At 69.5% G+C, this 109870-nt stretch carries 109 protein-coding genes and 2 pseudogenes (1 of these 111 only partly in view); 29 read left to right on the top strand and 82 right to left on the bottom strand.

What is annotated here, in order from left to right:
- Positions 1-366 precede the first annotated feature (366 nt).
- Complete coding sequence (locus ABZX02_RS05270; RefSeq protein ID WP_355294986.1) at positions 367-1740, top strand: mycothione reductase; 1374 nt, start codon at positions 367-369, stop codon at positions 1738-1740.
- A 64-nt stretch (positions 1741-1804) separates the two neighbouring features.
- Positions 1805-2218, top strand: coding sequence for a hypothetical protein (locus tag ABZX02_RS05265; RefSeq protein WP_355294985.1), 414 nt, complete (start codon positions 1805-1807; stop codon positions 2216-2218).
- Here the strand turns inward: ABZX02_RS05265 and ABZX02_RS05260 are convergent.
- Together ABZX02_RS05260 and ABZX02_RS05255 are read right to left on the bottom strand one after the other, a co-directional pair.
- Complete coding sequence (locus ABZX02_RS05260) at positions 2215-2619, bottom strand: VOC family protein (RefSeq protein WP_355294983.1); 405 nt, start codon at positions 2617-2619, stop codon at positions 2215-2217. The genes ABZX02_RS05265 and ABZX02_RS05260 overlap by 4 nt on opposite strands.
- A 61-nt stretch (positions 2620-2680) precedes the next feature.
- Positions 2681-3868 carry an MFS transporter gene (locus ABZX02_RS05255; RefSeq protein WP_355294981.1) on the bottom strand — a complete coding sequence of 396 codons (1188 nt, stop codon included), beginning with the start codon at positions 3866-3868 and terminating at the stop codon, positions 2681-2683.
- A gap of 105 nt (positions 3869-3973) precedes the next feature.
- Between ABZX02_RS05255 and ABZX02_RS05250 the strand changes: the two genes are divergently transcribed.
- The 3 genes from ABZX02_RS05250 to ABZX02_RS05240 are packed head-to-tail and all read left to right on the top strand — an operon-like array spanning position 3974 to position 6881.
- Positions 3974-4645: a FadR/GntR family transcriptional regulator gene (locus tag ABZX02_RS05250; protein WP_355294979.1), complete on the top strand. Its 672-nt coding sequence runs from the start codon at positions 3974-3976 to the stop codon at positions 4643-4645.
- A gap of 44 nt (positions 4646-4689) precedes the next feature.
- The gene (locus tag ABZX02_RS05245) at positions 4690-5793 is read left to right on the top strand and encodes an epoxide hydrolase family protein (protein ID WP_355294978.1); all 1104 of its coding nucleotides are present in this window, start codon (positions 4690-4692) and stop codon (positions 5791-5793) included.
- A complete protein-coding gene (locus ABZX02_RS05240; protein WP_355294977.1) occupies positions 5790-6881 on the top strand; it encodes a winged helix DNA-binding domain-containing protein in 1092 nt (363 codons plus the stop codon). Before ABZX02_RS05245 ends, ABZX02_RS05240 begins: the two co-directional genes overlap by 4 nt.
- On the opposite strand, the gene ABZX02_RS05235 is transcribed toward ABZX02_RS05240, so the two are convergent.
- Complete coding sequence (locus tag ABZX02_RS05235; RefSeq protein ID WP_355294975.1) at positions 6878-7768, bottom strand: LysR family transcriptional regulator; 891 nt, start codon at positions 7766-7768, stop codon at positions 6878-6880. The genes ABZX02_RS05240 and ABZX02_RS05235 overlap by 4 nt on opposite strands.
- 74 nt (positions 7769-7842) lie before the next feature.
- On the opposite strand from ABZX02_RS05235, the gene ABZX02_RS05230 reads away from it, so the two are divergent.
- On the top strand, positions 7843-8736 hold the full coding sequence (locus ABZX02_RS05230; protein WP_355294973.1) for an EamA family transporter: 894 nt from the start codon (positions 7843-7845) through the stop codon (positions 8734-8736).
- On the opposite strand, the gene ABZX02_RS05225 is transcribed toward ABZX02_RS05230, so the two are convergent.
- Positions 8660-10159 (bottom strand): cobyric acid synthase, encoded by a 1500-nt coding sequence (locus ABZX02_RS05225; protein WP_355295023.1) that lies wholly within the window; start codon positions 10157-10159, stop codon positions 8660-8662. The two genes, ABZX02_RS05230 and ABZX02_RS05225, sit on opposite strands and share 77 nt — an antisense overlap.
- Before the next feature lie 28 nt (positions 10160-10187).
- Here ABZX02_RS05225 and ABZX02_RS05220 point away from each other — a divergent pair, with 28 nt between their 5' ends.
- Positions 10188-10868 carry a hypothetical protein gene (locus ABZX02_RS05220; protein ID WP_355294971.1) on the top strand — a complete coding sequence of 227 codons (681 nt, stop codon included), beginning with the start codon at positions 10188-10190 and terminating at the stop codon, positions 10866-10868.
- 481 nt (positions 10869-11349) lie between these two features.
- On the opposite strand, the gene map is transcribed toward ABZX02_RS05220, so the two are convergent.
- The 6 genes from map to dxr form a co-directional block, all read right to left on the bottom strand.
- Positions 11350-12207: a type I methionyl aminopeptidase gene (gene map, locus ABZX02_RS05215; RefSeq protein ID WP_355294969.1), complete on the bottom strand. Its 858-nt coding sequence runs from the start codon at positions 12205-12207 to the stop codon at positions 11350-11352.
- A 138-nt stretch (positions 12208-12345) separates the two neighbouring features.
- On the bottom strand, positions 12346-14136 hold the full coding sequence (locus ABZX02_RS05210; protein WP_355294968.1) for a penicillin-binding transpeptidase domain-containing protein: 1791 nt from the start codon (positions 14134-14136) through the stop codon (positions 12346-12348).
- Between the two features lie 18 nt (positions 14137-14154).
- Complete coding sequence (locus ABZX02_RS05205) at positions 14155-15006, bottom strand: GNAT family N-acetyltransferase (RefSeq protein ID WP_355294966.1); 852 nt, start codon at positions 15004-15006, stop codon at positions 14155-14157.
- A gap of 117 nt (positions 15007-15123) precedes the next feature.
- Complete coding sequence (ispG, locus tag ABZX02_RS05200; RefSeq protein WP_355295022.1) at positions 15124-16254, bottom strand: flavodoxin-dependent (E)-4-hydroxy-3-methylbut-2-enyl-diphosphate synthase; 1131 nt, start codon at positions 16252-16254, stop codon at positions 15124-15126.
- A 49-nt stretch (positions 16255-16303) separates the two neighbouring features.
- A complete protein-coding gene (locus ABZX02_RS05195; protein WP_355294965.1) occupies positions 16304-17515 on the bottom strand; it encodes a site-2 protease family protein in 1212 nt (403 codons plus the stop codon).
- A gap of 7 nt (positions 17516-17522) precedes the next feature.
- Positions 17523-18653, bottom strand: coding sequence for a 1-deoxy-D-xylulose-5-phosphate reductoisomerase (gene dxr, locus ABZX02_RS05190; RefSeq protein ID WP_355294963.1), 1131 nt, complete (start codon positions 18651-18653; stop codon positions 17523-17525).
- 136 nt (positions 18654-18789) lie between these two features.
- Between dxr and ABZX02_RS05185 the strand changes: the two genes are divergently transcribed.
- Positions 18790-19056 carry a GlsB/YeaQ/YmgE family stress response membrane protein gene (locus ABZX02_RS05185; protein WP_355294961.1) on the top strand — a complete coding sequence of 89 codons (267 nt, stop codon included), beginning with the start codon at positions 18790-18792 and terminating at the stop codon, positions 19054-19056.
- 55 nt (positions 19057-19111) lie between these two features.
- Here ABZX02_RS05185 and ABZX02_RS05180 read toward each other — a convergent pair whose 3' ends face one another.
- The 4 genes from ABZX02_RS05180 to ABZX02_RS05165 all read right to left on the bottom strand — a co-directional run bounded on the left by ABZX02_RS05180 (position 19112) and on the right by ABZX02_RS05165 (position 23078).
- A complete protein-coding gene (locus ABZX02_RS05180) occupies positions 19112-19762 on the bottom strand; it encodes a response regulator transcription factor (RefSeq protein WP_355294959.1) in 651 nt (216 codons plus the stop codon).
- On the bottom strand, positions 19759-21360 hold the full coding sequence (locus ABZX02_RS05175) for a histidine kinase (RefSeq protein ID WP_355294958.1): 1602 nt from the start codon (positions 21358-21360) through the stop codon (positions 19759-19761). The genes ABZX02_RS05180 and ABZX02_RS05175 overlap by 4 nt, the downstream gene beginning before the upstream one ends.
- A gap of 72 nt (positions 21361-21432) precedes the next feature.
- A complete protein-coding gene (locus ABZX02_RS05170) occupies positions 21433-22242 on the bottom strand; it encodes an ABC transporter permease (protein WP_355294956.1) in 810 nt (269 codons plus the stop codon).
- Positions 22239-23078: an ABC transporter permease gene (locus ABZX02_RS05165; protein WP_355294954.1), complete on the bottom strand. Its 840-nt coding sequence runs from the start codon at positions 23076-23078 to the stop codon at positions 22239-22241. The genes ABZX02_RS05170 and ABZX02_RS05165 overlap by 4 nt, the downstream gene beginning before the upstream one ends.
- Before the next feature lie 44 nt (positions 23079-23122).
- Between ABZX02_RS05165 and ABZX02_RS05160 the strand changes: the two genes are divergently transcribed.
- Together ABZX02_RS05160 and ABZX02_RS05155 are read left to right on the top strand one after the other, a co-directional pair.
- A complete protein-coding gene (locus ABZX02_RS05160; protein WP_355294952.1) occupies positions 23123-23662 on the top strand; it encodes a TetR/AcrR family transcriptional regulator in 540 nt (179 codons plus the stop codon).
- Positions 23637-24749: a cytochrome P450 gene (locus ABZX02_RS05155; RefSeq protein ID WP_355294950.1), complete on the top strand. Its 1113-nt coding sequence runs from the start codon at positions 23637-23639 to the stop codon at positions 24747-24749. The genes ABZX02_RS05160 and ABZX02_RS05155 overlap by 26 nt, the downstream gene beginning before the upstream one ends.
- Here ABZX02_RS05155 and ABZX02_RS05150 read toward each other — a convergent pair.
- The gene (locus tag ABZX02_RS05150) at positions 24736-25869 is read right to left on the bottom strand and encodes a spermidine/putrescine ABC transporter substrate-binding protein (RefSeq protein ID WP_355294948.1); all 1134 of its coding nucleotides are present in this window, start codon (positions 25867-25869) and stop codon (positions 24736-24738) included. The two genes, ABZX02_RS05155 and ABZX02_RS05150, sit on opposite strands and share 14 nt — an antisense overlap.
- On the bottom strand, positions 25862-27001 hold the full coding sequence (locus tag ABZX02_RS05145; protein WP_355294946.1) for an ABC transporter ATP-binding protein: 1140 nt from the start codon (positions 26999-27001) through the stop codon (positions 25862-25864). Before ABZX02_RS05145 ends, ABZX02_RS05150 begins: the two co-directional genes overlap by 8 nt.
- Before the next feature lie 156 nt (positions 27002-27157).
- Here ABZX02_RS05145 and ABZX02_RS05140 point away from each other — a divergent pair, with 156 nt between their 5' ends.
- Complete coding sequence (locus ABZX02_RS05140; protein ID WP_355294944.1) at positions 27158-27415, top strand: DUF2631 domain-containing protein; 258 nt, start codon at positions 27158-27160, stop codon at positions 27413-27415.
- On the opposite strand, the gene ABZX02_RS05135 is transcribed toward ABZX02_RS05140, so the two are convergent.
- Entirely contained in the window at positions 27412-28311 is a 900-nt protein-coding gene (locus ABZX02_RS05135) for an NADP-dependent oxidoreductase (protein ID WP_355294942.1), read from the bottom strand. The two genes, ABZX02_RS05140 and ABZX02_RS05135, sit on opposite strands and share 4 nt — an antisense overlap.
- Before the next feature lie 104 nt (positions 28312-28415).
- On the opposite strand from ABZX02_RS05135, the gene ABZX02_RS05130 reads away from it, so the two are divergent.
- The gene (locus ABZX02_RS05130) at positions 28416-28778 is read left to right on the top strand and encodes a helix-turn-helix domain-containing protein (RefSeq protein ID WP_355295020.1); all 363 of its coding nucleotides are present in this window, start codon (positions 28416-28418) and stop codon (positions 28776-28778) included.
- Here the strand turns inward: ABZX02_RS05130 and ABZX02_RS05125 are convergent.
- A complete protein-coding gene (locus ABZX02_RS05125; RefSeq protein WP_355295018.1) occupies positions 28768-30288 on the bottom strand; it encodes a serine/threonine-protein kinase in 1521 nt (506 codons plus the stop codon). The genes ABZX02_RS05130 and ABZX02_RS05125 overlap by 11 nt on opposite strands.
- A gap of 204 nt (positions 30289-30492) precedes the next feature.
- Here ABZX02_RS05125 and ABZX02_RS05120 point away from each other — a divergent pair, with 204 nt between their 5' ends.
- Both ABZX02_RS05120 and ABZX02_RS05115 read left to right on the top strand, forming a co-directional pair.
- Complete coding sequence (locus tag ABZX02_RS05120; RefSeq protein ID WP_355294940.1) at positions 30493-31659, top strand: ricin-type beta-trefoil lectin domain protein; 1167 nt, start codon at positions 30493-30495, stop codon at positions 31657-31659.
- Between the two features lie 118 nt (positions 31660-31777).
- Positions 31778-32269 carry a carbonic anhydrase gene (locus tag ABZX02_RS05115; protein ID WP_355294939.1) on the top strand — a complete coding sequence of 164 codons (492 nt, stop codon included), beginning with the start codon at positions 31778-31780 and terminating at the stop codon, positions 32267-32269.
- Between the two features lie 372 nt (positions 32270-32641).
- Here ABZX02_RS05115 and ABZX02_RS05110 read toward each other — a convergent pair whose 3' ends face one another.
- Genes ABZX02_RS05110 through rlmN form a run of 3 tightly spaced genes read right to left on the bottom strand, consistent with a single transcriptional unit; the run spans position 32642 to position 35087 of the window.
- Positions 32642-33277 (bottom strand): hypothetical protein, encoded by a 636-nt coding sequence (locus ABZX02_RS05110; protein WP_355294937.1) that lies wholly within the window; start codon positions 33275-33277, stop codon positions 32642-32644.
- Complete coding sequence (locus ABZX02_RS05105) at positions 33274-33936, bottom strand: hypothetical protein (protein ID WP_355294935.1); 663 nt, start codon at positions 33934-33936, stop codon at positions 33274-33276. Before ABZX02_RS05105 ends, ABZX02_RS05110 begins: the two co-directional genes overlap by 4 nt.
- A gap of 44 nt (positions 33937-33980) precedes the next feature.
- A complete protein-coding gene (gene rlmN, locus ABZX02_RS05100; protein ID WP_355294933.1) occupies positions 33981-35087 on the bottom strand; it encodes a 23S rRNA (adenine(2503)-C(2))-methyltransferase RlmN in 1107 nt (368 codons plus the stop codon).
- A 194-nt stretch (positions 35088-35281) separates the two neighbouring features.
- On the opposite strand from rlmN, the gene ABZX02_RS05095 reads away from it, so the two are divergent.
- Entirely contained in the window at positions 35282-35668 is a 387-nt protein-coding gene (locus tag ABZX02_RS05095; RefSeq protein WP_355294931.1) for a PadR family transcriptional regulator, read from the top strand.
- A gap of 1 nt (position 35669) precedes the next feature.
- Here ABZX02_RS05095 and ABZX02_RS05090 read toward each other — a convergent pair whose 3' ends face one another.
- Positions 35670-36647, bottom strand: coding sequence for an aldo/keto reductase (locus tag ABZX02_RS05090; RefSeq protein WP_355294929.1), 978 nt, complete (start codon positions 36645-36647; stop codon positions 35670-35672).
- A gap of 23 nt (positions 36648-36670) precedes the next feature.
- Positions 36671-37411 (bottom strand): annotated as a pseudogene (locus ABZX02_RS05085) (class I SAM-dependent methyltransferase); the annotation flags it as partial.
- A gap of 95 nt (positions 37412-37506) precedes the next feature.
- Between ABZX02_RS05085 and ABZX02_RS05080 the strand changes: the two are divergent.
- Positions 37507-38325 carry a VOC family protein gene (locus tag ABZX02_RS05080; RefSeq protein ID WP_355294927.1) on the top strand — a complete coding sequence of 273 codons (819 nt, stop codon included), beginning with the start codon at positions 37507-37509 and terminating at the stop codon, positions 38323-38325.
- 14 nt (positions 38326-38339) lie between these two features.
- Here ABZX02_RS05080 and ABZX02_RS05075 read toward each other — a convergent pair whose 3' ends face one another.
- The 7 genes from ABZX02_RS05075 to rpsB form a co-directional block, all read right to left on the bottom strand.
- Entirely contained in the window at positions 38340-38864 is a 525-nt protein-coding gene (locus ABZX02_RS05075) for a hypothetical protein (RefSeq protein ID WP_355294925.1), read from the bottom strand.
- The gene (locus tag ABZX02_RS05070) at positions 38861-39388 is read right to left on the bottom strand and encodes an RNA polymerase sigma factor (protein WP_355294924.1); all 528 of its coding nucleotides are present in this window, start codon (positions 39386-39388) and stop codon (positions 38861-38863) included. The genes ABZX02_RS05075 and ABZX02_RS05070 overlap by 4 nt, the downstream gene beginning before the upstream one ends.
- A 42-nt stretch (positions 39389-39430) precedes the next feature.
- Positions 39431-40285, bottom strand: coding sequence for a phosphatidate cytidylyltransferase (locus ABZX02_RS05065; RefSeq protein WP_355294922.1), 855 nt, complete (start codon positions 40283-40285; stop codon positions 39431-39433).
- A gap of 66 nt (positions 40286-40351) precedes the next feature.
- Entirely contained in the window at positions 40352-40909 is a 558-nt protein-coding gene (frr, locus tag ABZX02_RS05060) for a ribosome recycling factor (RefSeq protein ID WP_355294920.1), read from the bottom strand.
- Positions 40910-40970: 61 nt separating this feature from the next.
- Complete coding sequence (gene pyrH / locus ABZX02_RS05055; RefSeq protein ID WP_355294918.1) at positions 40971-41717, bottom strand: UMP kinase; 747 nt, start codon at positions 41715-41717, stop codon at positions 40971-40973.
- Between the two features lie 85 nt (positions 41718-41802).
- The gene (gene tsf / locus ABZX02_RS05050; RefSeq protein ID WP_355294916.1) at positions 41803-42618 is read right to left on the bottom strand and encodes a translation elongation factor Ts; all 816 of its coding nucleotides are present in this window, start codon (positions 42616-42618) and stop codon (positions 41803-41805) included.
- A 72-nt stretch (positions 42619-42690) separates the two neighbouring features.
- Complete coding sequence (gene rpsB, locus ABZX02_RS05045) at positions 42691-43512, bottom strand: 30S ribosomal protein S2 (RefSeq protein WP_355294914.1); 822 nt, start codon at positions 43510-43512, stop codon at positions 42691-42693.
- A 370-nt stretch (positions 43513-43882) separates the two neighbouring features.
- On the opposite strand from rpsB, the gene ABZX02_RS05040 reads away from it, so the two are divergent.
- On the top strand, positions 43883-44347 hold the full coding sequence (locus ABZX02_RS05040; protein ID WP_355294913.1) for a M23 family metallopeptidase: 465 nt from the start codon (positions 43883-43885) through the stop codon (positions 44345-44347).
- Between the two features lie 846 nt (positions 44348-45193).
- Here ABZX02_RS05040 and ABZX02_RS05035 read toward each other — a convergent pair.
- The 14 genes and pseudogenes from ABZX02_RS05035 to rpsP form a co-directional block, all read right to left on the bottom strand.
- A complete protein-coding gene (locus ABZX02_RS05035; RefSeq protein ID WP_355294911.1) occupies positions 45194-46189 on the bottom strand; it encodes a FliA/WhiG family RNA polymerase sigma factor in 996 nt (331 codons plus the stop codon).
- A complete protein-coding gene (locus ABZX02_RS05030; RefSeq protein WP_355294909.1) occupies positions 46164-47141 on the bottom strand; it encodes a tyrosine recombinase XerC in 978 nt (325 codons plus the stop codon). The genes ABZX02_RS05035 and ABZX02_RS05030 overlap by 26 nt, the downstream gene beginning before the upstream one ends.
- Before the next feature lie 305 nt (positions 47142-47446).
- Positions 47447-48598, bottom strand: a complete 1152-nt coding sequence (dprA, locus tag ABZX02_RS05025; RefSeq protein ID WP_355294907.1) for a DNA-processing protein DprA — start codon at positions 48596-48598, stop codon at positions 47447-47449.
- Between the two features lie 715 nt (positions 48599-49313).
- Positions 49314-50834 carry a YifB family Mg chelatase-like AAA ATPase gene (locus tag ABZX02_RS05020; RefSeq protein ID WP_355294905.1) on the bottom strand — a complete coding sequence of 507 codons (1521 nt, stop codon included), beginning with the start codon at positions 50832-50834 and terminating at the stop codon, positions 49314-49316.
- 1 nt (position 50835) lies between these two features.
- Positions 50836-51207 (bottom strand): YraN family protein, encoded by a 372-nt coding sequence (locus ABZX02_RS05015; RefSeq protein ID WP_355294903.1) that lies wholly within the window; start codon positions 51205-51207, stop codon positions 50836-50838.
- A gap of 162 nt (positions 51208-51369) precedes the next feature.
- Positions 51370-51693, bottom strand: a complete 324-nt coding sequence (locus tag ABZX02_RS05010; protein ID WP_030479657.1) for a DUF2469 domain-containing protein — start codon at positions 51691-51693, stop codon at positions 51370-51372.
- On the bottom strand, positions 51693-52484 hold the full coding sequence (locus ABZX02_RS05005) for a ribonuclease HII (protein WP_355294901.1): 792 nt from the start codon (positions 52482-52484) through the stop codon (positions 51693-51695). The genes ABZX02_RS05010 and ABZX02_RS05005 overlap by 1 nt, the downstream gene beginning before the upstream one ends.
- On the bottom strand, positions 52481-53350 hold the full coding sequence (gene lepB / locus ABZX02_RS05000) for a signal peptidase I (protein ID WP_355294899.1): 870 nt from the start codon (positions 53348-53350) through the stop codon (positions 52481-52483). The genes ABZX02_RS05005 and lepB (ABZX02_RS05000) overlap by 4 nt, the downstream gene beginning before the upstream one ends.
- 16 nt (positions 53351-53366) lie before the next feature.
- A pseudogene (gene lepB / locus ABZX02_RS04995) lies at positions 53367-54095 on the bottom strand (signal peptidase I); the annotation flags it as partial.
- A gap of 3 nt (positions 54096-54098) precedes the next feature.
- Entirely contained in the window at positions 54099-54458 is a 360-nt protein-coding gene (rplS, locus tag ABZX02_RS04990) for a 50S ribosomal protein L19 (protein ID WP_355294898.1), read from the bottom strand.
- Between the two features lie 151 nt (positions 54459-54609).
- On the bottom strand, positions 54610-55356 hold the full coding sequence (gene trmD, locus ABZX02_RS04985; RefSeq protein ID WP_355294896.1) for a tRNA (guanosine(37)-N1)-methyltransferase TrmD: 747 nt from the start codon (positions 55354-55356) through the stop codon (positions 54610-54612).
- Positions 55346-55861 carry a ribosome maturation factor RimM gene (gene rimM / locus ABZX02_RS04980; RefSeq protein WP_355294894.1) on the bottom strand — a complete coding sequence of 172 codons (516 nt, stop codon included), beginning with the start codon at positions 55859-55861 and terminating at the stop codon, positions 55346-55348. Before rimM ends, trmD begins: the two co-directional genes overlap by 11 nt.
- A 19-nt stretch (positions 55862-55880) precedes the next feature.
- A complete protein-coding gene (locus ABZX02_RS04975) occupies positions 55881-56120 on the bottom strand; it encodes an RNA-binding protein (protein WP_030468017.1) in 240 nt (79 codons plus the stop codon).
- Positions 56117-56560: a 30S ribosomal protein S16 gene (gene rpsP, locus ABZX02_RS04970; protein ID WP_355294893.1), complete on the bottom strand. Its 444-nt coding sequence runs from the start codon at positions 56558-56560 to the stop codon at positions 56117-56119. The genes ABZX02_RS04975 and rpsP overlap by 4 nt, the downstream gene beginning before the upstream one ends.
- A gap of 269 nt (positions 56561-56829) precedes the next feature.
- Here rpsP and ABZX02_RS04965 point away from each other — a divergent pair, with 269 nt between their 5' ends.
- Positions 56830-56964 (top strand): hypothetical protein, encoded by a 135-nt coding sequence (locus tag ABZX02_RS04965; protein ID WP_355294891.1) that lies wholly within the window; start codon positions 56830-56832, stop codon positions 56962-56964.
- Here ABZX02_RS04965 and ABZX02_RS04960 read toward each other — a convergent pair.
- The 3 genes from ABZX02_RS04960 to ABZX02_RS04950 form a co-directional block, all read right to left on the bottom strand.
- Positions 56961-57692 carry a 5-oxoprolinase subunit PxpA gene (locus tag ABZX02_RS04960; protein WP_355294889.1) on the bottom strand — a complete coding sequence of 244 codons (732 nt, stop codon included), beginning with the start codon at positions 57690-57692 and terminating at the stop codon, positions 56961-56963. The genes ABZX02_RS04965 and ABZX02_RS04960 overlap by 4 nt on opposite strands.
- Positions 57692-58468: a type II CAAX endopeptidase family protein gene (locus tag ABZX02_RS04955; protein WP_355294887.1), complete on the bottom strand. Its 777-nt coding sequence runs from the start codon at positions 58466-58468 to the stop codon at positions 57692-57694. The genes ABZX02_RS04960 and ABZX02_RS04955 overlap by 1 nt, the downstream gene beginning before the upstream one ends.
- 336 nt (positions 58469-58804) lie before the next feature.
- Positions 58805-59680 carry an RNA polymerase sigma-70 factor gene (locus ABZX02_RS04950; RefSeq protein ID WP_355294885.1) on the bottom strand — a complete coding sequence of 292 codons (876 nt, stop codon included), beginning with the start codon at positions 59678-59680 and terminating at the stop codon, positions 58805-58807.
- Positions 59681-59795: 115 nt separating this feature from the next.
- On the opposite strand from ABZX02_RS04950, the gene ABZX02_RS04945 reads away from it, so the two are divergent.
- Positions 59796-60272: a carboxymuconolactone decarboxylase family protein gene (locus ABZX02_RS04945; RefSeq protein ID WP_253323283.1), complete on the top strand. Its 477-nt coding sequence runs from the start codon at positions 59796-59798 to the stop codon at positions 60270-60272.
- Here ABZX02_RS04945 and ABZX02_RS04940 read toward each other — a convergent pair.
- From ABZX02_RS04940 to ABZX02_RS04905, 8 genes are all read right to left on the bottom strand, one after another.
- Positions 60269-61324 carry an amidohydrolase family protein gene (locus ABZX02_RS04940; protein ID WP_355295016.1) on the bottom strand — a complete coding sequence of 352 codons (1056 nt, stop codon included), beginning with the start codon at positions 61322-61324 and terminating at the stop codon, positions 60269-60271. The genes ABZX02_RS04945 and ABZX02_RS04940 overlap by 4 nt on opposite strands.
- A 2-nt stretch (positions 61325-61326) precedes the next feature.
- Complete coding sequence (gene ffh / locus ABZX02_RS04935; RefSeq protein WP_355294883.1) at positions 61327-62877, bottom strand: signal recognition particle protein; 1551 nt, start codon at positions 62875-62877, stop codon at positions 61327-61329.
- Between the two features lie 26 nt (positions 62878-62903).
- Positions 62904-63518 carry an HAD-IA family hydrolase gene (locus tag ABZX02_RS04930; RefSeq protein WP_355294881.1) on the bottom strand — a complete coding sequence of 205 codons (615 nt, stop codon included), beginning with the start codon at positions 63516-63518 and terminating at the stop codon, positions 62904-62906.
- On the bottom strand, positions 63515-64075 hold the full coding sequence (locus ABZX02_RS04925) for an AAA family ATPase (protein WP_355294880.1): 561 nt from the start codon (positions 64073-64075) through the stop codon (positions 63515-63517). Before ABZX02_RS04925 ends, ABZX02_RS04930 begins: the two co-directional genes overlap by 4 nt.
- A 67-nt stretch (positions 64076-64142) precedes the next feature.
- The gene (locus tag ABZX02_RS04920; RefSeq protein WP_355294878.1) at positions 64143-65150 is read right to left on the bottom strand and encodes a hypothetical protein; all 1008 of its coding nucleotides are present in this window, start codon (positions 65148-65150) and stop codon (positions 64143-64145) included.
- A gap of 276 nt (positions 65151-65426) precedes the next feature.
- Entirely contained in the window at positions 65427-67751 is a 2325-nt protein-coding gene (locus ABZX02_RS04915) for a [protein-PII] uridylyltransferase (protein WP_355294876.1), read from the bottom strand.
- A gap of 18 nt (positions 67752-67769) precedes the next feature.
- Positions 67770-68108 carry a P-II family nitrogen regulator gene (locus ABZX02_RS04910; protein WP_253323279.1) on the bottom strand — a complete coding sequence of 113 codons (339 nt, stop codon included), beginning with the start codon at positions 68106-68108 and terminating at the stop codon, positions 67770-67772.
- The gene (locus ABZX02_RS04905; RefSeq protein ID WP_355294873.1) at positions 68105-69448 is read right to left on the bottom strand and encodes an ammonium transporter; all 1344 of its coding nucleotides are present in this window, start codon (positions 69446-69448) and stop codon (positions 68105-68107) included. Before ABZX02_RS04905 ends, ABZX02_RS04910 begins: the two co-directional genes overlap by 4 nt.
- 175 nt (positions 69449-69623) lie before the next feature.
- Between ABZX02_RS04905 and ABZX02_RS04900 the strand changes: the two genes are divergently transcribed.
- Positions 69624-70331: a hypothetical protein gene (locus ABZX02_RS04900; protein WP_355294871.1), complete on the top strand. Its 708-nt coding sequence runs from the start codon at positions 69624-69626 to the stop codon at positions 70329-70331.
- Between the two features lie 129 nt (positions 70332-70460).
- On the opposite strand, the gene ABZX02_RS04895 is transcribed toward ABZX02_RS04900, so the two are convergent.
- The 8 genes from ABZX02_RS04895 to ABZX02_RS04860 all read right to left on the bottom strand — a co-directional run bounded on the left by ABZX02_RS04895 (position 70461) and on the right by ABZX02_RS04860 (position 80222).
- Entirely contained in the window at positions 70461-71996 is a 1536-nt protein-coding gene (locus ABZX02_RS04895) for an alpha/beta hydrolase (protein ID WP_355294869.1), read from the bottom strand.
- Positions 71997-72067: 71 nt separating this feature from the next.
- Positions 72068-73564: an alpha/beta hydrolase gene (locus ABZX02_RS04890; RefSeq protein WP_355294867.1), complete on the bottom strand. Its 1497-nt coding sequence runs from the start codon at positions 73562-73564 to the stop codon at positions 72068-72070.
- A 46-nt stretch (positions 73565-73610) separates the two neighbouring features.
- A complete protein-coding gene (gene alc, locus ABZX02_RS04885; protein WP_355294865.1) occupies positions 73611-74603 on the bottom strand; it encodes an allantoicase in 993 nt (330 codons plus the stop codon).
- Positions 74600-75889, bottom strand: coding sequence for an allantoinase AllB (allB, locus tag ABZX02_RS04880; protein ID WP_355294863.1), 1290 nt, complete (start codon positions 75887-75889; stop codon positions 74600-74602). The genes alc and allB overlap by 4 nt, the downstream gene beginning before the upstream one ends.
- A gap of 5 nt (positions 75890-75894) precedes the next feature.
- Complete coding sequence (locus ABZX02_RS04875; protein ID WP_355294861.1) at positions 75895-76899, bottom strand: glycerate kinase; 1005 nt, start codon at positions 76897-76899, stop codon at positions 75895-75897.
- Complete coding sequence (gcl, locus tag ABZX02_RS04870) at positions 76896-78596, bottom strand: glyoxylate carboligase (protein WP_355294859.1); 1701 nt, start codon at positions 78594-78596, stop codon at positions 76896-76898. The genes ABZX02_RS04875 and gcl overlap by 4 nt, the downstream gene beginning before the upstream one ends.
- Before the next feature lie 4 nt (positions 78597-78600).
- Positions 78601-79458, bottom strand: coding sequence for an NAD(P)-binding domain-containing protein (locus ABZX02_RS04865; RefSeq protein ID WP_355294857.1), 858 nt, complete (start codon positions 79456-79458; stop codon positions 78601-78603).
- Positions 79455-80222, bottom strand: a complete 768-nt coding sequence (locus ABZX02_RS04860; RefSeq protein WP_355294855.1) for a TIM barrel protein — start codon at positions 80220-80222, stop codon at positions 79455-79457. Before ABZX02_RS04860 ends, ABZX02_RS04865 begins: the two co-directional genes overlap by 4 nt.
- Before the next feature lie 101 nt (positions 80223-80323).
- On the opposite strand from ABZX02_RS04860, the gene uraD reads away from it, so the two are divergent.
- Entirely contained in the window at positions 80324-80806 is a 483-nt protein-coding gene (uraD, locus tag ABZX02_RS04855; RefSeq protein ID WP_355294853.1) for a 2-oxo-4-hydroxy-4-carboxy-5-ureidoimidazoline decarboxylase, read from the top strand.
- A 4-nt stretch (positions 80807-80810) separates the two neighbouring features.
- Entirely contained in the window at positions 80811-81689 is an 879-nt protein-coding gene (gene pucL / locus ABZX02_RS04850; RefSeq protein ID WP_355294851.1) for a factor-independent urate hydroxylase, read from the top strand.
- On the opposite strand, the gene ABZX02_RS04845 is transcribed toward pucL, so the two are convergent.
- The 4 genes from ABZX02_RS04845 to aceB form a co-directional block, all read right to left on the bottom strand.
- Entirely contained in the window at positions 81616-82896 is a 1281-nt protein-coding gene (locus ABZX02_RS04845; protein WP_355294849.1) for a hypothetical protein, read from the bottom strand. The genes pucL and ABZX02_RS04845 overlap by 74 nt on opposite strands.
- A 30-nt stretch (positions 82897-82926) precedes the next feature.
- Positions 82927-83394 carry an Imm1 family immunity protein gene (locus tag ABZX02_RS04840; protein WP_355294848.1) on the bottom strand — a complete coding sequence of 156 codons (468 nt, stop codon included), beginning with the start codon at positions 83392-83394 and terminating at the stop codon, positions 82927-82929.
- A gap of 75 nt (positions 83395-83469) precedes the next feature.
- On the bottom strand, positions 83470-84639 hold the full coding sequence (locus ABZX02_RS04835) for an aldolase (protein ID WP_355294846.1): 1170 nt from the start codon (positions 84637-84639) through the stop codon (positions 83470-83472).
- Positions 84639-86123 (bottom strand): malate synthase A, encoded by a 1485-nt coding sequence (gene aceB / locus ABZX02_RS04830; RefSeq protein WP_355294844.1) that lies wholly within the window; start codon positions 86121-86123, stop codon positions 84639-84641. The genes ABZX02_RS04835 and aceB overlap by 1 nt, the downstream gene beginning before the upstream one ends.
- A gap of 76 nt (positions 86124-86199) precedes the next feature.
- Between aceB and ABZX02_RS04825 the strand changes: the two genes are divergently transcribed.
- A complete protein-coding gene (locus ABZX02_RS04825) occupies positions 86200-86946 on the top strand; it encodes an IclR family transcriptional regulator (RefSeq protein ID WP_355294842.1) in 747 nt (248 codons plus the stop codon).
- 419 nt (positions 86947-87365) lie between these two features.
- Here the strand turns inward: ABZX02_RS04825 and ABZX02_RS04820 are convergent, their stop codons facing one another.
- Both ABZX02_RS04820 and ABZX02_RS04815 read right to left on the bottom strand, forming a co-directional pair.
- Positions 87366-88439, bottom strand: a complete 1074-nt coding sequence (locus tag ABZX02_RS04820) for an MBL fold metallo-hydrolase (RefSeq protein WP_355294840.1) — start codon at positions 88437-88439, stop codon at positions 87366-87368.
- 129 nt (positions 88440-88568) lie between these two features.
- Positions 88569-91946, bottom strand: a complete 3378-nt coding sequence (locus tag ABZX02_RS04815; RefSeq protein ID WP_355294838.1) for a pyruvate carboxylase — start codon at positions 91944-91946, stop codon at positions 88569-88571.
- 319 nt (positions 91947-92265) lie between these two features.
- On the opposite strand from ABZX02_RS04815, the gene ABZX02_RS04810 reads away from it, so the two are divergent.
- A complete protein-coding gene (locus ABZX02_RS04810; protein ID WP_355294836.1) occupies positions 92266-93546 on the top strand; it encodes a hypothetical protein in 1281 nt (426 codons plus the stop codon).
- Positions 93547-93552: 6 nt separating this feature from the next.
- Here the strand turns inward: ABZX02_RS04810 and ABZX02_RS04805 are convergent, their stop codons facing one another.
- The 3 genes from ABZX02_RS04805 to ABZX02_RS04795 form a co-directional block, all read right to left on the bottom strand.
- Positions 93553-94677, bottom strand: coding sequence for a sialidase family protein (locus ABZX02_RS04805; protein WP_355294834.1), 1125 nt, complete (start codon positions 94675-94677; stop codon positions 93553-93555).
- Between the two features lie 417 nt (positions 94678-95094).
- On the bottom strand, positions 95095-97254 hold the full coding sequence (gene recG, locus ABZX02_RS04800; RefSeq protein WP_355294832.1) for an ATP-dependent DNA helicase RecG: 2160 nt from the start codon (positions 97252-97254) through the stop codon (positions 95095-95097).
- 14 nt (positions 97255-97268) lie between these two features.
- Positions 97269-98879 (bottom strand): DAK2 domain-containing protein, encoded by a 1611-nt coding sequence (locus ABZX02_RS04795; RefSeq protein ID WP_355294830.1) that lies wholly within the window; start codon positions 98877-98879, stop codon positions 97269-97271.
- A gap of 148 nt (positions 98880-99027) precedes the next feature.
- Here ABZX02_RS04795 and rpmB point away from each other — a divergent pair, with 148 nt between their 5' ends.
- Entirely contained in the window at positions 99028-99219 is a 192-nt protein-coding gene (gene rpmB / locus ABZX02_RS04790; protein WP_030467945.1) for a 50S ribosomal protein L28, read from the top strand.
- Between the two features lie 19 nt (positions 99220-99238).
- Here the strand turns inward: rpmB and ABZX02_RS04785 are convergent, their stop codons facing one another.
- The 5 genes from ABZX02_RS04785 to ABZX02_RS04765 are packed head-to-tail and all read right to left on the bottom strand — an operon-like array spanning position 99239 to position 103100.
- Positions 99239-100411 (bottom strand): MFS transporter, encoded by a 1173-nt coding sequence (locus tag ABZX02_RS04785; protein ID WP_355295015.1) that lies wholly within the window; start codon positions 100409-100411, stop codon positions 99239-99241.
- 26 nt (positions 100412-100437) lie between these two features.
- Positions 100438-101112 carry a uracil-DNA glycosylase gene (locus ABZX02_RS04780; RefSeq protein WP_355294828.1) on the bottom strand — a complete coding sequence of 225 codons (675 nt, stop codon included), beginning with the start codon at positions 101110-101112 and terminating at the stop codon, positions 100438-100440.
- A 20-nt stretch (positions 101113-101132) separates the two neighbouring features.
- Positions 101133-101654, bottom strand: coding sequence for a gamma carbonic anhydrase family protein (locus ABZX02_RS04775; RefSeq protein WP_355294827.1), 522 nt, complete (start codon positions 101652-101654; stop codon positions 101133-101135).
- A 10-nt stretch (positions 101655-101664) separates the two neighbouring features.
- Positions 101665-102075: a GNAT family N-acetyltransferase gene (locus ABZX02_RS04770; RefSeq protein WP_355294825.1), complete on the bottom strand. Its 411-nt coding sequence runs from the start codon at positions 102073-102075 to the stop codon at positions 101665-101667.
- 56 nt (positions 102076-102131) lie between these two features.
- Complete coding sequence (locus tag ABZX02_RS04765; protein ID WP_355294823.1) at positions 102132-103100, bottom strand: thiamine-phosphate kinase; 969 nt, start codon at positions 103098-103100, stop codon at positions 102132-102134.
- A 97-nt stretch (positions 103101-103197) separates the two neighbouring features.
- Between ABZX02_RS04765 and ABZX02_RS04760 the strand changes: the two genes are divergently transcribed.
- Complete coding sequence (locus ABZX02_RS04760; RefSeq protein WP_030467939.1) at positions 103198-103431, top strand: Lrp/AsnC ligand binding domain-containing protein; 234 nt, start codon at positions 103198-103200, stop codon at positions 103429-103431.
- A 23-nt stretch (positions 103432-103454) separates the two neighbouring features.
- On the top strand, positions 103455-104018 hold the full coding sequence (locus ABZX02_RS04755; RefSeq protein ID WP_355294821.1) for a DUF3515 domain-containing protein: 564 nt from the start codon (positions 103455-103457) through the stop codon (positions 104016-104018).
- On the opposite strand, the gene ABZX02_RS04750 is transcribed toward ABZX02_RS04755, so the two are convergent.
- Positions 104015-105064, bottom strand: coding sequence for a D-alanine--D-alanine ligase family protein (locus tag ABZX02_RS04750; RefSeq protein ID WP_355294820.1), 1050 nt, complete (start codon positions 105062-105064; stop codon positions 104015-104017). The two genes, ABZX02_RS04755 and ABZX02_RS04750, sit on opposite strands and share 4 nt — an antisense overlap.
- Positions 105065-105120: 56 nt before the next feature.
- On the opposite strand from ABZX02_RS04750, the gene ABZX02_RS04745 reads away from it, so the two are divergent.
- Positions 105121-106068 carry a GNAT family N-acetyltransferase gene (locus ABZX02_RS04745; protein ID WP_355294818.1) on the top strand — a complete coding sequence of 316 codons (948 nt, stop codon included), beginning with the start codon at positions 105121-105123 and terminating at the stop codon, positions 106066-106068.
- Here the strand turns inward: ABZX02_RS04745 and ABZX02_RS04740 are convergent.
- Positions 106052-107422 carry a PLP-dependent aminotransferase family protein gene (locus ABZX02_RS04740; RefSeq protein WP_355294816.1) on the bottom strand — a complete coding sequence of 457 codons (1371 nt, stop codon included), beginning with the start codon at positions 107420-107422 and terminating at the stop codon, positions 106052-106054. The genes ABZX02_RS04745 and ABZX02_RS04740 overlap by 17 nt on opposite strands.
- 67 nt (positions 107423-107489) lie before the next feature.
- Here ABZX02_RS04740 and ABZX02_RS04735 point away from each other — a divergent pair, with 67 nt between their 5' ends.
- Positions 107490-108134, top strand: a complete 645-nt coding sequence (locus tag ABZX02_RS04735; protein ID WP_355294814.1) for a pyridoxamine 5'-phosphate oxidase family protein — start codon at positions 107490-107492, stop codon at positions 108132-108134.
- Here the strand turns inward: ABZX02_RS04735 and ABZX02_RS04730 are convergent.
- The 3 genes from ABZX02_RS04730 to ABZX02_RS04720 all read right to left on the bottom strand — a co-directional run.
- Complete coding sequence (locus ABZX02_RS04730) at positions 108115-108573, bottom strand: cysteine dioxygenase family protein (RefSeq protein ID WP_355294813.1); 459 nt, start codon at positions 108571-108573, stop codon at positions 108115-108117. The genes ABZX02_RS04735 and ABZX02_RS04730 overlap by 20 nt on opposite strands.
- Positions 108574-108689: 116 nt before the next feature.
- Positions 108690-109757: a cystathionine gamma-lyase gene (locus ABZX02_RS04725; protein ID WP_355294811.1), complete on the bottom strand. Its 1068-nt coding sequence runs from the start codon at positions 109755-109757 to the stop codon at positions 108690-108692.
- Positions 109754-109870, bottom strand: partial view of an NAD(P)H-dependent glycerol-3-phosphate dehydrogenase gene (locus tag ABZX02_RS04720; RefSeq protein ID WP_355294809.1) — the 3' end only. The gene runs 894 nt beyond the window's last position; the window shows 117 of its 1011 coding nt (coding positions 895-1011); its start codon lies off the right edge, out of view — the gene reads right to left on this strand; its stop codon occupies positions 109754-109756. Before ABZX02_RS04720 ends, ABZX02_RS04725 begins: the two co-directional genes overlap by 4 nt.

Genomic DNA, 109870 nt, shown 5'->3' with positions numbered 1-109870 from the left:
TGTGGCCCGCTCTTGGCTCGGCTCGTGATGGGACCCCACCGCCAACGCAACCTTCTAAGCAACGGGCAGCCGCTCTACGCAACAGGCGTGCCATCAGCCCGCCCACAGCGCGGACCCCCTGATCAGATTGCCGGGGTCTGGGGCAGAGCCCCAGGGGAAGCACGCAACAGGCGCCCGCCAACGCAAAGGTCGACAAGACGGAACCGGCGCGTCACGAACGCTCACGCAGGCGTCCCCTCGCAAGAAGACCCCCTCGCAACACAACCTACTCAGCCACCCCGACAAGATCGGCGAGGCGACGCCCGTAACCCCCACGTAAGAAGAGACCAGGGAACACCACCCCACGAGAAATGGTTGGATCCACACGTGAGGCACTTCGACCTGGTCATCATCGGCACCGGCTCCGGCAACAGCATCCCGACGGAAGCCATGGCAGGCTGGCAGATCGCCATCCTGGAAAAGGGCACCTTCGGCGGCACCTGCCTGAACGTGGGCTGCATCCCCACCAAGATGTTCGTCCACACCGCGGACCAGGCCGCAGCCCCGGCCAACGCCAAAAAACTCGGCGTGGACGCCCACACGGACGCAGTCCACTGGCCAGAAATCCGCGACCGCATCTTCAACCGCATCGACCCGATCGCCGAGGGCGGCCGCAACTGGCGCGCCAACGAGAACGCGAACGTCACGGTCTACGAGGGCACGGCCCACTTCATCGACGCGCACACGATCGACACCGGCACCGGCGAGCAGATCACCGCCGACCGCATCGTGATCGCAGCCGGCAGCCGTCCGACCGTCCCCGACATCGCGGACCTGGACACTACGGGCTACCACACCAGCGACACGATCATGCGGCTCGACGAGCTGCCCGAGAGCCTGATCATCGTCGGCAGCGGCTTCATCGCCTCCGAGTTCGCGCACGTCTTCAGCAGCTTCGGTGTCAAGGTCACCGTGATCGCTCGCTCGAACCTCCTGCTGCGCCACGAGGACCTGGAGATCGCCGAGCGCTTCACCGAGGTCGCGAAGACCAAGTGGGACGTCCGCCTCAACAGCAAGACGACGCGCGCCGAGAAGACCGACACGGGCGTGCGACTGCACCTCGAGGGTCCGAACGGCGAGGAAACCGTTGAGGCGCAACAGCTCCTCGTCGCGGTCGGCCGCCGGCCCAACACCGACCTCCTCCAGGTCGGCAACGCCGGTGTCGAGACGCACGCCGACGGCCGGGTCAAGGTCGACGAGTACCAGCGCACGAGCCAGCCGCACATCCTCGCGCTGGGCGACATCAGCTCCGACTACCAGCTCAAGCACGTCGCGAACCACGAGTCGAAGGTCGTGCAGCACAACCTGCTGAACCCCGACGACCAGATCAAGTCCGACCACCGGTTCGTGCCGGCCGCCGTGTTCTCCAGCCCGCAGATCGCGAGCGTCGGCCTGACCGAGGAACAGGCCAAGGAGAAGGGAATCCGGTACGTCACCGCGAGCCAGGCCTACGCGTCCATCGCGTACGGCTGGGCGATGGAGGACACGACCGGCTTCGCGAAGCTGATCGCGGACCCGGCCACCGGGCAGCTGCTCGGCGCGCACATCATCGGCCCGCAGGCGTCGACGGTGATCCAGCCGCTGATCCAGGCGATGAGCTTCGGCCTGGACGCGAAGTCCATGGCACGTGGGCAGTACTGGATCCACCCGGCCATGCCCGAACTGCTGGAAAACGCGCTTCTGAACCTTCCGCTGGACTGAAGCCCCCGAACGACAGGGTCTTCCGCCGCTGCCAGAATCCGGCGGCGGCGACCACGATGCAGCGATGACTGACAGAGTCCTCGTCGCGTACACGTCGAAAATCGCCGCCACGGATGAGATCGCCGAGATCATCGGCACCGAGCTCGCCGGCTGCGGACTGAGAGTCTCCGTGCTCCCGGTCGCCGCGGCCGAGTCGCTGCACGGGTTCGGTGCCGTGATCATGGGGGACGCGGCGGCCCGTGACGCGCACCGGTTCGTGAAGCGGCACAGGCTTTCCCTGAAACACACACCGATGTGGCTGTTCCACCGCGGCACACCACCCGTGCCGAACGACGTCACGCGCATGGTCCGCCGGCTCGGTGCCATCGGGCCGGTCAGCTTCGGCGGCGCGGCACCGGACTGGGACCGCGCCAAGGCCTGGGCCCGCTACCTCGCCGACCAGCTCACGGTGCTGCACCGCGGTTTCGCGTCGAACTAGGCCTGCTGGATCCGCACGGTGTTGCCCGCCGGGTCGCGGAACACGCAGTCCCGCGCGCCCCACGGCTGGTCGGTCGGCTCCTGCACGACGTCCGCTCCACCCGCCTGCAGCTTGTCGAACGCGCCGTCGAGATCGGGCGTGGCGAGGTTGATGAACGCGTACGACCCGTTCTCGATCATCTCGGTGATGGCGGTGCGCTGCGACTCGCTCAGCCCCTCGGCCATGGCCGGCGGCTCCAGCACCACGGACGACGCCGCACCGGCGGGCGCGACGGTGATCCAGCGCATCGAGCCTTGGCCGACGTCGGCGCGGACCTCCCAGCCGAGCAGGTCGCGGTAGAACGCGAGCGAGGCGTCGGGGTCGGTGTGCGGCAGGAACGTGGCGTGAATGGTGATGTCCATGCCGGCAACGCTAGGACCGGCGCGAACGCGTCGCTTCTCGATTCCTGACCGACTGCCGGGACTACACGTAGCGGGGACGCCCGGCGATCATGCCGAGCGCGGTCAGCGCGGCCAGCAGCACGAGCTGCAGCGTGAGCGACACGGTCCAGGTGCCGGTGGCCTCGCGCAGCACGCCGAACGCGAACGGCCCGGACGCGGCGATCAGGTAGCCGAGGCTCTGCGCCATCGCCGAGAGCCGGGCGGTGTCCGAAGTGGACTTGGTGCGCAGCGACATCACCAGCAGCGCCAGCGGGAACATGCCCATGCCGAACCCGATCAGCACCACCCACAGCCCCGGCGCCGCGGCGGGCGCCACCAGCATCCCGAGCATGCCCGCGAACGACAGCACGCCCAGCGCCAGCACCATCGGCGCCTGGCTCGAGAACCGGGCCGCGATCGGCGGCACGAAGAGGCTGACCGGCACGCTCAGCAGCATCGAGACCGCGAGCAGCATGCCGGCGGTGTTCCGGTCGACGCCCGAGTCGACGAGCATCGCGGGCAGCCAGCCCATGACGGTGTAGGCGAACAGCGACTGGAGCCCGAAGAACACCGTGATCACCCACGCCAGCGGGCTGCGCAGCAGCGAGCGCTTCTCGGCGGGAGCGGCCGAGCGCACCACGGAGGCGGCCTCACCGTGCCGCGCCCCGGCGAACCACACGACGAGGGCACCCAGCGACAGCAACGCCCACGCGCCGACAGCGAGGCGCCACGACCCGAGCCAGTCCTCCAGCCGGGGCGTCAGCGCGGCGGCCAGGGCCGCGCCCGCGGCCAGAGCGCCCGTGTACACACCGGTGATCAGGCCGACCTTCGTCGGGAAGGAAGCTTTCACCACCACCGGGATCAGCACGTTGGACACCGCGATGCCCGCGCACGCGATGAAGGTGCCGCCCAGCACGACCCACGGACCGTCGATCACGCGCAGCACGAGGCCGAGCGTGAGCACCCCCAGTGACAATCCGATCGCGCGAGCCATGCCGAGGCGGCGACCCAGCCAGGGGGCCGCGAACGCCGCGAAGCCGAAACAAAGAGCCGGAACGGCCGTCAGCGCGCTGGTCCAAGCGGCCGAAACCCCCAGGGCGGCGCGGACATCCCCGAGCACCGAGGCCAGACTGGTCACCGCCGGACGGAGATTCGCGGCAGCGAGGGCGACCCCGATCGCGAGCACCGTGGACCCGACCAGCGGAACGTGACGATTGATGACGACCGTCACCCTGCGACCTGGATCGGTGGCAGTCTGTGCGGCAAGAGTCGTCTGCTTCATCGTCACGCGCACCACTATCGCAGACGTAGGATGTTCGGATGAAAGGATGACGCTGTGCCGTTGGCCACTACCCGGCGGGCGGGTCTCGTCGACCAGGTGATCGAGCAGATGCGCGGCGCGATCACGACTGGTGAATGGCCCGTCGGGCAGCGCATCCCGCCCGAGCCCGAGCTCGTCACCGCGCTCGGGGTGGGGCGGAACACGGTCCGCGAGGCCGTGCGCGCGCTCTCCCACGCCGGTTTGCTGGAGGTGCGGCAGGGCGACGGCACGTTCGTCCGCGCGACCAGCGAGATCTCCGGCGCGGTCCGCCGCATGTGCGGGACCGAGCTGAAGGAGGTGCTCCAGGTCCGCCGCACCCTCGAGATGGAGGGCGCGCGCCTGGCCGCGAAGCACCGCACGGACGCCGAACTGGCTCGCCTCACCGAGTTGCTGAGCAAGCGCGACGCGGCGATGGAGGCCGAGCAGTGGGCCGAGGTGATCGAGCACGACACCGCGTTCCACGTGCTGCTCGTCCAGTGCTCCCACAACACGCTTCTAGCCGAGCTCTACCAGGGCTTGACCGAGGCGGTCAAAGCTTCGGTGGCGGCTTCTGTCGACACCAGCCAGCCTGGTCGGGACCAGGTGTCGCACACCGGGCTGCTGCACGCGGTCCGCGACGGTGACCAGGAAAAGGCGGCGATCGAGGCAGGCGGGTTCTTCGAGGAGCTGATCGAGAAGTTCTGCTGAAACGCGGACAAAGGCTGTCCGCACGAGCTCATAGCGTGGGGGCCATGGAGATCACGCCGTTCCGCATCGAGATCCCTCAGGCCGAGGTCGACGACCTCCGGGCACGGCTCGCGAACACCCGCTGGCCGGAGGAGGACCTCCCAGGCGTCGGCTGGTCGTACGGCATCCCGCTGAGCTACCTCCGCCCGCTCGCCGAGTACTGGCGCGACGGGTTCGACTGGCGCGCGCAGGAAGAACGGCTGAACTCCTACCCGCAGTTCACGACGGAGGTCAGCGGGCAGCGCATCCACTTCCTGCACGTCCGCTCGGCCAACCCGGACGCCACCCCGCTGCTGCTGATCCACGGCTGGCCCGGCTCGGTCGTCGAGTTCCTCGACGTCATCGAGCCGCTCTCGCAGGACTTCCACCTCGTCATCCCGTCGATCCCCGGGTTCGGCTTCTCCGGCACGGTGAAGAAGCCGGGCTGGAACGTCCTGCGCGTCTCGTGGGCGTTCGCGAAGCTGATGGAGGGGCTCGGCTACGACCGCTACGGCACGCAGGGCGGCGACTGGGGTTCCGGCATCGCGCAGGAGATCGGCCGCGTGTTCCCCGAGCAGGTCATCGGCGTGCACGTGAACATGCTGCAGACCTTCCGGCCGCAGGGCGTCAACGACCTGAGCGCCGAGGAACTGCGCGCGCTGGAGTCCCTCGACCACTACCAGAAGGAGCTCTCCGGCTACATGCACCTGCAGCGCAGCCGGCCGCGCACGCTGTCGTACGCGCTGACGGACTCCCCGGTCGGGCAGCTCGCGTGGATCGCGGAGAAGTTCCACGACTGGACCGACAACGAGGGCGCGCCCGAGGACGCGGTGGACCGCGACCAGATGCTGACCAACGTGTCGATCTACTGGTTCACCGGCACGGCGGGCTCGTCGGCGGCGCTGTACAAGGAGCAGTCGGCGTCCTGGGGCAACCAGCAGCCGTCGACCGTGCCGACCGGGGTCGCGGTCTTCCCGCACGACCTCAGCCTGCCGGTGCGCTCGCTCGCGGAGAAGACGATCCCGTCGATCGTGCACTGGACGGAGTTCGACCGCGGCGGCCACTTCGCCGCGATGGAGGAGCCGGACCTGTTGGTCCAAGACATCAGGAAGTTCTTCGGATCGCTGTGAGCACAACACTTTCGAACCGCACCCTCAACCGCACGCTGCTCGCGCGGCAGCTGTTGCTGGAGCGCACGTCCATGCCGATCGTGGACGCCGTCGAGCACCTCGGCGGCCTCCAGGCCCAGGCCCCGATCCCGCCCTACCTCGCACTGTGGGCCCGCCTCAAGCCGTACAAGGTCGACGCGCTGAGCAAGCTCATCATCGACCGCTCGTTGGTCCGGATGACGTTGTGGCGCGGCACCTTGCACCTGATCAGCGCGAACGACGTCTACCTGATGCGCACGGCGTTGCAGCCCGAGCTGAACAAGTGGGCGAAGATCGTGATGCCGCCCGCCACCCGCGTCGAGATCGACCTGGAGAAGCTCGCGCGGATCACCCGCGAGTACATCGACGCCGAACCGCGCACGGTCGCGGAGATCGGCGCGCACCTCGAGGAGCACTTCCCCGAGGCCAAGGCGCGCGAGATGTCCACGCAGGCGCAGATGCTGGTGCCGATGATCCAGGTGCCGCCGCGCGGGATCTGGGGCGTGGGCGGCATCCCGCAGAACGTCGCGATGGCGTCGTGGCTCGGCCGGGAGCTTCCGGAGAAGGCGGCCGTGCCGGAGCTGATCCAGCGGTACCTGCGCGCGTTCGGGCCGGCGACGCTCGCGGACATGCAGGCCTGGTCCCGGCTGATCGGGCTGAAGGCGCACGCGGCCGACCTGGACCTGGTCGAGTACAAGAACGAGGCCGGGAAGGTGCTGCTGGACGTGCCGGACGGCGTGATCGTGCCCGAGGACGTCCCGGCACCCGCGCGGCTGCTGCCCGCGTTCGACAACGTGCTGCTCGGGCACGCCGACCGGCAGCGGATCATGAGCGAGGACGCGCGGTCGCGGTGGGGGGCGGTGCGCAACGGCGTGTTCCCGCCGACGTTCCTCGTGGACGGGTTCCTGCGCGGCACCTGGAACGTCGTGGAGACCAAGGACACCGCGACGCTCACGATCGAGCCGTACTCCAAGACGTTCAAGAAGGACCTGGCCGGGGTGATCCGCGAGGCCAAGGCGGTGCTCAAGGTGATGGCGCCCAAGAAGGTCCACGTGGTCGCCGCGCCCTAGGCGATCTCCCTGATCACGTCGAGCGTCGCGGTGATGGCGGGCCTGCGCGAGGCCTGGGTCCGCCACACCGCGTACAGCCGGCGCGTGGGCGTGGGGCGCAGCGGCACGATCTTGACGTTGTCCGGCACTTCTCCCCTGCCGAGCCGCGGGATGAGCGCGACGCCGATCCCCTTGGCCAGCAACGCCATCTGCGTGTGGTACTCGCTGATCCGGTACGCCACCACCGGTTCGATGCCCGCGCCGTGGAACGTCCGCTCCAGCCAGTCGAAGCAGATCGACCCCTCGACCTGGCAGATCCACCGCTCACCCGCGAGGTCGACCGGTTCGAGGAACTCCTTGCGCGACAACGGGTTCGAGTCCGGCACCAGCACCTCGGCGACGTCCTCGCCGATGAACTCGCGGGACAGCGACTCCGGCACGGGCAACGGCGTGTTGGCCCAGTCGTGCACGATCGCGAGGTCGAGTTCGCCGCGGGCGACGGCCTCGGTGGCGTAGGGCGGGTCGATCTCGGTGAGCCGCACGTCGAGCCCCGGGTGCTGGTCGGCGAGGCGCACCAGGACGTCCGGCAGCAGGCCGCGGGAGGCCGTGGCGAACGCGCCGATGCACAACCGGCCGATCGCGGCGCCGCGTTGCTCCTCCAGCGCCACCTCGGCTTCCTCGACGAGCTTCAGCACCTGGCCGGCGGTCTCGGCGAGCAGGCGGGCGGCGTCGGTCAGGCGGACGCCCCGGCCGGCGCGTTCCAGCAGCGTGGTGCGGGTCTCGCGTTCGAGCTTGGCGATCTGCTGCGACACCGCGGACGGTGTGTAGCCGAGCACGTCCGCGGCGGCGCCGACCGTGCCGTGGGTCGCGATGGCGTGCAGGGCCTTCAGCCTGCCGAGATCAAGCATGTAGCGATGCTAAACCCATCAGGTTAGAAAGCGGAACTGGTGCTAAATAGTTCGCACGGCGCAAGCTTGGTCGCATGAGTCCCCGTCACGTCCTGCTCGCCGTCCTGGTCGCCGCCATCTGGGGCTTCAACTTCGTGGTGCTCAAGGTCGGCCTGGACGAGTTCCCGCCGATCCTGTTCTCCGCGCTGCGGTTCCTCGCGGCGGCCGTGCCCGCGATCTTCTTCGTCGGACGGCCGTCGGTCGCCTGGCGCTGGATCATCGCGGTCGGGCTGGTGCTCGGCGTCGCGAAGTTCAGCTTCCTGTTCGTCGGTCTCAAGGTGGGCATGCCCGCCGGGCTGGGCTCGCTGGTGCTGCAGAGCCAGGTGATCTTCACGACCGCGTTCGCGGCCGTCGTGCTGCACGAGCGCCCCAGGCCCGTGCAGGTCACCGGCATCGCGCTGGCGATCGGCGGGATCGGGCTGATCGCGTGGGACTACGGGATCTCGTCGCCGTTGCTCGGATTCGCGCTGGTGGTCATCGCGGCGGCGTGCTGGGGCGTGTCGAACGTGCTCATGCGCTACGCGCGGCCGACCGACACGCTGCGGTTCATGGTCTGGGTGAGCGCGGTCGCCGTGCTGCCGCTGTTCGGGCTGTCGGCGCTGACCGAGGACATGAGCGCGCTCGGCCGCCTCGACTGGTCCGGTGCCGCCTCGGTCGGGTACGTCGCGTGGATCTCGACCCTGCTCGGCTTCGGCATCTGGGGGTTCCTGCTGCGCCAGTACGAGTCGTCGGTCGTGGCGCCGTACTCGTTGCTGGTGCCGGTGTTCGGGATCTTCTCGGCCTGGGCGTTCCTCGGTGAGGACCTCTCCGCGGTGCAGCTCGCGGCCGGCGGCCTGGTGCTGGCGGGCCTCGCTATCCCGCAGTTGCTGGGGCGCCGGGCGGCACGAACGGAAGTCCTGCCGGAGCCCCTCGTTCCAGCAGGTCGATGACGGCCTTGGTGTCGAGGTGATCGGCGACCAGGTCGCCCAGCAGGTCCAGCTGGGCCTCGCGGGCGGCCTGGAAGCTCACCTCACCCGGCTCGAAGTCGCGGCCCGCGCGATCGGCGGCCCAGAGCAGGAACTTCCGCCGGAACGCGTCGTTCTCCAGCAGACCGTGCCAGTGCGTGCCGAGCACGCGATCGGTCTGTGCGCCCTCGTCGCCGACGAGCGGCCGTTCAGCGTTGCGCACAACCTGGCCGTGATGGATCTCGTAGCCGGTGACGGGCTCGTCCCACGCGACGTCCGACGGGGTGGCGAGGGTTTTCTTTGGTTGGAAGCGGATGTCGACGTTGAGGAGGCCGAGGCCGTCGACCGTGCCGCTGCCCGATTCCACGTCGTCCTCGATGCGGCGCGACAGCATCTGGAAGCCGCCGCAGATGCCGAGCACCGGCCCGTCGAAGCGCTGGATCGCCTGCGCCAGACCGGTTTCCCGCAGCCAGGCGAGGTCGGACACGGTGGCCTTGGAGCCGGGCAGCACGACCAGGTCCGCGTCCTCCAGCCGGGACGGCTCGGTCACGAACCGCACGGACACACCGGGTTCGCACGCCAGCGCCTCGACGTCCGTGGCGTTCGAGATGCGCGGCAACCGGATCACGGCGACCCGCAGCCAGTCGCGTTGCGGAGGCTGCGGGCGGCCGATCACGCCGTCGGCGTTGTAGGACAACGAGTCCTCGGCGTCGAGCCACAGTTCCTCGCGCCACGGCAGCACGCCGAGCACCGGCCGTCCGGTCAACGCCCTGAGCTGGTTCAGCCCCGGTTCGAGGAGTCGTTCGTCACCGCGGAACTTGTTCACGACGAAGCCCGCGATCAACGCCTGGTCCGCCGCGTCCAGCACCGCGACCGTGCCGAAGAGGTGCGCGAACACCCCACCGCGGTCGATGTCGCCGACCACGAGCACCGGCAGGTTCGCCTTCGTCGCGAGCCCCATGTTCGCGATGTCGTTCGCCCGCAGGTTGATCTCGGCCGGCGAGCCCGCACCCTCGCAGATCACGACCTCGTGGTCGCGCCGCAGTTCCTCCAAAGTGGACAGCACGGTGCCGAGCAGCTGCTGCTTGCGCTCGCGGTAGCTCAGCGCGGACACCTCACCGACCGCCTGCCCGAGCACGACGACCTGGGAGGTGCGATCACTGCCGGGCTTGAGCAGCACGGGGTTGAACCGGACGCTGGGCTCCTGGAACGCCGCCCGCGCCTGCAGCGCCTGCGCCCGCCCGATCTCGCCGCCGTCGAGCGTGACGAACGAGTTGTTCGACATGTTCTGGGCCTTGAACGGCACGACGTCGACCCCCTGGCGTGCCAGAAAGCGGCACAGCCCGGCTACCAGGACGCTCTTGCCCGCGTCGGAGGTCGTCCCACAGATCAACATCGCGCCCCGCATGGACGCCAATGCTGCCATCATCACCCCCATGGTCTCCGTCGTGCTCATGCACAGCCCGTTCCTCGGCCCGTCGAGCATGCGCCCGCTCGCCGACGAACTGGCCTCGGACGGGGTGGCCGTCCTGCTCGTCGACCTGCAGATGACGGTCAACGAGGCCCCGGTGCACCAGCGGCTGATCGGCGCGTTCGCCGACGCCCTGGAGGACTCCGGTGTCGCCGGCCCGCTGGTGCTCGTGGGGCACAGCGGGGCGGGGCCGTTGCTCCCTGCGTTCGCCGACGCGTTGGAGCTCGAGGTCGCCGGGCTCGTGTTCCTCGACTCGGATCTGCCCACGCCGGGGAAGGCGTGGCGCGACACCGTCGATCCGGCGTTGGTGCGGTCGGTGAAGGCGTCGGTGCGGGATGGGCGGTTGCCTCGGTGGGATCGGTGGTTTGAGTCGGATCCGTTGCGGCTTGTGCCAGCTGGGTTGCGGGAGGAGATGCGGGATGAGGCGCCTGAGGTGCCTTGGGAGTTCATGAAGGAGCAGCGGCCCAGTGTGGAGTGGGCTGGGGCTTGTGGGTATGTGCTGTTGTCGCCTGTTTATGAGGAGGCGGCGGTGGCGGCGGAGGGGTTGGGGTGGCCGGTTGAGCGGGTGGAGTCGCATCATCTGGCGGCCGCTACTTCGCCTTCGGCGGTGGCGGGGGCGCTTCGGTCGGTGATCGGGCGGTTGTGACGGCGTGCGGGTGCGGTTGCGTGCGTCCCGTTGCGTTCCAGCGGGGTGGGTTGCGTTGGGTTGGTTCCCGTCACCTTGCGAGGGTGGTCACGCGGGTCGGGACGATGTAGTGGGTTGCGATCGGGGCTTGACTTCGGGGCCCTTGCGAGGCGCTGGTCGGCCTTTTAAAGCCGGGCTGAAAAGCGCCCGGCCGATCCGCGAGGGATAGCACCTCGCACCCAAAGTCAAGCCCCGATCGCCAGCGAGTGGGCTTATCGCCTCGCAGCGCGTCGAGGTTCAGACGGCTCGCTTCGCATCGCCACACCGGGCTGCGTGCGTAGTTGGCCTTCGTCGTCGGCTGTCCGGCTGGCACCGCGCGCCGGGCTTGCGTCGTGGTTGGCGTGCGTGGGCGAGTGCGGTTGGCACCGCGCGCCGGGCTTGCGTCGTGGTTGCCGCGCGAGGGCGGGTGCGGTTGGCACCGCGCGCCGGGCCTGCATCGTGGTCAGCAGACCGTGAGGATCTCCGAGCCCGTGTCCGTCACTACGATCGTGTGCTCGAACTGAGCGGTCCAGCTCTTGTCCTTCGTGGTGACGGTCCAGCCGTCGTCCCACATCTCGCCCTCGAAGTTTCCGAGCGTGATCATCGGCTCGATCGTGAACGTCATGCCCGGTTCGAGGACGGTCTTCACCGACGGCTCGTCGTAGTGCAGGACGACCAGTCCGCTGTGGAACGTGCGGCCGATGCCGTGGCCCGTGAAGTCGCGCACCACGCCGTAGTTGAACCTGTTCGCGTACGCCTCGATGACTCGGCCTACCACGTTGAGTTCGCGGCCTGGCTTCACGGCCTTGATGGCGCGCATCGTGGCCTCGTGGGTGCGCTCTACGAGGAGCTTGGCCTCCTCGGAGACGTTGCCCGCGAGGAAGGTCGCGTTGGTGTCGCCGTGCACGCCGCCGATGAACGCCGTCACGTCGATGTTCACGATGTCGCCGTCCTCGACGACCGTGCTGTCCGGGATGCCGTGGCAGATGACCTCGTTCAGCGAGGTGCAGCACGACTTCGGGAAGCCTCGGTAGCCGAGCGTCGACGGGTATGCGCCGTTGTCGCACAGGAACTCGTGCGCCACCGCGTCGATCTCGTCCGTCGTCACGCCGGGCACGACGACCTTGCCCGCCTCCTGCAGAGCTTGGGCAGCCAGGCGGCCCGCGATCCGCATGGCCTCGATGATCTCCGGCGTCTGCACCCACGGGTCGGTGCCGCGCTGCGGCGCGGGCTTGTCGACGTACTCGGGGCGCACGATGCGCGAGGGCACCTGACGCCGCGGAGATTGCACACCGGGTTGCAGCGGAGCACGAACAGCCATGCTCCCCAGATTAGCCTTGCGCGCGTTCCACGCTCTGAACGCGGTCCTCGGCACGAGGCTCGGGCACGCGCGGTGCGGGTAACAAGATGCCCGCACGGATCAGGCGCTCACGCGTCGTCAGGTCTTTTGTCTTGCTCATCACGGCACCGCCTTGAGGAACCTCACCGCCACATCCACGGCTGGAGTCGAAGTTTCTCCGCTGAGCACCAGGGTCGCGAACGCGAGATCGCCCCGGTAGCCCATGAACCACCCGTGTGAGTGCACGCCGTCACCGAACTGTGCGGTACCAGTCTTGCCGCGCACGTCTCCGTACGGCTTGAGTTGCGGTGCAGTGCCGTAGTCGACGACCTCGCGCATCATCTGGCGCACCGGGTCGAGGGCGGCCGCGGGAGGTCCGGCGGGCTGTTTGTCCGCTTTGGTCTCCTTGCCGCGCACCAGTTGCGGCACCGGCATCGTGCCCTTCGCGATGGACGCCGACACGAGCGCCATGCCGAACGGCGAGGCGAGGACCTTGCCCTGGCCGAACGAGTCCTCGGCCCGCTCCACCACGTCGGTCGCGGCGGGCACGGAGCCGGTGATCGTGGTCAGGCCGGGGATGTCGAAGTCGACGCCGAGGCCCAGCGACAGCGCGGAGTTCGTCAGCAGGTCGGCCGGCATGTCGACGGCGAGCTGCGCGAACGTCGTGTTGCAGGAGAACGCGAACGCCGACCGCAGCGGGATGGTGCCCTTGTCGAACTCGCTGGAGTTCGGCACGATCCGCCGGCCGTCGATGGTCGTCTTGCCGGGGCACGGCAGCGGCGTCTCGGCGGTGACCTTGCCCGACTGGATCGCGGCCAGCGCCGAGACCGCCTTCATCGTGGAGCCCGGCGGGAAGCGGCCGGTCAGGGCCAGCGCGCCCTGGGCGTCGGCCGGGTCGTTCTGCGCGACGGCCAGGATGTCGCCGGTCGAGGGCTGGATCGCGACGAGGATCGTGGGCTGCGCGACCGGTTCGACGGCGTCCTCGGCGGCGGCCTGGACCGCGCGGGACAGCGCGACGTTCACGGCCTTGGCGGGCTCGGGGGCCTTCGAGTGCAGTTCCTCGACCTCGGTGCCCTGGGCGTCGACCGTGCTGACGCGGAAGCCCGCGTTGCCCGCGATCTCGTTCTCCATGAGCTTGCGCACGGCGGGCAGCACCTGCGAGCCGAAGTTGCGGCTCGGGGCGAGCAGCGACGTCTGCGAGCTGAACCGCACGCCCGGCAGCTCGTAGATCAGCGGCTTCGCCGACTGGTAGTCCGCGTCCCGCAGCGCCGCGACCTGGTAGGCCTGGCCCTCCGGGGTCTTGCCCGCGCCATCGGTGATGGACTGCTGGGTGATGTTCTTGTCGAACGGGTTCAGCGCGTCCGCGAGGGCCTTGGTGACGGCTCCGAGGTCACCGGCCTCCTTCGCGACCAGCAGGACGGAGACGACGCGCTCAGGGGCGAGCAACGGGGTGCCGTCGCGGTCGAGCACCGGTGCCGGGTCCGGGGTGAGCTCGGTGAGCTTCACCGACTGCTGCGGCGTGAGCTTCGGATGCGCCACGGACGGTGCCCAGTGCACCTTCCAGGTGTCGCCCTCCTGGCGCACGTCGAACTTCGTCGGGTAGGTCCAGTGGCGGTTCTTGCCGAGGTTCCAGTCGAACGTGACGGACGCCTCGGACGCCAGCTCCCCGTTCTTGCGGATCTGGTCGACCTTGGTGCTCAGCCCCTCCGGCTTGAGCGCGCCGCGGAACTTGTCCAGGGTCTCCTTGGCGTCGGCCGGGTTGTCGGTCATCCCGGCCGCGCCCTGCACGTCACCGGACGCGAGCTTGGCCAGGAAGTCGTTGGTGATCTCCGGAGCCCCCGGTTCCGACTCGAACAGCCCACAGCCGCTCACCGTCAGCAGGACCACCGTGATCGTCGCGAGAAGGCGCACCCGCGCGAGTATGCCAACTCAGAAGAGGACGGTGGCGTATTGCCCGACTTGTTCGAATCCGATCCGGCGGTAGGCGGCCTGCGCCACGTGGTTGTAGCCGTTGACGTAGAGGCTCGCCGTGCGGTTGAGCACCCTGGTCAGGCGGTCGGCGACCGCGGCCGTGCCCGCCGTGCCGATGCCCTCGCCGCGCCGGTCCGGGCGGACCCAGACGCCCTGGATCTGGCCGACCTTGCTCGACATCGCGCCGATCTCGGCCTTGAAGACGACCTCGCCGTTCTCGAACCGCGCGAACGCCCGGCCCGCGGCGATCAGCTCGGACACCCGCGCCCGGTAGCCCGCGCCGCCGTCCTCGGCGCACGGGTCGATGCCGACCTCCTCGATGAACATCGAGATGGCGGCGGGCAGGTAACGGCCCAGCTCGCTGGGGCGGACCTGGCGGACCTGCGGGTCCGGCGTGATCTTCGGGGCCGTCGAGATGGCCATCAGCGGCTGGTCGCCGCGCACCTCGCGGGCGGGTCCCCAGTCGGGCTGCAGCTCGTCCCACAGCGTCAGGACCTGCTCGGCGGGGCCGACGAGGCTCGAGCACATGCGGCCCCGGCGGCGGGCGCGGTCGGCGAACATGCGCATGGCCGCCGCGCTGCCCTTGAGCGGGATCAGGTTCGGCCCGGAGAAGCAGAGCCCCTCGACCCTGCCCCGGATCGGCTTGGAGTCGGAGCCCCACATCTCGCCGCCCAGGCGCCACGGGTCGAGACCGGCGACCTCCACCCTTGCCGCGACCATGCACGCGGCCACGGGGTCGGCGTCGAACACCCCGCGCACGTCGATCAGGTCGCGCTCGTCGAGAACGCGCGCTCCGGCCAGCCTCAGCACGTCACCTAGCGTGCCAGATGGACCGTGTGGAGAACATCAGCCAACAGTGCTCTGTGCCTGGACACGCAGTGAGGGGCCCGTCTCGTTTCGAGACAGACCCCTCACGCGGTGTGATGACTAGCCGACCGTGACGGCCGGGGACTCGCCCTCGACCGGTTCCATCTCCTCGGCGAGGCGCATGGCCTCCTCGATGAGGGTCTCCACGATCGCGTGCTCGGGCACGGTCTTGATGACCTTGCCCTTGACGAAGATCTGGCCCTTGCCGTTGCCGGACGCGACACCCAGGTCGGCCTCGCGGGCCTCGCCGGGGCCGTTCACGACGCAGCCCATGACGGCGACGCGCAGCGGCACCTCCATGCCCTCCAGACCGGCCGTGACCTGCTCGGCGAGCGTGTACACGTCGACCTGGGCGCGGCCGCACGACGGGCAGGAGACGATCTCCAGCTTGCGCGGGCGCAGGTTGAGCGACTGGAGGATCTGGTGGCCGACCTTGATCTCCTCGACCGGCGGGGCGGACAGCGACACCCGGATGGTGTCGCCGATGCCCTGGCGCAGCAGCGCGCCGAACGCGACGGCCGACTTGATGGTGCCCTGGAAGGCGGGGCCGGCCTCCGTGACGCCCAGGTGCAGCGGGTAGTCGCACTGCTCGGCCAGCAGCTCGTACGCGCGCACCATGACCACGGGGTCGTTGTGCTTGACGGAGATCTTGATGTCGTGGAAGTCGTGCTCCGCGAAGAGCGAGGCCTCCCACATCGCCGACTCGGCCAGCGCCTCGGGCGTGGCCTTGCCGTACTTGGCGAGCAGGCGCGGGTCGAGCGAACCGGCGTTGACGCCGATCCGGATCGGGGTGCCGTGGTCCTTGGCGGCGGCCGCGATCTCCTTCACCTGGTCGTCGAACTTGCGGATGTTGCCCGGGTTGACCCGGACAGCGGCACAACCGGCCTCGATGGCGGCGAAGACGTACTTCGGCTGGAAGTGGATGTCGGCGATCACCGGGATCTGGGACTTCTTGGCGATCGCCGGCAGCGCGTCCGCGTCGTCCTGCGAGGGGCAGGCGACCCGGACGATGTCGCAGCCGGACGCGGTGAGCTCCGCGATCTGCTGCAACGTCGCGTTGACGTCCGACGTGAGCGTCGTCGTCATCGACTGGACGGAGACGGGGAACTCGCTGCCGACACCGACGTTGCCGACCATCAGCTGCCTGGTCTTGCGTCGCTCCGACAGCACCGGCGGCGGCAGTGCCGGCATTCCGAGCATCACGCCGTCACTCATGGGTTGTGCACCTTTCCGTGGATCACTATTGCAACCTGATCGGGTTGACGATGTCTGCGGTCACGGTCAGCAGCGTGATGGCGCCGCCGATGAAGATGACCACGTAGGTGAGCGGCAACAGGCGCATGTAGTTGACCGGGGCGCCGGCGGGCTTGCCGCGCAGCTTCCTCAACCAGTCTCGCACCCGTTCGTAGAGGTTGACGGCGATGTGACCACCGTCAAGCGGTAGCAGGGGCAGGAGGTTGAACACACCGACGAAGAAGTTCAGGCCCGCCAGCATAAGGATGAAGAACGCCCACAGGCCGCGTTCGGCCGCGTCACCACCCAGCCGTGACGCACCCACCACCGAGATGGGCGTGTCCAGGTCTCGCTCTCCGCCGCCGATGGCCTTCACGACGGCCGGGATGCGCTCCGGGAAGCGCATGAGGCCCTTCCAGGTGTTCACGAACATGTCGCCGGTGAACGCGATGGACGCCGGGACCGCGGCGAGCGGGCTGTACTCGAAGTTCTGCTGCCAGGTGACGCCGATGGCGCCGACCTCCTTGACCTCGCGGCCGCCCTTGCCGTCGAGCACCTCGCGGGTGACCTGCGGCACGTTCACCGTGAGCGCGAGCTCCTCGCCGCCGCGCTTGACCTTGAACTCGGTCGGGCCGCTCAGGTCACGGGTGATCTTGAGCATCTCGGACCACGTCGAGATCGGCTTGCCCGCGATGGCCGTGACCTCGTCGCCGGGCTGCAGGCCCGCGTCCTTGGCCGGGGCCGGGGCGCCGGGCTGGCACGGCGCGGTGAGGCCGACGGTGTGGTCCTGCACGCACGGGGTGATCTCGGCGAGGACCGGCAGGTCCTTGTTGTTCGGCAGGCCGAGCGACATCGCGAGGAACAACAGGATGATGAAGCCGACGATGAAGTGCGTGATCGAGCCCGCGGCGAGCACGACGACGCGCTTCCACACCTTCTGGTTGTAGAAGGCGCGCTTGCGGTCGTCCGGGTGCACGTCCTCGAGCGCGGTCATGCCGGTGATCTCGCAGAAACCGCCGGCCGGGATCGCCTTCAGGCCGTACTCGGTCTCGCCCTTGCGGAACGAGAAGAGCTTCGGGCCGAAGCCGATGAAGTAGCGGGTGACCTTCATGCCGAAGGCCTTCGCGGTCAGCAGGTGCCCGAACTCGTGCAGCGCGATCGAGACCGCGATGCCGAACGCGAACAACAGCACCCCGAGGATGTTGATGAATGTGTTCACGAGAAGTTCAGTTCCTTCCAACCAGCTCGCGGGCACGTGCGCGTGCCCAGTCCTCGGCGGCCAGGACCTCCGCGACGTCCGCGGGGTCGTTCTGCCATTGGTTCGCCTCGCCGAGAACCTGGCCGATGGTGTCCACGATCGACAGGAACGACGTGTGGCCGGCGACGAAGGAGGCGAGCGCCTCCTCGTTCACGGCGTTGTAGATCGCAGGAAGGCATCCGCCCGCGGTGCCCGCCTGCCGCGCGAGCTCGACCGCCGGGAACGTGACGCTGTCGAGCGGCTCGAACGTCCACGAGGTGGCGGTGTCAAAGGTACAGGCGGGCGCGGCGCCGGGTACGCGCTCGGGCCAGCTGAGGCCGAGCGAGATCGGCAGGCGCATGTCCGGAGGCGACGCCTGCGCGAGCGTCGAGCCGTCCGTGAAGGTGACCATCGAGTGAATGATGGACTGAGGGTGCACCACGACGTCGATGCGGTCGTACGGGACCCCGAACAACAGGTGCGCCTCGATCACCTCGAGGCCCTTGTTGACCAGGTTGGCCGAGTTGATGGTGACGACCTGCCCCATGGACCAGGTCGGGTGCGCCATCGCCTCCTGCACGGTGACCGATTCGAGGTCTTCGCGAACTTTGCCCCTGAATGGGCCACCTGATGCCGTGATGACCAGTTTGTGCACTTCGTTCTCGGTGCCGCCGCGCAGACACTGCGCGAGCGCCGAGTGCTCGGAGTCGACCGACACGATCTGACCGGGCTTCGCCGCCCCCAGCACGAGCGGCCCGCCCGCGATGAGCGACTCCTTGTTAGCGAGCGCCAGCGTCGCCCCGGTCTCGAGCGCCTTGAGCGACGGCTCCAGTCCCCTGGACCCGTCCATGCCGTTGAGGACGACGTCCGCCGGACACGCCTCGATCAGGTCGACCATGCTGGTCAGCGTCCTGACGCCGGGCACCTCGGCCCCGTTGGCCACGGCGACGGTGGTCACGCCGAACTCGGCGGCCTGCTCTGCCAGCAGGTCGAGCTGACGTCCGCCGGCGCCGAGCCCGACCACCTGGAAGCGGTCGCGGTTCCGCCGGATGACGTCGAGCGCCTGGGTGCCCACCGAGCCGGTCGACCCCAGGATCAGGACAGTGCGTGGAGTACTCATCGCCCCTCATTGTTCCGGAGAGTGCCTGAGAGCCTCGGCACAGCCCGTTACTTTGATAACGGAGTGGTTTTGGAGGTGTGAAGTCGCCAGATCGAGGGCATTCCTGCGTCGTCAAGTCGTTGGAAGGAGACTCTCCGTGGGCATCCTCGGATGGATCGTGCTCGGCCTCCTGGCCGGAGCAATCGCCAAGGCGATCATGCCGGGCAAAGACCCGGGTGGAATCATCATCACGATGCTGATCGGCATCGTTGGCGCGATCCTGGGCGGTTTCATCGGATCCGCCGTCTTCGCGACCGACCTCGGCTCGTTCTTCGATCTCCGGACGTGGCTGCTGGCCATCCTCGGATCGTTGATCCTGCTGGGCATCTACCGCCTGGTGACCGGTCGGCGAACCCACGCTTAGCCGCGCGAGATGTTGACGGCCGTCCGGGTGACACCCGGACGGCCGTTCTTCGTTTTCAGTTCGCGATGCCCGCGTCCCGCGCCAGTAGAGCCGCCTGCACCCGGTTCGTCAGCCCCAGCTTCGCGAGCAGCCGCGACACGTACGTCTTCACCGTCGCCTCCGACATGTGCAGCTTCGCGCCCACATCGGCGTTCGACATCCCCTGCCCGAGCAGCGCGAGCACCTCCACCTCGCGGTCGGTCAGCCCCTCGACGGCCTTCTGCGCCTCCTGCCGCTTCGGCTGCCCGGACGTCGCCACCATCCCCACGACGCGAGACGTCACCATCGGCGACAGATACGCCTCACCGTTGTGCACCGCGCGCACGGCCCGTAGCAGTTCCTCGGGCGCGGAGTCCTTCAGCAGGAATCCCGCCGCACCGTCCGAGAGCGCGCGCACGATGTTGTCGTCCTCACCGAACGTCGTCAGCATGACGACCCGCACGGACGGCGCGACCACACGAAGCTCCTTGGCGCACGCGAGGCCGTCCATGCGCGGCATGCGGATGTCGAGCACCGCCACGTCGACCCGGCGTTCGCGCACGATCTGCACCGCCTCGCGGCCGTCGCCGGCCTCCGCCACGAGCTCGATGTCGTCGGCGGTGCCGAGGATGGCCTTGATGCCCGCACGCATCAACGGCTCGTCGTCGGCGATGAGCACCCGGATCATGAACCTGTCCTCTGCACGTGGATCTTCTTCTCGACCAGCTTGCCGTCCCGGAAGCAGAAACGCACCACCCTGGTGCCCTTCGCGAGGTACGACTGCTCGTCGGTGATGTGGTAGACGCAGCGCGCGCCTTCGGGCTCGGGTGAGGCCTGGGACCGGCGTTCGCCGTCGGCCACCAGGGGTTCGTCGCCGGACGGGAGCAGCGCGAGCACGTCGGACTCGGACTGGCCCACCTGGATCCGGTCGAGGTTCTCCTGCGACACGACCTCGGTCACGGGTTGCGCGCCGAGGTAGGTGAAGCCGCCGATGATCACGGTCAGCACGAGGGACGCGCCCGCGATCGAGCCGACGCCCGCCCACTTGCGGATGCCGCGCGGCGACTCGGGCTCGTCCTCGTCCTCGGGCTCGTCCGGGAGCGGGGTCTCCTCGTACGGCAGCACGGCGGCGATGCGGAAGCCTCCCGAGGGCAACGCGCCCACGTGCAGGATGCCGCCCGCCACGCGCACCCGTTCGGTGAGACCGATCAGGCCGACGCCCGGTGCGCCTTCCGGCGAACCGTTGCGGCACGGGTTGTTGCGCACCTCGACGACCAGGGCGTCCGGTTCGTACTTCACGGTCACCTGCACAGCCGCGCCCGGTGCGTGCTTCGCGGCGTTGGTGAGGCCCTCCTGTGCGACGCGATAGGCCGCGTGAGAGACACGGGACGGCAACGGGTGCGATTGGCCGCCTCGCACGAGACTGACCAGAACACCGGCCTTGCGCGCGTCGCTCACCAACGAGTCGATGGACTCCGCTGTGCGCGTGGCGGGATCGTCGTCGGGGCCGTCCTCTGCGCGCAGCACGCCGATGATGGCGCGCAACTCGCCCATGCCGGTCAACGCCGCCGTGCGCAGCACACCGATGGCCTCGCGCTGCTTCTCCCCCAGCGTCGGGTCCAGTGCCAGCGCTCCGGCGTGCACGGAGATCAGCGACAGCCGGTGGCCGAGGCTGTCGTGCATGTCCTGGGCGATGCGGCTGCGTTCGCGCAGCCGGACCTGCCGCGACAACAGCTTGTGCTCGCCTCGCATCCGCTCCTCGCGGTCCTGCATGGCCCGCACCAGCGCCTCGCGCTGCGCCAGGTACCGCCCGACCAGGAACGGCAGCGCCACGCCGACGCCGAAGATCGTGACCAGGATGAGCATCCCGTAGACGGGCTCGATGTCGAGCGGCCGCTGGTCCCAGTCCCACAGCAGCACCACGACGACGAACGTGAACGCCATCGTCACGACGGCCTTGACCCACGACTCGATCCGGCGACCGGCCGTGTAGCTCACCAGCACCATCAGCGCGGGCCCGCCGAACGGGATCGCCGCGGCCCCGACCAGCACCACCGCCGGGAACACGTGCCGCAACGGCATCAGCACCACGTAGGCGGCGACGTAGGCGACGAGCGTCCAGCCGGACGCCTTCACCTCGCCCCACGGCCCCGGCCACAGGTCCAGCAGGATCGCGGCGACCATGACGAGCAGGTCGCCCACGAGCCGCACCGGCGTCAGCGCCCGGAACCGGGCCAGGGTGTCGGCGGCGGCCGCCTCAGCCCTGGTCCGCACAGCAGTAATCACGCTGCCCAAGCTACGAGACGTCCCGTCTCCGCGCGGCACGCTGGAGTATCGGAAACCAGCGACGAAAGTTGACTACCCGGCCAGCTTCGCGGTTGATCCCGCCCGGCGCGCCCGCCACGACGCGATCACCACACCGAGGATCAGCAGCAGTGCCGTCGCCGTCACCATCAACGTCGACAGCGCCACGATCTCCGGCGAGATCCCGCGCTTCGACGCCTGCGCGTAGACGAACACCGGCAGCGTCGTCGACCCGACACCGGTCAGGTACGACGAGATCACCACGTCGTCGAACGACAGCAGGAACGCGAACGCCGCGCCCGCCACCACCGCGGGCGCCACCAGCGGCAGCGTCACGGTCCGGAACGCCACGAACGGCGACGCCCCGAGATCGGCCGCGGCCTCCTCCATCCGGGCGTCCATCCCGGACACCCGCGACCGCACCACCACGACGACGAAGCTCAGCGAGAACGCCACGTGCGCGAACAGCAGCGCCCCGAACCCCAGCGGCACGCCGGCCAGCTTCACGAAGAACCCCAGCATCGCCACACCCATGACGACCTCGGGCACAACGAGCGGCAACGACAGCAGGACGGTCCACAGCCCACGGCCGGGAAACGCGCGCCTCAGCCCGAAGGCGGCCAACGTCCCGATGACCGTCGAGATCGCCGCCGACGCCAACGCCAGTTGCAACGTCAGCTGCAGAGAAGCGAACACGCGCGTGTCGTCCGCAAGCTCCGCGTACCACTGCAACGAGAAACCGCTGATGCGCGACAACGACCGCGAGGAGTTGAACGACGCGATGGCGAGCCACGCGATCGGTGCGTACAAGAACAAGAACACCAGCGCCACAACAGCGCCGAGCACCCACGGACGACGGTTCACAGCACGTCCTCCCCACGCCGTCCGCGCAGCACCAGCACGAACACCACCAGCACGAGCAGCAGCACCGCCATCGCCGACCCCAGCGGCCAGTTGTTGCCCCCGCGGAACTGGTCGTCGATCACCGACCCGAACGTCGACTGGTCCACGCCCCCGAGCAGCTTCGGCGTCACGAAGTCACCGGCCGCGGGCACCAGCACCAGCAACGACCCGGCCAGCACACCGCTCGTCACCCCTGGCAGCACCACGCGGAAGAACGTCGACACCCGGCCGTGCCCGAGGTCGTATGACGCCTCCATCAACCGCACGTCGAACCGTTCGCACGCCACGTAGAGCGGCAACACCATGAACGGCAAGAAGCCGTACGTCAGCCCGAGGACCACCGCTCCGTGTGTGAGCAGGAAACCACCGTCACGGTCCAAACCGACCCACCCGAGCACGGTGTTCACGAGGCCCTCGCCGTCCAGCAACGCCTTCCACGCGTAGATCCGCGCGAGGTAGCTCGACCAGAACGGGATCAGCACCGCCGCGAGCAACGCCGTCCGGTAACGGCCGCCGTACCGCGCGATGAACCACGCCAGCGGGAACCCGAGCAGCAGGCACGCGAGCGTCGTCGCGCCGGCGTACAGCAGCGTCCGCCCGAAGATCGGCAGGAACGCCGGGTCCAGCGCCGTCCGGTACGCCTGGAAGGTCCACGGCAGCACGGCGCGGGCGACACCGGTGTGGCGGGTCGCGAAGCTGAACTCGACGACCACGACGAGCGGTGCGATCAGGAAGAACCCCAGCCAGACCCCGGTCGGGGCGAGCAGGGCGTTGGCCTTCAGCCAGCGTCGGAGCACGAGCGCACATCCTAGGAGGTGAACATCCGTGTACCGTTGTGAACATGAGTGTTCACCTGCTCCAGACGGCCACGTCGGTGCTGCTCAAGGACCCGACCGCGTCCCTGGGCGACGTCGCGAAGGCGGCGGGTGTCGGCAGGACCACACTCCACAAGCGCTTCCCGACCCGCGCCGACCTGGTCCGCGCGGTCGCGAACGACGCGCTCGACCTGATCGACTCGGTGGCCTGCCAGGTCGACTTCGACCGCGACGACGCGATCGAGGACCTGATCACGCGCCTGGTCGCGCTCGGCCCGCGGGTGGAGTTCCTGCTCCGCTTCCCCGGCCTCGAACGCGACGCGGAGCTGCGGACCCGCATCGAGGCGATGGACCGCCCCGTGCTCGACCTGATCACCCGGCTGCAGGGCACCAGGCTGCGCCGCGACCTGCCCGCGTGGTGGATCCTGCACACCCTCTACGCCGGGCTCTTCAACGCCTGGGAAGCGATCAACTACGGCCGTCTCGCGCCGTTGGACGCTCCCCGGTTCGTGCTCACCACGGTGTTCGAGGGGGTAGCAAGTGCTGGAGCAGCTCAGAGGACATGAAGACCCGCATCCGATCTATGAACGGCTACGCGCGCACGGCCCGCTGACGCGTGACAACGGCATGTGGGTGACCACGAGTCACCCGCTGGCCAACAAGATCCTGCGCGACCGCCGGTTCGGCGTCAGGTACACCGACGGCAGCTATCCGGGCAACGCCGGGCTGCTGCCCGAGTCGTTCCTGGAGACGGACCCGCCGGACCACACCAGGCTGCGCCGGATCGCCACGCCGGCGTTCAGCCCGAAGAAGATCGACGAGTACCGGACGCGCGTGGAGAAGGTCGCGGACTCTTTGTTGGACAAAGACGAGTTCGACCTGATCGCGGACTTCGCGGCGCCCCTGCCGATCTCGGTGATCAGCGACCTGCTCGGCATCCCGGACGCCGACACCGCCGAGTTCGCGGACTACGGCGCGCTCGTCGCGGCCTCGTTCGACACCGGTGTCACGGCGGAGATGGCCAACGCGAACGACAAGGTGCTCGCGCTGTTCGACCGCCTCATCGACCAACGCCGCCGCACCCCGGGAGACGACGTGATCAGCTCGCTGGTCGCCGCCGAGGCCGAGCAGCGGCTGACCGCGCAGGAGATGCTCGGCACGCTGGTGCTGCTGCTGGTCGCGGGCTTCGAGACGACCGTGAACCTGATCGGCAACGGCACCCGCGCGCTGCTCGACCACCCGTCGCAGTGGAAGCTCTTCCAGGCCAACCCGGAGCTCGCGCCCGCGGTCGTCGAGGAGACGCTGCGGTGGGCGCCGCCGGTGCAGATGACCAGCCGGATCGCGCACGAGGATGCCGACGGGATCGGCCGGGACGAGATGGTCATGCTGATGATCGCCGCCGCGAACCGCGACCCCGGGGTCTACCCCGAGCCGCACAAGTTCGACGTGATGCGCGTGCACAAGCCGGAGCACCTCGCGTTCTCCAGCGGCATCCACTACTGCCTGGGCGCGACGCTCGCGCGGATGGAAGGCGCCGTCGCGTTCCGCGCGCTGGCCCGCCGGATGCCGGAGCTGAGGCAGGCCGGGGACGTCGTGTACCGCGACGCGGTGGTGATCAGGGGGATGAGGTCGTTCCCCGTCAGCCGGTCTTGACCTTCGTCCAGGCGTCCGCGTATAGCGCTTCGGCGTCGCCGCCGAGGTCCTTGGTGAACGGGAGCTTCGCGAGCTGGTCGTCCGGCGGGTAGACCACCGGGTCGTTCAGCAGCTCCTTGTCGATCAACGGCTTCGCGGCGGCGTTGGGGCTGCCGTACCGGACGGCGTTGGACAGCGCCGCGCCCGCCTCCGCACCGAGGACGAAGTCGATGAACCGGTGCGCGTTGGCGGCGTGCGGCGCGTCCTTCGGGATGACGAGCAGGTCCACGTAGGACAGTCCGCCCTCGGCCGGGATGGCGTACCCGATGTCGTCGTTGGTGTCGCTCGCCTGGAACGCGTCGCCCGAGTACGCCTGCGCGAGCCGCACCTGGCCCGAGGTCAGCGGTTCGATCACGTCGGAGGTGATCTGGCCGAGCTTCTTCTTCAACGACAGCAGGAAGTTCGCCGCGTCGTCGATCTGCTTCGGGTCCGTGGTGTTCGGGTCGTGGCCCAGCTTGAGCAGGCCGATCGCCATGCCGTCGCGGGCCTCGTCGAGGATCGAGCTGCGGCCCAGCGCGTTCGGAAGGTCGAAGGCGTCGAACCCGGTGACGTCGCCGCCGATCTGCGACTTCGAGTAGGCGAGACCCGTCGTGCCCCAGGCCCACGGCACGGAGAACCGGTTGCCGGGGTCGTACTCGGCCTCGACGAACCGCTGTTCCAGGTTGCGCAGGTTCGGGATCGCGTCGTGGTCGAGCGGCTGCAGCAGGCCCGAGCGCAGGAACCGGCGCAGGAAGTTGTCGCTCGGCACGACCAGGTCGTAGCCCGCCTGGCCGGACGCGATCTTGGCTTCCATCTCGTCGTTGGTCGAGAAGTTGTCGTAGGTGACCTCGATGCCGGTCACGGACGTGAAGCCGGGCAACGTCTCCGGCGCGATGTAGTCGGTCCAGTTGTAGAAGTTGAGCTTGGGCTCGTCGGTCAGGTTCGCTGCCTTCGCCGCGCTCGCGCCACCGGAGTCCGTGGGTGCCGGGCCAACCGCGCAGGCGGCCAGGGCGAAGAACGCCATCGAGCCCAGCATCGTGCGCCGCGTCACCCGCGGGCTGTCGACGTCCCACAGCCGGGCGATCCGGACGTGCTCAGCCATCCTCCGACTCCAGCAGCACGGTGAACTCCGGGTCCCAGGCCAGCCGCACGGACTGGCCGGGCGCGCCCGCGTCGTCGATGCGCTGGGCGTTCTGCACAAACGCGGACAGCACGCCACCAGGGGTGTCGACGACGAACTGGGTGGACACGCCCGTGTAGACGACGTCCTGCACCACGCCCGTGAGCACGCACCAGCCCGTGGGCGGCTCAGCGGACTCGTTGAACAAATGCACCTTCTCGGGCCGCACGGTCGCGGCGACCTTCTTGCCGTGAGCGACGCTGCCGGAGAACTTGGCGCGCAGGTTCGTGGCACCGGGAGCGGTCAGCGAGACCAGCCTACCGTCCACACCGGACACCTCGGCGTCGAGGATGTTCGACGTGCCGATGAAGCCGGCGACGAACCGCGTCGCGGGCCGCTCGTAGACGTCCTCGGGGTAGCCGACCTGCTCGATCTTGCCGGCGTTCATCACCGCGATGCGGTGCGAGAGGACGAGCGCCTCCTCCTGGTCGTGCGTGACGTAGAGGAACGTGGTGCCGACCTCGCGCTGGATGCGCATCAGCTCGATCTGCAGCTCCTTGCGGAGCTTGGCGTCGAGCGCGCCGAGCGGTTCGTCGAGCAGGAGCAGCTGCGGACCGGCCGCGAGCGCACGGGCGATGGCCACGCGCTGCTGCTGACCACCGGAGAGCTGCGCGGGCCTGCGCTTGGCGAACTGCGAGAGCCGCACCAGTTCGAGGTGCTCGCCGACGCGCTTCTTCAGCTCGTCGCCACGCACCTTCTTGCGCTTGAGGCCGTACGCGACGTTGTCCCACACGGTCATGTGCGGGAACAACGCGTACGACTGGAACACGGTGTTGACGTCCCTGCGGTACGGAGGGACCCCCACCATGTCGTTGCCGTCGAGCTCGATGCGGCCCTCGTCGGGGTCGACGAACCCGGCGATCATGCGCAGGACGGTGGTCTTGCCGCAGCCCGACGGGCCGAGCACCGAGAAGAACTCGCCCTCGTGGACGTCGAGCGAGACGCCGTCGACCGCCACCTGGTCGGAGAAGCTCTTGCGCACCCCGTGGAGACCGATCTCGACGGGGGCGAACGTGTCCGGGGTGGAGCCCTCGGCGGGGGAGAAGCCGGTCAAGTCTGCGGCGCCTTCGAAGCTCGGACGGGTGGGCCGCGCTGAGCGTAGACGCCGCACGACCTGGCTCGTAAGTCGTGCGCGCGCGACCTCACACATCCGTGCTCACTCACATGTGCGACGATGACCTCGTAATCCGGATGAGCAGTGGAGGAAACCGTGGCCACGTCCTCGGAACTGGACAAGCGTCCTGCCGTCGACCCGCACGAGGAGCCGTCGCACGAGTGGGGCTGGCACGGTCAGCTGCCCAAGGGCACGCGCATCGCCGGCTGGCTCTCCGCGATCTTCTGCTTCCTGATGCTGATCGGCAACCACCACGGCCAGACCGAGAACATCTGGCTGGTGGCTTCCGGTGTCTCGATCATCGCGCTGCTGCTGTGGGACGCCGCGCGCCGCAAGAAGCCGTGGCGCCGCTAGGCGACTTCGAGCACGATCTTGCCCTGGGTGCGACCCGTCTCGCCCAGGGCATGCGCTTTTCCGGCGTCGGCCAGCGGGAACGTCGCGTCGACGTGCACCCTGAGCTCGCCCGACTCCACCAGCGCCGCGATGGCCTCCAGGCCCGCGCGCTCGGGTTCGACCAGGATCGGGCTGGTCCTGATGTCGTCGCGCACCTGCCGGTCCACTCCGGACGGCACGCCGACGAACAGCCCACCGGGCCGCACCGGAGCCGGTGAGGCACCACCGACCAGGTCGACGTAGACGTCGATGTCGGTGCCCTCGTAGTCGCCCTTCGTGTAGTCGACCACCTCGTCGGCGCCGAGGTCCTTGAGGAACGCGTGCTTGGCCTCACGCGCCGTACCGATGACGTACGCGCCGTGCGCCTTCGCGATCTGCACCGCGAGGTGGCCGACGCCACCGGCCGCCGCGGAGATCAGCACCTTCTGCCCCTTCTGCAGGTCAGCGGTGTCGATGAGGATCTGGTGCGCGGTGAGCGCGGCCAGCGGCAGCGCGGCGGCCTCGACGTGGGTGAGGCTCTGCGGCTTCTTCGCGAAGTGGCGGGACGGGGCCGTGACGTACTCGGCGTAGGCGCTCGCGGCGCGCGGGAACCACGGCATGCCGTAGACCTCGTCGCCGGCCTTGAGGGTCGTGACGCCGAAGCCGACCTCCTCGACCACGCCGGAGACGTCCCAGCCGTTGATGAACGGGAAGCTCTGCAGCCCGGCCATGCCACTGCCCGTGCGCGTCTTCCAGTCGACGGGGTTGACGCCGGCCGCGTGCACCCGGACCAGCACCTCCGTCGGCAGGGGCGTGGGCTTCGGGACGTCGGTGAGGGTGATGGGGCCGCCGAACTCGTTCTGGATGATCGCTCGCATGTGTACCAGCTTGAGAGAGCAGGTCACTTTCCGCAATTAGGCACTATCTTGTGCACTAGGTACCTGGTAGAAACCATGGCGTGATCAGGGACGTTTACCTCAAGATGTGCCCGTGCCGCGACCTGCTGGACATGGTCGCGTCGAAGTGGACGGCGTTGGTCGTCGGCGACCTGGAGGACGGGCCCAAGCGGTTCGGTGAGCTTAAGCGCCGTTTGGAGGGCATCAGCCAGAAGATGCTCACGCAGACGTTGCGCACACTCGAGCGCGATGGGCTCGTCACGCGCACGGTCTACCCCTCGGTGCCGTTGCGCGTCGAGTACGAACTGACCGAACTCGGGCACAGCGTCACCGAGCCACTGGCCTCGCTGCGACTGTGGGCGCAGAAGAACTACGAGACCGTGGCAGCGGCGCGCGAGACGTTCGACAGCTCCGAACCGGTCGGCCTGGAGCCCGCGACTAGCCGGTGACGACCCAGCCGTACGACCACTCGGTCCGCTGCCCCTCGCACTTCGGGTCGAGCGAGTCGAAGTGGGCACCCTCGAAGATGCACCGGTAGAGCTGCATCGCGGGCACGTCCGCGGGCTTGTCGTTGAAGACGTAGCCGAGGTCCCAGAGCTTCTCCTGGCCCTCGCAGTCCGCCCACGGCGACGTCATGTGGTCGCCGGAGCCCTTCACCCGGCACGCGATCAGCATCTTGGTGCCCGGCTCCGGGTTCGCGAGCAGCCTGCCGAGGCCGCCGGTCTGCTCGGCGGTGAAGCCCGCGGGCGGACCCTTGCCCGGCACGCCGCTGTAGTGGAACGGCGTGCCCTGCTTGATGTAGCGCGTGATCGCGAGCGTCTGCCGCGGCGGCTTCGGCTGCGTGGTCTGCTGCGGCGGCGGGGCCTGCTGACTCGACTTCGGCGCGCTCGACGACGTGGCCTGGCTGGACGACACCTGGCTGCTGCTCGGCGCGGCGGAACTGCTGCTCGCCGGCGCGCTCGACGACCCGGCCGTGGTGGTCGTCGTCGCACCCACGTTCTGCTGGGCGACCGCAACTCCTTGCTGCGCATCGGGTTTCAGCAGGAACACCGCGGTGAGCGCGATCACGACGAGCAGTGCCGCGGCACCGGCGAAGATGCCGATCTTCCTGCGGGACTTGGGTTTGTCGTCCCAGTCCGCGTGCGTCAGCGAGTTCGGCGCGACGTAGCTCGTGACCGGTTCGATCACGACGGTCTGCTCGGACGGCGTCAGCGGCTCGACCGAGGCACCCTGCAGCCGTTGCCGCAGCTGGGCCGCCGTGAGCCGGCGGCCGTCGTCCTGGATGAGCAACGCCATGATCGTGTCGGCGAGCGGTCCGCGCGTGCGCTGCAGGACCGGCTCCTCGTACATGATCGCGTGCATGGTGGCCGCGGTCGTGTCGCGCTGGAACGGCGAACGGCCCTCGACGGCGTGGAACATGGTGGCGCCCAACGCCCACAGGTCGCTCGCCGGCGACGGCTGCTTGCCCGCGAACAGCTCCGGCGCCATGTAACCGGGCGAGCCCATGATGCCGCCGGTCGCCGTCAGTCCGGGGTCGTCCATCGCGCGGGCGATGCCGAAGTCGGCGAGCTTCACGCGTCCGTCCGGCAGCACCATGATGTTGCTGGGCTTGACGTCGCGGTGCACGATCCCCGCCGCGTGCGCCGCCTCCAGCGCGTTGAGGGTCTGCAGACCGATGTCCGCGACCTCGTCCGCGGTGAGCTGCCTGCGGGTCATGACCTCGGAGAGCGTGGGCGCCTCGACGAGCTCCATGACCAGGTACGTGGCGCCGTGCTCGACGATCACGTCGTAGATGCCGACGACGTTCGGGCTGTTCAGACGCCCCGCCGTGCGTGCTTCGCGGAGCACCCGCTCGGACTCGGTGGTGCGCAGCTCCTTGAGCGCGACCTGCCGTCCGATCACCCTGTCCTCGGCGAGCCAGACGACCCCCATGCCGCCCCGGCCGAGCTCTCTGAGCATCGCGTATCTGCCCGCGACCAGCCTTGTTTCATCCCCCACGTCGCGGCATGGTAGCCGCACGCCCGTTGTGGCCGGTTTCCTGTCCTGTTCTGTCCGCTGACAGTGCGTGCCAGGTTCGCTACCGTTCGAGGTGGTCTGGACCGCTTCCCTGTCATCGCGTTCAAAGGCGGTCAGCTCATGTCTTTCGGCGTGTTGTTAGCGGCTTTGACCCTGTTCAGCCCGATCGTGGACGACCTGCCGGACGAGTTCCGGCAGCCCTCGCCCGCCCTGTCCGCGCAGTCCGTCGTGTGCGACGGCGACGGCGTGAGCGGCAAGCGCGTCCAGGCCGTGTACGTGCGCGGCGACCAGTCACCCGACCGGTACGCACAGCTCGTGGGCCAGTTCCAGACGTTCGCCGACCAGATCGACACCACGTTCGTCGAGGCGGCCTCACGCCTGGGCGGCGGCGTCCGGCACGTGCGCTTCGTGACGCAACCCGACTGCCGCGCAAAGGTGGACAACGTTGTCGTCCCGCAGTCGGCGATGTCCTCCCCCTCGGCCGTCGCCGATCAACTGGCCGCACGCGGCTACAACCGCACGGACCGCAAGTACCTGTTCTGGCACGACTCCGGCGGCTGCGGCGTGGCCTGGGGCGCGCCGGGCGACGACCGTCCCGGCGCCGACAACGGCTACAACTCCGGCCCGTCCTACGCCGCCGTCGGCACCGGCTGCTGGACCTGGCAGGCCAGTGCCCACGAACTGCTGCACACGCTGGGCGCCGTGCAGCGGTCCGCGCCGAACTCCACGGCGTTCGGCCACTGCTGGGACGACGAGGACATCATGTGCTACGACGACGGCGGCATCCCGAACCCGCCCGGCGGCTTGGTGAAGGTCTGCCCCGGCGCCCCGGAGAACCAGATCGACTGCGGCGGCAACGACTACTTCCACACCAACCCGGCCGCCGGCTCGTACCTGGCGACGCACTGGAACGTGGCGCGCAGCCAGTTCCTGACGTCCTCGGGCTCCGGCACGATCCTGGGCATCGGCGGGAAGTGCGTCGACGTCAGCAACTCCGGCACCGCCGATGGCACCGTCATCCAGCTGTGGGGCTGCAACGGCACGGCCGCCCAGCAGTGGTCCCGCGTCGGCGACACACTGCGCGCACTCGGGAAGTGCATGGACGTCAACGGTTCTGGCACCGCTGACGGCACGGTGGTGCACCTCTGGACGTGCAACAACACGGGCGCACAAGTGTGGTCGCGCGTGGGCAACACGTTGCGCAACCCGCAGTCCGGCAAGTGCCTGGACGCCGCCAGCGGCTCGTCCGCGGACGGCACCAGACTGCGGCTCTGGACGTGCACGGGCGCCGCGAACCAGAACTGGCAGCTGTAGATGTGTCGGCCCCCGCTCATGTCTGAGTGGGGGCCATTCCCACGTTGCGGGCGCTGTTGCACGCATGCGCATACGACAGTTTGCTCACCTATACATCCCAGGTGAGAGGACTCGCACAATGTCGGTCACGGACGAACTGCTCGCCAACAACGCCACCTACGCCGCCCAGTTCACGGGCCCGCTCCCCCTGCCGCCCGCCAAGCACGTGGCCGTCGTGGCGTGCATGGACGCCCGCATCGACGTGTACCGCGTGCTGGGCCTCCAAGAGGGCGAGGCGCACGTCATCCGCAACGCCGGCGGCGTCGTGACCGACGACGAGATCCGCTCGCTCGCCATCAGCCAGCGCCTGCTCGGCACCCGCGAGATCATCCTGATTCACCACACCGACTGCGGCATGCTGACTTTCACCGACGACGATTTCAAGCGCTCGATCCAGGACGAGGTGGGCGTGAAGCCCGCCTGGTCGGCCGAGGCGTTCGGCGACCTGGAGGAGGACGTGCGCCAGTCGATCACCCGGATCACCGGCAACCCGTTCGTGCCGGTGAAGGACTCGGTGCGCGGCTTCGTGTTCGACGTGGCGACCGGTGTCCTGACCGAGGTCAAGCCCTAGGCGTGCACGCGGTGTTCGTCGCAGTAGAGCACGTGCAACCACCTGTGGTGCCACCGGTTCTCGGTGATCTCCGCACAGCAGTGATCGTGGACTGTGGTGCATCAGCACCAGGTCGAAGAACGGCCCGTCGCTCCGGGTGCACTCCGTGTGTGCTCGCTTCGCCTCAGCGGCAGGTACACGATCGTGCGCGGCGAACGCATCGCGAACGCCCACGCCATCGCGAGAGTGCGCGCGGCGGTCTTGTCCACACAGGACTCGACGCCTTCAGCGCCTTCGTACAGCGGCACGTGCGTCAATGGCTGTGCGAGCCGTACTCGTCGTGCCTCAGCCGCACCGTGCTGACGAGCGTGCGCCACCGCGAACCCTCGAGCTTCATCGGCGCGTGCTCACCCGGTGCCGGTCGCAGTACACGACGTGCAGCCAGCCGCGGTGCCGGTCCTTCGCAGCGACCTCGGCGCAGCGGTGCGTGCCCGGTGCCTCGTGCATGTGCCGCGGACAGTCCTCGACCAACTGCCGGAACGCGTCCCCGCCGGCCTCGAACCTCGACCGGTCCCCGACGAAGAACACGGTGCCCTCGACGATCTCGGCACGCGGCGGCTCCCAACGCCACCGCGGCACCGGTCGTTCCTCGGGCATCCCTCGGCAGACAACGGTGTGCGGCCGCCCACCCCGGAGCTTGCCCCGCACGTCCCGCCACTTCGACAGGCGAAAGCCGAGGCTGCGGTGCAGCAGCACGAGGTCCATCGCCGGCCCGTCGGTGCTGCGACAGTCGCAGTCGCTGCGCCGCAACGGCAGGTACACCAGCGTCCGAGGCGAACGCATCGCGAACGCCCACGCCATGGCTATGTCGAGCGCGGACGACTTGTCGACGCACGCCTCGATGCCCATGTACCCCTCGTACAACGGCGCGTGGCGCAACGGCCGTGCGGGTTGCACGACCCGGTACTCGTCGCGCCCTAGCCGCACCGTGCTGACGAGCGTGCGCCAACGCTCCCCCACGAGCTTCATCGGCGCGTGCTCACCCGATGCCGGTCGCAGTACTGGACGTGGAGCTGTTCGCGGTCGCCCATCCCCTTGGCGTAGATCTCGGTGCAGAACCCGTCCCGCTGCTTCTCGTGCATTCGCCGCGGCCAGTCCTCGACCATCTCCAGCAGGTTCTCGCCGGAGAGCGCGAACGCCGTGCGGCTTCCGGTGAAGAAGGCCGTGTCCGCCGCGAAGTGGTAGCGGAGGTCGTCCCGGAAGTCGCGGCGCAGACTCTCCCTGCGACCCGGCACGTCGCGCGGCAGCCCGCGGCACACGACGGTGTGCGGCCGCCCGCCCCGGAGCTTCGCGCGCACTTCCTTCCACCGTGACGCGGCGAAGCCCAGGCTGTGGTGCAACAGCACGAGGTCGACCGGGATGTCGCCATCCTCCGCGTACATCCGGCACTCGCAGCCGCTCTGCCGCAGCGGCAGGTACACCAGCGTCCGGGGCGACCGCATCGCGAACGCCCACGCCATCGCCAGTTCGCGCGCCGCGGGCTTGTTCACCGTGACGCTCACGCCGCACAACGCGAGGTGCATGGAGGCGTGCGCGACCGGCCGGGCGGGTTGCACCACCCGGTACTCGTCGCGGCCCAGCCGCACCGTGCTGACGAGCGTGCGCCAGCGTTCCCCCTGAAGTTTCATCGTGGAGGAACGGTAGAGACCGGCAGGCGGTCGTGCGACCGATTTCAGCCCTCGGCGGCGAGCTGACCGCAGGCGGCGGCGATCTCCTGCCCGCGCGTGTCCCGCACGGTGCACTCGACGCCCTGCTCCCGCACGCGGCGCACGAACTCCCGCTCCACCGGCTTCGGCGACGCGTCCCACTTGCTGCCCGGCGTCGGGTTCAGCGGGATGAGGTTCACGTGCACGAGCTGCCCGAGGTGCTTGCGCAGCTTCTTGCCGAGCAGGTCGGCACGCCAGCCCTGGTCGTTGATGTCGCGGATCAGCGCGTACTCGATCGAGACCCGGCGACCGGTCTTCTCGGCGTAGCCGTTGGCGGCCTCGAGGACCTCCGCGACGTTCCACCTCGTGTTGACCGGCACGAGCGTGTCGCGCAGCTCGTCGTCCGGCGTGTGCAGCGACACCGCGAGCCTGACCTGCAGGTTCTCCTCGGTGAGCTTCTTGATCGCCGGCACCAGCCCGACCGTCGACACCGTCACGTGGCGCTGCGAGATGCCCAGGCCGTCCGGCGCGGGGTCGCAGATGCGGTGGACGGCCTCGAGGATGCGCTTGTAGTTCGCGAGCGGCTCGCCCATGCCCATGAAGACGATGTTCGACAGCCGGCCGGGACCACCGGGCAGGTCGCCGTCCCGCATGGCGGCGGCACCGAGGCGCACCTGATCCACGATCTCCGCGGTCGACAGGTTGCGCTGCAGCCCTCCCTGGCCCGTCGCGCAGAACGGGCACGCCATGCCGCAACCGGCCTGCGACGAGATGCACAGCGTCGCGCGGTCCGGGTAGCGCATGAGCACGGACTCGATGAGCGTGCCGTCGTGGGCGCGCAGCAGGGTCTTCGCCGTCGTGCCCTCGTCGGTGGTGACTTTGCGCACGACCGTGAACAACGGCGGCATCAGGTCGGCCACGAGCTTGTCGCGCGTGGCCGCCGGGATGTCGGTCATCTCGGCCGGGTCGACGGTCAGGCGGCTGAAGTAGTGGTTCGACAGCTGCTTGGCCCGGAACGGCTTCTCCCCCAGTGCCGCAACGGCTTCCGCGCGTTGGGCGGGCGAGAGGTCGACCAGGTGGCGCGGCGGCAGGCCGCGCTTGGGCGCGTCGAAGACAAGGGGAAGCGAGGTCATAGCACAACCAGTGTCCCACGAACTCCGCCACACAAAGACCGTTGCATCGCGATAGCTTCCGATATATCGTTAACGACATGATGATGAAACCACACCACAGAGAGCACCACCACAGGCATCGCCGCGGTCCCTTCGGGGGCGGCGGCAGGGGCGGCCGCCAGAGGCGCGGCAACGTCCGGGCGGCGGTTCTGTCCTTGCTGGCAGAACGGCCGATGCACGGCTACGAGATCATCCAGGAGATCGCCCGGCGCACCGGCGGCGTGTGGAGCCCGAGCCCCGGCTCGGTCTACCCGACGTTGCAGATGCTCGCCGACGAGGGCTTCGTCTCCGCGGCGGAAGAGGGAGGCAAGAAGCTGTTCGACCTGACCGACCGCGGCAGGACGGAGCACACGGCCCCGCCCTGGCACGACATCGACATCCAGCTCGACCCGGTCGACGGCGAACTGCGCACCGCGGTCCGCCTGCTAGGCGCCGCGATGGAGCAGATCTCCCACGCGGGCACGCCCGAGCAGAAGACCCGAGCGGTCGAGCTCTACAACGAGCTGCGGCGCAAGCTCTACGCCATCCTCGCCGAGGAGTGACCTACCACCGGTCGTGCACGTGCGGCCGGATCAACTCGTCGTACACCTCCGCGACGGCCTTGCCGTCCACCGGTTCGAGCGAGGCGGCCTGCGCGTTGGCCCGAGCCTGCTCCACGTTGCGAGCACCGGGAATCACCACCGTGACGCCGGACTGGTCCACGATCCACCGAAGCGCGAACTGCGCCATCGTGGCACCTTCCGGCACCAGCGGCCGAAGCCGTTCCACGGCCTCCAGCCCCACCTCGTAGGGCACCCCGGAGAACGTCTCGCCGACGTCGAAGGCCTCACCGTTGCGGTTGTAGTTGCGGTGGTCGTCCGCACCGAACGTGGTCGCCGTGTCGTACTTCCCGCTCAGCAGCCCGGAAGCGAGCGGCACGCGCGCGATGATCGCCACCCCTGCCTCCGCCGCCTTGGGGAGCACTTCCTCGAGGGGCTTGAGCCGGAATGCGTTCAGGATGATCTGCACGCTGGCGACGTTCGGGCGCTTGATCGCCTCCAGCGCCTCCTCGACCTTCTCCACAGACACGCCATAAGCGGCAATCCGTTGCTGCTCAACCATTTCGTCCAAGGTGTCGTACACCTCGTCACGGCTGAACACCGCGGTGGGCGGACAGTGCAACTGCACGAGGTCCAACGTGTCGACACCGAGATTGCGGCGGCTCCGGTCGTTCCACGCGAGGAAGTTCTCCCGGCTGTACCCCTCGGTGGTCTGCGCCGGCAGCCGCCGCCCCATCTTGGTGGCGACGAAGATCCCGTCGTTCTTGCGCTCCTTCAGGAACCGCCCGACGAGCGTCTCACTGCGACCGTCGCCGTACACGTCGGCGGTGTCGAAGAAGTCGACACCCGTGTCGGCGGCGGCGTGCAGCAACGCGAGGGCGTCGCTCTCGTCCACCTCGCCCCAGTCGGCGCCGAGCTGCCAGCAGCCCAGCCCGACGACGCCGACCTGGCGCTTCAACCTGCCTGCGTTTCGCTTCTCCACAGGGCTGAGCCTAACCACGATCAGACGATCAAGCCCTTCGGCTTCCGCCGCACGTGCAGGCGGTAGCCGACTGGGAAGCTCAACCCGTTCACCGAGGCGATCGCCCGCTCCGCCACCTTCGCGGAGAACTCGATGCGCAACACCGCCTCCAGGTCCTCACGCGTCTCGAACCGCCACTCGGCCGTCACCCGCCGCAGCGAGAACCCGTTGTCCGCGAAGAACTTCTCCACCACAACCGGGTCGTAGCGCGGCTCGTCTGCCCGCAACCACGGCCCGTACGGATCAGCCAACCCGTCCAAGTCGACGATCACCAACGCACCACCAGGCCGCAGCACCCGGTCCGCCTCGCGCAGTCCCGGTTCACATCCGGGACCGAAGAAATAGGCCGTCCGGGCGTGCACGACATCCACCGAAGCATCATCGAGCGGCAATCCTTGTGCCGGGCCGGAAACGACACGTGCATTGGTCAGCGAAGCAATTCGGTGCTTCGCACGGGCGACCAAAGGCGGGTGCGGCTCGACCCCCGTGACGGACTTCGCGGTCCGCGCGAACAGCGGCAGGTGGAAACCATCACCGCAGCCCACGTCCACGACGTCCTGGTTGTCAAACGGACATTCTTCGCTTATCGCCGACCAAATCGCCCCGTGGACGTCCTGCGCGCGGTTCTCGACCTCGTACACGTCGGGCCAGTGCCAGATGTTCGGACTTGGCACGACTTCTGCCGGACGCACCGCGTTCAACGCCGCCCGCACGAATCCCCTCACGAAGCCACTGTAGGGCCTCCATTTCTCCGCGACCGTACGAATTCGTCCAATCACGGCGTAGCGTGATGGCATCTCTTTCCCTGCAGGAGGCGGCAGTGTCGATCGCGCCCAACACGCCCAAGCTCGCGCCGTTGCTGTCCGGAAGTCCGTGCTGGGTCGAGAGAACCGTCGACGACCTCAGGGGCGCGATCGAGTTCTACACCGGCCTCTTCGGCTGGCACTACGCCGACGACGCCGGCTACACCGTGGCGATGGTGGACGGCATCCCCGTCGCCGGACTGCCGCAGGGTGATCCGGATCCCTGGCGGTTGTACCTGGTCACACCCCACGCGCGGGCCACGGCGGAGAAGGCTTTCCACCTCGGTGGGTCGGTGCTGCGCAATCCCGAGGACGCCGCCGACCACACGCAGAGCACGGTCATCGCCGACCCGACGGGCGCGGTCGTTGGGTTCCGGCACGTGCCGCCGGACTGGCGGTTCGGCATGGGCGGCCACGGTTCGTACGCGTGGGCCGAGCTGAACACGCGGGACGGCGCGGCGGCCGACGAGTTCTTCGGCGAGCTGTGCCACTTCGACATCACGCAGATCGGCGACGGGCACCGGCTGGACTACGCGTCCTGGTCGGTCGAGGGCACCGAGGTGATCGGGCGGCAGAAGATGGGACGCGAGTTCCCGTACGGAGAGCGCTCCCACTGGATGGTGTACTTCAACGCCGCGCCGGAGATCGGCACGGACTCGGTGGCGTACCGGGTGCTGGAGCTCGGCGGCCGGGTGACGGTCGAGCCCTACGACACGCCGTTCGGGCGCATCACCGTGGTCGAGGACCACGCGGGGATGGCGTTCTCCGTGATCGACCCGTCCCGCGTGATCGAGGCCGAGCCGCGCACCGAGGTGGACGACCCGTTCGACGACTAGCGCGTCGGCACCGGTCAGGGGAAGCGCAGGCAGGTGGGCAACCGGTCGGGCGCGTAGAACCCGCTGACCAGTGATCCGAAGTCGTTCGGGCTCGTCGCGAACACCAGCGTGGCTCCCGGCTGGATGCGGCTGGGCACGATGACGAGCCTCGTGATGTCAGAGCCACCACCCCACGGGATGGTCCCGGTCGGGCCTCCGTCGAGCTGCGGCACGGTGTCCGTGCAGTCCTGGCGCAGCGGGACCATGACCGCCGCAATCCCCTGCTCCCGCAACATTGCGTTGACCTGCTCGTACTTTCCGAGGTCCTTGAGGGTCAGCGTCACGGAGTCCGGTTCGACGCCGGGCAGGGAGTCCGCGGGTGGGGTGCCGCCGAAGTGGGCGGGCGCGACCACCGCGCCGGTGATCACCACCACCGCCGCGGCCGCCGCGCTGAGCCATCGGGCCGCGTTGCTCCGCCGTTTCGCCAGGGAGTTCTTCGTCAGCTCGGGGCCGTGGTCGCGTTCCAGCTGAAGCCACAGATTGTCCTCGAACTTGCTCATGACGCCTCCACCTCGACGGCTCCGCGAAGACGTGCCATGGCGCGGTACAGCCGGGTCCGCATCGCTCCCTTGGGCACGCCGAGCGCTTCCGCCGCCTCCCTGGGGGCGAAACCGCAGAGGTGCACGAGCTCGACGGCTTCCCGTTCCAGCGCGGGGAGTTCGGCGAGGTGTTCCAGCAACGCGCGGCCGGGCTTTTCGGCGTCGATGCGGGCTTCGAGCTCGGCCAGTTCGTCGCGGTCGAGCTCACGGCGGCCGCCTGCCTTGAGCTCCAGGTCGCGGGAGCGGGAGGAGCGTTCGAGATGGGCCGCGTACGTGTGCCGGGCGATGCCGTAGAGCCAGCTCGTCGCCGTGCCCTTGCCGGGGTCGAAGGTGTGGAACGACGTCATCGCGCGGACGAACGTGTCCGCGGTCAGGTCCGCGACCAGCTGCGGTTCCGTGCACCTGCGTGAGAAGAACCGGGTGATCGCGCCGACGTCGGCGCGGTAGATCCGCTCGAACGCCGCCAGTACCTCATGGTCTCTCACGACCACTAGTTGCCGAGTCGCGCGGAAACCGTCACAGCGGGCCTACTGCACGAAGAGGTGCAGCAGCAGCCAGGAGGCGACGGCGGACGGGAGGAGCGAGTCCATCCGGTCCATCAGGCCGCCGTGGCCGGGCAGCAACGTGCCCATGTCCTTGATGCCGAGATCCCGCTTGATCAGCGACTCGACCAGGTCGCCCGCGGTGGCGGTGACGACGAGTGCGGCACCGAACAGCGCGCCCTGCCACCACTGGCCGTCGAGCAGCGTCGTCACCGTGATCGCGCCGCCGACCACACCGGCGGTCAGCGAGCCGGCGAAGCCCTCCCAGGACTTCTTCGGGCTGATCGTCGGCGCCATCGGGTGCTTGCCGAGGAAGACGCCGGCCGCATAGCCGCCGACATCCGAGAGCACGACACCGATGATGAACGCGAACACGCGGCCCACGCCGTCGTCCGGGACGACGAGCATGGCCGCGAACGCCGCGAACAACGGCACGTACGCCACGGTGAACACGGACGCACTCAGGTCGCGCAGGTAGCCGTCCGAGCCGCCCCGGAACCGCCAGATCATGCACACCAGCACAGTGACCACGAACGCGGTCATCATGCCGGAGCGCTCCAGCGGCCAGGACAGCCACAGGATCGCCTGGCCGCCGATCAACGCCGGCCACAGGGCCACGTTGATGCCGGCCTTCTTGAAAGCGGTCGCGATCTCCCACGTCGACACGGCCACCGCGGCCGCGACGATGGCGATGAAGGTCTCCTTCACCGTCAGCAACGACGCGATGATCACCGCGCCGAGCCCGACGCCGACCAGGATCGCCGCCCGCAGGTCACGACCCGCGCGCGACGGTTTCGACGCGGGCACGTCCGCGGGACCGCCTGCCACCTGTGCTCCCATCACGACCTCCGCCCGGCCAGGGCCATCACGCCTGCCGCGACTCGGCCGGGCGAACCATCAGGGAAATCAGACTTCGAGAAGCTCGGCTTCCTTGTGCTTCACGAGCTCGTCGACCTGGGCGACGTACTTGTGCGTGAGAGCGTCGAGCTCCTTCTCACCACGAGCGCCGTCGTCCTCGCCTACCTCGCCGTCCTTGACGAGCTTGTCGATCTCTTCCTTCGCCTTGCGGCGGACGCCGCGGACGGAGACGCGCGCGTCCTCGCCCTTCTGCTTGGCGACCTTCACCATGTCCCGGCGGCGCTCCTCGGAGAGCTGCGGGATGACGATGCGGATGATCGAGCCGTCGTTGCTCGGGTTGACGCCCAGGTCCGAGTCCCGGATCGCCTTCTCGATGGCGTTCAGCTGGCTCGCGTCGTACGGCTTCACGACCGCCATGCGCGCCTCGGGGACCGTGATGCTGGCCATCTGGTTCAGCGGCGTCATCGAGCCGTAGTAGTCGATGTGGATGCGGTTGAACATCGAGGGAGTCGCACGACCGGTTCGGACGGAGGAGAGGTTCTCCTTCGCGACCGAAACCGCCTTTTCCATCTTCTCCTCGGCGTCGAGGAGGGTCTCGTCGATCACGACTGCTCCTTGCTCTGCGTGTTCGTGCCTGATTCCCGGTCCTGGAGAGATCCCACCAGGTCTAGAAGGCCGGACGGCCACCGGGGGTGCTGACCAGGGTGCCGATCTTCTCACCACGCACCGCCCGGGCGATGTTGCCCTCGGTGAGGAGGTTGAAGACGAGGATCGGCATGTTGTTGTCCATGCACAGGCTGAAGGCGGTCGCGTCGGCGACGTTGAGGCCGCGTTCCAGCACCTCGCGGTGGGTGATGTTGTCGAACATCAACGCGTCCGGGTCGATCTTGGGGTCGGCCGTGTAGACGCCGTCGACGGCCTTGGCCATCAGGACGATCTCGCAGCCGATCTCCAGAGCGCGCTGCGCGGCCGTGGTGTCCGTGGAGAAGTACGGCAGGCCGGCGCCGCCACCGAAGATCACGACGCGCTTCTTCTCGAGGTGGCGCATCGCGCGGCGGGGGATGTAGGACTCGGCGACCTGCGTCATCTGGATGGAGGTCTGCACGCGCGTGTCGATGCCGTGCTCGCGCTCGAGGAAGTCCTGCAGCGCCAGGCAGTTCATGACGGTGCCGAGCATGCCCATGTAGTCGGCGCGCGACCGGTCCATGCCGCGTTGCTGGAGCTCGGACCCCCGGAAGAAGTTGCCACCACCGATCACGACGGCCACCTGCACGCCGGACTGGTGGACGGCCGCGATCTGGCGGGCGACTGTCTGCACGACATCGGGATCCACACCGACGCCACCGCCGCCGAACATCTCGCCACCGAGCTTGAGCATCACCCGGCTGTAGCCGTGGCTACCTTCTTCGCTCACAGGTCCTCTCCTTTGGCCCCGGGAAACTTCTTCAGACACGCCAAGGGCGGGGTCGCTGGTACCCGCAACCCCGCCCTCACGTGAATCAGCTCTGGCCGACCTCGAACCGAGCGAAACGGGTCACCGTCACGCCGGCCTCCTCCAGGAGAGCCTTGACCGTCTTCTTGCTGTCCGTCACGGAAGCCTGCTCGAGGAGCACGACATCCTTGAAGAAGCCGTTGACGCGACCCTCGACGATCTTGGGGAGCGCGCCCTCGGGCTTGCCCTCCTCGCGAGCGGTCTCCTCGGCGATGCGGCGCTCGTTGGCGACGAGCTCCTCGGGAACCTCGTCACGGGTGACGAACTTCGGGCGCATCGCGGCGATCTGCATCGCGGCACCCTTGGCGACCTCGGCGTTGTCGCCGGTGAACTCGACCAGGACACCCACGGCCGGCGGCAGGTCCGCGGCACGCTTGTGCAGGTAGGTCGAGACGGTGCCGTCGAAGTCGACGGCCTTCGCCAGCTCGAGCTTCTCGCCGATCTTGGCGGAGAACTCCTGGACCAGCGCGTCGACCGTCTTGCCGTCGACCTCGATGGCCTTGAGCGCCTCGACGTCCGCGACCTTGTTGGCCTTGGCGATCGCGACGATCTCGTCCGCGAGGGCGATGAAGTCGGCGTTCTTGGCGACGAAGTCCGTCTCGCAGCGCAGCTCGACCATCGCGCCGTCCTTGACGGCGACGAGGCCGTTGGACGTGGTGCGCTCGGCGCGCTTGCCGACGTCCTTGGCGCCCTTGATGCGCAGGATCTCGACGGCCTTGTCGAAGTCGCCGTCGGCCTCGTCCAGGGCCTTCTTGCAGTCCATCATGCCGGCGGCGGTCAGCTCGCGGAGCTTCTTCACGTCCGCGGTGGTGTAGTTCGCCATCGTTTTCCTTCTGCGATGTACGCGCTTAGGTCACGAGGTGCCCGCTGGTCGGCGGGCACCTCGTGGGGGAGATCAGGACTGGGCGGGCTGCTCGGCCGGGGCCTCGGCGGCGGCGGGGGCGAGGAGCTCCTGCTCCCACTCCGCCAGCGGCTCGTCGGTCGCGACCTCGGGCTTGTCCTGGCCCTCGGCGGCGTCGCGGCGGGCGCCGGAGCGCTGCATGAGACCGGCGGCGGCGGCCTCGGCCACGACCTTGGTCAGCAGGGCCGCGGAACGGATCGCGTCGTCGTTGCCCGGGATCGGGTAGTCGACCTCGTCCGGGTCGCAGTTGGTGTCGAGGATCGCGACGATCGGGATGTTCAGCTTGCGAGCCTCACCGACCGCGATGTGCTCCTTCTTGGTGTCCACGATCCACACGGCGCTGGGCACCTTGGACATGTCGCGGATACCGCCGAGCGTGCGCTCCAGCTTGTCCTTCTCGCGGTTCATCATCAGGATTTCCTTCTTGGTGAAACCCTGGAAACCGCCGGTCTGCTCCATCGACTCGAGCTCCTTGAGGCGCTGGAGCCTCTTGTGGACCGTCGAGAAGTTGGTGAGCATGCCGCCCAGCCAGCGCTGGTTCACGTAGGGCATGCCGACGCGGAGCGCCTCGTTGGCGATGGCCTCCTGCGCCTGCTTCTTCGTGCCGATGAACAGGATCGACCCGCCGTGCGCGACCGTCTCCTTGACGAACTCGTAAGCCCGGTCGATGTAGGTCAGCGTCTGCTGCAGGTCGATGATGTAGATGCCGTTGCGCTCGGTGAAGATGTAGCGCTTCATCTTCGGGTTCCAGCGCCGCGTCTGGTGCCCGAAGTGCACGCCGCTGTCGAGCAGCTGCTTCATGGTTACGACGGCCATGGCCGGTTCGCACCTCATCTGTAGGACGCGCCAGGTCTGGCCTTTGCGCGTCGTCCGGTTGTCGCCTCCGGCCGGGGTCGGCCATCAGCCCTGGTGCCGAACGCCGCCGCCCGTACCCGCGGAGCATCTCTGCACCCTCGGGACCGTCGGACGTCGTGACTCGACACAGCTGGGACAGCCGGTCGGATCTGCGTTGGCACGCGAAGTCGTCCCGCGCACAGACGGGACGCGCCCAAAAGTCTACTCCCCATCCCCGACAAACTTCGAATCGCCCCCGTCTCGCAGGGCGTAGTTGTCCACAACCGGCGAGTAATCCACAGATCCCACATACCCGCTGGTCCCCCCGCCTCCCCCAGCGGACTGTTGACCCATGCCCCTCCTCCCCGCCGCCCTGCTGCTCACCACCCTCCTGGCCCCGGCACCGGTCCGCTTCACCTGGCCGTTGCCCCCGCCGCACGCGGTGGTGCGCGCCTTCGAAGCCCCGACCTCGCCCTTCGGCCCCGGCCACCGGGGCGTCGACCTGGCCGCACCGGCGGGCACCCCGGTCCTCGCGACAGCCGATGCCACGGTCGTCTACGCGGGAGCCGTGGCAGCCAGGACCCTGGTGTCGCTGCAGCACCGCAACGGCCTGCGCACCACCTACGAACCCGTCGCACCGTTGGTCACCGCGGGCGCCCCGGTCCGCCAGGGCGAGGTGATCGGCCACCTCCAACCGGGCCACTGCGAGTCCCCCTGCCTGCACTGGGGCGCCCGCCGAGACCGCACGTACCTGGACCCTCTCCGCCTGCTGACCAGGTCACGAGTGCGGCTGCTCCCGCTGAGCGGCCCGCCCTAGCCCGAGACCCGACGCGCCGCGCGGCCACAGCCCCGGCGCTTCCCACGGGCGCCCCCGCCACCCCTCAGGCGGACGGAACCGCGGCGCACCCCGACGTCCCGCCGCAGCGCCCGCAGGCGCCGGGAGGCGGCCCCGCTCACATCGCCGCCTCCCGGCCTACCTGCCCGTGGTTCCCGTGGCCCTGTGGTTCAGCCGCGCCAGACCCCGGGCCGGCACAAGAATCCGCTACCGCAGCACCCGCCTCGGCAGAGCGCACGCATCCAGCGAACCAGGCACGCCACCTGGCCGTTCGCCACTGGCCGATGGGTCCCTCGCTACGGGAGTCGTCCTTCCACCGTCGCCCGCCCCCTCACCGCGAGCGGTGCGCGCACCGCCTCCACGACCGGTCCGCACACCGCCTCATCGACCGCCCCCGGCAGCGGCAGGAGGGCGCATGTTCTGGCCGACTTCCGCCCGACTTCCGCCAGGCGCGTCCGTCGATCGCCCGTTTCCCGGCCACCGCCGCTCACTCACTCGGGCACGGCCGACTGATCGCTCGGGAACTGCGGTTGTTGGAACGCAGGCGGTCGGTATCCGCACGCCACTGGTTCCATCGAGCGCGGTACCTGCACAACCACGAACGCAGCCGACCGCTACTCGCCCGACTCGCCGTGAGTGCGGTGGGCCGAATGACCGAGCGGGCACACGGCGTGCTGGAAGCAGCCCAAAGGCCACCCGTTCGAGTGAATTAGGCCTGGCAACGGGCGGAAAGGAGATCCAAAGACATTTTGTTGAGGACCGTGAAGTTTCCCGGTACGGGAAATCGGCAGCTCGGTGATCACCAGGCCGCTGGGTGGATCGGGGCGGTCAGGCCTCGGACTGCTCGTTGAGCTTCGTGCGCAGGCGCAGGACGGCGCGGGTGTGCAGCTGGCAGACCCTGGACTCGGTCACGCCGAGGACCTTGCCGATCTCGGCGAGGGTCAGGTTCTCGAAGTAGTAGAGGGTTACGACCACACGGTCGCGTTCTGCCAGCTGAGCGATGGCGTCGGCCAGCTGACGGCGGCTGTCCTGGTCGACGAGGCTCGCCACCGGATCCTCGGCGGCGTCGTCGGGCAGCGACTCCGCGAGGGAGGAGCCGCCCTTGTTCGGGGCGATCAGCTCGTCGAGGGCGACGACGCTGGTGAGCTGCAGCTGGCCGTAGAGCTCCCGGAGCTCGGCCAGGCCGATCTTGAGCTCTGCGGCGAGCTCGCGGTCGGTGGGCGTGCGCTGCAACTTCGCGCCGAGGCGTTCGAGGGCACGTTCGACGTCACGGGCCCGGCTGCGGACCGAGCGCGGCACCCAGTCCTGGGAGCGCAGGTCGTCGAGGATCGCGCCGCGGATGCGCTGCATGGCGTAGGTCTCGAACTTGAGACCGCGTTCCGGCTCGAACTTCTCGATCGCGTCGACCAGGCCGAAGATGCCGGACTGGATCAGGTCGGCCACGTCCACGTGCGCGGGCAGGCCCGTGCCGACGCGGCCGGCGACGTACTTGACCAGCGGCGCGTAGTGCAGGACCAGCCGGTCGCGCTGGCTCTGGTCGCGGGACTCGCCGTAGCTGCGCCACAGGGCGACGATGCCGGCCTCGACGTCGTCACCGGACCGCACGTCCGCGCGCGTCACCGCGGCCGGAGCGGCCGAGGGAGTGCCGTTGACGTGCGTGTCGGCACCGGGCTCGGGGGTCGCCTCGGTGCGCGGCGCGCCGTTCTGACGGTGCCCGTTGCTCGCCTGCTTCGACACTGGTGCGGGCAGGACGGGTTCAGGGGGCACGGTCGCCGTACGCGATCCTCCCCCTGCGGCGTCAGGAACGGGGGTGGGTTCGGTCATGGATCGCCTTCAGCCGTTCGACAGTGACGTGTGTGTAAAGCTGAGTCGTTGCGAGCGTAGCGTGACCAAGCAGTTCTTGGACGGTGCGCAGGTCCGCTCCTCCTTCCAGCAAATGGGTCGCAGCGGAGTGGCGCAACCCGTGCGGCCCGATGTCGGGTGCGTCCGGTACCACGGCGACGACCTCGTGCACCAGAGCGCGGACCGCCCGCTGGTTCAGCCGGCCGCCACGAGCACCGAGGAACAGCGCCGGCGGTGAATCCGGTGCTACCAGGGCGTTTCGCCCTTCGTCCACCCACCGCCGCAGTGCGCGCTCGGCCGGCACACCGAACGGCGTGCTGCGCTCGCGACCACCTTTGCCCAGAACCCGAATCACCCTTAGGGAGTAGTCCACGTCGTCGAGATCAAGCCCACAGAGCTCGGCCACGCGGATACCTGTGGCGTACAGCAACTCCACCACGGCCTGATCACGCAGCGCAACCGGATCGCCCTGGGACGCGCCAGAGGATACGGCCCTCATCGCGTCCTTCGCTTGGTCCTCCCGCAACACCGACGGCAACGTCCGGTGCGGCCGCGGAGCAGCGAGCCGAGGCCCGGGATCAGAGGCCAGATGCCCAGCTCGGTGAGCCCACGCCGTGAACGCGCGCGCAGCAGCGGCGCGCCGCGCCATCGTCGTGCGGCTGGCGCCCGCGGAGCGTTGCGCGGCGAGCCAGGACCGCAGGTTCGTCAGGTCGATGCGCCCGACGTCGGCGTTCTCCGGGATATTCCCCGCGACATGTCCGAGCAATGCCACCGCGTCACCGATGTAGGCGCGCACCGTGTGCGGCGACAGATCACGCTCCAACATCAGGTGCCGTTCGTAGTGCCGCAACACGTCCTGAACGGTCGCCGGCAGTTTTTCGCGCAGGCGAACGAGATCGACACGACGTGTCCGACCATGCGGCGGCGGGGACATAGGCCAAGACGCTGCGCCAGTCGGGGCGATTGGTCAAGTATCGCCACACCCCCGCGCCACTTGAGAGCGCTCTCATGATCAGGAAGACGATAACGTTTCAACTCCCAGTGACCAGCCGGGGTTCGGCGGCAATTTCAGATCACCTTTCGGAGTAATGCGAGCCCCCCGCCGCGCCACCCGAACAGCCGATGGACCAAGCCCGCCCGCAGCTGTTCGACGTCACCGCCGCCCCTGGGACCGGGAAAGTGGCCTCCCGACCCGAAAACGCAGGTCAGTCGCCGCCGATCATCCACAGTGGACAGACGTCACCCCACCTCCAGCTTCTGCCAGCCCTGGTCCACCTTCACCGCGAGCCCGGCGAGTTCCAGCTCGGGCAACAACGCGCGCACCCTCCCCAGTGGAACCCCGGACTCGACCGAAACGGCCTCGTCACTGACACCGTCCCGCCTGCCCAGAGCCTCGTAAACGCGCATGGCCTCGCCCTGCGGCGCACCGAGGTCGCTCTCCTTCTCGGCGGGTTCGGTGGCGAGGTCGTCCCCGAACCGTCCGACCGACTCGACGATCTCGGCCACCGAGCTCACCGACACGGCCAGCCCGTCCCGCAACAGCTCGTGACAGCCGACCGAGCTCACCGACGTGACAGGCCCGGGCACCACCATCAACGGCCGCCCGAGCGCGAGCGTGATGGCAGCGGTGTTCTTCGCCCCGCTGCGCCGCCCCGCCTCCACCACGACCGTCCCTCCGGACAACGCGGCGATGAGCCGGTTGCGGGTGAGGAACCGATGCCGCGCCGGCCTCACACCGGGCGGGTACTCGCTGACGATCAACCCGTCCCGCGCCACCCTGGCGAGAAGCCCCTGGTGACCGGCGGGATAGGCCTGGTCGGCGCCGCACGCCAGCACCGCGATCGTCAGCCCGTCCGCCGCAAGACACCCGCGATGAGCGGCACCGTCGATCCCGTACGCGGCCCCGGACACCACGGCCATCCCCGCGGACGCCAACCCGAACGCGAACTCGCCGGCGACGTGCTCGCCATAACTGCTGGCAGCCCGAGACCCGACCACCGCCACGGCCTTGTCCACCACGTCAGCGAGGAAGTGCGGCCCCCGTACCCAAAGCGCGAGCGGCTCACCTCCGCACCGCCGCCCGGACGCGTTCTCCAGCGCGAGCAACGGCCAACGGGGCCACTCCTCGTCCTCGGGGATGACCAGCCGCCCACCACGCTCAGCGATCAGCGCGAGGTCCTCGCGGGCATGTTCCTCAGCGCGCCGAGCGGACGTCTGGCTCGCCACCGACGGCGAAACTTCGCCAGACCGCACCAGTTCCGCTGCCTTGACAGGCCCGACCTCGGCGACGAGCGCGGCGAGCGCCGCTGGGTAGGGCTCCGCGACCCGGGACAGGTAGGCCCTGGCCAGGCGCACCTTGTCGGGGACGGGGCGGGTCTGGGACGTGGTCACCGGAACCACCACCAGGGCAGCCAGCGCTGCCATGGTTCGGGGTGCCAGGGGGTGGGTGGGCTGGCGCCGGAGGTGCGCCTTCGGACTGTGCACCGCAGGTGGAGCAGGGCGGGCACGGTGGCTGTGGGGAGCGGGATTGCGGTGGGGACGAGGGACAGGGCCATGGCTGGGCTCCTTGGGGAGGTTGTGGGAGCGAGAGGAGAGCAGGACGGGGGATGAAGGAAGGGGCGAGCGGGGGCGGGAAGGTGAGGCAAGAGCGAGACGGCGGGCAGGGCGGGGCGGCAGGGCCGGGGCCGGGGCGGCGGCGGGCGAGAGGGAAGCACGAGGGCGCTGGCGGGAGGGCGCGGGCAGCAAGGCGAGGAGGGTAGGAGAAGAACGGGCGGAGGCTGGAGGCTGCGGTGGGCGCGGTGTGGCCTCGCGTGGAACTGGGGCGGGCCAGGTGGTGAGCGGGTCGCCCGTTGGGAAGGCGGGCGACCCGCTCACGCCGGACACGAGCTGAGGCTCTGGACTTGTGTCCGGCGGTTCGGGCGGCTGGGTTGGGACAGGCGCCCGAACGGTGTGGGTGGGCGGGGTGTGGGTGCCGGGCGCGGAGCGGGAGTGGGGCTCCGCGCCCGGCTGTCTGTGGGCCTGGCGGCCTGGGGGTGAGCGGGCGCCCGTGTTGGCGAGCGCCCGCTCTGGCCGGCGCTGAGGCGGGGCGGTTGCTCTGCGTCGGCTGCTAGGGGGCTCTGCGTTCTCGGAACTGCAGGGCTGCCGCCACGTGGTCTTCGGTTGGGCTGTCTGCTTCTGCCAGGTCGGCCAGGGTCCAGGCGACGCGGAGGCAGCGGTCTGCTCCTCGGCCCGTCAGGGCGCCTACTGCCAGGGCTCGGTCCAGCAGTGCGGTGGTCTGTCTTGGCAGTGCGAACTCTCGGCGTAGGGCTGGGCCTGGGACCAGGGCGTTCGCCTGCCAGGGATGGCCGTGTGCCGACCAGCGGGTGGCTGCCCGTTGGCGCGCCTTCAGGACCCTTGCTCTGACGACCGTTGTTGGTTCTGGAGGTGTGGCATCCGCGTTGGCCATCGCTGTTGTGGCCCTCATGCGGACCCTCAGGTCGACTCGGTCCAGCAGTGGGCCGGAGAGGCGGGACTGGTAGCGGCGGCGGACTGTGGCCGTGCAGATGCAGTCGACCTCTTTCGGCGGGGCGCAGGGGCAGGGGTTGGTGGCGAGGATCAGCTGGAAGCGGGCCGGGTAGCGGGCTATGCCGTCTCGCCTCGGGATGCGGACCTCGCCCTCCTCCAGGGCGGTGCGGAGGGTGTCGATGGTCTTCTGGCCGAACTCGCAGGCCTCGTCCAGGAACAGCACGCCCTTGTGTGCTCTGGAGGAGGCGCCTGGCTTCGCCATGCCGCTGCCGCCGCCGATCAGGGCCGCTATGGACGTCGTGTGGTGGACGTTCACGAACGGTGGGCTGGCGACCAGCGGGTAGTCCGGCGAGAGGACTCCCGCTACCGAGTGGACCGCTGTCACGGCCAGGGACTCCTGGCGGGTCAGGGGTGGCAGCAGGCCGGGGAGGCGTTCGGCCAGCATCGTCTTGCCCGTGCCCGGCGGGCCTGTCAGCAGCAGGTGGTGTGCGCCTGCCGCGGCCACCTCCAGTGCCCAGCGGGCTTCCGGCTGGCCCACCACGTCGGCCAGGTCCGGGACCGCCGGCAGCGGTGGGTCTGCCGGGTCCGCGGGTGGCTGCAGGTCGACCGGTTCGCCTCGCAGCCACGCCAGCACCTCGGTGAGGGTGTGGGCTCCGTGCAACTCCACGCCGTCCACCAGGGCTGCTTCCGGCAGGGCGTCCACCGGGACGATCGCCGTCGTGAGGCCTGCCCGCCTGGCGGCCAGCAGCGCGGGCAGGACGCCTCGGACCGTGCGGATGCGGCCGTCCAGGGCCAGTTCGCCGAGCAGGACCGTGGTGTTCAGGCGGTCGGGCGGGACCGAGCCCGCCGCAGCCAGGGTGGCGCAGGCGATGGCGACGTCGTAGCTGCTGCCGCCCTTCGGCAGGTTCGCCGGGGACAGGCCCAGGACGATGCGCTGCTTCGGCCACTCCTCGGCGCTGTTGCGGACCGCGGCCTTCACACGCTCCTTGGACTCGTGCAGCGCCGCGTCCGGCAGGCCCAGGAGGTGGGTGCGGGGCTGGCCCACGCCCACGTCGGCCTCGATCTCGACCGCCAGGCCGTCGACCCCGTACAGGGCGACGGACCAGGCTTGCGCGAGCCCCATGTCAGGCTCCCCGCAGGTGTTGCAGGCGGGGCTCGCCGGACGGCGGCCAGGTGACCGAGATCAGGTCGACGCGGACGTTGCACCAGCCGACGCCGTGCGACGCCAGCCAGCGCAGGGCCGTGCGGCGCAGGCGCGAGAGCTTGCGCTGGTCGACCGCCTCGTCCGGGCGGCCCCAGAGCGGGCCGGATCTGGTCTTGACCTCGCAGACGACCAGGCGGTCGCCCTCCACGGCCACGACGTCGAGCTCACCGTCGCGGCACGTCCAGTTCCGCGACAGGACGACCAGGCCCTGCCCCTCCAGGTACCTGCACGCCAGGTCCTCGCCCTGACGCCCCTTCTCCTGCTGCCTGGTCTCGACCAGTGCCCGTGCCACCACTGCCCTCGCCTCCCTGCGGGTCGTTGGGTACGACCTTGCAGGGCGGGGCGGGGTGGGCGACCGGGCTGCCGGGAATCTGTGGACAACTCCGCGGCTGTGGACAGGTCGGCCGTTGTAGATCTTGGAACGGCGGAATTGTCGGTGGGGTGTGCTAGGTGCCTACGACGGGAACGGCCCGCTCTCCGGCAGGCGGAGATCCGGCTTGTCCAGCTCCTCCACGTTCACGTCCTTGAACGTGATGACACGAACGTTCTTGACGAACCTCGCGGGGCGGTACATGTCCCACACCCACGCGTCCGACATGCGCACCTCGAAGTACACCTCGCCGTCGGCGTTGCGCACCTGCACGTCCACCGAGTTGGCCAGGTAGAAACGCCGTTCGGTCTCCACGACGAACGAGAACTGGCTGACTATGTCGCGGTACTCCTTGTACAGCGACAGTTCCATCTCGGTCTCGTACTTCTCGAGATCCTCTGCACTCATTACGCCTCCGCGCGGGTCATCTGCTCCGCGCCCTCCCTCGTCGCGAGCTCCCCGGCGTCAGCCGGGGCTGCATCATTCTGGACCACGGCCACCGTGGTCGTGCCGCGCGCCACCCTGTGCGGCGCGGCGAGACCGTGCTTGGCAGCCGCCGATGCCACATTTACATACGACCAGCGGTGCTCCGCACACGGGCCGTGCTCCATCAACGCCGCCGTGTGGTCCGGCGTGCAGTAGCCCTTGTGCACGGAGAAACCGTACTCGGGATGACGATCATGAAGTTCCGCCATTATCCGGTCCCGCGTGACCTTGGCCAGCACCGATGCCGCCGCTACGCACGCCGCGGCCTGGTCTCCCTTGAGCACCGCCACGCTCGGCGCGGGCATTCCCGGCACCTTGAAGCCGTCCGTCAGCACGTAGCCGGGGTGCGTGGACAGCTGCGCCACGGCGCGCCTCATGCCCTCGATGTTCATGACGTGGATGCCCAGCCAGTCGATGTCGGCGGGTGGAACGACCACGATCGAGTGATCCAGGGCGCGCTTGAGCACCAGGTCGAACATCCGGTCGCGGGCGGCGGCGGTCATCAGCTTCGAGTCGTTCAGGCCCTCGAACCGCGCGGCGTCGCCCGGCCGGAGGACGCACGCCGCGATCACCAACGGACCGGCGCACGGCCCTCGTCCGGCCTCGTCGACGCCGGCGACGGGCCCGAGCCCCCGGCGCTCCAGGGTGCTCTGCAACGCCCAGTTCCCCGACGAGCCCCGCACCACCGCGCGGGGCGGCATCAGCATGGTCATCGGCGGAATCGGTCTCGCACTCGACGTCCGAGCAGCATAAGCGGCCACGCGCCGACGATACCGAGGCCGAGCGGGACGTTCTCCTGCCAGCCCGGCGCACCCATCGAGACGACCTGCGGGTTGTGGTCGGACACCCCGCCCCACCTCGACGGCGGCAGCACGATCACGCGCGCCTTGCCGATCACGTCGTCCACCGGCACCAGGCCGTTGAGACCGCCCTGGCCCTGGCAGCGCGAGTCGCACGAGTGGTTGCGGTTGTCGCCGAGCACGAACAGCATCCCGTCCGGGATCTTGAGCTCCTCGAACGACTCCTGCTCGGCCGGCGTGCCCTCGTCGAAGTGCTTGTACGGCTCGTCGAGCGGCTTGCCGTCCACGGTCACGCGGTTCTGCTCGTCGCAGCACTTCACGGTCTGCCCGCCGACGGCGATCACGCGCTTGACGAAGTCCTCCTCGTTCGCCGACGGCAGCCCGATCAGCGATCCGAGCCACGACAGGCCCTGCGAGACCGGGTTGCTCGGCTCGTCCGAGATGAAGTCGTTCTGCCACGACGGCGGCCCGCGGAACACGATCACGTCGCCCGGCGCCGGGTCGGTGAAGCGGTAGGTGACCTTGTCCACGAGCACGCGGTCGCCGTAGCAGTCGGTGCACCCGTGCAGGGTGGTCTCCATCGACTCGGACGGGATCATGTAGACGCGGCCGAGGAAGATCTGGATGCCGATCGCGAGACCGAACGCGACCAGGATGAGAACGGGCAGTTCCTTCCAGAAGTTGCCCTTTTTCTTCTGCTTTTTCTTACCGGGTTGGTCCGAAGCGTCCGAACTGGGCTCTTCACCGGGCGGGTTCTGCTCTGGAGCGTCGTCGACCACGTGATCAGCCTAGGGGCTGGGGGTTGTGATCCGACACAACACTCCACCGATCTCTCGGGAAAACGATGTACCGGGCTTTCCCGATGACGTTCTCGATCGGCACCGTGCCCGCTACGCCCCCGCCGCCCTGTTTGCGCGAGTCGGTGGAGTTCATCCGGTTGTCCCCCATCACGAACAACCGGCCCTCGGGAACCCGAACGGGATCGAACGGTTCGTGGTCCGCCGGCGAACTCCCGGGCTGCCAGTGCACGTAAGGCTCGTCGAGCGGTTTTCCGTCCACGACGACACGGTGCTGCTCGTCGCAACACATGACCGTTTGGCCCGGCAGCGCGATGACGCGCTTCACGAAGTCGCGCTCGTTCGCGGGCGCGATGCCCAGCAACGAGCCGATGTTCTGCACGAAACCCGCGACGGGATTCGTCGAGCGGGGGTTGCGGAAGTCCGTGGACGTCCACGCCTCGGGGCCGCGGAACACGACCACCTCGCCCGGCTCGACGTCGCCGAAGCGGTAGGTGACCTTGTCGACCAGCACCCGGTCGTTCTCGCAGCCGGTGCACCCATGCAGCGTGTTCTCCATCGACGCCGAGGGGATCACGTAGACCCGCGCCACGAACGCCTGGATGAGCACCGTCAGCACGACGGCCGTCAGCACGACGTAGAGAACATCTCTCCAAACAGGAGTACGCCCCCGCTCCGGTTCGTCCGGTGCGGAGGCGTCCTCCGGGTCTTGCGGGCTCGAAGCCACCGATCAGGAGACCGGCTTGGCCTCGCGCTTCTCCTTGATCTTGGCGGCCTTGCCGCGGAGGTCGCGCAGGTAGTACAGCTTGGCGCGACGCACGTCACCGCGGGTGACGACCTCGATCTCCGAGATGTTCGGGGAGTGCACCGGGAAGGTGCGCTCGACGCCGACACCGAACGAGACCTTGCGGACCGTGAAGGTCTCGCGGATGCCGCCACCCTGGCGACGGATCACGACGCCCTGGAACACCTGGACGCGCTCGCGCGAGCCCTCGATGACGCGGACGTGGACCTTCAGCGTGTCACCGGCGCGGAAGGCCGGGACGTCAGAGCGCAGCGACTGGGCGTCGAGTGCGTCCAGGATGTTCATCGGTGTTCCTCACGTGTCTTGAACTCCCCAGAGCATGTTCCATGGCAGTGCACGACATGATGGGGGTCGGCTTGTGGGCGCACGCCGGTATCACACCGGCTGCGGCAACTGTTCCAGTGTGCCAGACCAGGCACTCCGGAATGAAATCGGGCTACTCCCCACCCTCGCGCAGGCGCGTGAGCAGGGCCCGGTCGTGCTTGTCGAACGCGTCCGCCGGCAGGGATTCCAGCAGGTCGGGACGCCTTTCGAAGGTGCGGGCGAGTGACTGGTCACGTCGCCAGCGGTCGATCATCTTGTGGTTGCCCGACCGCAGCACGTCGGGCACGGCCAGGTCGCGCCACACGAGCGGCCGGGTGTAGCTCGGCCCTTCGAGCAGGCCGTCCTGGAACGAGTCCTCGGCGTGCGACTTCGGGTTCCCGAGCACCCCGGGCAGCAGCCGTGCAACCGCTTCCACGATCGCGAGCACCGCCACCTCGCCACCGACCAGGACGTAGTCGCCGATGGACACCTCGTCGACGCGCACGCGCCGTCGGGCGTCATCGACCACACGCTGGTCAATGCCTTCGTAGCGACCGCACGCGAACACGAGGTGCGACTCTTCCGCGTACTCGTGCGCGAGTGCCTGCGTGAACGGCCGTCCAGCCGGCGTCGGCACGATGAGACGCGTCTCGTCCGTGCACACGTCATCGAGGGCAGGACCCCAGATGTCGGCCTTCATGACCATGCCGGGCCCACCGCCGTACGGGCTGTCGTCGACGGCCTTGTGCACGTCCTGGGTCCAGTCCCGCAGGTCGTGCACGCCGACGCTGATCAGACCCTTGTCGACGGCCTTCCCGAGCAACGCCGCGCGCAGCGGCGCGAGGTACTCGGGGAAGATCGTGACGACGTCAATCTGCATCGAGCAGGCCCTCGGGCGGGTCGATCACGACACGGCCACCGCGCACGTCCACAGTGGGCACGATCTCGCGCACGAACGGGATCAGCGCCTCGCCCTGGTCACGGATGACCACGAGCAGCTCGCCGCCCGGGCCGTGCAGGACCTCCTTGACCGTGCCGATCTTCGTGCCGTCGACCAGTTCCGCCGAGAGCCCTTCGAGCTCGTGGTCGTAGAACTCGTCGGGGTCGTCGGTCGGCGGGAGGTCGTCGGTGCTGCCCAGCAACAACGTGCCGCGCAACGCCTCCGCGACGTCGCGCGTGACGACTTCGGCGAAACGCACGAGCAGCCGCCCGGCATGAGGCCGGGCGGCTGTCACGGTGAGGCTTCGGGACGTGCCGTCACGCAGTTTGGCTTGCATCGACTTCCCGACCGCGAAACGCAGTTCGGGAGAGTCGGTGCGCACGTCCACGGCTAGTTCGCCGGTGATCCCGTGCGCTTTGGCCACACGGCCGACAACGACGTCCATTTGCCCTTGAAGTTCGTTCTCAGCGGTCGGTGTCGACGACGTCGACCCGCACGCCACGACCGCCGATGCCGGCCATCACGGTGCGCAGGGCCGTCGCGGTGCGACCGCCACGACCGATCACCTTGCCGAGGTCGTCCGGGTGGACGTGGACCTCGAGGGTGCGGCCGCGGCGGGTCGTGACGAGGTTCACCCGGACGTCGTCCGGGTGGTCGACGATGCCGCGAACGAGGTGTTCGAGGGCGTCAGCCAACAAACTCACGCCTCGTCCTTGGGCGCCTCGGCGTCAGCCTTGGGCGCGTCGTCGGCCTTCTTGGCCTTCTTCGCCTTCGGCGTGGTGGCCTCGGTCATCGGCTCCTCGTTCGCGGCGGCCAGGGCGGCGGCGAACAGGTCGGCCTTGGAAGCCTTCGGCTCCTTGACCTTCAGCGTGCCCTCGGCGCCCGGCAGGCCCTTGAACTTCTGCCAGTCACCGGTGATCTCCAGCAGGCGCTGGACGGACTCGGTCGGCTGCGCGCCGACACCCAGCCAGTACTGCGCGCGCTCGGAGTCGACCGCGATGAACGACGGCTCTTCCTTCGGGTGGTACTTGCCGATCGTCTCGATGGCCTTGCCGTCGCGACGGGTGCGCGCGTCGGCGACCACGATGCGGTAGTACGGCTGGCGGATCTTGCCGAGACGCTGAAGCTTGATCTTGACGGCCATTGGCCTGGTACTCCTAGAGCTCTGTGTTGATGGTTCGCACAGTCGTGGCCCGGGCAGAGGGGCCGACCACGACGGACAGCGGGCAATTGTGCCAGATGGGGCCGGTGGATCCGAATCGGGGCCACAATCGCCGGTGTGGACGAGAACACCCTGCCGGCCGTCGACGCCGTCCGCGGCTACGTCGCGGTGCTGCGCGAGGTCCGGAGCCGCGGGCGACGCCGGGTACTCGATCCACGGAGCGGGATGCCGCATCACCGACCAGGACGGCCGTGAGGTACTTCCTCGCCGGCTGGGGTGACCACCTCTGGACCGACGACGAGCTCAACGCCCCGTGCGAGCAGCTCGCCGCCAGTGGCGAACTGCGGGTGGTCGAACAGGGGCGATGGTTCGCCCTGGCGCACTAGACGAACGCTTTGACGGTGCCGAGCGCCTCACGCACCGCACGGGCGTGCGCTACCGCACCGGGCGTATCGCCGTGCACGCACAACGACTCTGCCTGCGTCTTGAGAACCGTGCCGTCGACCGCGACCAGTTCGCCGTGCACGAGCCGTGTGGCCCTCTCGACGATCTGTGCCGTGTCGGTCAGCAGTGCACCCGGCTGGCTGCGCGGGACGAGCGTGCCCTCGGGGGTGTAGCCGCGGTCGGCGAACGCCTCCTGGACCGGTCGCAGGCCGGCTGCCTCGGCCTTTGCCAGCAACTGGGAGCCCGGCAGGCCGAGGACCGGTAGGTCCTTGAACGCCTTCACGCCGTTCACGACCGCCTGCGCCTGCTTCTCGTGGTGCACCGTCGCGTTGTACAACGCGCCGTGCGGCTTCACGTAGACGACCTCGGTGCCTGCTGCTCGTGCGCACGCATCGAGCGCACCGATCTGATAGAGCACCTCGTCGGCGAGTTCGGTGGGGTCCGCGTCGATGAACCGGCGACCGAAACCGGCCAGGTCGCGGTAGCTCACCTGCGCGCCGATCCGCACACCGTTGCGTGCCGCTTCCTCACACACACGACGCATCGTGGACGGGTCACCGGCGTGGAAGCCGCACGCGACGTTCGCGCTCGTGATGACGTCGAGGAGCGCGGTGTCGTCGCCGAGGCGCCAGATGCCGAAGCCCTCGCCGAGATCGCTGTTCAGGTCCATCAGATGACACCGACCGACAGCAGCAGGAGCGATAGGCCGGGCAGGAAGTTGTTCAGCACGTGCGCCACCATGCTCGCCCCGAGGTTGCGGGTGACCAGCCGGGCCACGCCGATCGGGATGGCGATCACGAGCAGCAGCCACGTGCGCTGCGGTTCGAGGTGGCTGACCGCGAAGATCACCGTGGTCAGCACGAAGGCGGCCCACCTGCTCCAGCCCTGCCGCTCGACGGCGCCCCAGAGCAGGCCGCGGAAGATGATCTCCTCGCAGATCGGCCCGATGAAGCTCATGTAGACGAACATCGTGATGGCCGCGGCCAGCGGGAGGTTCGCCTGGCTGAAGAGCTCGCCGATGGCGCTCGTGGCGTTGTCCTTGCCGACGATCGTGCCCCACAGCCAGGCTGCGAAGTAGGTGAAGACCAGGCCGACGACACCGATCTTGAGCCCGAAGACGACGTCCGCCTTGGTCATGCTCAGCCGCAGGTCGACGACCGGGCCGTTGCCGCGCACGTACGTGATCACGATCGCGAGTCCGGCCGCGAGCATGATCGGCACCAGCGAGCCGACCAGCACCAGCGTCGGCGACGACTCGAGCGTCGCGCCGAAGCTCGCGCCCACGGCCGTGATGAACACGGCGCTCAGGATGAAGACGGCCTCCACCAGGAGGAACGCTCCGAAGCCCCAGCGTTGGCCGACCCGCTCGGGCTCGGGGTTGCGGCTGATGTCCCGCACGCTCTCCAGGAAGCCCTGCTTCGGCTTCAGCGACTCCGGCTCACTCACGCTCTGCAATTTAGTCACGCCGCGGCTACCAGCGGTGAAACAGCAGGCACTCCTACGCTCATGATCAGCCCACCTCGCGATCGACGCCGCCGGCCCAGAACCCGAGGCTACTGTGCGGCACTGGCGGAAACCGGGCCAACCACCTGGCCAAAAGATGGTCAGATCGGGTCCCCGCCGGATGTCCTAGTCCTGCTGGTTGGATCGGCGTACAAACGCTGCGACTAAACCCCAGGCGCCTAACGTCTCGGCACGCCACAGCATCACGAGCCATGGGAAGCAGGCTGGGCAGGACACGACAACCTGGCGTACTCCAGGGCTTGCCCGTTCGCCCGCTGATCACCGCCGCAGCGCGGTCTCCTCGGCCATGTGCGAGAGCTTGGCCGGGTTGCGCACCGCGTACAGGCCGCTGATCCGCCCGTCCTCCACCCGCGCCGCGAGCACCGTGTCGAGCTCGCCGCCGAACCGCACGACCAGCGCGGGGTAGCCGTTGACCTGGGCCGGTTCCATCGTCCAGCCGGACACCTTGAGCAGGCCGCCGAGCAGCATCCGCGCGACCTTCGACGAGCCCACGACCGGGCGCGGGACGGCCTGCTTCACGCCGCCGCCGTCGCCCAGGAACACCACGTCGGGGGCGAGCAGGTCGAGCAACGCCTGGAGGTCGCCCGTCTCGGTGGCGCGCTGGAAGGCGGCCAGGGCCTCGCGGGAGGCGGCCTGCGTGACGACCTCGCGCGGGCGGCGGGCGGCCACGTTGGAACGGGCCCGGTGGGCGATCTGGCGGACCGCGGCCGGGTTCTTGTCGACGGCCCTGGCGATCTCGTCGTAGTCCAGGTCGAAGACCTCGCGCAGGACGAAGACGGCGCGTTCGGTCGGGGTGAGGGTTTCGAGGACCAGCATCATCGCCATCGAGACGCTGTCGGCCAGTTCGACGTCCTCGGCGACGTCCGGGGTGGTCAGCAGCGGTTCGGGGAGCCACGAGCCCACGTAGGACTCCTTGCGGCGGCCCAGTGTGCGCAGGCGGCCCAGCGCCTGCCTGGTGACGATGCGGACCAGGTAGGCCCGGTGGTTGTCGACGGTGCCGTGCTCGACGCCCGCCCAGCGCAGCCAGGTCTCCTGCAGCACGTCCTCGGCGTCGGCGGCGGAGCCGAGCATCTCGTAGGCGATCGTGAAGAGCAGGTTGCGGTGGCTGACGAACGAGTCCGTGGCGACGTCCATGAGCACAAAGACACCATCCGAACGTGTTCTGTGACAGTGGGCTGGATCACAGTCACACGGTCTGGGGCGGCGGCATCTCGTGGTCGTCAAGCAAGTCCACGAGGGAGGAACGACCATGGAAACCCGCTTCAACCTCTTCGCCACCCAGACCGGCGCCAAGCTCGCCAAGCGGTTCGCGGGCCTGCACGGCGTGCTGCACGAGTCGCCGCTGTCGAAGACCGTGATCGAGCTGGTCAGCATGCGGGCGAGCCAGCTCAACGGCTGCGGCTTCTGCCTCGACATGCACGCCAAGGACGCCGTCGCGGCCGGTGAGGACCCGTTGCGGCTGCACCTGGTGGCCGGGTGGCGCGAGACGACCGTGTTCACGGAGGCCGAGCAGGCCGCGCTCAAGCTCACCGAGGAGGGCACGCTGCTCACGCTCGACGGCGTGAGCGACGAGACCTGGGCAGCGGTCCGCAAGCACTACGACGACGAGGAGACCGCCGCCCTCGTCTGCCTGGTCGGCCTGATCAACGCCGCGAACCGGCTGGGCGTCATCACCCGCCAGAAGGGCGGTGCGTACCAGGTGGGCGCGATGGCGCAGTTCGACTAGTGGATGCGGCCCCGGAGCATGACCATGCGCGGCGTCCGGAGGACCTCCAGGTTCTCCCGCGGGTCCTCGTCGTACACGACGATGTCCGCGGCCGCGCCCTCGGTCAGCGACGGGAAGCCCAGCCACTCGCGGGCGTTCCACGACGCGGCGCCGATGGCGTCCTGCGCGCTCATCCCCACGCCGTGCAGCGCGACGACCTCGTCGACGATGCGGCCGTGCCGGATGCCACCGCCCGCGTCGGTGCCCGCGTAGACGGGGATGCCCGCCTCGATCGCTGACGCCACCGTGCGCGACACACGGGCGTGCAGGCTCCGCATGTGGTCCGCGTACTTCGGGTACTTGCCGGCCTTCTCGGCGATGCCGGGGAACGTCTCGATGTTGATCAGCGTGGGCACCAGCGCGGTGCCGCGCGAGGCCATCAGCGAGATCGTGTCGTCGGTCAGGCCGGTGCCGTGCTCGATGCAGTCGATGCCCGCGTTGATCAAGCCCGGCAGCGCGTCCTCGCCGAACACGTGGGCGGTCACCTTGGCGCCGGCGGCGTGGGCGACCTTGATCGCCTGCTCCAGCTCGTCGTCGGTCCACAACGGCGCGAGGTCGCCCTCGCCGCGGTCGATCCAGTCGCCGACGAGCTTCACCCAGCCGTCGCCGTGCGCGGCCTGCTCGGCCACCGCGGACACCAGGTCGGTCTCGACCTCGACGCTGATGCCCGGGATGTACCGCTTCGGCCGGGCGATGTGCTTGCCCGCGCGGATGATCCGCGGCAGGTCGAGGCGCTCCTGCAACGGCGTGGTGTCGATCGGCGAACCGCAGTCGCGGATCAGCAACGTGCCCGCGTCGCGGTCCGTGATCGCCTGCTCGACGGCCTCGGGCAGCTCGACGCCGCCCTGCGGGCCCAGGCCGACGTGGCAGTGCGCGTCGACCAGGCCCGGGACGAGGAACCCGCCGTCGACCACGGTCTGCGCGTTCGGCACGGGCTGAGTGCGCACACGGCCGTTGACGACCCACAGGTCTCGCGGTTCGCCATCGGGCAGGACGACGCCGCGCAGGTGCATGGTCACTTCTTCTTGTCGTCCCCGTCGAACTTGAACTTCGACGGGTCGAAGCCGGGCGGGAGCTCGTTCATGCCGCCGCCGAGACCAGGGATGTTGGGCATCCCGCCGCCGGGGGGCATGCCGGGGAAGCCGCCGGGCATCATCCCGGGGAAGCCGCCCTTGATCTTGGGAGGCGTCGGGCCGCGTCCGCCCTTGCCCTTCTTCCCCTTCTTGCCCTTGCGCGACTTGCTGCCGCCACCGCCGCCGAAGCCCATCCGGCCGGCCATCGAGGCCATCATCTTGCGGGCCTCGAAGAAGCGGTTGACCAGGTCGTTGACGTCGCTGACCTTGACGCCCGACCCGTTCGCGATGCGCAGCCGGCGGGAGCCGTTGATGATCTTCGGGTCGTCGCGCTCGGCCGGGGTCATGCCGCGGATGATCGCCTGGATGCGGTCGAGGTGCTTCTCGTCCAGCATGCCGAGCTGGTCCTTCATCTGACCGGCGCCGGGCAGCATGCCGAGCAGGTTCGCGATGGGACCCATCTTGCGGATGGCGAGCATCTGCTCCAGGAAGTCCTCGAGCGTCAGCTGGCCGGTGTGCAGCTTCGCGGCGGCCTTCTCGGCCTGCTCCTGGTCGAAGTGCTGCTCGGCCTGCTCGATCAGGGTGAGGACGTCACCCATGCCGAGGATGCGCGACGCCATCCGGTCCGGGTGGAAGACGTCGAAGTCCTCGAGCTTCTCACCGTTGGACGCGAAGAGGATCGGCTGACCGGTGACCTCGCGGACCGACAGCGCGGCACCACCGCGGGCGTCGCCGTCGAGCTTGGTGAGCACGACACCGGTGAAGCCGACGCCGTCGCGGAACGCCGTGGCGGTGTTGATCGCGTCCTGACCGACCATGGCGTCGACCACGAACAGGACCTCGTCCGGGTTGACCGCGGCCCGGATGTCGACGGCCTGCTTCATCATCTCCTCGTCGACACCGAGCCGGCCGGCCGTGTCGACGAGGACGATGTCGTGCTGCTTGGCCTTGGCCTCCGCGATGCCGAGGCGCGAGACCTCGACCGGGTTGCCGACGCCGTTGCCGGGCTCGGGGGCGAACACGGGCACGCCCGCGCGCTCACCGACGACCTGGAGCTGCGTCACCGCGTTGGGGCGCTGCAGGTCGGCCGCGACGAGCAGCGGCGTGTGGCCCTGGCCCTTCAGCCACTTGGCCAGCTTGCCCGCGAGCGTCGTCTTACCGGCACCCTGCAGACCCGCGAGCATGATCACGGACGGCGGGTTCTTGGCGAGGTTCAGCCGCCGCGTCTCGCCGCCGAGGACGTTGACGAGCTCCTCGTTGACGATCTTCACGACCTGCTGCGCCGGGTTCAGCGCCTGGTGGACCTCGGCACCCTTGGCCCGTTCCTTCACCTTCGCGATGAAGTTGCGGACGACGGGCAGCGCGACGTCGGCCTCGAGCAGGGCGACCCTGATCTCGCGGGCGGTCGCGTCGATGTCGGCGTCGGTGAGCCGGCCCTTGCCGCGAAGGCCCTGGAGGACAGTGGTCAGCCGGTCGGAAAGCGTGGAGAACACGCCTTCCAGACTAGCTAACCGGACGTTCACCCGATGCCGTGGCTCGCCAGGGCCTCCAGGAGCACGGGCTCACGGCGTCCGACCGGAGCAGTGGAGATCTGCTGGAAGCGCAGACCTGCTGCCACCGCGGCCCCGTCCGCGACCGGGTCGTCACCGACGTACAGGCACTCCGAGGGCTCGACCCCGAGCCGCACGCAGGCCGCGTCGAACGCCCGCGCGGACGGCTTCGAGACGCCGAGCTCGTAGGACAGCAGGAAGGCGTCCACGGACAGCGACTCGCGCGCGAACACCCGCCGGATGTCCCACGAGATGTTGCTCAGCACGCCGACCTTCAACGGGCGCGCGGCCTCCAGCGCGGCCGCCGTGTCGGCGTACGGCAGCCAGAACGCCGGGTTGTGCAGGCGCTGGAACAGCTCGTCGTCGAACCGCAGGCCGGCGTGGCGGAACAGGGTCCAGTGCGCCGACCGGTTCGCGAGCGCGGTGAGGTCCCGGGCGTCCCACACCGCTCGCTCGGCCGCGTTCATCCGCGCCACGTACGGCGCCGGTGCGCGCAGCACGGAGAGGTGCCGCGGCGAGAGCCACTCGTAGGTCGGGCGCCCGAAGAGGGTGCCTGCGAAGTCGAAGAGGACAGCCTTGATCACGACACCATGATGCGCAGACCGCCCGAGGTTCCCGCACGGGTGAGGAGCGTCACGCCACTGAAACCGGCGGGAACCCAGCCCGCTTCGAAGCGCGCGCGCATGGACGAACCGCGACGCACGTGCCGTTCGAACGCGTGGGTGCGCACGACGCGCTTACGGGCGATCTGGCCGTCGAGGGCCTGGGCCGCCGAGGCGTCCAGCCACAGGAAGTGGCGGGAACGCCCCGACAGCAGGCCGGCGAGCACCAGCATGAAGCGCGTGCCGGGCCTCGTGGACGGCTCGTGGACCACCAGCAGGCCCGCGCAGAACAGTGCCGCCCAGAAGACGCGCAGACGGTGCGTGAGGTGCACGAACACGCGCCAATACTTGTAGGGCAGGCGCACGCGCGGCTCCAGCCACATACGCACCTGGTCGGAGTCGAGGACGGTGACCGGTTCGTCGGCGTCCAGGCGCGTGAGCAGCGTCGTCTTGCCCGCGCCGGGGATCCCGGCGAGGACGACGAGCGAGCGCGGCTGCACTCGGACGGTGGCGATCTGCGTGTTCAACACGGCGGTCATGTCCTAGAAGACGTTCCGACCATCCCTCTCGTTCAGTTTGGTCCGATTTCACACCAAATGCATAGCTTCACCGCCAGGCGACCGCGCGGTAGGTCCCGTCGGCGAACGTCGCCACGCCCGCCACGTGCCCGACCTCGCTGAGCGCCGCCACCGAGTGGCGCGAGGCACCGGCCAGCGACGGCAGGACGGTCTGCGTGCCGCTCATGTCCCAGGTCGCGGCGGAGGTGCCGACGGTGCCGGCGACCACCCAGGAGTTGTTGACCTCGGACGCCCGCGACGGCGCCGGGGCCAGCGTCTCCACCGCACCGGTCGTCACGTCCCACCGGACCGCTTGCGAGGCGAGGTCGCCGACTGCCGCGCCGTTGTCCGTGATGTCGAACGGCCGTGCGCCGCTACCCAGTTGCTTCTTGCCGTTGCGCAGCCACAGCACGCCGTTGCCACCAACGGTTCCGGTCGCGTCACCGAGTTGGTTGGCGCCGAGGAACACCCCTGCGTCGAGCACGGTGCGCACGCCCGATGAGTTCCAACGGACCACGTTGCCGCCGCTCGTGCCGATGACGGTGTTTCCAGTCGTCACGTGCTGTGCGCTGCCCTCGCCCAGAACGGTGGCCTCACCCCACGAGGCCCACAGCACGGCTTGTGTGACGCCGTTGATCGTGGCGGATCCCGCGACCGTGCCCGAGTCGTTGATGTCGTAGGCGATGGAACTGGTGGCACCCGGCACGGTCAACTGGGTCAACGCACCGGACGAGTTCCACTTCACCGCCTGCGACTGGCCCGCCGCGGTGATGGCGTACCCGGCGACCACGTAGTCGCGGTTGATGGCGGTCGCCCCGGAGTCGAACCCGAGGTCGGCGAGCTTCCTGATCTGCTCGAACTTGTCCCAGCGCACGGCGTGCTGCGAGGTGCCCGCGCCGTAGGAGTTGCCGGCGACCGCACCGGAGTCGTTGACGTCGACGGCGGTGCTGCGCAGATCACCCGGCAACGTGCCGAGGTCCTCCAGTGCGAGTGCCGCGTGTGCGGTGCCGGGAACGAACAGGGCCGCGACGACGGCGGCCACCATGGCGATTCTCAACGTTCTTCCTCCCCAGTCAGAACAAGAGAACTCGACCCTGCCCGGACGCGCTGAGCGCTGTCCAGCAATCTGTCTCGTTGTCAGACAAGGGAATCGGCGGTGGTGCGGGTGCCCGGTACCTCCCCCGGCGCCGTCACGTCGCACCACCGCCTCTGCCCGTCCGGGAAGCGATCCACCCCTCGAGGACGCTTTCCGGACACCACGAAGACTGCCGGTTCCCGGAACGGCGCAGGAGCGTGAGCACCCGGAGAGGTTGTGCGTAGAGCTACTCAACCTCTACCTGGCCGCGTCGAGCACCGCCCGTTCGATCCGGCGCCGGTCGAGGTCGGCGCCCGCGATGCTGAACGAGTCGACGACCGTCGCGCCCAACGTGGACACGCGCGCCCACTGCACGTCGGCACCGCACTGCTCCAACGCGCCCGCGATGCGGTGCAGCAGCCCGATCCGGTCGGCGGCGCGCAGTTCGAGCACCACCGCCCCGGTCGCCTCGTCGTCGAACCACAGCACGCGCGCGGGTGGCGGGTCGAGCGGCGGACCGCCGTAGTCGCGTTCCTTGGCGGCGAGCTTGTCGGCCAACGGCAACGAGCCCTCTATCGCTCGCGAGAGCTGCTCTCGCAGCAGAGAGGCGTCCGGCAGCGACCCGAACCGCGGCGACACCGTGAACGTGTCCACGGTCGCACCGCCGTGCGAGTGCAACGTGGCCGCGTGCACCTCAAGAGAGTTGAGCGCGAGCACACCGGCGGCCTTGGACAGCAGACCTGGACGGTCCGGCGCGATCACGGTGACCACCGCCGCGTGGTCCTGCTTCTCCAGAAGCACGTCCGGCTTCCCGGACGCCGCGACGCGTTCGGCCATCTGCACGTGCACGGGGTCGAGCGGTTCCGGCTTGGGCAGCGCCTCCCCCGCCATCGCCGTGCGGCAGCGGGCGACCAGGTCGGTCATCAACGCGGCCTTCCAGTCCGTCCACACGCCGGGCCCGGTGGCGTGGGAGTCCGACTCCGCGAGCGCGTGCAGCAGCTCGAGCAGGACCCCGTCACCGCCGAGCGTCTCCACCACGCGGTGCACGGTCGCCTCGTCCTCGACGTCGCGCCTGGTCGCGGTGTGCGGCAGCAGCAGGTGGTGGCGGACCATCATCGACAGCGTCTCGACGTCCTGCGGCCACAGCCCGATCCGCTCGCCGATCTGGGTCGCGAGCGCGGCCCCGACCTCCGAGTGGTCCTGCTGGCGGCCCTTGCCGATGTCGTGGATCAACGCGCCGAGCAGCAGCAGGTCGGGCCGCGCAACCGTGGTCGCGAGCCTCGCCGCGTGCGCGACCGTCTGCACCAGATGGCGGTCCACGGTCCACATGTGCGCGGCGTCGCGCGGCGGCAGGTCCCGCACCGCACCCCACTCGGGGAACAGCCGGCCCCACAACCCCGTGCGGTCCAACGCCTCCACGACGTCCACGAGCCCGCTTCCGCTGCCCAGCAACGCCAGCAGCTCCTCGCGGGCCTCGCGCGGCCACGGCTGACGCAGTTCCGGTGCGGAGTCGGCGAGCCTGCTCAACGTTCCCGCCGCGATGGGGTGCTTGCTGCGTGCAGCCGCCGTCGCGACACGCAACAACAACGCCGGATCACGGCTGGGAATCGCGTCACGGGCGAGGGAAACCTCAGACCCGTGCAGCACAACGCCTTCGTCCAACGGCCTGCGCGGCGGTTGGCCACGCAGGAACGCTCCGAGGCCACGCTTCGGTGCAGCCGCACGGGCCGTGCGCATCGCAACGTCGAACGCGTAGACGACAGTGCGTGCGGCAGAGGAGAGCGAACGGGCGAGAGCGAAGCGGTCGGCCAGTCCGAGCGCGGAGGCCACCTCGTCACCGTCCTGCGCACGCAGCACATCACGCGGTTTCCGCGCCACACGGCGAAGTTCCGTGCGCACGTCCAACAACAACCGGCGTGCTTCGTCGACATCGGCGGAAGGTCGGTCCACGACCTGCGCGACCGACAACGCGTCCAGCATGGTGATGTCGCGCAACCCGCCGCGGCCGTGCTTGAGGTCGGGTTCGACGCGGTGCGCGATCTCGCCGCTGCGGGCCCAGCGCTTCTGCGCGGACTCGGCGATCTCGTCCAGGCGGTTGCGGACGTTGCCGCGCCAGGCCTGCTTCGCCCCCTCGGCGAGCTTCTGGGTGACCTCGGGGTCGCCCGCGATGTGCCGGATGTCCAGCAGTCCCAACGCCGTGCGCAGGTCACCGGCGGCGACCCGGAGCGCCTCCCCCACGGTGCGCACCGAGTGGTCCAGCCCGATACCGGAGTTCCACAACGGGTACCAGAGCTTCTCGGCGATCTCGTCGACGTGCTTGACGCCGTTGTGCACCAGCACCAGGTCCAGGTCTGAGTAGGGCACGAGCTCGCGCCGCCCCAGCCCGCCGACCGCCACGAGCGCGATACCCGATCCGGATATCCCCGCTCCCCCCGCATGTTTGGTCAACCAGAACTCGTGCAGGTCCACGAGTGCTTCGCGCAGAGGTTCGGCGGTCAAGCGACGACGACCTGGCACGAGCAGGCGTTCGCGTGCTCGCACCAGGTCGTCAGCCGTGACGACGGCCGTTTCGTTGTTCTCCACGGGCCGTCTCCTAGTTATTTACAGCGCATCCGATCCACGTTCGCCCGTGCGCACGCGCACGACCGTGTCGACCGAAGTGACCCAGACCTTGCCGTCGCCGATCTTGCCGGTGCGGGCGGCCTCGACCACCGCTTCCAGCACCTTCTCGACGGCGGTGTCGTCGATGACGACCTCGATCTTGATCTTGGGCACGAAGTCCACCGAGTACTCGGCACCGCGGTAGACCTCGGTGTGGCCCTTCTGGCGGCCGTAGCCCTGCACCTCGCTGACGGTCATGCCCAGCACCCCGAGCTGTTCGAGGGCGCTCTTCACGTCGTCGAGCGTGAACGGCTTGATGATCGCGGTGACCAGCTTCATTTCTTGTTGCTCCCCTCGAGGACCGCGGTGGCGCCCGCGGCCACGCTCGGCTTGCCGGTGCCACGCGCACTGGTGAGGCTGCCGTACTCGTAGGCGCGCTCAGCGTGCTCGGCCTCGTCGATGCTCGCCACCTCGGCCTCTTCCGTGGCCCGGAAGCCGACCGTGAACTTCACCAGGTAGCCGAGGGCGAGGCTCAGGACGAACGAGTAGCCGAGGACGGCGAACGCACCGACCGCCTGGCGCCACAGCTGGTCGAAGCCACCGCCGTAGAACAGGCCGTTGATCTTGGCCGGGGCGGCCTCGCTGGCGAAGAAGCCGATCAGGATCGTGCCGGACAGACCACCGACGAGGTGCACGCCGACGACGTCGAGCGAGTCGTCGAAGCCGAAGCGGTACTTGAGCGACACCGCGAGGGCGCAGAGGACACCGGTGATGGCACCGATCGCGATCGCGCCGATCGGGGTCACGGAGGAGCACGCGGGCGTGATGGCGACCAGACCGGCGATGATGCCCGACGCGGCACCGAGGGTGGTGGCCTTGCCGTCGCGGATGCGCTCGGTCAGCAGCCAGCCGAGCATCGCGGCGCAGGTGGCGACGATGGTGTTGACGAACGTGACGCCCGCGGTGCCGTTGGCGCCCAGGGCGGAACCGGCGTTGAAGCCGAACCAGCCGAACCACAGCAGACCGGCGCCGAGCACGACCAGCGGCAGGCTGTGCGGCTTCATGGGCTCCTTGGGCCAGCCGACGCGCTTGCCGAGCACGATCGCGAGGGCCAGGCCTGCGGCACCGGCGTTGATGTGCACGGCCGTGCCACCGGCGAAGTCGATCGCGAGGAGCTTGTTGGCGATCCAGCCGCCGGGGTCGATGACGTTGCCGTCCTTGTCCTTGTCGGCGAAGTCGAAGACCCAGTGCGCGACCGGGAAGTAGACGATCGTCGCCCACAGGCCGGCGAACAGCAGCCACGGGCCGAAGCGCGCGCGGTCCGCGATGGCGCCGGAGATCAGCGCGACCGTGATGATCGCGAACATCGCCTGGAACGCCACGAACGCCGTGGTGGGGATCTTGCCGAACAACGAGTCGGCACCGAGCAGGCCTTCAAGGCCGAAGAACTCGAACGGCTTGCCCAGCAGGCCTCCGCCGACGTCCGCGCCGAATGCCGTCGAGTACCCGAACAGCACCCACAGGACACCGACCACGGCCATCGCGCCCAGGCTCATCATCATCATGTTGAGCACGCTCTTCGAACGGACCATGCCTCCGTAGAAGAAGGCAAGGCCCGGCGTCATCAGCAGCACCAAGGCGGCGCTGGTGAGCACCCAGGCGGTGTCCCCTGTATCCACTTCGACCTCCACTGCACGTCGGTTGCAGGGAGCATCGAGATGTCCTGTTTCACGCGCTTACGCAGAACGTTTCGCGGAGGTGAACTGTCGACCTGGACGTGTTACGTCCGCGTTTCGCGCCGTTCAACACCTCGATTCGGCCACCTCACGGGAGCGGGCTGGTTACCGTGGGCGCATGCGGGCCTTCGCGATCGTGGTGGTGGCCATCCCCTGTTTGTTGCTCGCAGGACTCACCGTGATCGCGTACAAGATCACGCCGCACCGCTCGGGCGGACAGGCCGTGGAGGCACCCGTCACGACGCCGCCGGAACCGTCGCCGTACAAACTGGCCGTGTCGCGCGCGGAGTACGAGTGGACCGTGGTGATGTCCTGGCCCGCACGGGACGAAGGCAGCCCTGCCGACTGTGCGGAGGCATATCGCCGTTATGCGCTTCCCACCGTGCTCGACGCAGGGCGCAGCACGGTGACGCTCGAGGTGGTCCCGCAATCCGGTCAGAAGGTCGTTCTCACCGGGGTGCGCGTCCGGGTCGTGAGCACGGCAGACGCCCCGCCCGCGCCTCACCACCTGGCGCACTGCGTGAACGACCGACGGCCGCCGGTGGTGCGGGCGGAGGGTCGTGAGGGCGAGGTCGTGGACGCCGGGGTGGCCGCGCGGGAGGTGGGGGCGGACGGGTTCCGGCAGGAGATCGCGGTCGAGCAGGCCGGGACGCGGACCGCGACGTGGCAGGTCGAGGTGGACCTGACGCTCGACGGTGTGGCGGTGACGAAGGTGCTCGCGCGGGACTCCGGGTCCCGGCCGCTGGTCACCGCCCCCGCGCCGAACTCCGTGGCAGGGCACGTCGTCTGGTGCGATCACGCGTTCCGCGCCGGCGAGGCGTGCTGATCGGACGAATGCGCATCGCTGTGATCGCCGCAGTCCTCCGCTCCCTGACCCGGACGTCGTCCGCGCGAGGTGGCCGGGACAGCACCACACCCCCGGCTGTTCACCGGGGGTGTGGTCACCGAACTGCGGTTACGCGACGGAGAACGGACCCGCCGGGATCCGCGGCTTGACCGACATGACCGACGGCTCGGCCGAAGGCTCGACCGCGGCGCACGAGGTGCCGTTGCGCGGCAGCTTCAGCGAGACCAGGTACTCGTTGTTGATCTTCAACGTGCACTCGCTGCGGTCGTACACGCCGTGGCCCCAGCCCTCGTAGGTCACGAAGACGGTGGTGTCACGGGACTGGCGGTGTGCGTTGACCGCCCACTCGTAGGCCGTCGCCGGGTCGTGCTTGGCGTTGGTGAGCAGGATCTTCGGCGCACCCTTGATCTTCAGCGTGCGCTGCGGGTTCGTGGCCTTCGGGAACCCGACGCAGCCCATCATGGCGCCGTGGCCGAGCGACGAACCGCGGGTGTTCGGCGCGATCCGGTACTCCGACTTCGTCAACGCCTGGTACTCGCCCCACGAGCTCACGCGGAGGTTGTAGTCGTTGCAGAAGATGCCGGGGAACGGGTTCGGGAACGTCTCCTCGGCCGCGAAGGCCGAGAAGGCCGACTTCGGCGCCTGCGTGCCGTCGATGATCTGCTTGATCTGGTCGGCGAAGCCCTTCCAGGCCGGGCCGTAGGCCATGCTGACCACACCGCCGCCGAGGTCCTCCGGCGTCATCTTGACGTTCGGGTCCCACGGTGCGGGCACCTCGCCGCGCTCCGCCTTGGCGAGCAGGTCCTTCCAGATCTTGCGGAGGTCCTGGCCGTGGAACGGCGACGTCGCGTCGCGGTCGTTCCACTTGATCCACTCGTTGAACGAGTCCTCGGCCGTGCGCGCCTCGGAGTCGAGGAACGCCTTGGTGCCGAGGCTGTGGTCCATGTTCGAGTCGATGATCATGGCGCGGATGTTGCGGCCGAACTTCTCCGCGTAGTGCTGGCCCATGATCGTGCCGTACGAGATGCCGTAGTAGTTGATCTTCTTCTCACCCAGGGCACGACGGATGGAGTCGATGTCCTGCGCCACCTCGGCGGTCGAGGCGAAGTTGAAGATCGAACCGGACTGCTTCGCGCAGTCCTCGCGCAGGGCCTTGTTGTACGTGACCAGCGCGTCGAACTCGGCCTTGGTCTTCGGGTACACCGACGGCTGCTTCTGCAGCATCTCCGCCGAGCACTTGATCGGCGCGCTGCGGGCGACGCCGCGCGGGTCGAACCCGATGACGTCGAACTTGTCGATGATCTCCTTGCTGAAGTACCCGTCGGCGCCGAACGAGAAGTTCACGCCCGACCCGCCCGGCCCGCCCGGGTTGATCACCATCGCGCCGATGCGCTGGGACGGGTTCGCCGCCTTGAGGCGCGACACGGCCAGCTTGAACTTCTCCCCGTTCGGCTTGGAGTAGTCGACGGGCAGCTCGAGGAAGCCGCAGTCGACCGTCGGCTTCTCCTCGCACGGCTTCCAGTCGATCGCGCCGACCCGGTACTCCGGCTGCCCTTCCGGAGCCGCGATCGCGACCTGACTCGCACCCAACACCAATGCGGAACTAGCGATCGCGGCGCCGAAGACGCGCACCATCGGTTGCATGGAATTCCTCCCTGGATCCCCGAACTTCCGGGAGGAACGCTTCCACCGATCGTGTGACGCAGACAACCGACCTAGGTAGGGATGCGAATCAGACCGTGGTCGGACAACCACGGCCTGTTAGTCGTTTTGGCCGACACGATTGGCTCCACCGCGGCGCACCGGGTGCCGTCGCGTGGCAGCTTCAGTGACAGCAGGTAGTCGTCGTTGATCTTCCTGGTGCACGCGCTGCGTTCGTAGACGACGTGGCCCCAGCCCTCGTAGGTCACGAAGACCGTGGTGTCCCGGGACTGGCGGTGGGCGTTGACCGCCCACTCGTAGACCGTCGCGGGGTCGTACTTCGAGTTGGTCATGAGGATCTTCGGCGCGTTCCTGATCTTCAACGGCCGCTGCGGGTTCGAGGCCTTCGGCAGTCCCGCGCACGCCACGAGGAACGTGTGGCCGAGCGCGTTTCCCCTGGTCTCCGGCGAGGTGCGGACGTCCATCGCGTGCACGGCCTGGTACTCGCCCCACGAACGGACGCGCAGGTTCCAGTCGTCGCAGAAGACCGCCACGGCCGGGAACTCGACCAGCTCGGTCTTGGCGAACGCGCCCACCGGGTTGCCCTGCTCCAAAGCGGCGACGTGGTCGGCGAACCACTGCCACTCCGGCAGGTAGCCCATGCCCTGCACGGTCGCGCCGAGGGCTTCGGCCGTGACGACGTTGCCCTGCGCGTCCTTCAGCTCGCCGCGGTCGGCCTTCGAGAGCAAGCCCTTCCAGATCGCCCGCAGGTCCCTGCCGTGGAACGGCGACGACGGCGTGCGGTCGCTCCACTTCACCCACTCGTCGAAGACGCCGGCCACGCCGCGCGACAGCGTCTCGATGAACTTCCACGTACCGAGGCTGTGGTCCACGGTGGAGTCCTGGACCATCGCGCGGATGTTCCTGCCGTACAGCTCCGCGTACTGCTGGCCCATGAACGTGCCGTACGAGACGCCGAAAAAGTTGATCTTCTGCTCGCCCAGCGCACGCCGGATGGCGTCGATGTCGTGCGCGACGTCCGTCGTCGAGACGTGGTCGAAGAGCGGACCGGTGTTCTTCCGGCAGTCCGCGCGCAGTTCCCTGTTGTACGCGACCACCGCGTCGAACTCGGCCCTGCTCTTCGGGTACAGCGACGGCTGCCGCGCCAGCACGTCCGCCGAGCACCTGATCGGCGCGCTGCGGGCGACACCGCGCGGGTCGAACCCGATGACGTCGAACCGGTCGGTGATCTCCTTGCTGAAGATGCCCTCGGCGACGAAGGAGAACTCGACGCCCGACCCACCCGGACCACCGGGGTTGATGATCATCGCCCCGATGCGTCTCGACGGGTCGCTCGCCTTGCGCCGGGACACGGCGAGCTGGAACTTCTCGCCCTTCGGTCTCGCGTGGTCGACCGGTAACTCCAGGAAGCCGCACTCGATCGCCGGAGCCTCGGCACAAGGCTGCCAGACGATCGAGCCGGCTCCCCGTTCCGGAGCCGCGACGGCCTGTCCCGTCCCCACCAGCAACGCCGAGCTCACCAGCACGGCGCCGAAAACGCGTAGCCGCATGGATTTCCTCCCTGTGCAACGGATCTCGAGGGAGAAAACGCTGCCATCAGCGCGTCGTAGTGGTCCAGACCTTCTCAAGCTGTGACACGCCGTCGTCGGTGAGCGTGCCCAGCACCCGCAGGCGCGCCATGCCGCCGTCCGGGTAGATGTCGAGGCGCACGGCCGTCGCCTCGGTCGCGCTTACGACGAACCGGTGCCGCGTGTCGGGCTGCAGCCGGGTGCGCGGGAGCAGGTCGAACCACGCGTCCGGGTCCACCCGCTCGTCACAGCCGCGCACGGACGCCCAGCCCGGCGCGTTGCCCTTGAAGTGGCTGGTGTCGAGCTCGACGAGCCGCACGACGCCCGGTGCGGCGAGGCGGAGCGACACCCAGTCGTTGCCGTCGTCGCGGCGCCGGGCGGTCTCCCAGCCCTCCCCCATCACCGTGGCCTGACCAGGCGCGATGAGGTTGTTGGGCGAGCTGTAGAACATGTTGCTGCAGCCGGTGACGACGGCGCCGTTCTCCAGGGCGGCGAGGTCGACGCCGGCCACGAGCAGACGCGGGTCCGCGAGCGGTTCGCCGTGCACGCGCAACCGCGCCACACCGCCGTCGGGGTCGATGGTCAGCCGTACGTGCGTGACACGGCGTCCGTCCGTGACGTCGAAGAAGTGCTTCTCGTCGCCCTTCAGGGCCGTGCGTTCGACCAGCGGGAACCAGTCGGTGATCTCGTCGGCGGACGGGTAGCCGTCGACCTGCGCGCCCTCGACCCAGCAGAACGGCGGGTAGTTGCCCTTGAAGAACGCCGTGTCGACGACGACCCCGCGCACCACGCCGGGCATGCCGAGCCTGACCACGGCCTGGTCGACGCCCGCCTCGCGGCGCCGCCGGGTCTCCCAGCCGTCGTAGACCTGGCCTTTGTGGCCGAAGGTGTAGGTCTGGTAGACCGGCTCGGCGGGCTTGATCAGGTTCTCCCGCTCGGCGAACAGCTCGTCGTTGCACCACACCACACCACCTCCGACCGCGCGCGAGGCGAGATCGGGCAGCCGGGTCCACTCCGTCATGCTTCTCCTCTTCTGAGCAACTTGCCTTGCGTCTGACCGATCTCCTTGCCGCGCAACCATGTCTGCCGCACGACGCCGTGCAGCGTGCGACCGTGGTACGGCGTGACGGGGTTGCGGTGGTGGAGCTTGTCCTTGTCCACCACGAAGGTCTCGTCCGGTGCGAACACCACCAGGTCCGCGTCCTTGCCCACCTCGATGGCGCCCTTGGACGCCAGCCCGACCTGACGCGCCGGGTGCGTCGCCATCCAGCGGACGACGTCGGTGAGCTGGAAGCCGCGGTCCCGCGCGCCCGTCCACACCGCCGGGAGCCCGAGCTGCAACGACGCGATGCCGCCCCACGCCGTCGCGAAGTCGCCTTCCTTCAGCTCGACCGTGCTCGGCGAGTGGTCGCTCACCACCAGGTCGATCACGCCGTCGCGCAGGCCCTGCCACAGCGCCTCGCGGTTGGCCTCCTCGCGGATCGGCGGGCAGCACTTGAACTCCGTCTGCCCGTCGTGGATCTCCTCGGCGGTGAACGTGAGGTAGTGCGGGCAGGTCTCGGCCGTGATGGGCAGCCGGTCGCGTTTCGCGGCCTCCAGGATCGAGAGCGCGTCCGACGACGAGAGGTGCAGGATGTGCGTGCGCGCCCCTGTCCTCCGTGTCAGCTCCACGACGTCACTGATGGCTTTGTTCTCGGCCTCACGCGGCCGTGAAGCCAGGAACCCCGGGTAGTCCGGTTCGGAGTCACGAACCGTGTGGGCGTCCTCGGCGTGCACGATGGTCAACGCGTCGAGCGTCGCCAACCGCCTGAGAGCGACCTCCAGCTCGTCCGTCGTCACGGCCGGGAACTCGTCCACGCCCGAATGCAGCAGGAAGCACTTGAAGCCGAACACGCCGGCCTCGTGCAACGGCTTCAGGTCGTCGAGGTTGCCGGGGACGATCCCGCCCCAGAACCCGACGTCCACCGACACCGTCGCCGCCGCCTTGCGCTTGATCTCCAGCGCCTCGACCTCGACCGTCGGCGGGATGCTGTTGAGCGGCATGTCGATGATCGTCGTGACGCCGCCGGCCGCCGCTGCGCGGGTCGCCGTCTCGAAGCCCTCCCACTCGCTGCGGCCGGGGTCGTTGACGTGCACGTGCGTGTCGACCAGGCCGGGGAGCAGCACCTCGTCGTCGGCGAGGTGCACGACGTTCGGCGAGTCGAGGAACGGCTCGACGGCGACGATCCGGCCGTCGGCGACACCGACGTCGCAGGCGATCTCACCCTGCGGGGTCACGACCCTGCGGGCGCGGAAGACGAGGTCCATGTCCCTCACTGTGACACCCAGTCGCGGGCGATGCGACCGCCTAGAACGGTGAGGAGCGAATCGGCCTGGACCATGCACCGCGTGATGTCCGGTTCGACGTCCGACAGCGCGTAGGCGGCCTTCAGCCCCAGGTCACCGGGTTCGACCGAGCACTGCCCCGCCACGGCGACCACCGGCACGTCCCCGGAGGCCTTCACCACCCCGTACGGCGCCTTGCCGTGCCGCGTCTGGGCGTCGAGCGAGCCCTCGCCCGTGACCACCAGCGACGCGTCCGCGACGGCGTCGGCGAACCCGACCAGGTCGAGCACGACCTCGATGCCCGGCCGGAACCGCGCGCCCAGCACCGCGAGTGCCGCGAACCCGATCCCGCCGGCGGCTCCGGCGCCCGGCCGTGTGGCGAACTCCGGCCCGACGCGGTCCGCGAAGGCCTGGAGCCGGTCTTCGAGCACGTCCACCTGTTCGGGTGACGCGCCCTTCTGCGGCCCGTAGACCGCCGCCGCGCCGGACGGGCCGAGCAGCGGGTTGTCCACGTCCGAGGCCAGCACCAGGTCGACGCCGTCGAACGACGCCCCGTCCAGAGCCTCGAGCATGCCCGCGCCGCCGTCCGTGCACGCGCTGCCGCCGAGCCCGAGCACGATCGTCGCGCAGCCGACGTCGAGCGCGGCTTTCAGCAGCTCACCGACGCCGTGGCTGGTGGCGTCGAGCGGGGCCGGCCGCTCCAGCAGCGTGAGCCCGGCCGCCGAGGCCACCTCGACGACGGCGGTCGTGCCGCGGACCGCGAACGACGCGGGCACCGGCTTGCCGACCGGCCCGGTGACCCAGCGCCCCACCTTCACGAACCCGGCGGCGACGGCGGCGTCGACGGTGCCGTCGCCGCCGTCGGCCACCGGGAGGCAGCGCACGTCCACGTCCGGGACCGCCTCCCGCAGGCCGCGCGCGACGGCGGCGGCGACCTGCGGGGCGGTGAGCGATCCCTTGAACTTGTCCGGCGCGACGACGACGTGGCTCACGGGAGCGGCTCGAATTCCTTCATCGCGGCGATGGAGGTGCCGTTCGCGGTGTTGCCCTCGCGTTCGATCATGATCTCCACGAGCACGGGCCGCCGCGTGCGGTCGGCCTCCTTGCGCGCCCACTCCAGCGACGTGCGGATCTCGCCCGGGTCGGCGACCCGGACGCCGGAGCACCCGTAGGCCTCCATGATCTTCACGTTGTCCGAGCCCGTGGTGTCGTAGTGGATGTCGACCTCGTACTTCATGTCGTAGCCACCGTGGTCCTCGGCCATCCGGATCAGGCCGAGGTACTCGTTGTTCAGCATGATCAGCACGAACGGCACGTCGTACTGGGCGCCGACCGCGAGCTCCTCCACGAGGAACTGGAACGAGTAGTCGCCGACGACACCGACGACCTCCGCGTCCGGCCTGGCCTTCTTGACCCCGATGGCCGCCGGGATCTCCCAGCCGAGCGGGCCGGCCTGGCCGCAGACCTGGTAGTGCCGCGGCCTGTGCGCCTTCTGGTGCTGGCCGGACCAGATCTGGTAGAGCCCGATGGCCGTGACGAAGTAGGTGTCCGGGCCGTAGAACTCGTTGATCTCCTTGAACACACGCGGTGCCTTGACCGGGACGGTGTCGAAGTCCTCGCGCCGCAGCAGCGTGCGCTTGAGCTTCTGGCACCGCTCGACCCACGGCCCGGCCTGACGTGGTCCCTGCTGCTTCGCCTTGTCCAGCAGGGCCTTCAGGAAGAGCTTGGTGTCGGCGACGATGCCGAGGTCCGGCCCGAACACCTTGCCGATCTGCGTCGGCTCGACGTCGACGTGGATGAACTTGCGGTCGCCGCGGTAGGTGGCGAGGTCACCGGTGTGCCGGTCGCCGAACCGCGCACCGAGCGCCAGCACCAGGTCGGACTCCAGGAACGACGCGTTGCCGTAGCGCTGCGAGGTCTGGATGCCGGTCATGCCCGCGTAGAGCGGGTGGTCCTCGTCGAGCGCGCCCTTGCCCATCAGCGTGGCCTGGACCGGGATCTGCAGGAACTCGGCCAGCTCCAGCAACTCGGCGGACGCCTCGCCGAGGATGACGCCGCCACCGGCGAGCAGCAGTGGGCGTTCGGCGGCCAGCAGCATCTCCAGCGCGCGCTCGACCCGTGCGTCACTCGGCGCGCTCTTCTGCACCGGCAACGGCTCGTCGATGGTCGAGTCCCACTCGATCTCCTGCTTCTGCACGTCGATCGGCAGGTCGATCAGGACGGGGCCAGGACGACCGGAGCGGGCGATCCGGAACGCCTCGCGGAAGATCCACGGCATCTGCGCGGCTTCCTTGACCTGCACCGCCCACTTCGTGACGGGCGCGGCGATCGACACGATGTCGACGGCCTGGAACGCCTCCTGGTGCAGCTTGGAGACCGCGGCCTGGCCGGTGATGCAGAGGATCGGCACGGAGTCGGCCTGCGCGGTGTAGAGGCCGGTGATCATGTTCGTGCCGGCCGGGCCGGAGGTGCCGATCGCGACGCCGACGTTGCCGGTCGTGCGCGACCAGCCGTCGGCCATGTGCGTGGCGCCCTCCTCGTGCCGCACGATCAGGTGCTCGATGCCACCGTCTTCCTCCATCGCCTTGTACAGCGGGAGGATCGCGGCGCCGGGGCAGCCGAACACGACGTCGATGCCCTCGGACTTGAGGACCTCGACGACCGCTTGCATGACTGGGATCTTCGGCATGTGATCAGGCCCTTCCCGCGAAGTTCTCGATGACCTTGAGCAGCGCGGAGTGGTCGAGCGACCCGTACCCCTGCGCGCGTGCCGCCGCGACCAGGGCGGCGATCTGGTTGGTGACCGGCAGCGCGACGTCCGCGGCCCGGGCCGCGTCGAGCGCGATGCCCATGTCCTTGTGGTGCAGGTCGATCCGGAAGCCCGGCTGGAACTCGCGCGCGATCATGGACTCGCGCTTCAGGTCCAGGATCCGGTTCGCGGCGAGACCGCCGGCGAGCACGTCGAGGCCCGCCTTCGGGTCGACGCCGCTCGCCTCCAGCAGCACGATCGACTCGGCCACGAGGGCGTAGATGCCGCCGACCATCAGCTGGTTCGCGGCCTTCACGACCTGGCCCGCGCCGTGCGGCCCGACGTGCACGATCGTCTTGCCGACGACCTCCAGGAACGGCCGGGCGGCGGCGAAGTCCTGCTCCTCGCCTCCGACCATGATGCTGAGCGACGCCTGGACCGCTCCGGTCTGACCGCCGGAGACGGGCGCGTCGAGCACCCGCACGTTCGAGAGCCTGCGAGCGATCTCGATCGAGGTGGACGGACGGATCGTGCTCATGTCGATCAGCAGCGTGCCGTCGTCGAAGGTGACCTCGTCGATCACGGCCTCGACCTGCGGGTGGTTCGGCAGCATCGTGATGACGACCTCGGCGCCGCTCACGGCCTCCTGCGCCGACCCGGCGGCCTTGCCACCGTCGGCTTCCAGCTTCTCGAGCGAGGCCGAACTGAGGTCGAAGCCCGTCACGTCGTGCCCGGCGGCTACGAGGTGGGCCGCCATCGGGCTGCCCATGATGCCGAGGCCGATGAATCCGATGCGGGTCATGCTTGATCCCTCCAAGCGAAGGAGTGGGTGACGGGCTTGTACTCGGCGCCGACGAAGCCGGAGTAGCCGTTGGCGCGGAGCTTCGCGAGGTGCCCGAAGAGGTCGAGCTCGCCGGTGCCGGGCTCACCACGTCCGGGAGCGTCGGCGATCTGCACGTGACCGATGCGGTCGACGTGGTCGGCGAGGAGGTCGAGGTCGTCGCCGTTCGTGGCGAGGTGGTACAGGTCCGCGAGCAGCTTCACGTTGCCGCGGTCGATCTCGTCGATCAGCTCGAACGCCTGGTGGGCGGTCTTGATCGGGTACTGCGGCGCGCCGCTCAGCGGTTCGATCACGACCTGCGCGCCGATCTCCGCCGCGACGTCGGCGGCGAAGCGGTAGTTGGAGACGGTCTGCGCGGTGGTCTCGAAGTTGCCGTGCAGCGCGTTGAGCGTGCGGCAGCCGAGGCGGGCCGCGATGGCCGCGGTGATCTCGACGTTCGTGCGGAACTCCGTCTCGCGGCCGGGCCAGCTCGCGAGGCCCCTGTCCCCCGCGGGCATGTCGCCCGCGTAGAAGTTCAGGCCGACCAGGCGCACCTGCGCGTCGACGATCGCGTTCTCGAACGCCTCGATCTCGCGCGTCTCGGGTACGGCGTCCGCGAACGGCCACCAGATCTCGACCGCGTCGAACCCGGCGGCGCGCGCGGCTTGCGGGCGTTCCAGCAACGGCAGCTCGGTGAAGAGCATGGACAGGTTTGCGTCGAACATCTCGTAGCGTTCCTTCCACATTGCGGAAGTGGAATTTCGTACTACGGAGACACTAGACATCCCGCGAGCCTCGGGTCAAGAATGTGGAAGTTCAATTCCGCGATGTAGAAACTTGGAGAGCCGTGGACAGCTTCAACAGCGCCCCGGAGTCCGAACTCCGCCCCCTGCTCACCGAGTGCCTCGCGGTACCCCGCTGGATCGACGCGATAGCGGCAGGCAGGCCCTACGCGTCGGTGGATGCTCTCCTCGCGGCTTCTTCGGTTGCCGCACAAGGACTTTCCGACGAGGAGGTGCTCGGCGCGATCGCCGGGCACCCGCGCATCGGCGAACGACAGAAGACAGGCGGGGTGTCGGCGAGGTGGTCGCGGTCCGAACAGTCCGGTGTGGACGCTTCCCAGGCTGATCGCCTGGCGGCCGCCAACGCCGCGTACGAGGATCGGTTCGGGCACATCTACCTGGTGTGCGCGACCGGCCTGAGCGGTGCGGAGATGCTCGACAACCTGTCCAGTCGCATGGACAACCCGCCGGACGTCGAGCTCCGCGTCGTGAACGACGAACTCGCGAAGATCGCCGCCTTGCGGCTGCAGAAGCTGATCGGGAGCTGATTTCATGGCCATCGTCCTGGGCCCCAACCAGTACGGGAAGGCGGAGAACCGCCTCGTCACGGTGTCGCGCAACGGTTCCGTGCACACGATCAAAGACCTGACCGTCAGCACCTCGCTGCGCGGGGACCTCGCGGACACGCACCTCACCGGCGACAACGCCAAGGTGCTCGCGACCGACACGCAGAAGAACACCGTCTACGCGTTCGCCAAGCAGGCTCCCGTCGGGGAGATCGAGGACTTCGCGCTGCGCCTCGGCCGGCACTTCGTCGGCTCGCAGGAGCCGATCACGGGCGCGCGGATCCTCGTCGACGAGCACTCGTGGGAGCGCATCGACGGACACGACCACGCGTTCTCACAGGGCTCGAACGAGAAGCGCACCACGGCCGTGACGATCGAGGGCGCGCAGGCGTGGGTCGTGTCGGGCGTGCGCGACCTGGTCGTGCTGAAGTCGACCGGCTCGGAGTTCCACGGCTACCCGAAGGACCCGTACACGACGTTGCAGGAGACGAACGACCGCATCCTCGCGACGTCCGTGACGGCCCGCTGGCGGTACGTGGGCACGGACGTCGACTGGGCGAAGTCGTACGCGGAGATCCGGTCCGTGATGCTGAAGACGTTCGCGGACAAGCACTCCCTCTCGTTGCAGCAGACGCTGTACGCGATGGGCGAGGCCGTTCTCCAGTCGCACCAGGAGGTCGCCGAGGTACGGCTCTCCATGCCGAACAAGCACCACTTCCTGGTGGACCTGAGCGCGTTCGGCCTGGAGAACGACAACGAGGTCTTCTACGCCGCGGACCGCCCGTACGGGCTCATCGAGGGGTCGATCCTGCGGGACGACGCCCCGGACGCGGGCCTTGCCTGGAGCACCTTGCCAGCCTTCTGAACACGACCGGGTTGAGCAGCGTCGCCGGTGAGGCGACCATGTGCACGACCCGGACGAACCGCCGGAACAGGTCGGGGTCGAGCACGATCCCGGCCTGCCACTTCTTGAGGTACCAGCCGAGCACGCCGCCCTTCCTGGTCTCGGACCAGCTGCGGTCGGCGTTGCTCGACATCGCCCACGGCGCCCGCGACGTGCGCGCGACCTTGCGCTGGAACGCCCGGCAGCCCTGGGCGCTGAAGTCCTTGTGCCGCCGGAACAACAGCGCTTCCATCGTCGCGACGGTGATCCCTTGGCCGTACACGGGGTTGAACGCGCACACGGCGTCGCCCACGGCCACGAGTCCGCCCGGCCAGTCCGCCACGTCCTCGAAGGCGTTGCGGCGACTGGCCGTGCGCGCGAACAGGTAGACGGGCGTGAGCGGTTCGGCGTCGGCGAGCTTCTCCGAGATGGGCACCCGCAACGAGTCCAGGAACTCCTGGAAGCCGTCGAGCTCGCGCGGCGGGTGGTCGCCGAGCGCGCCCTGGGCGGTGACCATGAGCCGGTCGCCCTCGATGCGCATGGCCGCGACACCGCGCGGCAGGTCCGGCGCGGACAGGCTTTCCGCGTACACCACGGGGAAGTCCTGCGGCGCGGTGTAGATCCGGGTCGCGTACCCGGTGCCGGAGTCGACGACCTCGGGTTCCGGTGTCGTGATCCCGGCCGCAGCGAGCCAGGCGGGCAGCTTCGACGACCGCCCGGACGCGTCCACGACCAGGTCCGCGTCGACCCGTCCGTCACGGGTGAGCACGCCGTCGACCTTGCCGTCGCGCAACGACAACCCGGTGACGTGCACACCGCTCACGATCTCGGCACGCACGCGACGCCGGATGCTGGTCTCCAGCAGCGGGCGGCTCAACGACAGCAACGGCATGCCCAGGTGCGTCTTGGCGAGCCAGCCCAACGGGTTGAGGATCTGCATGTCGCCCGCGTCGGCGAGCACCGCTCCCGCGCGCACGAGCTCGTCGCGCAGTCCGGGGAACAGTTCCTCCAGCAGTTCGCCGCCGCGCACCAGCAGTCCGTGCGTGTGCCTGCCCTGCGGCACGCCCGCGCGGTACTCCGGTTCGTCGGTCAGCTCGTCGCGTTCGAGGACGACGACGTCATGGGACTCGCTCAGCACGTGGGCCGCCACCAGCCCGGCGATTCCCCCACCCATCACCACGGCCTTCATGAGGCCATCTAACCAGCGCGCTGCCGAGAGTCAGCGGTTTTCGCTCGTGCGCAAGGACATCTGCTGGTCGCGCCACGAGTGGAACAGGTCCGCCTCGCAGTACCAGTCGACGCCCGTCGGCCGTTCGCCGGTCGTCATGAACTCGATCAGCAGCTGCCGATACAGGTCGAGCGGGACGCCGACACCGGGCGGGAAGTCGGTGTACTTCTCGTTGACGTACGGCGCTTCCGGAAACCCTTTCGGCCAGCCCATGAAGGTGTCGTCGACGTAGTACATGTAGCCCCACGCGCCGCGCACGGCGAGCACGACGTTGTGGTCCGGGTCGCCCTCGGCGGTGAGCTCGCGGCCGAAGTGGTCGAGCGACCCGTCGTTGCACTCCGGCCGGGCGAGCAGCCGGATCACCGTGTCCACGTCCGCCGCACACGCCACGACCTGGTACTTGTGCTCGGCCGAGTCGAGGTCGGGGAGGCCGGTCCAGAGGCCGGCTCGCATGCTCATGCGAGCCACCCTGCACCCATTGCCCGGACTATTCGACACCCATTGACAGAACCACACGAACGGGTGATGCCCCGATCAGCCCGACCGGGTTGCGAGACCCCTCAGCGCTGACTCGTCCAGCCCTGTCGCGGCCTGCACCTCCACTGGATCGAGCGCACCGCAGTCCACCGCACGGAGGAAGAACGACGACAGCGCCTGGGCGGTCGCCGGCTCGTCCAGGACACCCCCGGAGACGTTCTGCACGTAGGCCTTCAGCCGCTTGGCGTCGGCCTGCAACCCCTCGCGGTAGAACGCGTAGACAGCCGCGTACCGCGTGACGAGTTGCGCGGGGTGCAGGTCCCAGCCCTGGTAGAAGCCGTGTTCCAGGGACCGCCGCGTCAGGCGGTAGTGCGTGTCCCAGCCGTACTTCTTCTGGTCGCCGACCGGCAGCACGTTGGTCGAGCCGTCGGACAGCCGCACGCCCGTGCCCGCGGCGGACACCTGCATCACGTGCCGCGCGAAGTCGCACGCGCCGTGGGCGAGGTGTTGCTGCGCGGCCGAAAGCCCGCAGCCCGCCGTGTAGTCGTAGGTGCCGAAGTGCAGGCCCGTGACGCGACCCCGTCCCGCCGCGATGAACCGCGGGATCGCGAGGCGGCCTTCCCGGTCGACGATCGACTGGGTGGTCTCGACCTGGATCTCGAACCTCAGGTCCCCGCCGAAGAGGTCGAGCACGTCGCCGAAGACCTCGACCTGCTCGACGGACGTCACCTTGGGGAAGGTGATCACGAAGCCCGGCGGCACCTCGCCCAGTGCCGTCAGGAAGATGTCGAGCGTGCGCAGCCCGCGCTCGCGCAACTCGGCCGTGTCGAAGGACTTGATGCGCAGCCCGAACGACGGCGGCGCGGTGCCGTCGGCGATCCAGCGCGACAACAGGATCGCCGTGGACTCGGCGTCCATGTCCTCGACGTCGTCCTCGGGCGCGCCGTAGCCGTCCTCGAAGTCGATCCGCAGGTCCTCGACGGGCTCCCGGCGCAGCTTCGCCTCGACGCGCTCCAGCACGCCGTCGGGCAGGTCCGGCAGCAGTTCGGGCTCGATCGACTCCAGTGCCTCGCGGCCCCAGTCGGCGACCGTGGAGCCGATGATGCGTCCGGCGGGCACGTAGCACGTGTGCACGGGCTGACGGCCCACCGGCCAGCTGCGTTCCACAGTGGACAGCCGGGCGGTGACGCGCGCGACGTCCTCGGGAGACAGCGATGTCTCGTACATCAGATGCGCTCGTACGCCGGCAGTGTCAGGAAGTCCACGAAGTCCTCGGACAGCGCGACCTGCTCGAACAGCTCGACGGCGGCCGCGACGTGCGGGCCGTCCAGCTCGGCGCCGACCCTGGCGAGGATCTCGCGCACGACCTCCGGCGTGACCTCGGTGCCGTCGTCGAGCACGACCTTGTTGTTGATCCACTGCCAGATCTGCGACCGGCTGATCTCCGCGGTGGCCGCGTCCTCCATCAGGTTGTGGATCGCCGCCGCACCGTTGCCACCCAGCCAGGACGCGATGTACCGCACCCCGACGTCGACCGCGCCCTCGAGCCCGGCCCGCGTCGCGGCACCGCCCGCCGACTTGAAGTCGAGCAGCTGCTCGGCCGTGACGGTGACCTCCGGACGCTGCTTGTCGATCTGGTTGGGCCGGTCCCCCAGCACCCCGTCGAAGATCTCGCGGCAAATCGGCACGAGGTCAGGATGCGCCACCCACGACCCGTCGAAACCATCGTTCGCCTCGCGCGTCTTGTCCTCGCGAACCTTGCGCAACGCGTTCTCGGTGACCTCGGGATCACGCCTGTTGGGGATGAACGCGGCCATGCCACCCATGGCGAACGCCCCGCGCTTGTGGCACGTCTTCACCAGAAGCTCGGTGTACGCGCGCATGAACGGTGCCGTCATCGTGACGCTGTTGCGGTCCGGCAGCACGTAGTCCGCACCCGCGTCGCGGAAGTACTTGATGACGCTGAAGAGGTAGTCCCACCGACCGGCGTTGAGCCCCGACGCGTGGTCGCGCAGTTCGTAGAGGATCTCCTCCATCTGGAACGCGGCGGGAATCGTCTCGATGAGCACCGTGGCGCGAATCGTGCCGTGCGGGACTCCCTTGAGCTTCTGCGCCGTGGTGAAGACGTCGTTCCACAGCCGTGCCTCGAGATGCGACTCCATCTTCGGCAGGTAGTAGTAGGGCCGACCGAGCTCGGCGTTGTGGAAGAAGTGCAACCCGAAGTCCACCAGCGCACCGACGGCGTTCTTGCCTCCGAACTGGAGGTTGCGCTCGTCGAGGTGCCACCCCCGCGGTCGCACGACGATCGTCGGGTACGGCCCACCCTTGAGCGAGTACTCCTTGCCCTCGGGCGAGGTGAACGCGATCGTCCGCCGTTCCGCCTCGTACAGGTTGACCTGCCCCTGCACGACGTTGTCCCAGTGCGGCGTGTTCGCGTCCTCGAGGTCCGCGAGCCACACCTTGGCCCCGGAGTTCAACGCGTTGATCGTCATCTTGCGCTCGGTGGGCCCGGTGATCTCGACCCGCCGATCGCGCAGCAGTTCGGGCGCTTCGGCGACCTGCCACTCCCCGTCCCGCACGTCCTGCGTCTCGGGGAGGAACCCGAGGGGCCGGCGCTCCTTGCGAAGGGCGAGCAACTCGTCCCTGCGGGCGGCGTGCGCCTCGTGCAGCTTCGCGACGAACTCAAGAGCCTCTTCGGTCAGGACCTGCACCAGAATCCACCTCTCTAGGTTTTGCTGTGTGGACTATAGTTTTTGCATTGCGGAACTGCAACGGGAGGAGCCGCACGTGTCCACAGGTGGCGTGCAGTCCCTGCAAAGAGCCTTCGACCTGCTAGAACGCCTGGCAGACGCAGGCGGCGAAGCATCGCTATCAGAGCTGGCGGCCACCTCCGGCCTACCACTCCCGACGATCCACCGCCTGATCCGCACCCTTGTCACGCTGGGCTATGTCCGCCAGAACAGCAACCGCCGCTACACCCTCGGCTCGCGCCTGATCCGCCTCGGCGAGACAGCCTCCCGCCAGTACGGCACCTGGGCCCGCCCACTCCTCTCCCAGTTGGTCGACTCGGTGGAGGAAACGGCAAACCTCGCCGTCCTGGACGGCGACGAGGTCGTCTACGTGGCACAGGTCCCGTCAAAGCACTCGATGCGCATGTTCACCGAGGTGGGCCGCCGCCTGCTCCCCCACGGCACAGGCGTGGGCAAGGCGATGCTGTCGCAACTCCCGCGCTCCGACGTCCGCGCCCTCCTGGACCGCACGGGCCTACCGGCCTACACGTCGAACACGATCACCGACGCCTCCCAGCTCCTGGACTCGCTGGACGAGATCGCAGACCGCGGCTACGCCCTGGACGAGTCGGAGCAGGAGCTGGGCGTGCGGTGCATCGCAGTCCCGGTGGTGGGCGGCCCGACGCTGGCAGCGGTGTCGGTGTCGGGCCCGGAGGGCCGACTCACCAAGGACGCGGTGAACCGCATCCTGCCGGAGGTGCTGGCGGTGGCGAAGAGGCTGGCAGACCAGGCAGCAACCACCTAGGACAGACGGCAGGACAGCGCGGTAGGACAGGGCGGCAAGCCCGCCCCACAGCGAAGCCGAAGGCGAGCAGTCTTTCCCCAAGACTCCAGGGCGGTGGGGTCCCATCACGAGTCGCGCCATAGCTCTTGCTGCACCTGAGGGGTGAGGTCAAGTCGACACGCTTTTCGTCGACTTGACCTCACCCCTCAGGTGTGGCCCGCTCTTGGCTCGGCTCGTGATGGGACCCCACCGCCAACGCAACCTTCTACGCAACAGGCAGCCGCTCTACGCAACAGGCGTGCCATCAGCCCACAGGCAGCGCTGGCCCCCTGATCAGATTGCCGGGGGTCTGGGGGCAGAGCCCCCAGGGGAAGCACGCAACAGGAACCCGCCAACGCAAAGGTCGAAACAACGAAACCGACGCGCCCCCAAGCGATCCATCAGGCGAGAGCCTGCCACCACCCGTCGACCTCACCTGGAGCCTGCACGTCGACCCGCTCACCAGGCCGAGGCACCGCCAGCCTCATCCCCCGAGCCTTCACCTCACGCCAAACGCGATCGATCGGCTCCCCCCAAGGATGCAGCGCCAGGTTGAACGTCGCCCAATGCACGGGGATCAACAACCCACCGCCGAGGTCCTCGAACGCCTGGACCCCTTCCTCCGGCATCATGTGAATATCCCGCCAGGCCTCGTTGTACGCCCCGACCTGCATCAGCACCGCGTCGAACGGACCGTGCCGCTCGCCGATCACGCGGTACCCCGGGAAGTACCCGGTGTCCCCGCTGTAGAACACCGCACGGTCCCCGCGCTTGATCACCCACGACGCCCACAGGGTCACGTTGCGCTGCACCGAACGCCCCGAGAAGTGCTGCGCCGCGGTGCAGGTGAGCGTGAACCCGTTCACCTCGAACGACTCGTCCCAGTCCAGTTCGACGACGCGCGAGGCCGGCACGTCCCACCGGGCCAGGTGCGCGCCGAGCCCCAAAGGCACGACGAACACCGCGGACGTGGTCGACGTCAGCGTCTGCACGGTGTCCATGTCGAGGTGGTCGTAGTGGTCGTGCGAGATCACCACGGCGCTGATGTCCGGCAAATCCGACAAACGATGCGGAACCGGGTGCAGGCGCTTGGGTCCCACGTGCGCGGAGGGCGAGACGCGGTCGCTCCACACGGGATCGACGAGCACGGCGGCGCCGTCGATCTCGATCAACGCGGACGCGTGGCCGTACCAGGTGACGTGCACGCCGGAGGTCACCGGCGCGGCCGGGCCGACCAGCGGCACGGCAACGGACGGGGTGCGGTCGGCGCCGCCGAAGACGAAGTCGCGCACCGAGAACGAGTCGCGGTCCGGGACCGTGCGGACTTCCTTGTCGTTGCGGAACTTGCCGTCGCGGTAGCGCGGTGAGCGCGACATGTGGACCGGGTCTGGCTTACCGCCCAGCTGCCTCGGCACGTCCTTCAGCGCCCACGCCACCCCTGCCAGGCCGAGCAGGCCGGCCAACGCCTTCTTCATGATGCGAAACCCTCTTCCCCTGACTCCCGTGCCCGGTGCAACGCAGGGAATCGTCGTGGAGTTCCGCGCCGTCCGCACAGCGGAGGGCCCCGGCCTGCGCGCAGACCGGGGCCCTCCACGACGGTCGAGCTACTCCAGCACGATCAGCAGGTCGCCGCCCTCGACCTGCTGCGCGCCGCGCAACGCCAGGCGCTGCACGACACCGGCCTTCGGGGCGGTGATCGCGGCCTCCATCTTCATGGCCTCGATCGTCGCGACGGTCTGACCGGCGTCGACGCTGTCGCCCTCGGCGACCACCGCGGTCACCACACCGGCGAACGGCGCCGCCACGTGGTTCGGGTTGGCCCGGTCGGCCTTCTCCGCGGCCGGGATGTCCGCGGCCACCGAGCGGTCACGGACCTGGATCGGGCGGAGCTGGCCGTTCAGCGTCGCCATGACCGTGCGGATGCCGCGCGCGTCGGCCTCGGAGATCGCCTCCAGGCCGATCAGCAGCCGGACGCCGGGCTCCAGGTCGACGGAGTACTCCTCGCCCGGACGCAGGCCGTAGAAGAAGTCCTTGGAGCGCAACACCGACGTGTCGCCATACGCCTCGCGGTGCGTGTTGAACTCCCTGGTGGGAGCCGGGAACAGCAGCCTGTTCAGCGTCGCCCTGCGCGCGTCGACCAGTCCGGCTTCGTCCTCCGGGGACAGCTCCTCGACGGGCTTCGGGGCCGGCCGGCCCTCCAGCGCCTTGCTGCGGAACGGCTCCGGCCAGCCGCCGGGCGGGTCGCCCAGCTCGCCGTGCAGGAAGCCGATCACCGACGCCGGGATGTCGAACTTGCCGGGGTTCTCCTCGAACTCCTTCGGCTCGACGCCCGCGCCCACGAGGTGCAGCGCGAGGTCACCGACGACCTTGGACGACGGCGTCACCTTCACGAGGTGGCCGAGCATGCGGTCGGCGGCCGCGTACATCGACTCGATCTCCTCGAACTTCTCGCCGAGGCCGAGCGCGACGGCCTGCGTGCGCAGGTTCGAGAGCTGTCCACCGGGGATCTCGTGGTGGTAGACGCGGCCGGTCGGGCCGGGGATGCCGGACTCGAACGGCGCGTAGATCTTGCGCACCGACTCCCAGTACGGCTCCAGGTCGCAGACGTTCTGCAGGTCGAGGCCGGTGGAGTGCTCGGTGTGGTCGGTCAGCGCCACGATCGACGACAGCGGCGGCTGCGACGTCGTGCCCGCCATCGACGCGGTCGCGCCGTCGATCGCGTCCACACCCGCCTGGATCGCCGCGAGGTACGTCGCCAGCTGGCCGCCCGCCGTGTCGTGCGTGTGCAGGTGGACCGGGAGGTCGAACTCCTTGCGCAGCGCGGAGATCAGGCGCGACGCGGCCGGCGCCCGCAGCAGGCCCGCCATGTCCTTGACGCACAGCACGTGCGCGCCCGCGCCGACGATCTGCTCCGCCAGCTTGAGGTAGTAGTCCAGTGTGTACAGACGTTCGTCCGGGTTGGACAGGTCGCTCGTGTAGCAGAGCGCGACCTCGGCGACGGCCGTCCCGGTCTCGCGCACGGCTTCGATCGCCGGGCGCATCTGCTCGACGTCGTTCAGCGCGTCGAAGATCCGGAAGATGTCGATGCCGGTCTTCGTCGCCTCCTCCACGAACGCCTTGGTGACCGCCTCGGGGTACGGTGTGTAGCCGACCGTGTTGCGGCCGCGCAGCAGCATCTGCAGGTTGATGTTCGGCACGGCCTCGCGCAGCGCGGCGAGCCGCTCCCACGGGTCCTCGGCGAGGAACCGCAGCGCCACGTCGTAGGTCGCGCCGCCCCAGCACTCCAGCGACAGCAGCTCGGGCGTCATGCGCGCGACGTGCGGCGCGACGGCGAGCAGGTCCTTGGTGCGCACGCGGGTCGCGAGCAGCGACTGGTGGGCGTCGCGGAACGTCGTGTCGGTGACGCCGACGGCCTTGCTCTCCCGCATCCACCGCGCGAAGCCCTCGGGGCCGAGCTCGACGAGCTTCTGCTTGGACCCGTCGCGCGGGACGGCGTTGAGGTCCACGACCGGCAGCTTCTCGCGCGGGTCGACCGCGGTCGGCCGGGTGCCGTTGGGGTGGTTGACCGTGACGTCCGCGAGGTAGGTCAGCAGGCGCGTGCCGCGGTCGGCCGAGTGGCGCGCGGTCAGCAGGTGCGGGCGCTTCTCGATGAACGACGTGGTGACGCGGCCCTCGTAGAAGTCGGCGTCGTCGAGCACGGCCTGGATGAACGGGATGTTCGTGGACACACCGCGGATGCGGAACTCCGCGATCGCACGGCGTGCACGGGCGACGGCGAGCGAGAACGTGCGGCCACGACACGTGAGCTTCACGAGCATCGAGTCGAAGTGCGGGCTGATCGCCATGCCCGCGCCCGCCGTGCCGCCGTCGAGGCGGATGCCGGACCCACCCGGCGAGCGGTAGGCGCTGATGGTGCCGGTGTCCGGGCGGAAGCCGTTGGCCGGGTCCTCGGTGGTGATGCGGCACTGCAGGGCCGCGCCGCGCAGCTGGACGGTGTCCTGGGACAGGCCCAGGTCCTCCAGCGTCTCGCCGGACGCGATGCGCATCTGGGACTGCACCAGGTCGACGTCCGTCACCTCTTCCGTGACGGTGTGCTCGACCTGGATGCGCGGGTTCATCTCGATGAAGACGTAGTGACCTTCGGGGTCGAGAAGGAACTCCACGGTGCCGGCGTTGCGGTAGCCGATGTGCTTCGCGAACTTCACGGCGTCGGCGCAGATGCGGTCGCGCAGCTCGGGCGCGAGGTTCGGCGCGGGCGCGATCTCGATGACCTTCTGGTGGCGCCGCTGCACGGAGCAGTCGCGCTCGAAGAGGTGGATCACGTTGCCCTGGCCGTCGGCGAGGATCTGCACCTCGATGTGGCGCGGTTCGACCACGGCCTGCTCGAGGAACACGGTCGGGTCGCCGAACGCGGACTCGGCCTCGCGCGACGCCGCCTCCAGCGCCTCGCGCAGCGCGGCCGGGTCGTCGACCTTGCGCATGCCGCGGCCGCCACCACCGGCGACGGCCTTCACGAAGACCGGGAAGCGCATGGTCTCCGAGGCGGCCAGCAGCGCGTCGATGTCGGACGACGGCTCGCTCGACTCCAGCACGGGCAGCCCGGCCTCGCGGGCGGCGGCGATGGCGCGCGCCTTGTTGCCCGTCAGCTCGAGGACCTCGGCCACGGGGCCGATGAAGGTGAGACCCGCCTCACGGCAGGCCATCGCGAGCTCCGGGTTCTCGGAGAGGAACCCGTACCCGGGGTAGATCGCGTCGGCACCGGCCTTGCGGGCGGCCTTGATGATCTCGTCGACGGAGAGGTAGGCGCGGACGGGATGTCCGGGCTCGCCGATCTCGTACGACTCGTCCGCCTTCAGGCGGTGCAGCGAGTTTCGGTCCTCGTGAGGGAAGACGGCGACCGTTCCCGCGCCCAGTTCGTAGGCGGCGCGGAACGCGCGAATCGCGATCTCGCCGCGGTTGGCGACAAGAACCTTGCGGAACATCCGTGCCCTCCCGGTGTTACTCGGCAGTCATCAGTCGAGGCACGTTACCGTGCGACTCTTGCCTGTTGGGAGGACTGTCTCACGTGATGGGTGTCATCCTGATCGGTCTTGCAGGCGATGATTCTCGCGTTTCGGGAGCAAAGTGGATAGCCACCACCCGGTCAGACTGCGGCCGGTAGTGGGTTTAACCAGATCGAGTGACGATCTTGACGACTATCTCGGTAGGGTGAGCCATATGGCCGGGGCTGATGGAGCCGGGCAGCCTACTGCCCGCACACCGCATTTCGACGTTGTCCTCCGTGGTTACAACCAGCGACAGGTGAACGAACGCGTCACCCGCCTGGAGTTCGATCTCAAGAACTCCAACCGCGCTCGTGACGCGGCCGCGGCGCAGGTGGGTGAGCTCACCAAACTCCTCAACGCGATGCGCGCGGACCTCGACAAGACCAAGATCCAGCTCCAGAACCTCGCCAGCAGCCCGGTGAGCGCCTCGAACGTCACCGAGCGCGTCCGCGTGATGATGAGCCTGGCCGAGGAAGAGATCGCGGACATCCGCAAGGACGCCCTCGACAAGGCCGCCGCGACGCGCGGCGAGGCGGAGAAGTGGGCGGCCGGCCAGCGCGACGCCCACCAGCGGCTGCTCGCCGAGACCGAGGCGCGCCGCAAGCAGCTCGAGGTCAACTACCAGCAGCGCCACGCGGAGCTCGACCAGCAGGTCGCCGCCCGCAGGTCCGAACTGGAGTCCGAGCACGCCGCGCTGCAGGCGAAGCTCGCCACCGAGCACGAGGCCCTGGTCGCCGACGTGCGCGCGAACGGTGAGCGCGTCGCCGCCGAGTTCGAGAAGAAGTCGGCCGACCTGGACGCCCACCGAGTCGAGCTGGACGCGAAGTACAAGGCGTACCACGACGAGCTGGACAAGGAGTACGACGGTCTGAAGGCGACGCTGACCGCCGAGCACCAGAAGGTGCTGGCGGACGCGCGCACCGAGGCCGAGAAGATCGTCACCGACGCCGAGGCCGAGCGGACCGCCGCGTTGGAGAAGCTCACCGGCGAGCTCCAGGCCAAGCACGACGAGGCCGCGAAGGTCCTCACCGAGCTCGAGACCGAGACGCTCGCGCGGGCCGAGAAGACCACCGCCGACGCGTCCGCCCAGGCCGTGGCCCTGGTCAGCGCCGCGGAGGAGAAGGCGGCGACGACGCTGCGCGAGGCCGAGGACAAGGCCACCGCGACCGTCACCACCGCCGACCAGAGGGCCGCGACGACGATCCGCGAGGCCGACGAGAAGGCGACCGCGCTCGTCCGCGACGCCGAGGCCCGCACGTCGGCGCTGGTCTGCGAGGCCGAGGAGAGGTCCGCCGCGGCCGTCGCCGAGGCCGACCAGCGCGCGGCCGCCGCGTCCGAGAAGGAGGCGTCGCTGCGGTCGGCGCACGACAACCTCGCGACGCAGTTCCACGCCGCGCAGGCCGCGGTGGACGCGGCGATGTCGGTGCTCAAGCCGTTGGAGGAGGGTGGCGCCGACGAGGACGCCCCCACCACTGCCCCTGGTGTGGCCGGGGAGCAGAAGACCGAGCAGCTGCCGAAGCCGCGCCGGCAGGACTGACAGGGCTCAGCCGGGGAACGGCGGCAGGCTGCTCGTGGCCCAGCTCGTGTGGCAGCTGCCGTTCCCCGCGAAGTCGCTCGCGAACCCGACGAACTCGCGCCCGTCGAGCGACGCCACCCCGCTCGGGTGGTAGTTCGGGCAGTTCTCGTCACGCGCGCTCGGCACCGGGACCGGCGCGGGGACCTCGTACCACCCGTCCCTGCCGCCGTTCTCGGACACGAAGACCGTCCGGCCGTTGCCGGGGTCGACCTTGCCGTCGGCGGACATCAGCACCTGTCCCATGAGGATCACCCGCCCTCGTGACGTGCCGTTGGGCGCGAGGGCGATCGAAGGCGTGTGCGCGAAGTACTTGCCGTCCGCGGTCGTGGGCCGCGTGCCGTGCCACGTGGGATCACCCCAGCCGACCCCGTCCCGCGAGCTGCGGTGGTAGGCCTCGCAGAAGTACTGGCCCGGCTGCGAGCAGATCTCGTACATCATGTAGAACTCACCCGTCGGCAACCGCTTGACCTGCGGCATCCCGGGCCGCAACGCCCCGTTCGCGACGGCGACGACCCTCTCCCGCCCGGACCAGATCACACCGTCGCCGGACACGGTCCGCCCGATGTACCGGCTGTGCCTCGGATGCGTCTCGTCGGCGAAGTAGCAGTTCAGCCGCCCGTGCGCGTCCACGGACAGGTCCGGCTCCCACAGCCCGCCACCGGGCATGGCCCGCGCGCACTCGGACAGGTACCGCCACGTCTCGCCGGCGTCGTCGCTGCGCCAGATCCGCGCCTTCAGCCCCTCCTGCCGCAACCCGACCGACCCGGCCCACAACACCGTGCCGGCGGGCATCTCGCCGACCTGCTGCGGCAGCTCGTAGAGGTGGCCGCAGCACGTCGCGTGGGCGCTCACCTCGTCGGTGAAGGCGCCGACCTGGCGGAACTTCTTGCCGGACTTGTTCGCGCGCAGGACGTTCACGACGTGGAAGCCGTGCAGCGCCACGAGGATCGAGCCGCGCTCGGGGCCGTGTTCCAGCCGGATGGCGTGGGGGTAGCGGGACTCCTGGCCGGCGAGCAGGACCGGGGCGGCGTGGGCCGGGGTGGAGGTGAGGGTGAGAAGGGTGACGAGGGCGAAGATGATCATGCGACGCACTCGGGGAACGTACCCAGACGTTTGGGCGCTATCGACCTGCCACGCGCACACCTTCAGGTGAAGGCGGACGGGGTGAAGTCGGTGAACGGGGGCGGTGAACGGGGGCGGTGGGGTGAGCGGCGGCGGTGGGGTGAGCGGCGGCGGTGGGGGTGGTCGGCGGACGAGGCGAAGCGGGTGGAGTGGGGTGGGTGCCGCCTCGACGAGTCCGGTGGGCTGGGTGGCAGCCGACGCGTCCCGCGCACCGGTCAACCCGCCACCTCCGGCTGGCCCCATCGACCAGCGCACCGCACCGCCGGCCCCAGCCTCACCGACCAGCGCGCCACATCGCCGACCCCGGCCCACCAACCAGCGCCCTCACCGCCCCAGCCCCAACGACCAGCGCGGCGACCTGCACCCCGTTCCCGGCGGCGCCCGGCCCTACGTCTTCTCCAGGAACTCCGCGCTCTCCTCCGTCAGCAGCGTCGCCACCATCCCCGCCAGCCCGGGGTGCTTCTCCAGGTCCGGATCCGCGTCCACCACCTGCTGCGCCGCCGTCCGCGCGTCCGCGATGATGTCCTCGTCCCGCAGCAGCGACAGCATCTTCAGGCCCGACCGCTTGCCCGACTGCGCGGCGCCGAGGATGTCGCCCTCGCGGCGGAGTTCGAGGTCGAGCTGGGCCAGCTCGAAGCCGTCCAGAGTGGACTCGACGGCGCGCAGGCGTTCCATCGTGGCCGTCATCTCCGGCATCTCCGTGACCAGCAGGCACAGGCCCGGCGCGCTGCCCCGGCCCACGCGGCCGCGGAGCTGGTGGAGCTGGGAGACGCCGAAGCGGTCGGCGTCCATGATGGCCATGACCGTGGCGTTCGGGACGTTGACGCCCACCTCGATGACCGTGGTGGCCACCAGGACGTGCACCTCGTTGGCGGAGAAGGCGCGCATCACGGCGTCCTTGTCCTCCGGGGGCATGCGGCCGTGCAGGATCTCGATGCGCAGGCCGCGCAACGGGCCCGCGGCGAGCATGTTCGCCACGTCGATCACGGACAGGGCCGGGCGCTTGTCGTCGTCGCCCTCGGACTTCGCCGGTTCCTCGTCGCCGATGCGCGGGCAGACGAAGTACGCCTGGTGGCCTGCCGCCACCTCCTCGCGCACGCGGGCGAAAGCGCGGTCGAGCCACGCCGGCTTCTCGCGGACGGGGACGACCGACGTCTTGATCGGCGAGCGGCCGCCGGGGAGCTCGCGCAGGGCGGAGACCTCCAGGTCGCCGTAGACCGTCATGGCCACCGTGCGCGGGATCGGGGTCGCCGTCATCACCAGGACGTGCGGGTTCTCGCGTTCGCCGCGGGCCGAGAGGGCTGCTCGCTGTTCCACGCCGAAGCGGTGCTGTTCGTCGACCACGACCAGGCCGAGGGAGTGGAACTCCACCTTGTCCTGGATGATCGCGTGCGTGCCGACGACGATGCCGGCCTCGCCGGTCACGATGTCGAGCAGCGCCTGGCGCCGCTGGGCCGTGTTCATCGACCCGGTCAGCAGCGTGACGCGCGTCGCGTTCTCCGCGCCGCCCAGCTGGCCCGCTTGGGCGAGGTCGCCGAGCATCTCGGCCAACGAGCGGGCGTGTTGTGCCGCAAGGACTTCCGTCGGTGCGAGCATCGCCGACTGACGGCCCGCGTCGACGGCCTGGAGCATTGCCCGCAACGCCACCATTGTCTTCCCCGACCCGACCTCGCCCTGCAGCAACCGGTTCATCGGCACGACCGACTCGAGGTCCGCCGCGATCTGCGACCCGACCTCCACCTGGCCCGCCGTCAGCGTGAACGGCAGCCGCTCGTCGAACGCGTCGAGGATGCCGCCGGACTTGCGCGCGCACGACGGCGCGGGGCGGGCGGTCGAGGCCTTGCGGCGCTGCGCCAGGGCCAGCTGCACGGCCAGCGCCTCGTCCCACTTCAGGCGTTGCTGCGCCACGGCGATCTGCGCCCAGCTGTCCGGGCGGTGGATCGACCGCAGCGCCTCCTCCAGGCCGATCAGGCCCTGCTCGGCGCGGAAGTCGGCGGGCAGCGGGTCCTCCGGCACGCCGTCCCAGATCTCCAGGAGCTGCTTCACGCAGTTCGCGATGTTCCACGTGTTGATGTGCTGCGACGCCGGGTAGACCGGCAGGAACGCCTGCAGGAACGACGACCCGTCCTGCTCGGCGGTGAGGACCTCGAACGCCGGGTGCACCAGCTGCAGGTTCTGCCGGTAGCGGCCGACCTTGCCGGCGAACAGGGCGCGCGTGCCCGGCAGCAGCTCCTGCTCGGCGACGAACGCCGGCTTGCCGAAGAACACCAGGTGCAGCTCGGAGGTGCCGTCGGTGATCACGGCCTCGGTCATCTGGCCGCGGCGCGCCTTCATCTGGCGCTTCTGGCACTTGCGGACCTCGGCCTGCACCGTGACGTGCTCGTCGATCTCCAGCGAGCGGATGTCCGTCAGCTTCCCGCGCTCGTCGTACCGGCGCGGGTAGTGGCGCAGCAGGTCACCGACCGTCGTGAGGCCGAGGCCGGTCTCCAGTGCGTCGGCGGTCTTCTTGCCGAGCAACGGCTGCAGCTTGTCGTCGAAGGAGATCATCGCGTCCCATTCAACTACTCGACACCGACAAAAATCAGCGCGTCCGGCTGTCCGCCCGGATACGCCGTCACCTCGACCTCCGGATGGGTGACGCGGAGGTGATCTTCCAGCACGTCGACCAGCGCATCCGGGGCGTCGGCGCCCAGCAGCAACGTCACCAGCTCGCCGCCGCCCGCCAGCATGCGGTCGACCAGGCGGCAGGCCAGGTCCAGCACCGACTCCGGCGCCGCGGGACCCGGCTCGATCAGCACGACCTCGCCGTCCAGCATGCCCAGCAGGTCGCCTGGCTGGCAGCGGCCCACCCACGTCAACGCCTCGTCGGCGGCGATCGAGAGCTCGCCACGGCGCGTGGCGGCGGCGGCCTCGGCCATGGCGACAACGTCGTCACCCGCGCGCCTAGATGAGTCGTGCACTGCCAACGCCGCGAGAGCCTGCACGGGCGAGAACGTCGGCACCACCACTACGTCCTGCCCTGCGGCCTGTGCGTACGCCACGGCCTCGTCGAGGACCTCACGGATGTCCGGGTCGCCCGGCAGGACGGCGACGTGACGCGCGCGCGTCGACACGATGGCCGACAACAGGTCCGTGGGCGTCGCAGAAGTAGAAGCGAGGTCGAACACCGTGGCGCCCTCTGCGCGAAACAGGTCCACGGCGCCGCTTACCACCACCACGATCGCGCGGTCGCGCACGAACCGTGAGGCCTGCGCCGCGATCTGGTCGGCGAACCTCGCCACCGTGATGCGGTGCGGACGGCCGGCGCGCACACCTGACTCGATGGCCGCGCCGATGTCGTTGCAGTGGACGTGAACGGTCCACAGCGAGACGCCGTCGCCCACGACCGAGACGCAGTCGCCCAGCCCGTTCAACGTGGCGCGCAGCTCGGCGACCGACTCCTCCGAGGTGCCGTCGAGCAGGTACATGACCTCGTACTCGAACTCCGAGGACCCGCCCTCGCGCTCGGTCGTCAGCGACTCCGGCGTGCGCGGCAGCAGGGGCGCGTCTATCGGGGTGTCCACGCTCTGGCCGGTGATCACGGCGGCCAGTGTGTCCAACAACACAACAAGGCCGCGTCCGCCCGCGTCGACCACGCCGGCCTTGGCCAGCACGGCGAGCTGGCGGGGCGTGTCGGCCAGCGCCACGGCACCCGCGCGCGACGCCGCCACGACCACGTCGTCCAGCTCGTCCGACGTGCAGTCGCGGGCGGCCTCGGACGCCGCGTGCAGCACCGACAGGACCGTGCCGGGAACGGGCTTGGACACGGCGGCCGTCGCCAGCTCGTCGGCGCGGTGCAGGCCCTTGCGCAGCGCGGAGCCGGTGACCAGCGAGACCTCCTGCACGGTCTCCGCGAGGCCCCTGAGCACCTGCGACAGGATCACGCCGGAGTTGCCGCGCGCCCCGGCCAGCGCGCCGCGGGCGAGCGCCGACAGCGCGTCCCCCACCGTCGACATGGGCGAGCGCAGCAGCGCGTCGAGCGCCGACTGCATCGTGTGCAGCAGGTTCGTACCTGTGTCACCATCCGGGACGGGGAAGACGTTGATCTGGTCGATCGACTCCCGGTTGGCGTCCAACGACCGCACGCAGGCGTCCGCCCACCGGCGCACCGCGACCGCATCCATGACCTGCATGGCGGCGAGACTATCCACCCGGTTTGGTCGCGGGAGAGCCCACCGGCTACCCTGATTGGGTTGCCGTGCCCGGTTGAGGCTTGTGCACGCTTGCGCGCCCACCGGGACGCATGACTTACCGCTTGAGGAACCTGAAGGAGTGGCTGACGTGGCTGCCGTGTGCGACGTCTGTGGCAAGGGGCCGGGCTTCGGCCATTCGGTTTCGCACTCCCAGCGGAAGACGAACCGCCGCTGGAACCCGAACATCCAGTCTGTGCGCGCGAAGGTCTCGGCCTCGCAGCGCCAGCGGATCAACGTGTGCACGTCCTGCCTGAAGGCCGGCAAGGTCGTGCGCGGCTGATCACCGCCACAGTTCGTTTCTAGTTCGAGAAGAGCCCGGCTCCGGCCGGGCTCTTCTCGCGTTTCAGGGCCCGGCGCACGAACACCAGGCACACGACGCCGACGAGCACCGCGACCGCACCACCGCTCGCGAACACCGCCTGCGGCCCCAGGACGAGCAGCAGTCCGCCGGCCGCCGCCGTGCCGAGCAGGTTCGCGGCCGTGATCATCGCCCCGGCGGCGGCGAACGCCCGTCCGCGCACCTCCTCGGGAGTGCGCAACCGCACCACGGCGGTCAGGGTCACGTTGCCAACGCCGCTGGAGATCCCGCCGATCAGCCAGCCGATCCCCGCCGCCACGACGAACGGGAACACCGCCGGCACCACCGCGGCGACGCCGGAGGTGATGCCGGAGATCGCGAGCGCGTGAACCACCTCTGCGAGGGTCCGCAGGCGCGCGACCAGTCGGTTGCCCAGCAGGATGCCCGCCATCCAGCACGCCTGCATCGCGCCGAGAACGAACTCGTCACCGTGCAGCACGTACCGCACGAACGCGGGAGCAGCCACGTTGATCACCACGACGACGCCCGCGAACGTCAGCCCGGTGATCGCCGCGAACAGCACGGGATCACGGCGCACGTGCCGGATCCCCGCGAGCGCACTGGGCCGCTCCGCGTGCTCACCAGTCGGCCGGCGCTCCGCCCGCACGAACGCCAGCAGCGCCGCGTAGGCGAGGAAGGTCGCACCGTCGACCAGCAACGCGGCCGGGTGCCCGAAGAAACCGGCGAGCACCGCTCCACCGGTGGCGCCGGCGATGTTCCCGACACTGCGAGCGGTGCCGAACAGTGCGTAGGCGCGGGTGGACTGCTCTTCTCCGGCCATGTGCGGCACGAGAGCCGAGATGCAGGGCTGGGCGACGGCACGGCCGCAGCCGGAGAGAAGAACCAGCGCCACCACGAAGACAGGTCGCCCCATCAACGGCGCGACGGCCGCGATCGCGACGCCCTGGAACAGCAACGCGGCGATCAGCAGGCGGCGGTTGGGAAGGCGGTCGACGAGCGCGCCGGCGAGAGGTGCACCGAGCACGAACGGCAGCAAAGCGGCGACCAGGACGGCGGCGACCAGCAACGGGCTGATGGGCGTCGCCCAGAACAGCAACACCAGCAACGACAACGCGTTGCCGAACTCGCTGACGGCCGCACCCGCGGCCGTCAGCGTCAGATCACGGCGGACGTGAGCAACTACGGGAGCTTCCAGTCGATCGGCGACGCGCCCTGCTTCTCCAGCAGTTCGTTGGCGCGGCTGAACGGCTTCGAGCCGAAGAACCCGGAGTGCGCCGACAGCGGCGACGGGTGCGCGGACTCGATGGCGGGCAACGGCTCCAGCAACGGACGCAGGTTGCGCGCGTTGCGGCCCCACAGGATCGAGACCAGCGGTGCGTCGCGGGCGGCGAGCGCCTTGATCGCCTGCTCGGTGACGGCCTCCCAGCCCTTGCCCTGGTGGGAGTTCGCCTTGCCGGGCTGCACGGTCAACGCCCTGTTGAGCAGCAGCACACCGCGCTCGGACCACGGGGTGAGGTCGCCGTTGGACGGGATCGGGTGTCCCAGGTCCTCGGCGTACTCCTTGTAGATGTTGATGAGCGACTTGGGGATGGGCCGGACGTCGGGGGCCACCGAGAACGACAGGCCGACCGCGTGGCCGGGCGTCGGGTACGGGTCCTGGCCGACGATCAGCACCTTCACCTGGTGGAACGGCTGCTGGAACGCGCGCAGCACGTTCTCGCCCGCGGGTAGGTAGGTGCGGCCGGCGGCGACCTCCGCGCGCAGGAACTCACCCATGGCGGCGATCTGGTCAGCGACGGGGGCGAGAGCGTCAGCCCAACCGGCTTCGACAACTTCGTTGAGGGGACGAGCCACGGCTGTGAACCCTATCTCACCTAATCGAGGCGGCGGAGCTTCTCCCGGTACAAAGCGATGTTCTGAACGTATTTCTCCACGATGAATGCCCAGGCCTGTTCGGGCACAACGTGTCCGGCGCGTTCGCGGGCCGGAACGCCCAGCACCATCGTGCGTTCGCGGACGTGGCCGTCGAACGAGACCACCGCGCCGGCGCCCACGATCGCGCCCTTCTCCACGATGGAACCGTTGAGCACCACCGAACCCGAGGCGATCAGGCAGTCGTCCGCGACGGTCGCGCCCTCGATGTGGACGTTGTGGCCGATGACGCACGACGACCCGATGTGCACCGGGTGGACCTCGGTGCAGTGGACGACCGTGCCGTCCTGGATCGACGTGCGCTCGTCGACGACGATGCGCCCGTAGTCGCCGCGCAGCACCGCTTGCGGCCACACCGACGAGTACGCGCCGATCCGCACGTCGCCGATCACCGTGGCGTCCGGGTGCACGTACGCCTCCGGGTGGATCTGCGGCGTGTAGTCACCGAGCGCGTAAATGGCCATGCGCCCGAACCTACAACGACTTCCCGAAGCAGCGGCTCTCCGGGTGGTCGCGGTAGACGCCGAAGTTGAGGATCGCCTCGTAGCCGCTGGAGGTGTACAGGCTGATCGCCTCGGGCTGGCGGGTGCCGGTCTCCAGCACCATCCGCTCCAGTCCCGCCTCGCGCGCGGTGACCTCGAGGTGCGCGAGCACGAGCCGGGAGAGGCCCTTGCCGCGCGCCGAGTCGACCACGTACATGCGCTTGATCTCGGCGGCGCCCGCGAGCTCGTCGTTCACCCGCCAGCCGCCGCACGCGACGGGCACGCCGTCGAGGTAGCCGATGACGAAGTAGCCGAGCGGCGCGGCGAACTGCGCCGGGTCGACCGGCGTCACGTCCACGTCGCCGTAGCGCTCGACATAGACCTGCTGGAGGTCGTCGATCATCTTGACCGAGTCTGGATGGTCATACGCGCGCGTGCATAGTTCCACGAACGTGAAGTCTACGCGCGCCAGTGCTCCCAGCCAGGAGGTTTTTCGTAGACCCTGCCGTCGACCGTGACACCTTCGCCCGCGCGCACCGTGCCGATGGTCGTCCAGTTCGGCGGCACCGCCTTGGGGCCGGGGAACGTCGCGGCGAGCGCGTGGTCCTCGCCGCCGGTCAGCGCCCAGTGCCGGGCGTCGCCGCCGAGCGCCGACGCGACGTCGAGCAGGCGCGGGTGCAGCGGCAGCAGTTCGGTCCGGACGTCGATCGCGACGCCGGACGAGTCCGCGATGTGGCCGAGGTCCTGCAGCAGACCGTCGGAGACGTCGATCATCGACGTGGCGCCCGCCTCCGCGGCCTTCGGACCCTCCTCGTACGGCGGCTCGGGCGAACGCTGGGCGTTCACGATGCCGACCGGCGAGCGGAAGCCGCGGCCGAGCACGGCAAGTCCCGCGGCGGCCCAGCCGAGCCGTCCGGTGACCGCCACGACGTCCCCGACGAGCGCGCCGGACCTCGTGATCGGCTCGAGTCCGTTCATGTCACCCATTGCGGTGATGGAGATCACCAGCGTGGCGGAGCTGACCATGTCGCCGCCGACGATGCCCGCGCCGGCCTTCGCCGCCTCGTCCCAGAGGCCCGCCATGATCCCCTCGACGACCGACGCCGGGGTGTCCGCGGGACATGCGAAACCGACGAGCAGAGCGGACGGCAACGCTCCCATCGCGACGACGTCGGCGAGGTTCACGGCGGCCGCTTTTCGGCCCACCTGCTCGGGACTGGACCAGTCGAGTCTGAAGTGGACACCCTCGACGAGCACGTCCATCGAGGCGACGACCCGTCCGTCCGGGACGGCGACGACGGCCGCGTCGTCACCGGGACCGAGGATGGTCGTCTCCGGTTGCGCCCGACCGCGCGTCACCCGGTGGATGAGATGGAACTCACCCACATCGGCGACCGTCTCCGCGTCGCGCGGCGGCTCCGGACGCAAAGTTGCCTCCCAATCTGAGCATTCGGAACCCCAACTGGGGTACGTTGCGTGACACGTTCCTACCTCGACCCAACCTGTCGCGACGAAGGGGCACGCCGTGGTGCATGCATACATCCTCATCCAGACCGAGGTCGGCAAGGCCGCCGCAGTCGCCTCCGAGATCTCCGGGATCGCCGGGGTAGCAACCGCAGAAGACGTCACCGGTCCGTACGACGTCATCGTCCGCGCCGAAGCGGAGACCGTCGACCAGCTGGGCCAGCTCGTCGTGGCGCGCATCCAGAACGTCGAGGGCATCACCCGCACGTTGACGTGCCCGGTGGTTCACCTCTAGCCAGCCCGTGTTGTCATAGCCGGGTGACTCAGCAGGAATCCACGTCGGCGCTGTCCCGGCCGCTGCTCGCGGCGGTCGGGCTCGCCGTGCTGCTCGCCATCGGTGTCGCCGGGCTCGGTCTGTGGCTGGGCACGGGAAACCAGACCGAGGACGTGCCCGGTCGCACGGGTCCCCTCGCTCTGGTCTCGATCGACGCCCCCTCGGCGGGCAGCCCGGAATGCGCTTCCCTGGTCGAGAAGCTCCCGCAGCAGCTGCCGTCCGGGAAGGACATGCTGCCGCGCCGGGAGCTCGCCTCGCCGGCCCCGCCCGCCGCGGTGGCGTGGGGTGACGCCGCACACGATCCGGTGGTGCTGCGCTGCGGCATGCCACGTCCGGCCGAGCTGACCGCCACCTCGCAGCTGCGCGTGATCTCCGACGTCCAGTGGCTGGAGCTGCCCGGTTCGGACAGTTCCACCTGGGTGATCGTCGACCGCGCCGTGTACGTGGCGCTGACGGTGCCCGCCGACGCGGGCACCGGACCGTTGCAGGACATCTCCACGACCGTGCGCGACCTGCTGCCCAAGCAGCCGGTCAAGACCCAGCCCTAGCGCAGACCCGAGCCGCGGGCGATCGCCGTCTCGATCAACGTGGTCAGCAGCGTGGCGAAGTCGATGCCCGTCGCCTCCCACGCCTTGGGGTACATGGAGATCGGCGTGAACCCCGGCATGGTGTTGAGCTCGTTGATGACCAGCCGGTGGTCCTCGGTGAGGAAGAAGTCCACCCTGGACAGTCCCTGGCAGTCGAGCGCCTTGAACGCGGTGACGGCCAGCTCGCGCAGCTGCGCGGTGATGTCGTCGTCGAGCTTCGCCGGGATGTCGGCCTCGTAGGAGTCGTTGACGTACTTGGCCTCGAAGTCGTACCAGTCGGCTCCCTCGCCGACCGGGCGCAGCTCGGCGGGCAGCGAGGCCTCGATCCGGCCGTCCGGGAACTCGAGAACCGCGACCTCGATCTCGCGGGCGTTCGGCACGGCGGCCTCGATGATGACCTTCGGGTCGTGCCGGCGCGCCGCGAAGATGGCGGCGTCGAGGTCCGCCCAGTCGTCCACCTTCGAGATGCCGACGGACGACCCGGCGCGCGACGGCTTCACGAAGACCGGCAGGCCGAGGTGCTCGCGCTCGTCGAGGGTCAGCGTGGTGGCGGCGCGGTCGAGGGCGACGAACTTCCCGACCTCGATGCCCTCGGCCTGGAGGATCTTCTTCGCGAAGACCTTGTCCATCACGGCCGCCGACGCGAAGACGCCCGGCCCGACGTAGGGCAGGCCGCCCAGTTCGAGCAGGCCCTGGATCGTGCCGTCCTCGCCCCACGCGCCGTGCAGCAGCGGGAAGACGACGTCGACGTCCTTGAGCGCGACGCCCGGTTCGACCGCGGCGACGGTCTGGTTGCGCAGCGTCGGGAGGGTGCCGGTGCCGGCCTCCAGCTCCCTCGGGTCCTGGCCGAGTGCCCACTGCCCCTGCGGCGTGATGCCGACCGGCACCACCTCGAACCGGTCCGCGTCGAGGTGCGGCAGGACGCTCTTGGCGGACTGGCAGGAGACCTCGTGCTCGGAGCTGCGGCCGCCGAAGACCACGGCCACCCTCGTCTTGCGCTGCGTCATGCCGGGGACCCTACCCGTTTGGGCGATTGTGCCTACCTGCCAGTTAGCCTCGCCCGGTGCTGGAGATCAAAGTCCTCGACCTGGACGACGAGGCCGCGGTCGGCGCGTACGTCGACGTGTGGCTCACGGGACATCCCACGACGAACCGGCAGTGGGCGATCGAGTCGCTGTGGGAGCCGAACCCGGACTTCGGTGAGGTCGTCCGGCTCGTCGCGCGGGAGAACGGCGCGGGGGTCGGCATCACGTCCGTGGGGCTGCTCAACGGCGTGAACTCCCATCTGGCGGTGGGCACCATCACCGTGCACCCCGAGCACCTCCGGCAGGGCATCGGCACCGCACTGCTGGAGGCGTTGCTGCCGGAACTGCGCGCCCGCGGCGGCGAGGCGGTGGAGGGCTGGGGCGTCGTCAAGGGCAGCGCGGGCGAGCGGTGGGCGCTGGCGAGCGGTTTCCGCCTGGTCGCGGGCAGGGTCCTGCAACGGCTGACGATCGCCGACGCCGTCGCGGACCAGAGGGTGGCGGACGGGTACCGGCTGGAGCGCTGGACCGGGGCGGCGCCGGAGCACCTGCTGGTGTCGCTGGCCGCGACCCGGAACTCGATCCGCGACGCACCGGCCACCGGGTCCGCGCGGCAGGACCCCGAGTGGACTCCCGAGTCCGTCCGGGCCGACGAGGCCGAGGCCCGCGCGGCCGGGGCCGAGCTGCGGGTCGTCGCCGCGGTCGAGGAGGCCTCGGGTCTCGTCGTGGCGCAGACCGACGTCCCGCTGCACTCGGGCGACACCACCGACACGTTCTGGGGCAGCACGATGGTCACGCCCGCCCACCGGGGACGGGGACTCGGGCTCGCCGTCAAGGCGGAGATGGTGCGCTGGCTGCGGGACGAACGGCCGGAGCTCGAACGCGTCGACAGCGGCACGGACGCCTCGAACACCCACATGATCCGGGTCAACGCGCAGCTGGGCTTCTTCACGAACCGCGAGGTGGTCGTGGTCAGCCGCGCCCTCTGAGCAGCTCGGTCAGCACCGGCAGCGCGCTGACGAGCTGCTCCCGTGAACAGGCGCTGTAGCCGATCACGAGGCCGTGCAGCTTGGCCCGGTTCACGTAGTGGCGGGCCAGGCCGTCGACCCGCAGGCCGCGTTCCAGCGCCTGCCTCATCAGGTCGCGTTCCAGCTCGGCGTCGGGCAGCAGCACCACGACGTGCGCGCCCGCGTCGTCGCCGAGCACCTCGATGCCGGCGTCGGCGAACGTGTCGATGATCAGCGCACGCCGTTCGGACAGCTCCCGCCGCAGCTTGCGCAGGTGCCGGCCGAGGTCGCCGGTGCGGGCCAGCTCGACGACGACCCGCTGGCCCGCGGCGGCCGGGCTGGTGCCGGTCAGGTCGCGGTGTTCGAGGACGGTCGTGGCGATGTGCTCGGGCGCCACCATCCAGCCCGCGCCCAGGGTCGGCGTGAGGATCTTGCTCGTGGTGCCGAGGTGGACGACGACGTCCGGGGCCAGCGCCGCGAGCGACGGCAGCGGCGCCACGTCGTAGCGGAGCTCGCCGTCGTAGTCGTCCTCGATGACGAGCCAGCCGTCGCGCCTCGCCCGTTCGACCAGCGCGACCCTGCGCCCGGCCGACATGCGGCCACCGAGCGGGTACTGGTGGGCGGGCGAGCAGTAGACCGCCTTCACGCCCGCCGGCACGGCGTCCGGGAGCAGGCCCTCGGCGTCGACGGCCGCCTGGACCACGCGCAGGCCGTTGGCGCGGAAGACGCCGACCGCTCGTTGGTAACCGGGTTCCTCGACGGCCACCGCGTCGCCCCGTTCGAGCACCGCGACCGCGATCTCGGTCAGCACGGCCGTCGTGCCGCCGGTCGCGAGCACCGGGTCGGCGTTGACGGCCAGGCCGCGGTGGCGCAGCAGGTGCTCGGCGATCGCCTCGCGGTACTCGGGCAGGCCGGCGCGTTCGGGGCGGGACAGCGGCGGTGCGTCCGCGGCGGCCCGCCACGCCCGGCGCCAGGCCGCGCGGTCGAGGCCGCTCGCCCAGGGAGCGCCGGTGCCGAGGTCGACGAAGTCGGTGATGGCGGGCACGAGCGGCTTGCGCGAACGTTTGCGCAACGGACCGGGCGGCGTCGTGGTGACGTACGTGCCGGAGCCGTGCCGACCGGCGATCCACCCCTCGGCGTGCAGCTGTTCGTAGGCGGCGGCGGTGACCGTGCGCGAGACTCCGAGGGAGTCGGCCAACGCGCGCGTGGAGGGCAACCGGTCGCCCGCGCGCAGACGGCCTTCCGACGCCGCGGAGCGCAGTGCGTCGGCGAGCTGGACGGCGAGCGGTTCGGCGGACTCGCGGTCCAGCGCCACGGGGAGCGCGGTCTCAGCCAAAGTGGCCTTCTCGAATCGACGGAAAATGGCGCTTCAATAATGCCACTTCCAGCGCCACAGTAGAACCATGACCTCTGACGTGCAGCTCTCCCCCACCCCGCGCAGCACCGTCGTCCGCGGCAAGAAGAGAGCCGTCGAAGACCGCCAGGTGCTCTACGACATCCTCGACGCGGGCCTCGTGTGCCATCTCGCCGTGGAGGTCGACGGGGCGCCGTTCCTCATCCCCACCGCGTACGGGCGGGACGGCAACCGCATCTTCCTGCACGGCTCGACGGGCTCACGGTCCATCAGGAGCATGCTCGAGGGCAAGCAGGTCTGCGTCGCCGTCACGCTCGTGGACGGCGTCGTCTACTCCCGCTCGGTGTTCCACCACTCGATGAACTACCGGTCCGCGATCATCCACGGCACCGCGAAGCTCGCGGAGGACCAGGAACACGCGTTGAAGGTCCTCGTCGAGCACGTGACGCCGGGCAGCTGGGACTACGCGCGCGAACCGTCCAAGAAGGAGCTCGCGCAGACCGCGGCGCTGGAGATCGACCTGACCGAGGCCAGCGTGAAGGTGCGTCAGGGCGGGCCGGGCGAAGAGCCGTCGGACCTCGAGGCGAACCTCGTGTGGGCCGGGCACATGCCACTCGTCCAGTCGTGGGGCGCGCCCGTGCCGCACGAGACGGACAAGCCCGTCCCGCCGCACGTCAGCGGACGGGGCCGGTGACCGGGTCGTAGCGGTAGGGGTTCATGGCGCGGGTGCCGTGGCGGTAGACGTGGATCGACACGGCCGGGTCCACGCCGTCGTTGCGCACCTGGTGCACGTAGCCGGGACCCCACACGCGCGACTGACCGGCGTGCAGCGAGTGCACGACCTGGATCTTCGTGGTGACGACCTCGGTCAGCAGGCCGCTGACGACGGTGAACGCACCGGACGTGTGGTCGTGGTCGTGCAGCGAGGCGACCTGGCCGGGCAGCCAGCTCATCAGCCAGATCTCCTGGTCGCCGGTCTTGTCGACCAACGCGGAGAAGCGCTCCTCCGGGTCGTACCGGAGCAGGTGCTTCCAGCGGTCGCGTTCGGCGGCCCACTTCAGGGCGACCCGGACCGGGTGCAGGAGCTGGGTGTTCTCAGGCAGAACGAGGCTGTTCTCGGGAACGGCGAACATCGGGAGAGAAGTCCTTACCAGGCGAGCGCGAAAGAGGACGCGGGACTATCGCCAGGTACAACAGCAACAAGCGTTGAAGGACATGGAGCAGAGGGTCCCGGAACCGGAACCCTCCGTCAATCCAGTCCCAAGGCGTGGGACACGTCCGCGACCAGGTCCCGAGTGTCCTCGCAGCCGGCCGAGAAGCGCACCAGCCCTTCGGGCACTGGGTCGCCGAACTGCGCACGCCTGTCCGCCGTGGAGTGCAGGCCGCCGAACGACGTCGCGGCCGAGACGAGCTTCGAGCGCGCCAGGAACTCGTTCACCGCATCGGCTGATTCCAGCTCGAACGTCAGCACGCCGTTGAAGCGCCGCATCTGCTGCGCCGCCACGAGGTACGCGGGGTCGTCGGACGCCCCGGGCCACCGCAACCCTGCCACGCGGCCCTTGAGCAGCTCGTAGATCGCCGCCGCGTTCTCCGCCTGCCGCGCGAGCCGCAGGTCGAGGGTTCCCAGACCGCGCAACGCGAGCCACGTCTCAAACGGGCCGGGGATCGCGCCGTTCAGCGTGCGCGCGTCCCGGACCCTGTTCGCCAGCGCGGGATCGGCGAGCGTCACGTGTCCGAAGAGGACGTCGCTGTGCCCCGCCACCGCCTTGGTGTCCGACGCGACGACGATGTCCGCGCCGAGCTCCAGCGGCCGCTGCCCGAGCGGCGTCGCGGTCGTGTTGTCCACGGCCAGCAACGCGCCCGCGGCGTGCGCCTGCGCGGCGAGCTCGGCGATGTCGCAGACGTCCAGACCGGGGTTGGACGGCGTCTCCAGCAGGACCAGCCGCACGCCCTCGAACGACGGGTACGGCCCGGCCGTGGGCACCTCGACGACCTCGACGTCCATTTCGGACACGAACTTGCGGGTGAGGAAGTAGCCGTCGGACGGGACGGCCAGCACATCGCCGGCGGACAGCACCGTCCGCAGCAACGTCGAGATGGCCGCCATCCCGGACGGGAAGACGACGCACTCCCCGCCCTCGAGCGATCCCAGCGCCGCTTCGAGCGCGCGCCACGTCGGGTTGCCCGCGCGGCCGTAGTAGTCCTGACCGCCCAGGTGGTACGCCGAGGCGAACACCGGCTGCGCGCCGAACGGGTCGCCCGGTTCTCCGGAGACGGCGTGCACGACCCGCGTGCCGTCACCGAGCTCGGGGGTCACTGGCGCTCGTGCTTGCGGTCGCGGCCCAGCAGCGCGGCACCGAGCTCGCGCACGCTCAGCCCGTCGTGGCAGACCTGGTGGACGCCTTCGGTGATCGGCATGTCGACGCCGTT

It is taken from the genome of Lentzea sp. NPDC003310 (genome assembly GCF_040610935.1).
GTDB lineage: Bacteria > Actinomycetota > Actinomycetes > Mycobacteriales > Pseudonocardiaceae > Lentzea.
This window is presented reverse-complemented; position numbering and strand designations above follow the sequence as displayed.

Bases quoted from the DNA above. Each gene is read 5' to 3' on its own strand.
- ABZX02_RS05265 (WP_355294985.1), top strand. From the start codon at position 1,805: ATGACTGACAGAGTCCTCGTCGCGTACACGTCGAAAATCGCCGCCACG.
- ABZX02_RS05260 (WP_355294983.1), bottom strand. From the start codon at position 2,619: ATGGACATCACCATTCACGCCACGTTCCTGCCGCACACCGACCCCGAC.
- ABZX02_RS05245 (WP_355294978.1), top strand. From the start codon at position 4,690: ATGGAGATCACGCCGTTCCGCATCGAGATCCCTCAGGCCGAGGTCGAC.
- ABZX02_RS05235 (WP_355294975.1), bottom strand. From the start codon at position 7,768: ATGCTTGATCTCGGCAGGCTGAAGGCCCTGCACGCCATCGCGACCCAC.
- ABZX02_RS05230 (WP_355294973.1), top strand. From the start codon at position 7,843: ATGAGTCCCCGTCACGTCCTGCTCGCCGTCCTGGTCGCCGCCATCTGG.
- ABZX02_RS05225 (WP_355295023.1), bottom strand. From the start codon at position 10,159: ATGCGGGGCGCGATGTTGATCTGTGGGACGACCTCCGACGCGGGCAAG.
- ABZX02_RS05220 (WP_355294971.1), top strand. From the start codon at position 10,188: ATGGTCTCCGTCGTGCTCATGCACAGCCCGTTCCTCGGCCCGTCGAGC.
- map (WP_355294969.1), bottom strand. From the start codon at position 12,207: ATGGCTGTTCGTGCTCCGCTGCAACCCGGTGTGCAATCTCCGCGGCGT.
- ispG (WP_355295022.1), bottom strand. From the start codon at position 16,254: ATGCCGGCACTGCCGCCGCCGGTGCTGTCGGAGCGACGCAAGACCAGG.
- dxr (WP_355294963.1), bottom strand. From the start codon at position 18,653: ATGAGTACTCCACGCACTGTCCTGATCCTGGGGTCGACCGGCTCGGTG.
- ABZX02_RS05180 (WP_355294959.1), bottom strand. From the start codon at position 19,762: ATGATCCGGGTGCTCATCGCCGACGACGAGCCGTTGATGCGTGCGGGC.
- ABZX02_RS05160 (WP_355294952.1), top strand. From the start codon at position 23,123: ATGAGTGTTCACCTGCTCCAGACGGCCACGTCGGTGCTGCTCAAGGAC.
- ABZX02_RS05150 (WP_355294948.1), bottom strand. From the start codon at position 25,869: ATGGCTGAGCACGTCCGGATCGCCCGGCTGTGGGACGTCGACAGCCCG.
- ABZX02_RS05135 (WP_355294942.1), bottom strand. From the start codon at position 28,311: ATGCGAGCGATCATCCAGAACGAGTTCGGCGGCCCCATCACCCTCACC.
- ABZX02_RS05130 (WP_355295020.1), top strand. From the start codon at position 28,416: ATGTGCCCGTGCCGCGACCTGCTGGACATGGTCGCGTCGAAGTGGACG.
- ABZX02_RS05125 (WP_355295018.1), bottom strand. From the start codon at position 30,288: ATGCTCAGAGAGCTCGGCCGGGGCGGCATGGGGGTCGTCTGGCTCGCC.
- ABZX02_RS05115 (WP_355294939.1), top strand. From the start codon at position 31,778: ATGTCGGTCACGGACGAACTGCTCGCCAACAACGCCACCTACGCCGCC.
- ABZX02_RS05110 (WP_355294937.1), bottom strand. From the start codon at position 33,277: ATGAAGCTCGTGGGGGAGCGTTGGCGCACGCTCGTCAGCACGGTGCGG.
- ABZX02_RS05105 (WP_355294935.1), bottom strand. From the start codon at position 33,936: ATGAAACTTCAGGGGGAACGCTGGCGCACGCTCGTCAGCACGGTGCGG.
- rlmN (WP_355294933.1), bottom strand. From the start codon at position 35,087: ATGACCTCGCTTCCCCTTGTCTTCGACGCGCCCAAGCGCGGCCTGCCG.
- ABZX02_RS05075 (WP_355294925.1), bottom strand. From the start codon at position 38,864: ATGAGCAAGTTCGAGGACAATCTGTGGCTTCAGCTGGAACGCGACCAC.
- ABZX02_RS05065 (WP_355294922.1), bottom strand. From the start codon at position 40,285: ATGGGAGCACAGGTGGCAGGCGGTCCCGCGGACGTGCCCGCGTCGAAA.
- tsf (WP_355294916.1), bottom strand. From the start codon at position 42,618: ATGGCGAACTACACCACCGCGGACGTGAAGAAGCTCCGCGAGCTGACC.
- rpsB (WP_355294914.1), bottom strand. From the start codon at position 43,512: ATGGCCGTCGTAACCATGAAGCAGCTGCTCGACAGCGGCGTGCACTTC.
- ABZX02_RS05040 (WP_355294913.1), top strand. From the start codon at position 43,883: ATGCCCCTCCTCCCCGCCGCCCTGCTGCTCACCACCCTCCTGGCCCCG.
- ABZX02_RS05035 (WP_355294911.1), bottom strand. From the start codon at position 46,189: ATGACCGAACCCACCCCCGTTCCTGACGCCGCAGGGGGAGGATCGCGT.
- ABZX02_RS05030 (WP_355294909.1), bottom strand. From the start codon at position 47,141: ATGTCCCCGCCGCCGCATGGTCGGACACGTCGTGTCGATCTCGTTCGC.
- ABZX02_RS05020 (WP_355294905.1), bottom strand. From the start codon at position 50,834: ATGGGGCTCGCGCAAGCCTGGTCCGTCGCCCTGTACGGGGTCGACGGC.
- ABZX02_RS05010 (WP_030479657.1), bottom strand. From the start codon at position 51,693: ATGAGTGCAGAGGATCTCGAGAAGTACGAGACCGAGATGGAACTGTCG.
- ABZX02_RS05005 (WP_355294901.1), bottom strand. From the start codon at position 52,484: ATGACCATGCTGATGCCGCCCCGCGCGGTGGTGCGGGGCTCGTCGGGG.
- rplS (WP_355294898.1), bottom strand. From the start codon at position 54,458: ATGAACATCCTGGACGCACTCGACGCCCAGTCGCTGCGCTCTGACGTC.
- trmD (WP_355294896.1), bottom strand. From the start codon at position 55,356: ATGCAGATTGACGTCGTCACGATCTTCCCCGAGTACCTCGCGCCGCTG.
- rimM (WP_355294894.1), bottom strand. From the start codon at position 55,861: ATGGACGTCGTTGTCGGCCGTGTGGCCAAAGCGCACGGGATCACCGGC.
- rpsP (WP_355294893.1), bottom strand. From the start codon at position 56,560: ATGGCCGTCAAGATCAAGCTTCAGCGTCTCGGCAAGATCCGCCAGCCG.
- ABZX02_RS04960 (WP_355294889.1), bottom strand. From the start codon at position 57,692: ATGGACCTGAACAGCGATCTCGGCGAGGGCTTCGGCATCTGGCGCCTC.
- ABZX02_RS04950 (WP_355294885.1), bottom strand. From the start codon at position 59,680: ATGGACGTCGCCACGGACTCGTTCGTCAGCCACCGCAACCTGCTCTTC.
- ABZX02_RS04945 (WP_253323283.1), top strand. From the start codon at position 59,796: ATGGAAACCCGCTTCAACCTCTTCGCCACCCAGACCGGCGCCAAGCTC.
- ABZX02_RS04940 (WP_355295016.1), bottom strand. From the start codon at position 61,324: ATGCACCTGCGCGGCGTCGTCCTGCCCGATGGCGAACCGCGAGACCTG.
- ABZX02_RS04925 (WP_355294880.1), bottom strand. From the start codon at position 64,075: ATGACCGCCGTGTTGAACACGCAGATCGCCACCGTCCGAGTGCAGCCG.
- ABZX02_RS04910 (WP_253323279.1), bottom strand. From the start codon at position 68,108: ATGAAGCTGGTCACCGCGATCATCAAGCCGTTCACGCTCGACGACGTG.
- ABZX02_RS04900 (WP_355294871.1), top strand. From the start codon at position 69,624: ATGCGGGCCTTCGCGATCGTGGTGGTGGCCATCCCCTGTTTGTTGCTC.
- ABZX02_RS04895 (WP_355294869.1), bottom strand. From the start codon at position 71,996: ATGCAACCGATGGTGCGCGTCTTCGGCGCCGCGATCGCTAGTTCCGCA.
- ABZX02_RS04890 (WP_355294867.1), bottom strand. From the start codon at position 73,564: ATGCGGCTACGCGTTTTCGGCGCCGTGCTGGTGAGCTCGGCGTTGCTG.
- alc (WP_355294865.1), bottom strand. From the start codon at position 74,603: ATGACGGAGTGGACCCGGCTGCCCGATCTCGCCTCGCGCGCGGTCGGA.
- allB (WP_355294863.1), bottom strand. From the start codon at position 75,889: ATGGACCTCGTCTTCCGCGCCCGCAGGGTCGTGACCCCGCAGGGTGAG.
- gcl (WP_355294859.1), bottom strand. From the start codon at position 78,596: ATGCCGAAGATCCCAGTCATGCAAGCGGTCGTCGAGGTCCTCAAGTCC.
- ABZX02_RS04865 (WP_355294857.1), bottom strand. From the start codon at position 79,458: ATGACCCGCATCGGATTCATCGGCCTCGGCATCATGGGCAGCCCGATG.
- ABZX02_RS04860 (WP_355294855.1), bottom strand. From the start codon at position 80,222: ATGTGGAAGGAACGCTACGAGATGTTCGACGCAAACCTGTCCATGCTC.
- pucL (WP_355294851.1), top strand. From the start codon at position 80,811: ATGGCCATCGTCCTGGGCCCCAACCAGTACGGGAAGGCGGAGAACCGC.
- ABZX02_RS04845 (WP_355294849.1), bottom strand. From the start codon at position 82,896: ATGAAGGCCGTGGTGATGGGTGGGGGAATCGCCGGGCTGGTGGCGGCC.
- ABZX02_RS04840 (WP_355294848.1), bottom strand. From the start codon at position 83,394: ATGAGCATGCGAGCCGGCCTCTGGACCGGCCTCCCCGACCTCGACTCG.
- ABZX02_RS04835 (WP_355294846.1), bottom strand. From the start codon at position 84,639: ATGTACGAGACATCGCTGTCTCCCGAGGACGTCGCGCGCGTCACCGCC.
- ABZX02_RS04820 (WP_355294840.1), bottom strand. From the start codon at position 88,439: ATGAAGAAGGCGTTGGCCGGCCTGCTCGGCCTGGCAGGGGTGGCGTGG.
- ABZX02_RS04815 (WP_355294838.1), bottom strand. From the start codon at position 91,946: ATGTTCCGCAAGGTTCTTGTCGCCAACCGCGGCGAGATCGCGATTCGC.
- recG (WP_355294832.1), bottom strand. From the start codon at position 97,254: ATGATCTCCTTCGACGACAAGCTGCAGCCGTTGCTCGGCAAGAAGACC.
- ABZX02_RS04795 (WP_355294830.1), bottom strand. From the start codon at position 98,879: ATGCAGGTCATGGATGCGGTCGCGGTGCGCCGGTGGGCGGACGCCTGC.
- ABZX02_RS04775 (WP_355294827.1), bottom strand. From the start codon at position 101,654: ATGGCCATTTACGCGCTCGGTGACTACACGCCGCAGATCCACCCGGAG.
- ABZX02_RS04770 (WP_355294825.1), bottom strand. From the start codon at position 102,075: ATGATCGACGACCTCCAGCAGGTCTATGTCGAGCGCTACGGCGACGTG.
- ABZX02_RS04750 (WP_355294820.1), bottom strand. From the start codon at position 105,064: ATGACGCAGCGCAAGACGAGGGTGGCCGTGGTCTTCGGCGGCCGCAGC.
- ABZX02_RS04735 (WP_355294814.1), top strand. From the start codon at position 107,490: ATGACCTCTGACGTGCAGCTCTCCCCCACCCCGCGCAGCACCGTCGTC.
- ABZX02_RS04730 (WP_355294813.1), bottom strand. From the start codon at position 108,573: ATGTTCGCCGTTCCCGAGAACAGCCTCGTTCTGCCTGAGAACACCCAG.